Consider the following 112731-nt stretch of genomic DNA (forward strand, 5'->3'; position numbering starts at 1 on the left):
CCTAGCCGGCAGCCGATGCTTGATCGATATCTGCGGGAGCGGGTGTTCCAGGGTGGCGGAGCCAGCTTCCTGGACGCGCTCGACGTGCACGTCGCGGCCGAATTCTCACGCTATCTCGGCGACGTACTTGCACTTCATCAGGTCCGTGAATGGATGTCTGAGGGGACCGATCTGCGTGAATGGGGATTCTGTCTCGCCATGAAAGGTGAAGATGAAATTCGGCGGACAATCGCGCAGGTGATTGATCGTGATCGCCCTATGGCAAAGTACGTAGGACAGGTGTTGGGTCCTATGGCCCAATGGCTCCGTCGAAACCTTTGCAAGGACGCTTACCAGCCGATCGTGGACCTCATGCAGGATATCCTCGTGCGCAACATGCCGTTTGGACCGGGACAGACCATCCTCAGACCTGTCGAAGTCCGCTATTTGCACAGCGTTACCTCTGCGCACGCCGAGCATGGCCTCACGCACGATCGGATCAGAGCCTTGATGAGGGCAAATGATCCTAGCTTCCGTAACGGTCTATCTGACGCCTGCACATACTTCGATGCCGGCGCACTACGGCCAATCCTGGAGGCGGCCAGTGATACCCTGACGGCCACGGAAGCCAGTGCGGCACTCGGTATGCGAGAGGAACGCGTTCATGACCTCCTTGAGGCGGGTATCCTGACGCAAGTTGAAACGCGTTCCCCCGATGAACGGACATACACCCGCATCCGCAAGGAGGCTGTGGAAGACTTGAAGCACCGATTGGAGCTGAAGATGACGGAGGTCGCGCAAAGCGAAGGCCTAATTCCCTTGGTTGCCGCCTCTAGAACGTGGCGTCGCCCGTTCCACAAACTCGTCGCGATGATCCTCGAAGGGACGCTAGCGGCATCTATCGTTCCGGGATCAGCACCCGTGCTTCAAAGAGCACGCGTGGCAGCGGACGCCCTGAAACTTGACGTCAGCCCGCTAGGTGGGAGTAATGATGACCTGATGCGGCTAAAGGAGGTCGAAATTGCGCTCGCGACAACGACCAGCACGGTCGCGGACCTCATCAAGCGCGGCTATCTTCGTCAGAGAACCATCCGCCGTGAAACAGGCAGAACAGTGAGGTTCGTTGAGCGATGTTCATTGGCGGAGTTTCAGGCAGCGTATGCGTCCCTGACTGAGATCGCGAAGTATCGTAGTGGCTATAGGGCGGCCATCAAGGCTGAACTAGACTCTGTTGGAATCGCCCCCATCTTTGAACCCGAAGGGTTCATCGCACGGTTCTACAGGAGAACTGACGTTACTAGCTTCATGTAGGGCCGACCCAGTCCAAATGCATTTCAGCTTTCAACCCGCTTCGGCGGGTTTTTTAGTGCCTATACCTGGAAGATGCCCACATCAAATGCCGCGACATGCCCCGGTCATTTTGGAAGCCCCGGAAAAAGCTTAGTGTTTTCAATGAGCCGTAGGCGAAGATGGCCAAACCATCACCGCGTAATCAGTTCGCTTTCACGCCGCCCCCGCCGGATCGCCGCCCGGCATCAGTGCCGGGTCGACCGCCGTCTTGCGTTTCACGTCATCCTCGACGCCCGCGCCGTCGGGCCGGACGCGCTTGCTCTCGTCGGCTTCCGGATGCGTGCCATCAGAGACGCTGCCGGGATGCGGGTCTTCGACATTGGGATCAGGCGTGGCGGACGGCTGGCTCTTTGGATTCTGTGACATAATCTTCTCCTGTTTCGTGAGCCAATGCGCGCGTCTCGGGAAAGTTCCGCGTGGACAACCTGTCACGTTCGATCACGGTTGAGAAATCCGGGCTTCCCGCTGGAACTTCGCCGTGTCAGCATGGTTGTTGATGCATGTCCCCATGGAGGCGTTGATGACCGACAGAGAACAGCAGATTCGCGAACGGGCCTATGCCCTCTGGCAGGAGCAGGGCGAGGCTGACGGCTTGCACGAGAGCCATTGGCACCAGGCCGAGAAAGAGATCGATCGGGAGTACGGCGAGGGCACGATCTCCGGCGACACGCCCCCGGGTCTTTCTCCGGAAGCGCCCCAGGCCGGCATGGAAAACGCCCCGGTGGCCGCGCCGGCCAAGAGCAAGGCAAAGGCTAGGTCATCCAAGCCGGCCGCGCCGACCGACGGCGTACACATGGGCGCGATCCCGGGTGATCCCGTGATCCGCTAAAGGACGGTATACCAGGCGACGAAGCGCTTTCCTGCGGGAGAGCGTTTTGTCCATGCGATATGCGCGATCACGCTTGTCGCAGCAGGCGAGGTGGGTCGATGGCTTTTCACCTTCACCCTCCCTTAACCAATCTGCCGCACACCCTTAGGGACCCGTTGATCAACGAACGAGTCCCGCAATGGCCCGCTCCGCGCAGTCAAGACGTTCAAAGCCCCGCAGCCGCCGCAAGACGGCGCCGGTCCGTTCGGGCGGAGGCCTGTGGTCCTGGATCCTGATTTTGGGCGTCGTCGCCGGTGGCATCGCCGCCTACGAGCGGCGCGACCAGCTGCCGCGCGAAATCGCCTCTCTCCTGCCGGCGCCGGAGCGAACAGATCGCGTCGGCGAGAAGCCGAAGCGGCAGGCGGCGGAGCGGACGACGCCGAAACCTCCGAAACCCGTTCAGAAGTCCACCGACGTCGCGCGGCGGTCGGAACGCCCGATTCCGAAGCCGCTCGCCCGTCCTGACGACATCACCACGGCGGCGGTAACGCCGCCCGCGCCAATTCCCGCCGTTCCGGTCGGCAAGCCGGGCGCGACGGTGGAGAAGGCCTCGCTGCCGCAGGGCGGCCTGACGGGCAAGGGCCATTCCGGCCGCTTCTATTTCTGCGGCACCTCTGGCCTCGACAGCTGCGTCGCGCGGGGAGATACGTTCTGGTACCACAAGAGCCGTGTCACGCTGGCCGACATCGTCGCGCCGGCGACGGAAGGTGCGAGATGTCAGCAGGAGCGGGACCTGGGTTTCGCCGCGCAGGTGCGGCTCAGGGAACTGCTGAATGCCGGCAGCTTCGAACTGGCGGCCGCGGGCGAGGGCAGTCATCGAATCGTCAGCCGCAACGGAAAGTCGTTGGGCGCCGTTCTCGTCGCGGAGGGCCTGGCCCGTCCGCGCGGTTCGGCGGCAAGGTCGTGGTGCCCCTGATCCTGTCAACATGAGCCAAAGAAAAAGGCCCGCGCGAGGCGAGCCTTCCTGATTCTCAACGATCGTGTTCCACTCAGTGCAGGATCTGGCTGAGGAAAAGTTTCGTGCGCTCGTGCTGCGGATTGTCGAAGAACTCGGCCGGCGCGTTCTGCTCGACGATCTGGCCCTGGTCCATGAAGATCACGCGGTTGGCCACCTGACGGGCAAAGCCCATTTCGTGGGTCACGCAGAGCATGGTCATGCCCTCTTCGGCAAGCCCCACCATGGTGTCGAGCACTTCCTTCACCATCTCAGGGTCGAGCGCCGAGGTCGGCTCATCGAACAGCATGATCTTCGGGCGCATGCAGAGTGCGCGCGCGATCGCCACGCGCTGCTGCTGGCCGCCCGAGAGCTGACCCGGATACTTGTTAGCCTGTTCCGGGATCTTGACGCGGGTGAGGAAGTGCATCGCCACCTCCTCGGCTTCCTTCTTCGGCATCTTGCGCACCCAGATCGGCGCCAGCGTGCAGTTTTCCAGGATCGTCAGGTGCGGGAACAGGTTGAAGTGCTGGAACACCATGCCGACCTCGCGGCGCACCTCGTCGATCTTCTTGAGGTCGTTGGTGAGTTCCATGCCGTCGACGATGATGTTGCCCGACTGGTGTTCCTCAAGGCGGTTGATGCAGCGGATCATCGTCGACTTGCCCGAGCCGGACGGCCCGGCGATGACGATGCGCTCGCCCTTCATCACCTTCAGATTGATGTCGCGCAGCACGTGAAAATCGCCGTACCACTTGTTCATCTTGATGATTTCGACGGCGACGTCCGTGTCCGAGACGGCCATGGGAGCGGAATTGGCGTTGGCCATGGTGATTCCCCTTGAATGAGTTCTTATCGTTTGTGTCCGGTGTCGAGGTGCCGCTCCATGAAGGCGGAGTAACGCGACATACCGAAGCAGAACAGCCAGAAAATGAAGCCGGCGAAGATCAGGCCGGTGATCGGCGTGACCGGCGTAATCCAGTTCGCATCCCGGAAATTGAGCTGCACGATGCCGAGCAGGTCGAACATGCCGATGATCGAGACCAGCGAGGTATCCTTGAACAGTCCGATGAACGTGTTGACGATACCGGGAATGACGAGCTTGATCGCCTGCGGCAGGATGATCAGCTGCGTCGTCTGCCAGTAGCTGAGGCCGAGCGAATCGGCACCTTCATACTGACCCTTCGGGATCGCCTGCAGGCCGCCGCGGATGACTTCGGCCATGTAGGCGGAGGCGAACAGGGCGACCCCCACCAGCGCGCGGAGGAAGTTGTCGATCGTCCAGCCGGTGGGCAGGAAGAGCGGCAGCATCACGTTCGCCATGAAGAGAACGGTAATCAGCGGCACGCCGCGCACCACTTCGATGAATGTGACGCAGAGGAACTTGATCACCGGTAGGTTCGATCGTCGGCCGAGCGCCAGAAGGATGCCGAGCGGCAAGGATACGGCGATGCCGACGAAGGACAGGATCAGCGTCACCATCAGTCCGCCCCACAGCGTCGTCTCGACCCGCTCGAGGCCGAGGCCACCGTGCAACAGCCAGAAGGCGACGAAGGGGAAGATCACGAACAGCAGAAGCGCGTTGAGACCCTTGCGCGGCAGCTTCGGGATCAGCAGCGGGACGAGAAGCGCGACGAACAGGACGGCGACCAGGATCGGCCGCCAGCGCTCTTCGAGCGGATAGCGCCCGAACATGAACTGTCCGAAACGCTCCTCGACGAAGGCCCAGCATGCGCCGCTCCAGCCTTCCGGCTGAATGCCGCCCTGAGGGATGGTGGCGCAGACAGAACGGTCCGAGCCGACCCAGCTTGCTTGGATGAACAGCCAGTTGAGGATGCCGGGGAGCGTCCAGAGCAGAAGCGCGAGCGCCACGATGGTGAGCACCGTGTCCTTGGGCGTCGCGAGCAGATTGGCTCTTATCCAGCCGCTGACTGTGCCCTGACTGATCGGGGCGGGGCGTGGATCGAGCATGTCCTGACGGACAAAGGCTTTTTGTGTTGCCATCGGTTAGCGCTCCACCAGGGCCATTCTGGCATTGAACCAGTTCATGAAAACGGACGTCGCCAGGCTGATCGAGAGGTAGACGACCATCCAGATCGACACGACCTCGACAGCCTGTCCGGTCTGGTTGAGCGTCGTTCCGCCTGTCGCGACGAGATCGGGAAAGCCGATCGCCGCGGCGAGGGAGGAGTTCTTCGTCAGATTGAGATACTGGCTGGTGAGCGGCGGAATGATGATCCGCATCGCCTGCGGCACGACCACGAGACGTGTCGCCTGGCTGGGTTGAAGGCCGAGCGCGGCGGACGCCTCGCTCTGGCCCTTCGCCACGCCGCGAATGCCGGCGCGGATCGTTTCGGCGATGAAGGACGCGGTGTAGAAGGACAGCGCCAGATAAAGCGCCACGAATTCCGGCCCGAGAACAGCACCACCCGTAAGGTTGAAGCGTCCGAGTTCCGGAAAGCTGAAGCTGAGCGGCCAACCGACCGCGGCAAACGCCAGCACGGGAAGGCCGACGATCAGGCCGAGCGACGCCCAGCCCACGGGAAACTGCTGTCCCGTAGCCGCCTGACGGGCCTTGGCCCAGCGCGCCATGACGATGGCGGCGACGATAGCGACCCCGAATGCGATCGGCAGCACGATGGAGCCGTCACCCCACGAGGGCTTCGGAATGGCGAGGCCGCGATTGTTGAGGAACATGCCGAAGGGCAATTCAAGAGATTCGCGAACCTGGGGCAGGGTGCTCAAGACACCGGAATACCAGAAGAAGATGACGAGCAGCACCGGGATGTTGCGGAACACCTCGACGTAAACGGTGCAAAGCCTTGCGATCAGCCAATTGCCCGAGAGACGGCCGATGCCGATGATGAAGCCGACGATCGTGGCGGTGATGATGCCGGTGACCGCAACCAGTACCGTGTTGAGAAAGCCGACGAGAAGGGCACGGCCGTACGTCGAGTCGCTGGAATATTCGATCATCGACTGGCCGATGTCGAAACCGGCGCGGCTGTCAAGGAAGTCGAAGCCCGAGGCGGTGCCGGATCGAGCGAGGTTTTCGGCCGTATTTCCGGTCACCCAGATCACGAAGATGACGGTCAGCAGCGCAGTCAGGATCTGGAAGAATATCGCGCGGACCGTTGGATTGTAGATATAGCTGCTAAGCGTTCCCCGTTCCGCCGGCGCGCTCAAGGCGTGGTCAGTCATTGGCCAGTCCCCTGTGGTTCTTTTCGAACCTTATTGTGTCGTCGTCAGGCAAAAAGGCCGGGGCGCGGCAGACGCCCCGGCCGATATCAGCGGATCAGCGGATCGGCGGAGCGTACTGCAGGCCGCCCTTGGTCCACAGAGCGTTGAGGCCACGTTCGATCTTCAGCGGCGTGGACGCGCCGATGTTGCGCTCGAACACTTCGCCATAGTTACCGACGGCCTTGATGATGTTGTAGGCCCAGTCGTTGGTCAGACCGAGGTCGGTACCGATCTTCGAGTCGGCTTCGGTGCCGAGGAAGCGCTTGATGTCGGGGTTGGTGGTCGACGACTTGATTTCGTCGACATTCGCCTGGGTGATGCCGAATTCTTCAGCCTGCACCAGAGCGTAGTGCGTCCACGAAACGATGTCGAACCACTGGTCGTCACCCTGGCGAACGGCCGGGCCAAGCGGCTCCTTGGAGATGATTTCCGGCAGGATGACGTGGTCGTCCGGGTTGGTCAGGTTGAGACGCACGGCATAGAGACCCGACTGGTCGGTCGTGTAGACGTCGCAACGGCCGGCGGCGTAGGCAGCGTTCACTTCCTCGAACTTTTCGAAGACGACCGGCTTGTATTCCAGGTTGTTGGCGCGGAAATAGTCGGCGAGGTTTAGTTCGGTGGTGGTGCCGGCCTGGACGCAGACGGCAGCGCCGGAGAGTTCGAGTGCCGACGAAACGTTGAGGCTCTTCGGGACCATGAAGCCCTGGCCGTCATAGTAGTTGACGGTGCGGAAGTTGAAGCCGAGCGCGGTGTCGCGGCTGATCGTCCACGTGGTGTTGCGGAACAGCACGTCGCCTTCGCCGGACTGCAGCGCGGGGAAGCGCGTGGTGCCCGTGGTTGGCGTGTACTTGACCTTGGTTCCGTCGGCGAAAATTGCCGCTGCGACAGCCTTGCAATAATCAACGTCGAAACCGGACCAGTTGCCGGAGGCGTCAGGTGAAGCAAAGCCGGCGAGACCGGTGTTGACGACGCACTGAACAAAACCCTTGGCCTTCACGTCGTCGAGCGTAGCGGCGGAGGCGGCGGACGCGCCCATTCCGAGAACCGCAGCGCCGAGTGCGACTGACAGGAACTTGATGTTCATTTTTCCCAACCTTTATCTGTTGTCTTTTTGCTGACGGTGGGTTGCGCCTGTTAAAACGCGCATGCCACCGGCCCGCCGCCCTCCCGGCGCGGACCGACCTATCACAGTCGTAAATGGGTGTGTGGTCAAGTGTTGATGGCAAGAATCGGACACAAAAGTGGCAATTCGCCTAAATGGCTTGAAAAATGGGCATATTTTGCTGTTCTAAGGCAGCTGTTGAACAAAAAAGTGACTGCTGAAAACGCTTTGAATCGCGTTTTTACCGTTTTGGAGACGTATGCGGGCCCTCTTGACCGACCCCGCCGGGGAGGCCACAAATGCCGCCGATACGACGCTGACAAAAGGTGCCTTTACACATGAAAGACCGCAAGAAGATGCTGGCCGAAGCCGGCACGGATACCAGGCTCTGCCATATCGGAAACGACCCGTCCGACTTCTTCGGTTTCGTCAATCCGCCGGTCGTGCACGCGTCCACGGTCCTGTTTCCCGACGTCAAGACGATGGAGACCCGGGCCCAGAAATACACCTACGGAACGCGTGGTACGCCGACGACGGACGCGCTCTGCGCGGCGATCGATGAACTGGAAGGCTCCGCCGGAACGATTCTGGTGCCTTCGGGGCTGGCCGCGATCACCGTGCCATTCCTCGCCTATCTGTCGGCGGGCGACCATGCGCTGATCGTCGATTCGGTCTATTCGCCCTGCCGCCATTTCTGCGACACGATGCTCACGCGTCTGGGCGTCGAGATCGAATACTACGATCCTGCCGTCGGCGCCGGCATAGAAACGCTGATCCGCCCCAACACGAAGCTCGTGCACGCCGAGGCACCGGGTTCGAACACCTTCGAAATGCAGGACATCCGTGCCATCGCCGACGCCGCCCACAAGCATGGCTGCGTCGTCACCATGGACAATACCTGGGCGACGCCGCTCTATTTCCGGCCACTCGATTTCGGCGTCGACGTCTCGATCCACGCCGCCACCAAGTATCCGTCCGGCCATTCCGATATCCTGATGGGAACCGTTTCGGCCAACGAGGCACACTGGAAGGCGCTCAGCGAAGCGCAGTATACGCTCGGCACCTGTCCGTCGCCGGATGATTCCTACATGATCCTGCGCGGCCTGCGCACCATGGGTTTGAGGCTCGACGCGCACCAGAAGGCCGCCCTTGCCGTAGCGGAGTGGCTGGAGGGCAGGGAAGGTGTGGCCAAGGTCCTGCATCCGGCGCTGCCGAGCTTTCCCGGCCACGACATCTGGAAGCGCGACTTCAAGGGAGCGAGCGGCATCTTCTCCTTCGTGCTCGCTGCCGACGGTCAGGCACAGTTCAAGCCAAAGGCCCGCGCCTTCCTCGACGAACTCTCCCTTTTCGGCCTGGGCTATTCGTGGGGCGGATACGAAAGCCTCGCGGTCATGGTCAATCTCGACGACCGCCGGATCTGCAAGGCACCGACAGAGGGCCCGGTGATCCGACTGCAGATCGGCCTGGAGAATGTCGAGGACATCATCGCCGATCTCGAACGCGGTTTTGCGGCGGCTGCGAAGGTCTGAGATCAGCCCTTGGCGCGGTAGCCGTAGAGCCAGTCGAGATCGGAAATCAGAGCCTTCGGCGATCTGAGCGACAGCACAAGGTCGCGGGCGACCCGCATCGGGCCGCTTGCGTGATAGGCCATCCGGTTGAAATCGGCCCGATCCTTGACCTTGGCGGCACGGCGTTTGCGGCCGGTCTCGAAGGATGACAGTGCCTGTGGCAGGGGCTGGCGTGACACCGCGCCGGCCAGTTCGAACCCATCCTCGATCGCCATGGCCGCGCCCTGGGCTGCAAATGGCATCATGGCATGCGCGGCGTCGCCGATCAGGACCGTGTCGCGGCCGTTCTGCCAGCTGCCGGCACTCGCCTGGTAAAGCGGCCAGAAGGTCGGCTCGCCGGCCTCCAGCAACAGCGCGGTGATCTTGCGGTTCCACCCGGAAAACCGTTCCATGATGACCGCCCGTTGCGCGGCGCTGCCCTGCGCCGCCCAGGTCTCGCCCGGACTGGCGCCGGCCGTGATCGCGACGATGTTGAAGCCGTCGATCTCCTTGAGCGGATAGCAGACCATATGGCTGTCGCGGCCGAGATAGGCGGTGAGGTTCGACGGATCCAGAATGTCAGTGCGGCCCGTGTCCTTCAGGGTAAACCGCCAGGCGACATTGCCGGAAAAAGTGACGCCGGGACTGTTGGGCACCCGCTCGCGAAGGGTCGACCACACGCCGTCGGCGCCGACGAAGAGGTCTGCCTTCACGCCGGTCAGTGCCTCGATGGATGCGGGATCGGTCGATGTCAGCCGCGAGCCGAGATGCAGCCGGCAATTGCGATTGTGCAGCACCGCGTGGAGCAGGCCCTGTTGCAAGGTCGCGCGATGCAGGACTCCGTAGGGCGCGCCCCAGCGCTCGCGGGCGAAACGACCGGCGGGTAGGGCGGTGATGGCTTTCAACGAGCGCCCGTCGGCAAGCCGCAGCGTGTCGGGCTCGCACCATTTTCGCTCAAGATCATCGAGCACGCCGAGATCGCCGAGAATGCGCGAGGCGTTCGGCGAGAGCTGCAGTCCGGCGCCGACTTCGGTCAGCTGCGGCGCCTGCTCGAGGATGTCGCAGTGTATGCCGAGACGCGCCAAGGAGAGCGCGGCCGTCAGCCCGGCGACACCGGCGCCGACGATCGCGACGTTCTGGATGGACATGGAAAACGCCGTCCTGACGGCCGGTTTCTAGACCTGGAGATCAGGCGGCCTTGCTGTGGAACACGCAGCCGGCCGGGATCGTCTGTTCCGCCTTCAGGGACGGATTGTAGCGATAGAGCGTCGAGCAGTAGGAGCAGACCTTCTCGTTGTCGTCGCCCATGTCGATGAAGATGTGCGGATGGTCGAACGGCACGGATGCGCCGGTGCACATGAATTCCTTCACGCCGATCTCGATCACGCGGTGACCGCCATCGTTCTGGAAGTGGGGGATGGAGTGCCCGGCCATGAATGTCTCTCCGCTGCCATTGCCTGTTTGCGGCGGACATTATCGCCGTTCGCCGCAAATGTGTAGTGCCGCGCCTGGGGAAGCGGCGAGAAAAACTGTCGCGGGCCGTTGGATGAAAGAGTGTGTTCTCTTATGGTGCGCGCCGACGAAAGGACCCGCCGCATGAACCTCAACGTGCCCGCATTCTCCCTGTTTTATCACGATGGCCTGCAGCTTGCCTATTTTGACCAGGGGGAAAGAGACGCCCCGCCGGTGTTGCTGATTCATGGCTTTGCTTCGACGGCGAGCGTCAACTGGGTCAATCCGGGCTGGCTGAAGACACTGATTGAAGCCGGCTACCGGGTGATCGCGCTGGACAATCGTGGCCATGGCGCGAGCGACCGGCCGCACGATTCGGAAGCCTACTATCCGCCGCTGATGGCCGCCGACGCCGCCGCGCTCTTGAAGCATCTGGGCATCGAAAAGGCCCATGTGATGGGTTACTCAATGGGCGCCCGCATCTCGGCGTTCATGGCGCTGGATTATCCAGATGTGGTTCGCTCGCTCGTATTCGGTGGCCTTGGAATCGGCATGATCGAGGGTGTCGGCGACTGGGACCCGATCGCCGACGCGCTGCTGGCGCCATCGCTCTCCGACGTCACCCATGAACGCGGCCGCATGTTCCGCCTGTTCGCCGACCAGACCCGTTCGGATCGCTTCGCGCTCGCCGCCTGCATCCAGACCTCGCGTGTGCTGGTGACGCGCGAACAGGCCGAAAGCATCGACCAGCCGACACTGATTGCCGTCGGCACGAAGGACGATATCGCCGGCTCAGGCGAGGAGCTGGCGAAGATCATGCCGAACGCCCGGGCGATCGACATCCCGAACCGCGACCACATGCTCGCCGTCGGCGACCGGGTTTTCAAGGCGGCGGTGCTGGATTTCTATCGCGAGTTGGATGGTCCGCTCACCGCCCGGTGAAGATCGGCTTCCGCCGCTCGACGAAGGCGGCGCGACCTTCCGCGTAGTCTTCGCTGTCGAAGGTCGAGGCACCGAGTACCTCCGCGTCCGCCAAGAGCACCGCATCGCCGGTCTCGGCCGCCCGGAGCGCAAGCTTGGCCGCCTGGACGGAGAGCGGCGCGTTCTGCGCGATCGTGCCAGCAAGCTCGAAGGCGGCGCCGTCGAGTGCGCCAGGCGGCGTGACCTCCAGAAGGAAGCCATTGGCGGCGAGCGTACCGGCGGTCATCGCCGCGCCGCTGAAGAGCGCTTTGCGCGCCTGTTGCGCGCCGAGCGACAGCAGGAAATCGCCGACGGCATCGGCCGGATAGGCAAGCCCGAGACGCGCCGCCGGCACGGCGAACACGGCGGTGTCGTCGGCCAGCCTCAAGTCACAGGCCGCTGCGAGCCCGAAACCGCCGCCATAGCAGATGCCTCTGATCGCCGCGACCACCGGGACCCGGCAGTCGCGCACGGCGGCAAACGCCGCTGAATTGGCCGCCTCGTAGATTCGAGCCGTCTCCGCGTCCTTGCGGACGGTCGGAAACTCGGAAATGTCGGCGCCCGCGGAAAAGTCCCGCTCGCCGGCCCCCGACAGCACGACGACCCGAGCGTGGGCGTCCGCCACCAGCCAGTGCAGCGCTTCCGGGATCGCCCGCCACATCGCAAGGGTGACCGCGTTCTTCCGCTCCGGATGGTCGAGTACCAGCGTACCGACGCTATCGCGGCACGCGGCCTTCACACGCCCTCGGGCGAAATCACTCGTTATCTTCATTTTGATCGGCCCATTTAAGTCGAGTCACACTTGCTATATATATTGTCACCGAACACGACGAGGAGACAGTCGATGCCGGCCAAGAGCGAAATGCTTCAGGGACAATCGCTGAAGACCATGGACCCGATCTGGGACACGCTCCGTCAGGAGGCCAAGCTTGCGGCGGAGCGCGAGCCGTTGCTCGCCGCCTTTCTTTATTCCACCGTGCTGAACCATCGCTCGCTGGAAGACTGCGTGATCTATCGGATCTGCGAACGGCTCGACCATCCAGATCTGCAGGCGACGCTTTTGCGCCAGACCTTCGAGGAAATGCTCGAGGACTGGCCGGAATGGTCGTCGATCGTGCGCGTCGACATCCAGGCCGTCTACGACCGTGATCCCGCTTGCCTGCGGTTCCTGGAGCCGGTCCTCTATTTCAAGGGCTTCCACGCGATCCAGACCCATCGTCTGGCGCACTGGCTGTGGAAGAAGGGCCGCCGTGATCTGGCGCTCTACCTGCAGAGCCGCTCGTCGAGCGTCTTCCAGACCGACATCAACCCCGCAGCCCATGTCGGCCGCGGCATCTTCCTCGACCATGCTACCGGCCTGGTCGTCGGCGAGACCGCGCGGATCGGCGACAATGTCTCGATCCTGCACGGCGTCACGCTCGGCGGCACCGGCAAGGAGGGCGCCGATCGCCATCCGAAGATCGGCGATGGCGTGCTGATCGGCGCCGGCGCCAAGGTGCTCGGCAATATCGCCGTCGGCAATTGCTCTCGTGTGGCAGCCGGTTCGGTCGTGCTGAAACCCGTTCCGCCTTGCTCGACCGTCGCCGGCGTCCCGGCCCGCGTGGTCGGCGAAGCCGGCTGCGCCGAACCCGCCCGGTCGATGGACCAGATGCTCGCCTCAGAGGCGTGAGAGGCTCTTTCCAGCCGGGCGAAATCTCGGAGAAAACCGGATAAACGGCGCTCGCGCCTTTACAGCGGCGCGCGGGCCGTGCGACAAGCGCCGCGATTTGAACAGTTGATGGAGATTGCGGTGAAGCCGGAAGAAATCAAGAAACTCGAAGCCTACTTCAAGCGCATGTTCAATCCGAACATGGTCGTCAAGGCGCGGCCGCGCAAGGATGACTCGGCCGAAGTCTATCTGGGCGATGAGTTTCTCGGCGTCGTCTTCAAGGACGACGAGGATGGCGATCTGTCCTACAATTTCTCGATGGCGATCCTCGACGTGGATCTCTGAGCGGTTCGCCGTTTGATGACTTTAAAGGGCCGGTTGAGCGATCAACCGGCCCTTCTTGATTGTCGTCAAATGCAACCAAGAGATTTTGTGCAATGCAACAAAATTCCTTGACCGAATGTGCGCCAGTGCTTATATGAGGCTCAGAACAACGACGGGAAGGAGCATTTGCATGTTCAATTTTGACGAAGCCAACCGGAAGGGCAAGGAAGCCATGGATAACGCGCTGAAGGGCTATTCCGACGTCGCCAGGGGCTTCCAGGCGATCGCCACCGAAGCAACCGAATATTCCAAGAAATCGTTCCAGGACATGGCCGCCCACATGGAGGCGCTCACCTCCGTGAAGAGCGTCGAGCAGGCCATGGAGCTCCAGACCTCGTATCTGAAGTCGTCCTACGAGAGCTTCGTTGCCGAAGCCACGAAGATGGGCGAAATGTACGCCGATCTCGCAAAGACCGCCTACAAGCCCTACGAGGCACCTGTGTCCAAGGCAATGTCGATGTCGAACGCCGCCTGAGCGGTTTAAACCCGACAATCCCAAGGACCGGTCGCGACATTCGCGGCCGGTTTTTTCGTTTGTACGCTCTCTTCCTCCTTATTTTTGGGCCCTTTGCGCAAATCTGTTTGCACTGCGCCACGGGGGGCTTAAAATTGGCTCAAATCGAACTACCTTATGACAACTGTGTCACGGGGCGGTCTTGTCGTTCAAAACCGTCCCTGGCCGAGGAGAATGAATTGAAATGATCGCCAAGCCGCTTCTCATGCAGCAGCAACGGGATGGGGACAACGCCAATCGCGGCACCTCGGTGATCACGCGTACGAAGCCGAAGACGAAGAAGCCGAACCTGTATCGCGTGCTGCTTCTGAACGACGACTACACACCGATGGAGTTCGTGATCCACATCCTGGAGCGTTTCTTCCAGAAGGATCGCGAGGCAGCGACCCGTATCATGTTGCATGTCCACAATCATGGCGTCGGCGAGTGCGGCATCTTTACCTATGAGGTGGCCGAGACCAAGGTCAGCCAGGTGATGGATTTCGCGAGGCAGCACGAACATCCGCTTCAGTGCGTGATGGAAAAGAAATGAGGAACTGACTGTGCCCACATTTTCTCCCAGTCTAGAGAAGGCGCTGCATCAGGCACTGACTTTTGCCAACGAGCGTCACCACGAATATGCAACGCTCGAGCACCTGCTGCTGGCATTGATCGATGATGCCGACGCGGCGGCCGTGATGGGCGCCTGCAACGTCGATCTCGACGCTCTGCGCAAGACCGTCAAGGATTATGTCGACAACGAACTCGCCAATCTCGTGACGGGGTATGACGAGGATTCCAAGCCGACGTCCGGATTCCAGCGCGTCATCCAGCGCGCGGTGATCCACGTCCAGTCGTCGGGCCGCGAGGAAGTCACCGGCGCGAACGTGCTGGTCGCGATCTTCGCCGAGCGCGAGAGCCACGCCGCCTTCTTCCTTCAGGAGCAGGAGATGACCCGCTACGATGCGGTCAATTATATCTCGCACGGAATCGGCAAGCGTCCGGGGGCGACCCAGACCCGCGCGCCGCGCGGTGCCGAGGAAGGCGAGAGCGAGGCCAAGCAGGCCCGCGACGCTGACGAAGGCGGCCAAAAGAAGCAGCAGGACGCGCTGAAGGCCTACTGCGTCAACCTCAACGAAAAGGCCAAGGGCGGCAAGATCGATCCGCTGATCGGTCGCCACGACGAGGTCAACCGCACGATCCAGGTCCTGTGCCGTCGCTCGAAGAACAACCCGCTCTACGTCGGCGATCCCGGCGTTGGCAAGACGGCGATCGCCGAAGGCCTTGCCAAGCGCATCGTCGAAGGCAAGGTGCCGGAAGCGCTGGCCGACGCCACCATCTTCTCGCTCGACATGGGCACGCTGCTCGCCGGCACGCGCTATCGCGGTGACTTCGAGGAACGCCTGAAGCAGGTCGTCAAGGAACTGGAAGAGTATCCCGGAGCCGTGCTGTTCATTGACGAGATACACACGGTCATCGGCGCCGGCGCCACGTCCGGCGGCGCGATGGATGCATCGAACCTATTAAAACCGGCCCTCTCTTCCGGTGCGATCCGCTGCATCGGCTCGACCACCTACAAGGAATACCGCCAGTTCTTCGAGAAGGACCGGGCCCTGGTCCGCCGCTTCCAGAAGATCGACGTCAACGAACCGTCGATCGACGATGCGATCGAGATCATGAAGGGCCTGAAGCCGTACTTCGAGGACTATCACAAGCTGAAATACACCAACGACGCCATCAAGGCCGCCGTTGAGCTGTCGGCCCGCTACATCTCCGACCGCAAGCTGCCTGACAAGGCGATCGACGTGATCGACGAGACGGGCGCGGCGCAGATGCTGCTGACCGCCTCCAAGCGCCGCAAGCTGATCACCGAGAAGGAGATCGAGGCAACAATCGCGACCATGGCGCGCATTCCGCCGAAGACGGTGTCCAAGGACGACGAGATGGTTCTCGCCAATCTCGAGAAGGAACTGCGCTCGGTCGTCTACGGTCAGGACAAGGCCATCGAGGCGCTTTCGACATCGATCAAGCTCGCTCGTGCGGGTCTGCGCGAACCGAACAAGCCGATCGGCGCCTATGTCTTCTCCGGTCCGACCGGCGTTGGCAAGACCGAGGTTGCGAAGCAGCTGGCTTCGTCGCTCGGCGTTGAACTGCTGCGCTTCGACATGTCGGAATACATGGAGCGCCACACGGTTTCCCGTCTGCTCGGCGCACCTCCCGGCTATGTCGGCTTCGACCAGGGCGGTCTCTTGACCGACCAGGTGGACCAGCATCCGCATTCGGTCGTGCTGCTCGACGAAATCGAGAAGGCGCATCCGGATATCTACAACATCCTGTTGCAGGTGATGGACCACGGCTCGCTGACGGACCACAACGGCAAGAAGATCGACTTCCGCAACGTCATCCTGATCATGACGACCAATGCGGGCGCATCGGAAATGGCCAAGGCCGCGATCGGTTTCGGCTCGTCCAAGCGCACCGGTGAGGACGAAGAGGCGCTCAACCGCCTGTTCACGCCGGAATTCCGCAACCGCCTCGACGCGACCATTCCGTTCGCGCCGCTGCCGACGGAGGTCATCCACCAGGTCGTGCAGAAGTTCGTCATGCAGCTGGAAGCCCAGTTGTCGGAACGCAACGTCACCTTCGACCTGTCGAAGGAGGCAATCGCCTGGCTCGCAACGCGCGGCTACGACGAGAAGATGGGCGCCCGGCCGCTGTCGCGGATCATCCAGGAGCACATCAAGAAGCCGCTGGCCAACGAGATCCTCTTCGGCAAGCTGAAGAAGGGCGGCGTGGTCAAGGTCGGTGTGAAGACCGACGATACAGGCGCTGAGATGCTGGATCTGGAGGCGGTGTCCGAAGTCGCTCCGGTCAAGCCGAAGCCCGAGGCCGAGCAGGTCGAGGCCAAGGCCAAGAAGCCCCGCAAGGCGGCGAAGGCAAAGGCCGAGAAGGTGACCGAACCCGAGCCGCAGTCCAAGCGCCGGACATCGGTTCCGCGGGTGCCGAAGAAATAAGTCGAGGAATTCGACACGCAGAAAGGCCGGGCAATGCCCGGGCTCAGACTGCTGACAAACCCCTGGCTACATCCGGGGGTTTATGATTCACTGGGACATGTTGAAGAAACCTGCTCCCGAACAGACGGCTCTCGAGATGGAGATCACGAAAACCTAAGACCAAAACACCACCTGACCGCGCACCTAAAAACAAGAAAACCCGCCAAGCAAAAATCGGCGGGTTTGTCAGCAGTCTGAGCCCGGCAATGCCGGGCCTTTTTGCGTTTTTAGGATTGAAGCCTCTCTCTGAGACCTCAGCCGGCATTGGGGACGCGGGCCACCACCTTGATCTCGAAGTCGAAACCGGCAAGCCAGGTGACGCCAACGGCGGTCCAGTTGGGGTAGGGCGCTTTCGGGAACACGGCTTGCTTCACGGCCATGATGGTGCCGAACTGGTTTTCCGGGTCGGTGTGGAAGGTCGTCACATCGATGATGTCATCGAGGCCGCACCCGGCGGCTGCGAGCGTCGCCCGCAGATTGTCGAAGGCAAGCTCAACCTGCCTCGCGAAATCGGGTTCCGGCGTGCCGTCTGTACGGCTGCCCACCTGGCCGGAGACGAACAGGAGATCACCGGATCGGATTGCGGCGGAATAGCCATGCTCTTCATAGAGCGCGTGCCGATTGGCGGGGAAGACGGGTTGAGGCTTGGACATTGATTTTCCTTATCTAGGGCATCAAGAGACCCGTCCCGCGGACGCCATGCGCCACCGGCTTTCCAGGTCTGCAATTTTCATATACGGTGCGTATCTAATCTGATGACATACGCATCGTATTTCAAGTTTAAATACGCGTCGTATGTGAAGTGGGAAGAAGATGGCCAAAAGCCGGGCAGAAACGATGGAAGAAAACCGCGCCAAGCTGATCGGCGCGGCGCGCAAGGCGTTTGCCGAGAAGGGCTATGCCGCGGCCTCGATGGACGAACTGACGGCTGATGTCGGGCTGACGAGGGGCGCCCTCTACCATAATTTCGGTGACAAGCGCGGCCTGCTGGCCGCGGTCGTCGACCAGATCGACTGCGAGATGGCCGCCTGCGCGCAGTCGATCGGTGCGAAGATCGGGGACGACTGGGAGGGGCTGCTGGCCGAGGGCGCCGCCTATATCGAGATGGCGCTCGATCCGGAGGTCCAGCGCATCGTCCTGCTCGACGGACCCGCCGTGCTCGGCGATCCGTCGCTGTGGCCAAGCCAGAACAGCTGCCTGCAGGTCACGCGCCGAACGGTGGAGAAGCTGATCGAGCGTGGCGTCATGAAGCCGCTCGACGCCGAGGCCGCGGCGCGTCTGGTGAGCGGCGCGGCGCTCAACGCGGCGCTGTGGGTGGCTGCGAGTGACGATCCCAAAGGCGTGCTGCCGAAGGCGCTGGAGGCATTCCGGGCGCTCGCGGCGGGTTTGCTCGCCAAGCCGGCATGACAGGCGCATTGCCCGTGCCGCGCGTTTGCGCTAGCGGTAGATCAATGTCAGAAGCAGCATACTCATCATCCTCACTTCACTGGTTCCTTGCCGGCGCGCGGGGAATCTTCTCGCTTCCGGCGCTTATCCTGATGACCTCCTTCGTCGGCTTCGCCGCCTTCGCCTTCGAGGCCGAACTGACGCGCGGCGAGGCAATGTTCATGACGCTGATGGTCTGGGCGCTGCCGGCCAAGATGATCCTCACAGGCATGCTGGTAAGCGGCGCCCATCTCTTCGCGATCATCCTCGCTGTCTCGCTCTCGTCGATCCGGATGATGCCGATGGTCGCGTCTCTGGTGCCAGACATGCGCAGCGACCGGACGCCGACCTGGTGGCTGCTGTTCCTCTCCCATTTCGTCGCCATCACCGCCTGGGTCTTTGCCACCCGCACGATCAGCGCGGTCCCGCGCGAGCATCGCACCACCTATTTCGCCGGCTTCGGAATGACGCTGACGCTGGTCAACACGGCTCTGGTCGGCATCTGTTTCGGCCTAGTCGCGGCCTTTCCGCCCGTTGTCGCCGGTATTCTCTATTTCCTGACGCCCGTCTATTTCATCGCCTCGATCTGGGCGACGTCGCGCCAACCGCTGCTGAAGCTCGCCTTCGTCATTGGCGCCGTCGGCGGTCCGCTGCTGGCGCTGGTGGCGCCGGGCATGGATGTCCTGATCGCCGGCATTGGCGGGGGAACGCTTGCCTGGCTGATCGACCGCCAGATCAGACGCTCGAAGGCGGCCAGGGTGGCGCCGGACGAGGGGATGCCGTGATGGCCGACTCCTGGGTCTATATCGTGATCATCTGTGCCGGCTGGCTGGCGACGGATATCTGGCGCTGGCTCGGCGTGCTCGCCGGCAATCGCCTTGACGAGGAATCCGAGGCGCTGCGCTGGGTGAAGGCGGTGGCAACCGCGCTCGTCATGGCCGTCACGGTCAAGCTGATCGTGTTTCCGACCGGCTCGCTCGCCGACACGCCCCTGTGGCTGAGGCTGGGAGCGACGATTGCCGGCTTTGCCGCCTTCCTCGCCACGGGCCAGCGCGTTGCCGTCGGCGTGGTCGTGCCCATCGTGTTGCTCGCGGCAGGCATGGCGCTGTTGTGAGCCTGCCGGAAAAGCCGTTGCCGCTGTCGGACTGGCGGTTCGTCGCGCCGCAGGTCAGGATACCGAAGTGAGTGGGGCCGAAACCCCGGAAGAACTGAAGGACATGTCATGACGTCGAACGCCTCCGTCGCCACCCCCGCCGATGCCGCGGCCCGCCGCGCCGTGAAGCCGGTGATATGTTATCCGAACGAGACCTTACCGGCGCCGGATATGTCCTTGCTCGGCAAGGCACGGGCAACGATGGAGAAGATCGACGAGGTGATCGTGCCGCCGCGCGAGGGGCGGACGTTCACCGTGCCGAAGGGCCATTTCTTCCGCATCGTCAGCATCGAGGGCCCGCAGGTCGGCGACCTCAATCTCTGGAATACCAACGATTTGAACGAGCGGTTCTTCAGCGGCAAGACGCGGGCGCTGCACGCGACGCATGTCACGACCGGAAACCGCCTGTGGAGCAACCTGCCGAGCCTCAGGCCGATGGCGACGATCACCCACGATACGCTCGGCTGGTACGGCTTTGACGAATACGGCGGCGGCGTCCACGACGTCATCGGTACGCGCTGCGATCCATACACCCACCGCCTGCTTGCGGGTGGCGACTATCACCACTGCTGCCATTCCAACCTGACGCGCGCGCTCGCCGGCGCACGCGGCATGACATTCGGCCAAGCCGAACCGTTCGTCCACGATGTACTGAACGTCTTCATGTGCACCGGCTTCACCGCCGATACGCACCAGTATTTCATGAAGGCAAGCCCGGTCCGTCCGGGCGACTACCTGGAGTTTTTCGCGGAGATCGATCTTCTGGGTGGTCTTTCGGCATGTCCGGGCGGCGACTGCAGCGCCGAGCATTCGAGCGATGCAGCGGCATGCCATCCTCTGAAGGTCGAGGTGTACCGACCGGATATGGACCTTCTGAAAACCTGGCCGTTCCCGGATCGCAACGGCTATGTCAGCCCCTCCTGAGGAGGGGCCGCCGGCGCGCCTGTAGCTACCCGTATCGATGCGGGTAGGGAGACAGCGGAATGAGGTTCAGAAGCTCCGTCACCTCGATCGCCTCGTGCTGGCGGAGCGACGAAGCCTCCCGGTCACCAATGAGCGATGGCCGGTTGGTGAAGGTATCGATGACAGTCCAACGACCGTCGGGTTCCCTGATGCATTCATAGCGTTGCTGGTTCATCGTTCCGTCCTCCTGTTGGAGAGAGAGCAATGAAAAGCGGATCGGACTTCTGTACTAGGAACCGAAACCGCCCGTTTCGGTTGATATGCACGGCGGCGACGAACGTCGACGCCTGATATGGTGGGCATGGAAGACATGATGTCCTCCTTGGCTTGGGGCAAAGGTAACGAGCCTCCCGCCGACAGCGCCCGTTTCAAAATGCTGTCGATATCATCATCATGCGGGTGAAATGCGTTATTAACAAGACCCAATTTTAGTCTGGCCGAAAAAACGGCCTTTGGTGCGCTAGAGTACCGACTTGATCTTTTCCGCGTACGCTTTCAGCACATCGATATCCTCCATGCCGCCGCTATGTGGCTTGAGCGGCAGGCCCTCGTGGCGGGGGATAACGTGGAAATGCAGGTGGAAGACGGTCTGCCCGGCTGCCGGTTCGTTGAACTGCGCCACGAACACGCCATCGGCCTCGAAGGCTTCCTTTGCGGCGACCGCAAGCTTCTGCACCACCGGGATGACCTTTGCGAGAACAGCCGGGTCCGCATCGAGCATGTTGCGCGATGGTGCTTTCGGAATGACCAGAAGATGGCCCGGCGCCTGTGGCATCACGTCCATGAAAGCCAGCGTGTCGTCATCCTCGTAAAGCTTCACGGACGGGATTTCACCGCGCAGGATCTTGGCGAAGACGTTGTCGCTGTCATAGCTGGTCATGGGAATCTCCTCATTGTCGCGCGTACTTAACGACGGCCCGTCATGCCGATCAAGCCGTCAATCATCGCTTTCCGCCTGCTGCCGCTCACCCTTGCGGAACGGCGTATGTTCGCTGAGATAGTCGCCGATATGCTCCACCTCGAGCCGTTCCCGCTCAAGATAGTCTGCTACCGCCCGGCGCAGGCCCGGATGGGAAATGTAATTTGCGGAATGGGTCGTCACCGGCACGTAGCCCCGCGCCAGCTTGTGCTCACCCTGCGCACCCGCCTCGACCCGCTTCAAACCCTTCGACAGGGCGAAGTCGATCGCCTGGTGATAGCAGACCTCGAAATGCAGGAAGGGATGGTCCTCGACGCAGCCCCAGTGCCGCCCGTAGAGCGCCTCGGTCCCGATAAAGTTGATCGCACCGGCGATATAGCGACCCTCGCGCTTTGCCATCACGAGAAGCACGTCGTCGGCCATGCCTTCGCCGATCAGCGAGTAGAAATGGCGCGTCAGATACGGACGGCCCCATTTGCGGCTGCCGGTGTCCATATAGAAGGCGTAGAACTGGTCCCAGATATCCTCGGTGAGATCCGACCCCGTCAGCCAGTCGATCTCGATTCCGTTGGCAAGCGCATTGCGCCGCTCCTTGCGCAGGTTCTTGCGCTTGGCCGAGGAGAGTTCGCCGAGAAACTCTTCGTGGTTCGCGTAACCCTTGTTGATGAAATGGAACTGCTGGTCCGTCCGGTGCAGATAGCCGGCGTCTTCGAAGACGGATACCTCCGCGTCGGGCAGAAACGTGACATGTCCGGAGGAGACGCCAAGCTCGCGCACGACCTGCTGCAGGCCGGCGGCAAGCAATCCCTGAATCTCGTGCGGATTTTGCCCTTCGGCCACCAGAAGCCTCGGGCCTGTCGCCGGCGTGAACGGGATCGAACACTGCAGTTTGGGGTAATACGAACCGCCGGCGCGCTCGAAGGCATCGGCCCAGCCCTGGTCAAAGACGTATTCGCCGCGGCTATGGCTCTTGAGGTAGGCGGGAATTGCGCCGATAAGGTCGCCTCCGCGCTCCAGAAGAAGATGGTGGCCCAGCCAACCGGTCTCCCGTACGGCCGATCCCGAGGCTTCAAGCGCGGAGAGGAAGGCATGCGACAGGAACGGATGATAGGGCATTCCGTCGCGTTTCGATGTGCCGGAAAGGCGCGCCCACATGGCGGGCGCGATATCGTCGAAGGATCGTGCGATCCGGATGGTGACGCTGTCGGTCATGCCGTGGCTGTCTGGCTCTCCCGCGGGTCGAAACCCTCGAATGTCATCTGCTCCGCATAGGTATAGGTATGCGCCCGCATGATTTCATCCCTGACCGTCCAGGTAATGACAGGAATTCCGCGCTGGCGCTGGGCGGTGATGAAGCTGTTCGGCAAATGCGCCGCCGCATAGGAGATGAAATCCAGTCCCCAGGCCATGGCCTCGTCATGGGTGAAGAAATCCTCGGGCTTCGCCCCTTCCGCCGTCAGGCCGACAGGGTAGGGGCAGTCGGCTTCCTTCAGCGCCTTCAAGAGCCAGTGGTCGAAGCTCATCAGCGCGACATGGCCCTGATATCCCTCCAGCGCGTCGAGAACGTCATCCACATACCCCTCGTCCTCGACCGCGCCGATGCCCTTGAGCTCGATCACGAGCGGCACCTGGCCTTTCACAAGTGCCAGCATCTGCTTCAGCGTCGGAATGCGGTCGGACGTGCCGCCGATCGACAGCATGCCGAGTTCGGCCGCGGTGCGCTCCCGCACCTCGCCGTTAATGCCGCAAAGCCGCTGCAGTTCGTGATCATGGAACACCATGGGCACGCTGTCGGCGGACAGCTGGATGTCGCACTCGATCGCGAAACCCGCCTCGATGGCGCGGGCGAAGGCCGAGAGCGTGTTCTCCCAGACCGACTTGTTCATGTCGTGATAGCCGCGATGCGCGATCGGGCGCTCTGTCAGCCAGTCGAGCTTGCCCATGTCACGCGATCTCGATGATGGCGTCGATCTCGACGGCGGCATTGAGCGGCAGCGAGGCCATGCCGACGGCGGCACGCGCGTGCTTGCCGGCATCGCCAAGGATGTCGGCGATGAGGTTCGATGCGCCGTTGATGACGAGGTGCTGGTCGGTGAAGCCGGCGCCCGACGCCACGAAGCCGTTCAGCTTGACGATGCGCTTGATGCGTCCGAGATCGCCGGACAGCGCTGCCTTCGCCTGAGCGAGGATGTTGATGGCGCAGAGTTCTGCCGCGCGCTGCGCGTCTGCCAGAGCCACCTCGCTACCGACGAGACCTGTCACCGCCACCTTGCCATTTTCCATCGGGAGCTGTCCGGAGAGAAAGAGCAGATTGCCGCTGATCACGTAGGGCACGTAGTTGGCGGCCGGCGCTGCGGCGGCGGGCAGGGTGATGCCCCGCTCCTGGAGGCGGTTTTCGATGACGTCGGACATTTTCGTTTCCCGGATTTGTTGTAAAATCTTCAAGAATGCTGCATTCAGAGGGGCAAATGCCTCGCCTGAACCGAGAGAGTTCTTATCGCATCGGCGGCGAGTCCGACAGGAGGAATTGCATGCAAAGCTCGAGGACGGCGATCGTCGCCACCGTGGTCGCAACGGCAGGCTGCCTCAGCGCCGCGAGCGCCAGCGCCACGATCGCCGCGGGCCTGGTTCCGCACCGCGCCGTCTACGACATCGAGCTCAAGGAAGCCTCCGAACGCTCCGGCATCGAGGGTCTGAGCGGTAGGCTCGTGTTCGAGTTCAGCGGCTCCGAATGCGCCGGCTATACGACGAACTATCGCTTCGTGAACCGGATCGACACCGGCGACCAGGTGCGCGTGACCGACCAGCAGAGCGTCATGTTCGAAGACTTGAAGGCGGGCACCTTCGAGTTCGAATCGAAATCCTTTACCGACGATCAGCTCGACAAGGATGTCAGCGGCCTGGCCCAGGAGGAGAAGGAAGGCGTCAAGATCGAGCTGTCCGAGCCCGCGCGTCGCACGGTGGAACTGGCGAGCAGCCATTTCCCCGCCGAGCACATGCTGGAGATCATCGATCGCGCCAGGCAAGGCCGTGCGATTTTCGAGGCGCGGATTTTCGACGGGTCCGAGGACGGCGATCGCAGCTACATGACGACCATCGTCGTCGGCAATTCGCAGCCCTCGACGGCCGAGGATCCGGAAGTCAAGGCGGCCGGCGATCTCGCCAAGTCGAGCTACTGGCCCGTCTCCATCGCCTATTTTGATGAGGCAGGCGCCGGCGATCAGCTGCCGATCTATACCAATTCCTTCAAGCTTTATGAAAACGGCATCACCCGTGACCTGACGCTGGATTACGGGGATTTCGTCCTCACCGGCAAGCTGTCCCGGCTGGAAATTCTGGGCGACGGCGACTGCAAGTAGGGCGTCGCCCCGGCACTAATCCCGTCTTTCTGTCACAAATGCCTTGATTTCCCGGCGCCTTGGCTATAAGGCCACCTCCATTCCACACGCGTGGCTTGGGATTGTCCGGGAGAAATCCGGTCCGTTCCGCCCGGTGGCACGCCGAAAGGGGTGCTGTTCGCCACGCGGGGGTTCAACCGGAAAAGGAGAATGACAGGCATGTCTTTGCCCGATTTTAGCATGCGCCAGCTTCTGGAAGCCGGCGTCCACTTCGGCCACCAGACTCACCGCTGGAACCCGAAGATGAAGCCGTACATCTTCGGCGACCGCAACAACATCCACATCATCGACCTCGCTCAGACCGTCCCGATGCTGTCGAAGGCCCTTCAGGTCGTTTCCGACACCGTCGCCCGTGGCGGCCGCGTTCTGTTCGTCGGCACCAAGCGCCAGGCTTCGGAAATCATCGCTGATTCCGCCAAGCGTTCGGCCCAGTACTACGTCAACTCCCGCTGGCTCGGCGGCATGATGACCAACTGGAAGACCATCTCGAACTCGATCCAGCGCCTCCGCAAGCTCGACGAGATCCTGAACTCGGAAGCCTCGGGCTTCACGAAGAAGGAACGCCTGAACCTGGAGCGCGAGCGCGAGAAGCTGGACAAGGCTCTCGGCGGTATCCGCGACATGGGCGGCACTCCGGATCTGATGTTCATCATCGACACCAACAAGGAAAAGATCGCCATCGATGAAGCCAAGCGCCTGGGCATTCCGGTCGTTGCCATCATCGACTCCAACTGCGATCCGGACCAGATCGACTACGCGATCCCGGGCAACGACGACGCTTCGCGCGCCATCGCTCTCTACTGCGACCTGATCGCGCGTGCTGCCATCGACGGCATCGCTCGCCAGCAGGGCGCGGCAGGCCGCGACATCGGCGCCTCGGCCGAAGCACCGGTCGAGCCGGCTCTCGAGGAAGAAGCTGGCGCCTGATCGCCGCTTCTGACGCGATCATGACTGGCCGCCGCGCCGAAAGGTAGTTCGGCGGCCGGTTTCTTTCAGGCGAGGGCATTTGGTCCGCAAAGCCTGGGACATTCCATTTTCCGTGGTGACCGGTTCATCACGTTGTCATGTTGCGGGTACATGTCGTGCCCGACACGGGCCAGGCGCCCATCGTGCGTCCTGCGTCCGCGAAAACGATCAAGAGGCAAACAATGGCTGAAATCACTGCTGCACTGGTGAAGGAACTGCGCGAGAAGACCGGCGCGGGTATGATGGACTGCAAAAAGGCTCTCGCCGAGACCGACGGCGACATGGAAGCCGCCATCGACTGGCTGCGCGCCAAGGGCATCGCCAAGGCCGACAAGAAGTCGGGTCGTACCGCTGCTGAAGGTCTGGTCGGCATCGCCAGCGCCGGCACCTCCGCCGTCGTGGTCGAGGTCAACTCCGAAACCGACTTCGTCGCCCGTAACGACGCGTTCCAGGATCTCGTCCGTGGCGTTGCTTCGGTCGCGCTCGGCACCGACGGCACCGTCGATGCCATTGCCGCCGCCAGCTATCCGGCCACCGGCAAGTCCGTCGCCGACACGATCAAGGACGCGATCGCCCATATCGGCGAGAACATGACGCTGCGTCGCGCCGTCAAGCTCTCGGTCGAGGACGGCGTCGTCGCGACCTACATCCACAACGGCGTCGCAGACGGCCTCGGCAAGCTTGGTGTTCTCGTCGCGCTGAAGTCGACCGGCAACAAGGATGCGCTCGCTGCGATCGGTCGTCAGGTCGCCATGCACGTCGCCGCCACCAATCCGCTGGCGATCCGCGCCGAGGAAGTCGATGCCGCCGTCGCCGAGCGCGAACGCAACGTCTTCATCGAGCAGTCACGCGCCTCTGGCAAGCCGGACAACATCATCGAGAAGATGGTGGAAGGCCGCATGCGCAAGTTCTTCGAGGAAGTCGCCCTTCTCTCGCAGGCTTTCGTCATCAATCCGGAGCTCACCGTCGGCGCCGCCGTCAAGGAAGCCGAGAAGGAAGTGGGCGCTCCGATCGAAGTGGTCGGCATGGCCCGCCTGCTGCTCGGCGAAGGCGTCGAGAAGGAAGCATCGGACTTCGCCGCCGAAGTTGCCGCTGCCGCCAAGGGCTGATTACGGACGCCTTGTCCGTGTTTTGGAAAAGATCGGGCATCGCGTGACAACGCGGTGCCCTTCGTGTATCGGGCAGTAAGTTCATCGACAGGAGCCAGTATGACCTCCACCCCTCTCTACAAGCGCGTCCTTCTCAAAGCCTCCGGCGAAGCCCTGATGGGCAGCCAGGGCTTCGGCATCGACGTCGCGGTCGCCGACCGCATCGCCGGCGATATCGCTGAGGCGCGGCGGATGGGGGTCGAGGTGGGTGTCGTCGTCGGCGGCGGCAATATCTTCCGCGGCGTTGCTGTCGCCTCGAAAGGCGGCGACCGCGTCACCGGCGACCACATGGGCATGCTGGCGACCGTCATCAACGCGCTGGCGCTCGCCACATCGCTGCGCAAGCTCGATATCGACACCGTGGTCCTGTCGGCGATCGCCATGCCCGAGATCTGCGAGAGCTTCTCGCAGCGCGCCGCGATCCACCACCTGTCGCAGGGCAGGGTGGTGATCTTCGCCGGCGGCACCGGCAATCCGTTCTTCACGACCGACTCGGCCGCCGCTCTGCGTGCCGCCGAAATGGGCGCCGAGGCCATCTTCAAGGGCACCCAGGTCGATGGCATCTATTCCGCCGACCCGAAGAAGGACCCGAATGCCACGCGCTTCGACCAGCTGACCCACAGCGAGGTTCTCGAACGCGGTCTTGCGGTCATGGACGTCGCCGCAGTGGCGCTCGCGCGCGAAAACTCCATCCCGATCATCGTCTTCTCGATCCACGAGAAGGGCGGTTTCTGCGAAATCCTGTCCGGCGGCGGCCGCAAGACCATCGTCAGCGACACCTGAGAACGGCGGACGTCGCCCGCCGGGGCGCGGCACCGCCAGTAAAGAATGGGAGACATGACCATGAGTGAAGGCATCGACTTCAACGACCTGAAGCGCCGCATGGAAGGCGCGATCAACGCGTTCAAGCACGACATCGCGTCGCTGCGCACGGGCCGCGCCTCGGCCAACCTTCTCGACCCCGTCACGGTGGAAGCCTACGGTTCGCGCATGCCGCTGAACCAGGTCGCCAACGTGACCGTTCCCGAACCGCGCATGCTCGGCATCTCTGTCTGGGACAAGTCGATGGTCAATGCCGTCGATCGCGCCATCCGCGAGGCCAATCTTGGGCTCAATCCGATCATCGATGGCCAGAACCTGCGTATTCCGCTACCGGAACTCAACGAAGAGCGCCGCAAGTCGCTGGTCAAGATCGCGCACGAATATGCCGAAAAGGCCAAGGTCGCGATTCGCCATGTGCGCCGTGACGGCATGGACGGCCTTAAAAAGGCCGAGAAGGACGGCGTCATTGGCCAGGACGACAGTCGCGCCCATTCCGAGAAGGTGCAAAAGCTGACCGATGACACGATTTCCGACGTCGACCGCTTGCTCGCGGAGAAGGAAAAGGAAATCATGCAGGTCTGATGCTGCACTGCACTGCATCGACCGCTGCCTAATCCGGAACCTCCCATGACGATATCCGACGACCGCACTCCGCCCGAACATGTCGCCATCATCATGGACGGTAACGGCCGCTGGGCGAATTCGCGCGGACTTCCGCGGACCGTCGGGCATCGCAAGGGGGTCGAGGCGGTGCGCGAGGCCGTCCGCGTGGCGGGCGATGTCGGTATCCGCTATCTGACCCTCTTTGCCTTTTCCTCGGAAAACTGGCGTCGGCCGGCCACCGAGATCAACGATCTCTTCGGCCTTCTGCGCATGTTCATTCGCCGCGATCTCGCTGAATTGCATGCGGAAAACGTGAAGGTCCGGGTGATCGGCGACCGCAACAACCTGCGTGACGACATCCTGCCGCTGCTGATCGAGGCGGAGGAGACCACCCGCGACAACACGGGGCTGACGCTGGTGATCGCCTTCAACTACGGAGCGCGGGACGAGATCGCGCGGGCCGCGGTTACACTGGCGCGCGAGGTCGCCGAAGGCCGCCTGCCGCCGGAGGCGTTGACGGTCGAGGCGATCGGCGAACGCCTCGACACCGCCGGCATTCCCGATCCCGATGTCATCATCCGCACCTCTGGCGAGGAGCGTCTTTCGAATTTCCTGCTCTGGCAGGCTGCCTATTCCGAACTCGTCTTCGTGCCGGAATACTGGCCGGATTTCAGTCGCGAGGTCTTCCTAGGGGCCCTCGATCGGTTCGCCGCGCGCGAGCGCCGCTTCGGCGGGCTCGCCGGCCGGCCGCCGGTCGCCGTCAGGTCGTGATGTCCATGTCGCGCGAGCTTACACTGCGGATCTACTCCTCGATCGTCCTGATTGCGGTCGTGGTCGCGGCCACCTGGTTCGGCGGCTTCGCCTTCCGTATTCTAGCCGCCGCCATCGCGCTTCTGGTGTTCTACGAATGGTCGAAGATGACGCGGCTCTACGAACGGTCCGTTCCGGGCCATAGCTGGGGCTGGCTGTCGGTCGGCGTCGTCTCGCTCAACATGCTGTTCGGCGAGCCGGATCTCACCGTACCGCTGCTAGCAGGCTTTTTCGTCACCGCGCTGATCCTCTCCATCGTCAGGGTGTGGAGCGGCTGGCTGCCCGGCGGCATCGCCTATGCGGGGCTGACGGCCGTCGCGCTGGCGGAGATCCGTGGCAACGATGCGGTTGGCTTTGCCGCTATGCTGTTCGTCTTCGCCGTCGTCTGGTCGACCGATATTCTCGCCTACTTCGTCGGGCGCGCGATTGGCGGACCGAAGCTCGCGCCGCGAATTTCCCCCGGCAAGACCTGGTCGGGCGCGATCGGCGGCACGCTCGCCGGTGTCATCGGCGGCGTCTTGCTGGCGCTTGTCTATTTCCAGAACGTCGGTCTGTGGGTCGTGGTCGTCGCCTTGCTGCTGTCGGTTTTCAGCCAGATCGGCGACCTGTTCGAATCCTTCATCAAGCGTCGATTCGGCGTGAAGGACTCCAGCCACCTGATCCCTGGCCACGGCGGTGTCATGGATCGGGTCGACGGACTTGTTTTTGCCTGTTTCACCGCGTTCTTTCTCGCCGTGTTCCACGCGGCTTCGACCGGTCGACCGGTCGCGACACTGGGTGGTTTCCTGTTCGGCCTCTAAAGCGGGCCGGCGACAGCGGAAAGGCTTGAAGAAATGGAATTTGTCGCATCGGTGTTCGGCTTCCTGACGGGCTATATCGTGCCGTTCGTTCTGGTCCTGTCGCTGCTCGTTTTCGTCCATGAAATGGGTCACTATCTGGTCGGGCGCTGGTCTGGCATCCGGATCCTTGCCTTTTCCGTGGGATTCGGTCCGGAACTCGTCGGCTTCACCGACCGCCACGGCACGCGCTGGAAGATTTCCGTCATTCCGCTCGGCGGCTACGTCCGCTTTTTCGGCGATGCCGATGCCTCGAGCCGTCCCGAGAAGGACGCCTACGATAGCCTGTCGCCCGAGGAAAAGGCGCAGACCCTGTCTGGCGCAGCGCTCTGGAAGCGGGCCGCGACCGTTGCGGCCGGACCGATCGCCAACTTCCTGCTGGCGATCGTCATCTTCGCCGTTCTCTTCGGCATCTTCGGCAAGCCGATCGCCGATCCGGTCGTCGCCGAGGTCAAGTCGCCGAGCGCCGCCGAGGCCGCCGGGGTCCTGCCGGGGGACGTGCTGCTGGCGCTCGACGATGTCCGCGTCCAGACTTTCGACGACGTGCGGCGCTATGTCTCCGTCCGCCCGGAGATTCCGATCACCGTCACGCTGCGCCGCGGCGAGGAAGAGCTGCGCCTTCCCATGGTGCCGGAGCGCAGCGAAATCACCGACCAGTTCGGCAACACGATGGAAGTCGGCCTCATCGGCATCATCACCAATCAGGAGGCCGGTAATTTCCGCGTCGAGGAACTGACACCGGTCGAGGCCGTCGGCGAGGGCGTTCGCCAGACCTGGCACGTGGTTACCGGCACCCTCGATTATCTGGCGAATCTCGTCACTGGCCGCATGAATGCCGACCAGCTGGGCGGTCCCGTCCGCGTCGCGCAGGCTTCCGGCCAGATGGCAACGCTTGGCGTGGCTGCGGTCCTGCAGCTTGCAGCCGTGCTCTCGGTTTCCATTGGATTGTTGAACCTGATGCCGGTTCCGGTACTCGACGGCGGCCATCTGGTGCTTTATGCGCTCGAGGCGGTGAGGGGACGTCCGGTCGGCGAGGCCGCGCAGGAAATAGCCTTCCGTATCGGTCTGGCAATGATCCTGTCGCTGATGGTGTTCGCCACCTGGAACGATATCACCCGGTTGATCGGGTAGGTGCGGGCGAGGTGGCCGTCTTGCCAATCCGGATAGGATTTGTTTACGATGTTTCAAACTGATAGTGGCGGATGTGACACGCCTCCAAATGAAGTAAATAGAATTTAACGGTCCACCTTGCTTGTAGGGGAAAACCGGGTAAAACCTCTCACGAGCCGGAGTCGGGACACTTGGCTGTGGGGCAACGGAAAAAGGTTGAAAGTAAGACTATGAAAGCTGGTTCGAGGTTTTTGAACGCAGTATCGGCGTTTGCGCTGTCTGCAGGTGTTGCTTCCTCGGGCGCGGGTATTGCTGTTCTGGCATCTACTGTCGCGGCTGAAGCGGCGGTCATCCAGCGAATCGAAGTCCGCGGTGCGCAGCGCACCGGCGTCGACGCGGTCCGCTCCAACATCACGATCCGCCCGGGCCAGAACTTCTCCAGCGCCGACATCGATGAGTCGGTAAAGCGTCTTTATGAGACAGGTTTCTTCTCCGACGTCCGCATCGCCGTATCCGGCGGCACGCTGGTCGTTACTGTGTCCGAGAACCAGCTGGTCAACCAGGTCGTCTTCAACGGCAACCGCAAGATCAAGGACGATCGTCTCCAGGGTCTGGTCCAGACCCAGCCGCTCGGTCCCTACAGCGACGCGCTCATCTCCTCCGACATCGAACGCATCCGTGAAGCCTATAGCGCCATCGGCCGCAGCGATGTCGAGATCACCACGCAGGTCGTTCCCGTCGGCGAAGGTCGCGTGAACCTGGCGTTCGTGATCAACGAAGGTGATCGCACCAAGATCAAGAACATCAATTTTGTCGGCAACCAGGCCTATAGCGACGGTCGTCTCGGCGCTGTTCTGCAGACGAAGGAATCGGGCATCCTGTCCTTCCTGACCCGCAAGGACGTCTATAACGCCGACAAGCTTCGCGCCGACGAAGAGGCTTTGCGCCAGTTCTATTACAATCACGGTTATGCCGACTTCCGCGTCATTTCCTCTGATGCCGTTCTCGATGAAGCAAGCAACGAATACACCCTGACGATCACGGTCGAGGAAGGTGAGCGTTACCGCTTCGGCAACGTCGCGGTCGAGTCGACTGTCGAGGGCGTTGATCCGGCTGAACTCGAGCGCATGCTCGAGACGCGCACCGGCAACATCTACAACGCCTCCGATATCCAGAAGTCGATGGAGGCCATCTCGCGCCGGGTTTCGTCCCAGGGCTACCCGTTTGCCCGAATCGTTCCGCGCGGCGACCGCAACTTCGAGGACAACACGATCGGCGTGACCTATCTCGTCGACCAGGGCGAGCGCGCCTATGTGGAGCGTATCGAGATCCGCGGCAACACCCGCACGCGTGATTACGTGATCCGCCGCGAGTTCGACATCTCCGAAGGCGATGCCTTCAACCAGGAAGTCATCTCGCGTGCCAAGCGCCGCCTTGAGGCTCTCGGCTACTTCACGACGGTCAATATCTCGACTGCCCCTGGCAGTTCTGCCGACCGCGTTGTCATCGTGGTGGATGTCGAGGATCAGTCGACCGGATCGTTCGGCATCGGCGCCGGCTACTCTGTCGACGACGGTGTCGTGGTTGAAGCGTCCGTCGAGGAAAAGAACTTCCTCGGTCGCGGCCAGTTCATCCGTCTCGCTGTCGGCGGCGGTCTGGACAATGCCCGCAGCTACAATTTCTCGTTCACCGAGCCGTATTTCCTCGGCTACCGTCTTGCTGCGGGCTTCGATCTGTTCCGCAACTCGACCAGCAGCTACGACTACTATGACTACGAAGAGCAGGGCGTAACCTTCCGCGTCACGGCGCCGATCACCGAGGATCTGGCGACGACGGTTCGTTACACCTACAAGGAGCTCAAGTACAAGGAAGACGGCGCTTTCGGTGCGGACGGTATTCCGAATACCGCGGACGACAAGCTTTCCGATCCCTACGTCGACCTTGTCGATGGAGAGAAGTACCAGCAGTCGATCCTGTCGCATCAGCTGGTCTACAACACGGTCGACGATCGCCTGAACCCGCATGAAGGCATCTATGCGAGCTTCACGCATGAATATGCCGGTATCGGCGGCGATTCGGAGTTCTACAAGCTCTACGGCAAGATCCGCTACTACCATACGCTGTCGGATGAGTTCGATCTCGTCGGCTCGGTGTCCGCGAGCGCAGGCCATGTCATTGCGACCGGCGACGATTTGAACATCTTCGACCAGTTCCGGATCGGCGGCAAGGAAATCCGCGGCTTCGAGAACAACGGTATCGGCCCGCGTGTCCGCGGCGACGACGATTCGCTCGGCGGGACGACCTACTTCACCACTTCGGCTGAAGTCAACTTCCCGATGCCGGCCATTCCGCAGGATCTCAACGTTCGCGGCGCGCTGTTCGCCGATGCCGGTACGCTTTACGGCAATGACGTTCCGAGCGGTGGTGAAACCATCGTCGGCGACGACATGGCATGGCGTGCCTCGGTCGGTGTTGGCGTGATCTGGCTGTCGCCCTTTGGTCCGCTGCGGTTCGACTATGCTGTGCCGGTCCTCAAGGAGGACTACGACAAGGAGCAGAACTTCCGGTTCTCGATGGCCGGCCAATTCTAATCGCGGCGGCTTGGGCCGCCGCCTGAAAGACTCCGAGGCTTTGCTCGATGGAGCATAATATCTTCTTCCCGCCCCAGGACGGCTTTGCCCTTGGGGCGCTCGCCGCGCGTATCGGCGCGACTTTGGAAGACGCCAGCAAATCAGACACGCAGATTCGCTCTCTTTCCCCCGTTTACCGGGCGAAGGAGGGTGATCTGTGTTATATTCTGTCGCGCCGCAGCCGTGACGAACTGAAGACCTGCAAGGCGTCCGCAATCCTCTGTGCCCCCGAATTGCGCTCCGCCATTCCCGCACACATCCCGGTTCTGGTGACGAACAACCCGCATACGGCCTTCGCCGTCGCCGGCTCGCTTCTTTTCCCGCAGGCCATGCGGCCCCGACGTCTGGATCGGTCTGCGCCTGATATCTCTCCCGCCGCCCATGTGCATCCGACAGCAAAGCTCGAGGACGGGGTTGTAATCGAGCCCATGGCCGTGATCGGTGCCGGTGTCGAGATCGGTGCAGGCACGCAGATTGGCGCCGGATCGATCATCGGTGAGAATGTCCGCATTGGCCGAAACTGCACGATCGCCACCGGCTGTTCCATCCAGTCGGCCCTGATCGGCAACAATGTCATCGTCTTCGATGGTGCTCGTATCGGCCAGGACGGCTTCGGCTATGCGCCGGGTCCGCGTGGCATGCTGAAGATTGTCCAGGTCGGCCGCGTCATCATTCAGGATCATGTCGAGATCGGCGCCAACACGACCATCGATCGTGGCACGATGGACGACACCGTCATCGGTGAGGGCACCAAGATCGACAATCTCGTGCAGATCGGCCACAACGTCCGCATCGGCCGCCATTGTGGCATCGTCGCGCAGGTCGGCATCGCCGGCAGCACGCGCATCGGCGATGGGGTCATGATCGGCGGCGCAAGCGGCGTCAACGGCCACATCACCGTCGGCGACGGCGTGCAGATCGCCGCGATGAGCGGCGTCATCGCCGATGTCCCGCCGGGAGAAAAATATGGCGGCCTGCCGGCCCGTCCGCTGAAGGATTTCCTGCGGGATGTCGCCCAGCAGATGAGCCAGTCCGAAAGCCGCAAGGGGAAGGGGAAGACCAATGAGTGAAACCGAAAAGGCGAGCCTTCACGCGGCCGACATCCTGGAGATCATGCGGCTCCTGCCGCATCGCTATCCGTTTCTGCTGATCGACAAGATCATCGAGATCGACGGCGACAATTCCGCCATCGGCATCAAGAACGTCACCATAAATGAGCCGCAATTCACCGGCCATTTCCCGACGCAGCCGATCATGCCGGGTGTGCTTCTGATCGAGGCGATGGCCCAGACGGCGGGCGCGATCTGCGCGCGCAGCCAGGGCGGCGCCGGCGACCTCGTCTACTTCATGACGATCGACAATGCGCGCTTCCGCAAGCCGGTGGTGCCGGGCGATCGGGTGGAGTTCCACGTCGTCAAGCAGAAGCAGCGCGGCAATATCTGGAAGTTCCACTGTGATGCCAAGGTCGACGGCGCGCTGGTCGCCGAGGCCGACATCGGCGCGATGATCGCGCCCGACAAGGAAAAGAAATGAGCAAGATTGCCCCGAGCGCCCGCATCCACCCGATGGCTGTCATCGAGGATGGTGCGGTCATCGGCGAGAACGTCGTCGTTGGCCCCTTCTGCCGTGTCGGCCCGAAAGTGGTGCTGAACGAGGGCGTGGAGCTTCTGTCGAACGCGGTGGTCACCGGGCTCACGACGATCGGGCGCGATACCCGCATCTTCCCGATGGCGGTCATCGGCGGCGATCCGCAGAGCATTCATCATGCGGGTGAGGAAACGAAACTCTTCGTTGGCGAAAATTGCACCATCCGCGAAGGCGTGACGATGAACACCGGCACTGCCGAGGGCGGCGGCGAGACTGTTGTCGGCAACAACAACCTTTTTCTTGCCAATTCGCACGTGGCGCATGATTGCCGCCTTGGCGACCATATCATCCTGTCGAACAACGTCATGCTGGCCGGCCACGTCAAGGTCGAGGACCGCGTGATCCTCGGCGGCGGCTCGGCCGTGCACCAGTTCACCCGCATCGGCCGCCAGGCCTTTGTGGGTGGTCTCTCCGCCGTCAGCTATGACGTGATTCCCTATGGCATGTTGAACGGCAATCCGGGCCTGCTTGGCGGTCTCAACGTCGTCGGCATGACCCGTTCCGGCATCGAACGCGCAACGATCCACCGCGTCCGCAAGGCCTACCAGGCGATCTTCGCCGAAGAAGGGGCGATCCGCACCAAGGCGGCTGCGATCCGCGACGAGTTCGCCGACTGCAAGGAGGTGATGGAGATCCTCGATTTCATCGCCGCCGACAGCGATCGCGCGCTGTCCTCGCCGTTCCGCGGCAAGGCCTGACATGGCGACCGCCGCCACCGCATCGCGCGCGGGACGGCTGGCGATCATTGCCGGCGACGGCAAGCTTCCGCTTTACGTTGCGCAAGCCGCGCGTGCCGGTGGCGAGAACCCCTTTATCCTTCCGTTACGGAACGAAGCAGCCCAGGACTGGCACGGCTTCGATAGCGCCGTGATCGGTGTTGGCGACATGGCCGGTCTCGCCCGTCTCCTGAAACAGAATGGGATCGGTCGCGTCGTGCTCTCCGGCGGAGTCCGGCGGCGACCGGCCTTCGGCGAAATTCGCGCCAACCTGCGCCATATCCTGAAGCTGCCTTCGGTCGTCCGCACGCTTCTGGCTGGCGGCGATGATGTGGTGCTGAAAATGGTGATCGAACTCATCGAGGCCCAGGGCGTGCGTGTCGTCGGCGCCCACGAGATCGCGCCCGACCTTCTGGCGACCGCCGGCCCGATCGGCAAGGTGGTGCCTGGCGAGGATGACCGTCGCGACATCGCCCGCGCGGCAGACGCGGCCGAAGCGCTCGGCCGGCTGGATGTGGGGCAGGGCGCCGTGAGCGTCGGCGGCCGCATCGTCGCGCTGGAAGGTGTCGAGGGTACCGATGCGATGCTCGCCCGCGTCGCCGACCTGCGTGCGGAAGGCCGTATTTCGAAATCCCGCAAGGGTGTCCTGGTCAAACTCTGCAAGCCGCAGCAGGATGTCCGTGCAGATCTTCCGACGATCGGCCGCTCGACGGTTGAAAATGCCGTGAAGGCCGGGCTTTCCGGGATCGCCGTGGAAGCCGGCCGGTCGCTGATCGTCGATCGCGTGGCACTCGTTGCGATGGCAAACGACGCGGGGCTCTTCGTCTGCGGTCTCGACCGCAGCCTGCCGGGAGATGGACTATGACGGGAACGCCGCTGAAGATCGCCGTGATTGCCGGGGAGGTGTCCGGCGACCTGCTCGGCGCGGACCTGATCGCAGCGCTCAAGCGCCGGCATGACGGACCCGTCTCGCTCGTCGGTATTGGCGGAGAAGCCTTGCAGGCCGAGGGGTTGTCCTCTCTCTTCGACTTCTCCGAACTCTCGATCATGGGCTTCACCCAGGTCATTTCGAAACTGCCGAAGCTGGTGCGGCTGATCAACCGTGCCGCGGACACCATCGTGGCGGCCGAGCCCGACCTGCTGCTGATCGTCGACAGCCCGGATTTCACCCATCGCGTTGCGAAGAAGGTGCGCAAGGCGCTGCCCGATCTGCCGATCGTCGATTATGTCTGCCCGAGCGTCTGGGCCTGGAAGGAATACCGCGCAACGGCGATGCTCGACTATGTCGACCTCGTGCTCGCCGTCCTGCCGTTCGAGCCTGAAACCATGCAAAAGCTTGGCGGCCCCGAGACGCATTACATCGGACACCGCCTGACCGCTGATCCGGATCTTCTTCGGGTGCGGCAACAACGGTCCGAGCGTGGCCTCACTCCCGCCACGGGTGAGCGCACCATCATGCTGCTGCCCGGCTCGCGCGGCGGCGAGATCCGGTCGCTGATGCCGGTCTTCGGCGAGGCGGCGGCCGAGTTCATCACCCGAAACGGACCGACACGCCTCGTCCTCCCCACGGTTCCCCGGCAGGAAAACCTGGTGCGCCAACTAGCCGCCGGCTGGACGGTGAAGCCGGAAATTTCCGTAGGCCCCGCCGCGAAGTGGCAGGCCTTCGCCGCTGCGGACGCCGCAATTGCTGCCTCCGGCACGGTTATCCTGGAACTCGGCCTTGCCGGGGTGCCGGTGGTCTCCTGCTACAAGACCGACTGGCTGATCAAGCTGCTCGCCGGCCGCATCAAGACCTGGACGGGCGCGCTGCCCAACCTGATTGCCGACTACGTCATCGTCCCGGAATACATCAACGAGGTGGTCCGCCCGGCGAGCCTTGCCCGCTGGGCGGAGCGGCTGTCGGCCGACACGCTTCAGCGGCGCGCCATGCTGGAGGGTTTCGACGCCGTCTGGAGCCGCATGGGCACGGAAACGCCATCGGGCGAGGCGGGCGCGGGTCTGGTGCTCGATCTGCTCCGAAAGAGAAACCGCCTGCCGCGCTGACGCCGGCAGGCGAGGGTGCTACTCCGCCGCGACCGCGCGTTCCCAGGAGGCGAACGGGTCCGGCAGGTTGCGCCAGCGCTCCGGCGTGAAACCGTCGGCGTCGAGAAGACAGGAATCGAGCTCGGCCCGGATCGCCGCTTCGTCCATCGCCTGAGCGCCGATGAAGACGAGTTCCTGGCGCCGGTCGCCCCAGACGGGATCGAGATACGGCGCCATCATGCGCTCGAAGCCGGGATCGTCCGGCCAGCGCTGGCGCGGAACGGATGCCCACCACAAGCCCATCTTGCCCGTCCGGACGATGGCGCCGGCCTGGCTGAGTTCACCCACATGGTGCGGACGTGTCGCCAGCCAGAAAAAGCCCTTGGCGCGCACGACACCGACCCAGCTCTTGTTGATGAACCCCTGGAACCGCTCGGGATGAAACGGCTGCCGCGCCCGGTAGACGAAGGATCGGATGCCGTATTCCTCGGTTTCCGGCACATGGTCCTTGAATCCGTGCAACTCCTTGAACCAGAGCGGATGCTCCTGCGCCCTCTCCAGATCGAAGAGGCCGGTGTCCAGCACGTCGGAGAGCGCCACCCGCCCGAAATCGGCTTCCACCAGACGCGCATCCGCGTTGAGGCCGCGGATGATAGCGCGGGCGGCCTCGCGCTGTTCGTCGGTCGCGGTGCCGACCTTGTTCAGCACCACGACATCGGCGAATTCGATCTGCTCCACCAGCAGGTCCACCAGCGTCCGATGATCGCCGTCACCTGCGGTCTCCCCGCGATCGGAGAGGAAATCCGTCGAGGAATAATCGGCGAGCAGATTGGCGGCATCGACCACCGTCACCATTGTATCGAGTCGAGCGACGTCGGACAGGCTGCGGCCGTGCTCGTCGCGATAGTCGAACGTGGTGGCGATCGGCAGCGGTTCGGCAATGCCGGTGCCTTCGATGAGCAAATAGTCGAACCGGCCGTCCTCCGCGAGCCGCCGAACCTCGGTCAAAAGGTCCTCGCGCAAGGTGCAGCAGATGCAGCCATTGCTCATTTCGACGAGCTGCTCTTCGGTGCGCGAGAGATTGGCGTCACCGCCGCGCACGAGCGCCGCGTCGATATTGATCTCGCTCATGTCGTTGACGATGACGGCGACCCGCAGACCCTCGCGATTGGCGAGAATATGGTTGAGCAGGGTCGTCTTCCCGGCTCCGAGGAAGCCGGAAAGGACGGTGGTCGGAAGGCGCTTCATGCGGAATTGTCCCGTTTTATAGCAGAGATTTCGCTTCGGTCAGTCCGAGAGGCAATCCTTGAGTGATGTCGCGATCGCCCGCATCATGTCCGGGTAAAGCTGCGGTCCGGCGGTGAGCGCGCCTGCCTCCGGATCGAGAACGCCGGACTTGGCATCTGTTCCCTCGGTCACGACCGCAATCAGCTTCGGCTCGAACTGCGGTTCGGCGAAGACGCAGGCCGCGTTCAGTTCCTTGATCTTGGCATGGATCTGGCTGACGCGATCGGCGCCGGGCATGACTTCCGGGCTGACCGTTATGGAGCCGGCCACGCGCACGCCGTAACGATGCTCGAAATACTGGTAGGCGTCGTGGAAGACGACGAACGGCTTGTCCTTGATCGGCGCAACCGTCTCGGCAATCTCCTTGTCGAGAGCGTCGAGCGAGGCGAGCAGGGCCTCTGCGTTCGTGGCATAGGTCGCGGCATTCTCAGGGTCGGCCTCTTCCAGCACGCGGGCGATCTCGCTCGCCATGGCTTTCGCATTCATCGGGTCTAGCCACATGTGCATGTCGTTGCCGCCATGCTCATGGTCGTGCCCTGCCTCCTCATGCGCGTGCTCTTGATCTTCATCCTCGTGCTCGTGCGCATGGGCCTCCTCGGCGCTTTCAGCCGCATGATCGTGATCGTCATGCCCGGCTTGTTCGCCTTCGTGTGCATGATCGTGGTCGCCGTGATCGTGCGCCTCAAAGGCGCCGCCTTCACGGAACGGCAGAACCTCGAGGCCCGACGCGTCTTCTAATTCGACAACCTTTGCGTCGGACGACAGCGCCTCGAGCGGCTTTTCCAGGAAGGCTTCCAGCCCATGACCGACCCAGAACACGACATTGGCATCCTGAAGCTTCCGCGCATCGGAGGGCCGCAGCGTATAGGTATGCGGGGAGGCGGCGCCCTCGACGATCAGGTCCGGCGTCTCGACACCCTCCATGATGGCCGCGACCAGGGAGTGGACCGGCTTGATCGAGGCAACCACCTTCGGCGCGGCCATCGCGGCCTGGGGGAGAAAGGTAAGCGCGACCGAGGTTGCGAGGAGGGCTATAACTGACGATTTCATGAATATGCTCCGGTTTGGCCGATGTGTAATGTTATTACATATGTTGCGTAACGCTATAACGTGTGCCATAGCGTCGGGCAAGATCAAAAACTGGAAAAACCATGACCCCTTCCGAACTTCTCGGACAGACGCCGTTGGTGACGCTCAGGAATGCTGGCGTACGCCGCGGCGGGCGCTGGCTGGTGCGCGGCGTCGACTTTTCGGTCAGCCCCGGCGAAATCGTGACGCTGATCGGCCCGAACGGCTCCGGCAAGTCGACGAGCGCCAAGATGGCGATCGGTGTCCTGAAGCCGGACGAGGGCGAGGTTGAACGCCATCGCCCGTTCACCGTCGGCTACGTCCCACAGAAGCTCGCGATCGACTGGACGATGCCGCTCACCGTCCGTCGCCTGATGACCCTGACCATGAAGCTGTCACCGGTGGAGATCGACGCGGCGCTTCATGCGGTCGGTATCGCCCACCTGAAGGAGGCCGAGGTGCAACACCTCTCCGGCGGCGAGTTCCAGCGCGCGCTTCTTGCCCGCGCCATCGCCCGGAAGCCGGACCTGTTGGTGCTCGACGAGCCCGTGCAGGGCGTCGACTTCTCCGGCGAGATCGCGCTCTACGATCTGATCACTTCGATCCGCAAGTCGACCGGCTGCGGCATCCTGCTGATCTCGCACGATCTGCACGTCGTCATGGCAGAGACCGATACCGTGATCTGCCTCAACGGACACGTCTGCTGCCGCGGAACGCCGGAGGCCGTCAGCCGCAGTCCGGAATACCAGCGCATGTTCGGCGCCACTGCCGGCAGCACGCTCGCCGTCTACAACCATCATCACGATCACACCCATCTGCCTGACGGTCGCGTACGCCATTCAGACGGCACCGTCACCGATCATTGCCACCCGGAGGATGGCCATCACCACGAGCATGACCACGACCACCACGGACACGCCCATGCGGTGAAGCACGAGGGACATCGCCATGCTTGACGACTTCTTCGTCCGCGCGCTCATCGCCGGCGTCGGCGTCGCGCTCACCGCCGGCCCGCTCGGCTGTTTTGTCATCTGGCGGCGCATGGCCTATTTCGGCGACACCATGGCCCACTCGGCCCTGCTGGGGGTCGCGCTCTCGCTGTTCTTCTCGCTCAATCTGATGGTCAGCGTCTTCGTTGTCGCCGCCGGCGTCTCGTTGTTGCTGCTGCTTCTTCAGCGCCGGCAGGCGCTGTCGTCCGACGCGTTGCTTGGCATTCTCAGCCACTCGACGCTGGCGATCGGCCTGGTCATGGTCGCTTTCATGACCTGGGTGCGAATCGACCTCATCGCCTTCCTGTTCGGCGACATCCTCGCGGTCACCCGTGCCGATATCGCCGTCGTCTGGGTCGGCGGCGCATTAGTTCTTGCGGCCATCGCGGCCCTGTGGCGGCCGCTGCTCGCCTCCACTGTCAATGTCGAGCTGGCCGAGGCGGAAGGGCTGAACCCCGAACGCGCCCGCCTGTTCTTCATGCTGCTGATGGCGCTCGTCATCGCGATCGCCATGAAGATCGTCGGCATCATGCTGATCACCTCGCTGCTGATCATTCCGGCAGCCGCAGCGCGGCGGTTTTCGTCGACGCCGGAGATAATGGCGATCTACGCGGCCCTGCTCGGCGCCGTCGCCGTGGTCGGCGGCCTGTTCGGCTCGCTCGAATACGATACGCCCTCCGGCCCCTCGATTGTGGTTGCGGCCCTTCTTATCTTTCTGGTGAGCCTGCTGCCTTTCGGTCGCAGGAACGCCGTGGCGGATGCCACTAGGGAGACCACGCGATGAACCAGATGACGCTGACCAAGAACCAGTCCCTCGTGCTCGGCGTACTGCGCCAGACCGACCAGCCGCTCTCGGCCTATACGATCCTCGACAAGTTGCGCGACCAGGGTTTTCGCGCGCCGCTGCAGGTTTACCGGGCGCTCGAAAAGCTTCTCGACACCGGTCTGGTGCATCGCCTTGAGAGCATCAATTCCTTCGTCGCCTGCGCCCATCCGCAGGAAAGCTGCTGCAGCCACGGCATCGTCGCCTTCGCGATCTGCAACAGTTGCGGGCAGGTGTCGGAATTCCACGATCATGCGATCGACGACCGTCTTCGCCAGTGGGAGACGTCGAAGCAGTTCCGCGCGGAAAAGACCACGATCGAGATCCGGGGCCTATGCGCCGCCTGTGCCGCCTGAACCTCAGAGTGGTGTGAGGTCGCGCGAAAACCTTTTCCAGTTGGCGACATAGCTTTCCGCCGAGCGTTTCAGCCCATCGACGGCCGCCTCGTCCAGCGTACGGATGGCGCGGGCGGGCGAACCGACGATCAGCGAATTGTCGGGAAATTCCTTGCCCTCGGTGACGAGCGCGTTGGCGCCGATCAGGCAATTGTTGCCGATCCTCGCGCCGTTCAGCACCGTCGCACCCATGCCGACAAGCGTGTTGTCGCCCAAAGTGCAGCCGTGCACGATCGCGTGGTGGCCGATGGTGCAGCCCCGGCCGATGGTAACGGGAAAGCCCGGATCGACATGGATCATCACGCCTTCCTGGATGTTCGTGCCGTCGCCGATGACGATGGGTTCGTTATCGCCCCTAAGCACCGCGCCGAACCAGATGCCGACATCGCGGCCAAGCGTGACCTGTCCGATCACATGCGCGTCCGGCGCGATCCAATAAGCGTCGTCCGCCGGTGTGTTCGGCGTCAGATTGCCAAGTCGATAAAGCGGCATGGTCGTCCTCCCGGCTTGCCGGCCCCGGTGGGGCGCGGCTTACTTAAGCCGCAGGATAACCGGGAAACGACCGTGATGCGAGCCGATGTGCAGATGGATGTCGGCGTGCGCCTGCGATTGCCGCCAGGCGCGGGCGCCGTGGCTGAGCAGCAGGCCGATGAGATCCTTGCTCTTCGCCTTGGGCTTGCCGAGCCCCATGTCGGCAAGCCGCATCGCGGCTTCATGAAGCGGATGCAGTGTAAAGCGGGACTGCTGTTCGCTCTCTAGCCCTTGCCGTGCGGCATCGAGGCTGTTCTCGTTCGTCGCCATTGAATTTCCCTCGTACGCAGTACACAAATCGAGGGGTCACGGGGCCATTACTGCAGTGCGGCCCAGCAACCAATTCCTTTTTTCTTCAGAGAGTTGCACGCATTGACGGCCGACTTCTGATCGTCAAAGCCGCCGAAACGCGCGCGATACACCTGTGCGGCGCCCGTATCGTAGGCAACCGTGAATGGGGTGGCGGAACGCAATACCTTGCCGCCTTTATCCTGCGCCTTGCGCAGGAGTTCCATGGCCATGTCGCGATCGGGCGACGTGCCAACCTGTACGATCCAGCCCGACACCGGCGCTGCCTGCTGCGTCGAGGCCGTGACCGTGCCATCGACGCCTTCGGGAACCGAAAGCGAAGCCACCTGCTGCGGGGCCTGCGCCTGCGGCGCGATGATCGCGGATGATTGTTCCGGCATATAGGCCGGGGCGGGTGCCGGGACCGGCACGCTCGTTGCCATCGTCGCCGTGGCCGGTGCTACCGATGTCGTTGCCGTGACTTGCGCCAGCGCGGATTGCGCGGCGCTTTCTGCCGGTGCGGCATAGGCGTTGGCAACCGGCGCATGCTCGTAGCGGGCAACCGGAACCGGACCGTTCAGCGGCAGCATGTCGTCAACGGTCACAACGGCCATCGTGTCTGCCGGCATGACCGAGGTGCTGCCGCGGGCGATCAGCAGGCTCTGGCGACCAGACCGGCTGGCCTTCGGCATGTACTTCGCGACAAGTTCCCGCATCGTCGCGTCGCGCCGCGCGCCGGAGCTGCCGCCCATGACCACGGCGACGATCGTGCGGCCATCGGCCTGGGCCGAGGTCACGAGGTTGAAGCCGGCGGCGCGTGTAAAGCCCGTCTTGATGCCATCGACGCCGCGCACATTGCCAAGCAGGCGATTGTGGTTGCCGATGACGGACTTGCCGAACTTGAAGCTGCGGGTGGAGAAGTAGCCGTAATATTGCGGAAAATGCTGGCGCAGCGCCACGCCGAGGATCGCTTGGTCGCGGGCGGTCGTCATCTGCGCGGTATTGGGAAGGCCGTGCGCGTTGCGATAGGTGGTGCGGCTCATGCCGAGGCTACGGGCCTTGGCGGTCATCATCTGGGCGAACCGGGATTCGGAGCCGCCGAGATATTCGCCGAGCGCGGTTGCGATGTCATTGGCCGAACGGGTGACGAGAGCGAGGATACCCTGCTCGATCGTCACGGACCCGCCCGCACGCACGCCGAGCTTGGACGGCGGCTCTGCTGCGGCATTCTTGGAAACCGGAACCTTCGTGTCGAGCCGGACGCGACCGCTCTCGAGCGCCTCGAACACGAGGTAGAGCGTCATCATCTTGGTGAGCGATGCGGGATAGCGCAGCGAGTCGGCATCGCTCTCGTAGAGCGTCTTGCCGGTGCGGGCATCGATGACGATCCCGGCATATTTCGGCGCGGCCTCGGCTGTCGAAACGACGAGGCCGAGCGCGAGGGAAAACGCCAGGGCGAATATGGGCAATTGACGCTTCATCAGGAAAGAAAGGGCCTGCCTGAAACCAACCGTTCTTGTTCTTGTCACCGCTAAACTCTTCACTTGATCTGTCTGGATACGGATGCCCCCTCCGACCCTCTTCAAGGATATGCAGCCAGCCTTACCAAGTGGTTTATGATGAATGGAAAGTTTCCACGTTCAGTCGAATTTATTGAGAATCCGAGCTTTTTTCGGCGCCGCCGCCAAGACGCGCCTCAAAGTGCTGCCGGATCGCCGCGTCGATCCGCTCCCAGTCGGCAAGGCGCCGGCTGGAAAAGCGGTAGAGCACGGTGAGGTCGCGCCCGACATGGATGTCGCGCTGGCAGTCACCGCTGCTCGGCGGGCTGTCGGGAGCGGCGATCAGGCAGCGAACCGCGTAATCGGCTTGGCCGAAACGGGGTGCGGTGTACATGACTTCGTTCGCATAGCCGGCATCGTTGCGAAGCCGGTGAAGGGTAAGGCCGTGCGGGCCGGGTTCGGCAGGCCCATCGAACAGATAGGAGTAGATCGGTTCCACGCGCCCCGACATGTCGCGGGACATCGTGCTCTGGGAAAGCTGCACGAAGATCAGGGTGTCGGCGAGGCTCACGTCGTCGAAGCGCCGTCGCTCCCCGCGCTGATAACCCGTCATCTCCGGCCAGAGGAAATAAAGATCGGCGCGCTCGGCGGAACCGCTGTGCCTCTGACCGGCGAACCGCAGCGTGTTCGCCTCGAGCGAAAGCGTATCCTGGCCGATCCGGATGGAGAATGTTTCAGTGCTGTCGGTGTGTCCTGCCAGAAGCATGCGATCGCCGAACATCTGGCCGGCAATGCTGATGGCAACGGAGAACAGGGCGATCGCCACTACGGCGATGGCAACCTTGGTGATGAAACCGCTGGAGATCGCTGGCGCTTCGCTGTGCGCGCTCGTCTGGCTGGCATTCGCCATGTCTCGTGTCCCGGCTATCGGCTCACGGCACGGTTTGTCGTGAATCTCAAGCGGCAGGCTGCGATATCAGGGTTAACGAAACGCTAACGACGGATCTGCTGCCCAAAGAAAGAGAGCCGATCCCGCTGGCGTTTGCGGGATCGGCTCCTGGCGCCGGTCGGGGACGGGGTGCGGGGGACGGACCGGGGCCAAACTCTCCTGTAACGGTTGATCGATGCGGTCAGTTGGTGCCGACGCTGCTGACGGCCATCGCGCGGCCATCCTGCAGCTTCACCCACCGACCGGCATGGGTCGAGGACTGCCGTTTCAGGTATGTGTATTCGGTGTCGGACCACAGCAGCACCTTGTTGCGCATGTTGTCCAGAATGAAGTCGCCATGATCGGTGCGGACGGTCAGCACCGCGTGGCCCTCGCCATTCGGCTGCAGCACCACGGTGATCAGCAGGTCGGAGGCCGAGAACCCGGCATCCATCAGCATCTTGCGCTTCAGCAGAACGAAGTCCTCGCAGTCGCCGACCGAGCGCGGATAGGTCCACAGTTCCTCGACGCCGTAGATCTCCTGGTCCGTCAGTGGCTGGATTGCCGAGTTGACGTCGTAATTCACCTGAAGAAGCGTTTTCCACGCGTTCTCGGTCAGCGTCATCGGTCCTGTATCGCCGGACGCGGAAGGTTGGCATTCCGAGCTGTAGGTCTTGCAGAATTCGTAGTGACCGATCGGCGGATTGGCTTTGCCGACGATGTGCATGTTCGCGGGTACGGCGGCTGCCTGTGACGTGAGCGCTCCCAGCGCGGCTGCGACGATCAGGCTGCGGCGAAGTGTGTTGTTTCTTGTCATTGTTTGTCTCCCCGTTATGGAAGAACAATGACACAAACACTTTTATCCATCGCAAAATCATGAAGTAAAAAGAAGGACTTATAAGAGTTAAATAAGAATAGATTTTGCGATTAATAGTATTAAAGTTCTAGTTTTATTTGAGTATTTTTTGAATAAAACACGCGTAAAATTTGAATGAAATGCACCGGCGCGAAATGAGGCCATCAATGATTTCATTGGAGTTTTTCGCTCTGCGAGTGCCAGATGAACGCTGGCCTCTGCTGCGCGGGACGCAGGGCTGCCGCGGTTTTTGTCGCACTCCCGCTATCCGCGAGGCGGCAGCAGCCATTTCTGCGGCCTTGCCGGCGTCTGATTGTCCGCAAACCGTGGCAAAAATTTTCGGGAAGCGCGTATTTTTTTCGGTGAAACGGTCGACCGCGTGTTTGGGAGGGCCGGACATAAGAGGCCGACCCTCTTCACCGGTTAAATCGGTTGTCCGACGTCGATGCGGTTCCCGTCTGGATCTTCGAACACGAAGGCCCTGAGGCCGTAGTCCTTGTCTGCGAGGCTCTTGATGATCCGTGTGCCGTTTTTCTGGCAGACAGCGTGCAACTGGTCGACATCCTCGACAATGAGGTGGGCGACATTGAAGGTCGCGGCCTTGTGTCCGGGCTGCAAGGTTAGGTGCAGTTCCGCGTCGTGGCGCTTCAGGATCATGAAGCCGACGGGATTGCCGTTTTCGAATAGTTTTCGGAAACCGAGCACTCCTGTGTAGAAGTCGTGCGCCTTGTTAATGCCACGGACAGGCAAGGTAGCGGCAATTCGTCCGAAGCGGACGCCGTGGTCGTTCATGGCGGAACCCATTTTGCGAACCCGCATGCATCGACGGACAGTGCCGGTCGTTCTGCTGCGTCTCGCTGTTGATCTCCGCGAGACGGTGCCCGCAGGCATCCGTATAGCGTGACGCGCCGTTGGATGCCAGAGTCAGGATTTCGGAAGTGGATTACAGAAACTCGGTCAGCGCTTCGCGCGACTGCAGAGTCAGGAATTCGATCGCAACGCCTTCGAGGAAGTGACGCACCACGCGTCCGCGCATGTTGCCGAGCTTGATCTGTGTGCCGATTGGCGGGCGGATATCGATGTCGATCGCCGCGCCCGACAGCGAAAGGTCCATCAGCCGGCACGGATAGCGCCGGCCATCGTCGAGCACGAGTTCGGTCAGCGTGTTGCGCGGCGTCAGTCGGTCGTGGCGACGATCCTCGGGCAGGCCGAGTTCGTGCTTGTTGGCGATCCAGGTCAACTGTGCCGCAAGTTTCTCGCGCTTCCGGCCCGTGGCGACGATCGACATCACGAAACCGTCATCGGTCAGCTTGATCGTGGTGCCCTCGATACGGCCGATATGATCGATATAGGCAATCACCCGCTCGCCGGGCTTCGGCCGGCCGTCGCAGGCAAAGCGCACGTCGCCGGGCGACATGTTGACGACCGAGCAGACATATTCCTCATAGTTCGCAAGCATCAACCGGCCCTGCAGGTTGACGTTGACGCGCTGAAAAGACCGCTGATCAACAGGAGCGGACGATGGGCTGCTCTGTTGTGGCCTGAACGAATACATGCTGCTCTCTCGGCTGTTCTTGCGAAACTTTACGCTGGAGCGGTTAACAGAAGGTTGGGCCGTACGCCGGACCGGGTCGATGTTAAGGTTAAAGATCGGTTGTCCTTGCTCGGATTGCGACGGAATGCGAAAACGTCATCAACGACGTCCTGCCAGATGTCGATCAGCACATCTCTTCAGGGCCGGGGTAACCCGCGGGGGCCCGACCGGCCGTCCGGCGTTTGTCGGACGGCCTTTTTTTTGATCGCCGTGTCGCGTATGCCGGTGCCCAGCACCGAGGAGAAGCAATGACCCACGACCCGAGAGATGACAACGGCGCGTTTGGTGGCCGGGGCAGGGGCGGCGAACCCGTCTTCAACCTGCCGACCGGAATCCTGGCCGCGATGGTGCTGCTGGCCGGCATATACGTGCTGCAGGCCTATGTGCTCTCGCCGGACGCCGCCCAGTCCTTCGTCTTCACCTTTGCCTTTTCACCGCTGCGATATGTCTATCCCTTGTCGGAACAGGGACTAGAGTGGCTGTGGACGCCGGTGACCTATTCGCTGCTGCACGGCAGTATCGAACATATCGCCTTCAACAGCCTGTGGCTGGCCGCTTTCGGCACGCCGGTGTTCCGCCGCATTGGCGGGACGCGTTTTATGGCTTTCTGGGTTTTCTCCGCCGCCGCCGGCGCCGCGCTCCATGCGGCGGTCAATTGGGGTCAGCCGACCTTCATGATCGGCGCATCCGCCGTCGTATCGGCGCTGATGGGCGCCGCCTGCCGCTTTGCGCTTGGCCGCGGATCGCGCCTGAGCTTCGGTCACCTCCGTCCGCGCCTGACGATCGCGGAGGCGCTGGCAGACCGCACCGTTCGGGTGTTCGCAGGCGTCTGGTTCCTCGGCAATATCCTGATTGCCGTAGGGCTTCCGCTGATCGGCGATGTTTCCGGCTCGATCGCCTGGGACGCCCATATCGGCGGCTTCCTCTTCGGCTTCCTGCTGTTTTCCCTTTTTGATCCACAACGCTGAGGACGGCCAAACGCTCCACCGCAAAGCGTGTTGCATTAGTTGCTAATTCAAGGCACGCTTTCCATGCGCGCCGTTTGCCGGAGGAGGGCAAGACGGAAGCGTTGAACGCGATCTTTGCGATGGAGGAGCGAATGTCCGTACTGGTGAAGACGATTCTCGATCAGAAGGGCCGCGACGTGGTTACCGTCGCGCCGCATGCGAGCCTCGCCGAGGCCGCCCGAACTCTCGAACAGCACAAGATCGGCGCCGTCGTCGTGGTCGGCATGGAGAACCGCATTGTCGGCATCTTCACCGAACGCGATCTGGTAACGGCGATCGGCCGCCGCGGCGCGGAATGCCTGGAAGACCCCGTGTCGTCGGCGATGACGGCGAATGTCTATCGCTGCGGCGAAGAGGCGACCGTCAACGAGTTGATGGAAGTCATGAGCGCCCGCCGCTTCCGCCACGTGCCCGTCGAAGCCGGCGGAAAGCTGTCGGGGATCATTTCGATCGGTGACGTGGTGAAGAACCGAATCCGCGAAATCGAGCACGAGGCCGAACAGATCAAGGCGTATATCGCCGGCTGACACGTCATGAGAGGACGGAAGAGTGGCTGACGCCGCCCGTCAGCGCATCACGGCTTCCTGCATCCGCTTGATTTCGGCGATTCGGGACTTCGTCTCCTCGTAACCCCGCTCGATCGCCTCCCCGGCGCGGTGAAACTCAGACAGGCCGATATCGCTGACGCGCGGATGCAGCGCCAGATCCGGCGGATCGCCGGCAAGCCTGGCCCGCGAGATGCGGTCCTGGATGATGTTGAACGACTGGACCATGACGCTCGTCACACCCAGCCGATTGGCCTTGTTCCGGAACTCGGCGTCTTCGCCCAGTTCCTGGGCCTTGTGCTTGACCACCGCGGAGCGGCCGAACAGGTCGTAGTGCAGGTTGACGGCCATCACCAGCGTCTGCTCGTGCGAGCGACAGACGGATACCGGGACCGGATTGACGAGAGCGCCATCCACCAGGGTGCGCCCGTTGCACTTGATCGGCTCGAAGATGCCCGGTAGCGCGTAGGACGCACGGATCGCGGTAATCAGGCTGCCGCCGTCGATCCAGACTTCGTGGCCGCTGTTGAGTTCCGTCGCGACGGCGACGAAGGGCAGGGGCAGATCCTCGATCGACATGCCCTGCAGGTGTTCCTGCATGCGTTTGGTCAGCCGCATGCCGCCAAGCAGGCCGCCGCCGCCGATCGTCAGATCGAGAAGCGAAGCGATGCGCCGCATGGTCAGCGATCGTGCGAAGGCTTCCAGTTCGTCGAGTTTTCCGGCGAGGTAGCAGCCGCCGACCAGCGCGCCGATCGAGGTGCCGGCCACCATGCCGACTTCGATCTCCGCCTCGTCCAGAGCACGAAGCACGCCGATATGGGCCCAGCCGCGAGCAGCACCGCCACCCAGCGCCAGCGCTATCTTTGGCTTTTTCGGCAAGGCAGGGGGCGTCGGACCGGGATCGCCAGGTTCGCCGGATTTCGGCTTGTCGGCGGAAGGCGCCGCATGACGCGTCAAACTGAAGTTCAGCATCCACAATACCCCTACGGCTGAACGATACCCCGAAGCTCTATTAGCGCATTCGATGCTTACGAATTCGTTATGGTCGTGCCGCAATGGGCGCGAAGAAGGCAGACGCCTATTTTTTGCTATCGCCGTAGACGTCGGCGGGATCGAAATGCCTGTGATCGTCGACGATCGTCAGTTGCGCCTCGCCATTCTCGAGCGCCGCCGATCGATAGAAGCAGGACCGGCGCCCGGTGTGGCATGTCGCGTCATGGCCGGCGACGGAGACCTTGAGCCACACGGCATCCTGGTCGCAATCGACACGGAAATCCTTCACCGTCTGCAGATTGCCTGAGCTTTCACCCTTTTTCCAGATTTTCCCGCGCGAGCGGCTGTAATAGTGCGCGATCCCGGTCGAGAGCGTCAGCGACAGCGCCTCCGCGTTCATGTGCGCCACCATCAGAAGCTCGCCGTCGCCGGCATCCGTGACCACGGCCGTCACCAGGCCGTTGGTGTCGAATTTCGGGGTGAACGGTCCGGCATCTTCCAGCGCCGCGTGGTCGGCCGGCGGCGGGGCGAATTCGATCGTCATGAAAAGCGTCCTTGGAGAAACGTCCGCGTCAGCGGCTGCGGATCATCGACATGAAGCGCGCCTGTTCGGCGGCATTGCCCTTGAACTCACCGGTAAACGTCGTCGTCAGCGTCGTCGATCCGGACATCTTGATGCCGCGCATGGCCATGCACATGTGCTCAGCCTCGACCATGACGGCAACGCCGCGCGGCTGCAAGGCGGAGTCGATCCCCTCGGCGATCTGTGCCGTCATCGCTTCCTGCGTCTGCAGGCGGCGGGCGAAGACATCGACCACGCGGGCGATCTTGGAAAGGCCGAGCACCCGGCCGTTCGGCAGATAGGCGACATGCGCCTTGCCGATGATCGGCACCATGTGATGTTCGCAGTGCGAGAAGAACGAGATGTCCTTGACCAAGACGATGTCGTCATAGCCGGCGACCTCCTCGAAGGTCGTGCCGAGAATGTCGTGGATATCCGCCTCATAACCGGAGAAAAGCTCACGATAGGCCTTCGCCACGCGCTTCGGCGTATCGAGCAGGCCCTCGCGGGTCGGGTCGTCGCCCGCCCAGCGCAGGAGAACGCGCACGGCCTCCTCGGCTTCCTCGCGCGACGGCTTGCCGGCTTCCGGAACCAGTTTCTTGACGATGGCGTCCATGGTGTCGTCTCCCGCGGCCCTGATATCGGACCGGATCGTGCGGTTATCGCTTGTAATTGTGCAAAGCCGGCCTCGATGGCAAGGGCAGGCATGCTCTTTAACACGAGCCCGGTGAAAAAACCTTGTTTTGCATGTCTCGTCACCCGACATTACATATAGTGTAATCGCAAGACGGGAGAAGGCGGCGCGATTGCGACATGGCTTTCGCCGTCGCCGCTGCTGACGAACGGACCGAAACGGATCATGGACGACATTTACAACAACAGGATTCTCGATTTCGCCGGCAATATCGAGCGGACTGGCGCGCTTGCCGACGCCGACGCCGTCGCGGACAAGCACTCGAAACTCTGCGGGTCCAAGGTCAGGGTGTACCTCAAGACCGATGGCGATACCGTTACCGACTTCTCCCACGAGGTGAAGGCCTGCGCGCTTGGCCAGGCCTCGTCATCGATCATGGCGCGCCACATCGTTGGAGCCACGGCGGCGGAAATCCGAAAGGCTCGCGAGGACATGCTGGCCATGCTGAAGGAAGACGGCGAGGGCCCGTCTGGCCGTTTCGAGGACATGCGCTTCCTCAAACCCGTCAAGGACTACAAGGCCCGCCACGCCTCCACCATGCTGACTTTCGAGGCCGTCGTCGATTGTCTCGACCAGATCGAGGCGAAGAAGGTCGCCGAAGCGTCGTGATCGGAGCCGTGTTCGCGGTCGCCCCTGTCGCCGACTTCTCAACGGAAGCCGCCTGAATGTGCGCTGCTGGCCACCATCAACCAGATTCCCGGCCTGGCGGTCGCAACTATGCCGGTCCGTTCCGCAAGACGCCCGGCCGCCTTCTCGGCATGGGCCTGATCCGCCTCTACCAGTTGACGCTGTCGAGCCTGATCGGCAGCTCCTGCCGGCACAGCCCGACCTGTTCGGAATACGGCTACGAGGCGATCGCCCGCCATGGCCTCTGGTCCGGCGGCTGGCTGACGCTCTTCCGCGTCGGTCGCTGTGGCCCGGGTGGCACCTGGGGCTTTGATCCGGTTCCCGAAACGCTGGACGACCGCTATCACTGGTGGGCGCCCTGGTCGTTCTGGAAGGCCGGGCGGAAGAAAGACGACATCCTCCGATAGGACGCTCCATGCCCTTCGATCCCGCCGAACATGTCCGGATCTACCACGCCGCGATCAACGCCCTCGATTTCCCCGCGATCGAAGCCTTCTTCGCCGAAGATGCCGTCTATCTCTCCCCCGGCACCGGCGACACGGTCGGCCGCGACGCCATCCTGTCGGCCTTCCGACAATACTTCGAGACCTATCCGGACCAGCGCGCCTGGGACGACGCGATCGAAGCCACCGGCCCGCGATCGGCCCGCGCCGTCTGGAACATCGAGGCGACACACGCGACAACGGGTGAGCGTCTCTCGCGCCGGGGAACCGAGACGGTCGAATTTGACAGCGAGGGCCGCATTGTCAGGATAGAAGTAGAGGATCGGAATCCATGACCGTACCGATGGAATACCGCCACGCATCGCGTGATTTCGACGCCTTCATGACCGACCTGCGCGACCATGCGATGCTGCAGACCACGCACCAGACTTATACCATGCTGCAGGCGGTCCTCTACGCCTTCCGCCGACGTCTCGACACCAGGCAGGCCATCGCCTTTGCCGCTGTTCTTCCGCCGGTGCTGCGTGCTATCTTCGTCAGCGATTGGGACGTCGATGTCCCGCCCGTTTCATTCGGCACCGAGGCGGAAATGATGGCGGAGGTGAGGGCGCTTCGTCATAATCACAACCTGTCGACGGACTGGGCGATCCGCGACGTCGCGGTCGTGCTCCGGCGTCACGTCGATCCGGCCGCGTTCGAACGTGTCCTGTCGGACTTGCCGCAGGACGCCCGGGAATTCTGGCGGACAGGGGAGACCTGACGGAGCTCGCCAGCAGAGCATATGATCGGTGTCATGGGGGCGACCGGATGACGGTGCTGCAGGGTCTTCTCTTTCTGGCCTCACTGGCGCTCGGCCTCTGGCTGACCGGCTGGGGTGCGCTCTACCTCCTGCAAGGCCGCCGCTTCGCCGCGCGTCGCGGCCACAGCCGCACCTCCTCGCCGTGGCAGATCATCGCCTGCGGTCTTCTGGCGCTGGCGCTTGCCGTTTCGGTCGTGCTGGCCGAGTTCTAGCGTCTTTACTCAAGAGCGATTTCGCACTATCACGCGCACGTCATCGCCGGCCGTCTCCGGCACTTTCACCACCCGCATTCGTTGGCGGGACTGGATAGGAGATCATAAATGTCCGTTTCCCTTACATTCCCCGACGGTTCCGTGCGCAGCTTCGAGGCTGGCACCACGGGTCTCGCCGTCGCCGAATCCATTTCCAAGTCGCTCGCCAAGAAGGCTGTCGCGATCGCGCTCGATGGTGACTTGCGCGATCTCTCCGATCCCGTCACCGACGGCCGGATCGAGATCGTCACCCGCACCGATCCGCGCGCGCTGGAGCTCATCCGCCACGACGCCGCCCACGTGATGGCCGAGGCGGTGCAGGACCTCTGGCCCGGCACGCAGGTCACCATCGGTCCTGTGATCGAGAACGGCTTCTACTACGATTTCAAGCGCGTCCACCCGGATACCCGCGAGGACTGGCCCTTCACGCCCGACGATCTGCCGAAGATCGAGAAGAAGATGAAGGAGATCATCCAGAAGAACGCCGCCTTCACCAAGGAGATCTGGTCGCGCGACAAGGCCCGCGACGTCTTCGCCGACAAGGGCGAGGCCTACAAGGTCGAGCTAGTCGACATGATTCCGGAAGGCCAGGACCTCAAGATCTACAAGCAGGGCGACTGGTTCGACCTCTGCCGAGGTCCGCACATGGCCTCCACCGGCCAGATCGGCACGGCCTTCAAGCTGATGAAGGTCGCCGGCGCCTACTGGCGTGGCGATTCCACCCGACCGATGCTGACACGCATCTATGGCACCGCCTGGGCGACCCAGGAGGAACTCGACCAGTACCTGCATGTGCTGGAAGAGGCGGAGAAGCGCGACCACCGCAAGCTCGGCCGCGAGATGGATCTCTTCCATTTCCAGGAAGAAGGCCCAGGCGTCGTCTTCTGGCATGGGAAGGGCTGGCGTATGTTCCAGACCTTGACCTCCTACATGCGTCGCCGTCTTGCCGGCGCCTATGACGAGGTCAATGCGCCGCAGATCCTCGACAAGTCGCTCTGGGAAACCTCGGGTCACTGGGGCTGGTACCAGGAAAACATGTTCGCGGTGAAATCCGCCCATGCCTTCACCCATCCCGACGACGAGGAAGCCGACCAGCGCATCTTCGCCCTGAAGCCGATGAACTGCCCGGGTCACGTGCAGATTTTCAAGCACGGCCTGAAGTCCTACCGCGACATGCCGATCCGGCTCGCCGAGTTCGGCACCGTCCACCGTTACGAGGCGTCCGGCGCTCTGCACGGCCTGATGCGCGTGCGCGGCTTCACGCAGGACGACGCCCACGTCTTCTGCACCGAAGAGCAGATGGCGGCCGAATGCCTGCGCATCAACGACCTGATCCTCTCGGTCTACGAGGACTTCGGCTTCTCGGAAGTCGTCGTCAAGCTCTCGACCCGTCCGGAAAAGCGCGTCGGTTCCGACGAGCTGTGGGACCGCGCCGAGAGCGTCATGATGGACGTCCTGAAGCAGATCGAGGCGCAGTCCGGCGGCCGCATCAAGACCGGCATCCTGCCGGGCGAGGGCGCCTTCTACGGTCCGAAGTTCGAGTACACGCTGAGGGATGCCATCGGCCGTGAATGGCAGTGCGGCACCACGCAGGTCGACTTCAACCTGCCGGAACGCTTCGGCGCCTTTTACATCGACCAGAATTCCGAGAAGAAGCAGCCCGTGATGATCCACCGCGCCATCTGCGGCTCGATGGAGCGCTTCCTCGGCATCCTGATCGAGAACTTCGCTGGCCACATGCCGCTCTGGTTCGCGCCGACCCAGGTCGTCGTCGCCACGATCACCTCCGATGCCGACGACTACGGTCGCGAAGTGGCCGAAACGCTGCGCGAGGCGGGCATGCAGGTGGAGACCGATTTCCGTAACGAGAAGATCAACTACAAGATCCGCGAGCACTCGGTCACCAAGGTCCCTGTCATCATCGTCTGCGGCAAGAAGGAGGCCGAGGAACGCTCGGTCAATATCCGTCGCTTGGGATCGCAGGCCCAGACGCCGATGTCGCTGGTGGAAGCCGTCGCGCTGCTGGCCGGCGAGGCGACGCCGCCCGATGTTCGCCGCAAGCTCTCGGCGAAATCCTTCATCGCCTGATCATCTGCGGCGGGGCTTTCACAGCCCCGCCGTTTTTCTGTCATGTCCCTGTCATCCAGAGGGTTCAAAGCTCTTCGGATAACGAAAGCCGGAGATTGCCTTGCGATTCGAGGAACTGTCCTATGCCAACGAGCGTGATCCGCGCCTCAAGCGCTGGTTCATCCGCTCCATCGAAGGTCTCTCCGGTCGCGACCGCTTCGCCCGTCTCTACGACATCTGGCGCTCCGACATCGTCGGCAAGTCCGATCGCGTCTTCGGCAAGATGCTCGACCTGATCGACGTCCGCCTTGACATCACCGGACAATGGCCGCCGGCGAATCTTCCCGAAGGCCCCGTCGTCATCGTCGCCAACCACCCGTTCGGCATCGGCGACGGCATCGCCGTGCTGGCCATGGCCGAGGAACTCGGCCGTCCGTTCCGTGTGCTGATCAACAACGAACTGCTCAAGGTGCCGGAAATGGCGCCCTATTCGCTGCCGGTGTCCTTCGAGGAGACCAAGGAAGCCCTGGCGATCAACATGCAGACCCGGCACGAGGCCGTGCGGCTCTTGAAGGAAGGCGTCACCGTCGTGGTCTTCCCGGCCGGCGGCGTCGCCACGGCGAAGAAGGGCTTCGGCCGCGCCGAGGATCTGCCGTGGAAGATGTTTCCGGCAAAGCTTATCCAGTCGGCCCGCGCCAGCGTGATACCCGTGTATTTCGAGGGGCAGAACGGCCGCCTCTTCCACATCGCCAGCAAGCTGTCGCTGACGCTGCGGCTGTCTCTGCTGGTGCGGGAATTCCGTCGCCTGTCGGGCAGCGCCATCACGGCCCGCGCCGGACGGGTGATCACCTGGACCGAGTTGTCGCTGATCGCTGACCGCAAGGACTTGCTGTCGACGCTCTACCAGTCGGTCTTTTCCATGGCGCCGGTAAAGAAGACGCGCGTCTTCCGGAAGGCTGCCTGAGGCAACGCCGCCCTTGGGACGACGTCAACTGCCGAGCAGCACCTCGACGTCCTTGTTGACGCCGGCTTCCACCGAGAAATCCTGTTGGAATATCTTGTCCTTGTTGCGGGCGATGGCGGTATAGCCGCCTTCGGCCAGTACGAGGGTCGGGAAGGCGCTGACGCTTTCCCCGACGATATCGCCGCCAGCAGTCACGATCGACCAGGCGGTGTCGGCGATCGCCTCGCCGCCGGCTTCAGAAACCAGCTTGAAGTTGATCTGCGCCGCGCGGTGTTGGATCGTCGCCTCGGTCAGCTTGCCGGCCTCCACCTTGATGTCGGCGCGCACGACTGCGTTCACACTGCCGTATTCCGACACGATATGATAGGTATCGGCGCCGAGCCGGACGATGGTGTTCGGCTTCACGTCGGACAGCACGAGCCGCCGGTCGCCATTTTCCTGCACCTCCGCCGCGTAGACGTCAAAGCGCAACTGCTGTGGCGGAACGCGGGTGTCGGCGCCTGACACGGCATTCAAAACCAGGCCACCGGCATCCAGAACCATGACCTGATGTTCGACCGTCCCGTCTTGCGGCACGGAGAGCTTCTTCGTCGCGCCTGCGCGGCCGAAGGCGACGTTGACGAAATAGTCTCCCGGCATCAGCTGGAAATCGGCCGATCCGCCCTCCGAGCTTGCCAGCAGGGGCAGCTTGCCGTCGTCGCCGGGGATCGGGCTGAACACGCGCCAGGAAAGTCCCTGTTCGACCGCTTCGCCGTCTTCCGTCAGCCGCGCTTCCATGCTGACGCTCTTGGCGGGACTGGCGGTCAGGGCGTCGGGCAGCTCAGGAGAAAACGCCTTCAGCTTGGGCATCTTCACCGAACCGTCCAGCTGCTTGAACGTGCTGAAGGCATCCTGCGCGAAGCCACGATCGGCCATCGGGACTGCCACGAGAAACAAAAGAAGAAGGCAGGCGAGCGGGCGAAACCCTGGCATGCGTCGGTAACCGGTTGACATCTTGAGCGTTGGCAGCAAGTTCAATCCCAACCGCATGGCAATTTCAAGTCCATTCCGCTCCGCCTGACCCAGGGAAACCCCATGAACACCCAAAATAATGCAGCGCTCCTCGACTATCTGAAGATCCGCCGGTCCGTTCCCGCCTTCCAGATGTGTGAGCCCGGCCCGAATCGGAGCCAGTTGGAGGATATTCTGCGGCTTGCCGTGCGCGTGCCTGACCATGGAAAGCTGGCCCCCTGGCGCTTCATCGTTTATCGCGGCGACCGCCGGGCCGAAATCGGCGAGGCGCTTTTGCAGATGGCACTGGAGAAGAACCCTGATCTCAGCGAGGAGATGGTGAATGTCGAGCGCACCCGCTTCACCCGCGCGCCGGTCGTCATCGCCGTTGTCAGCAAGGCCGCGCCGCACTTCAAGATCCCGGAATGGGAGCAGGTCATGTCCGCCGGCGCAGTGTGCCTCAATCTCCTGATGGCGGCCAACGCCCACGGCTACGTCTCGAACTGGCTGACGGAATGGTTCGCCTTCGACGAGCGCGCCTTCCCGCTGCTCGGCATCGAGCCGGGCGAAAAGGTCGCCGGCTTCATCCACATCGGCTCCACCACCTTCCCGGTCACCGAGCGTCCAAGGCCGGAGCTTGCCGATGTCGTCACCTGGGTCGGCGAGGCGGAGTGATGTTCTACGACACCGCCAGCAACCGACACGGTCTTGCCCATGATCCGTTTAAGGCGATCGTCGTGCCGCGTCCGATCGGCTGGATCGGTACGAAGGGCAGGGACGGTTCGCTCAACCTCTCGCCCTATTCCTTCTTCAATGCCATCGGCGACAATCCCAAGCTGGTGATGTTCTCCTCCTCCGGCCCGAAACACAGCGCCCGCAATGCCGAGGAAACGGGCGTCTTCACCTGCAACTTCGTCGGTCGCGAACTTGTGGAGGCGATGAACATGTCGTCGATCGCCGTTCCCTATGGCGAGAACGAGTTCGAGATCGCCGGGCTGACACCGGTGTTCGGCGAACTCGTCGACGCGCCCTATGTCGGCGAGGCGGCGGCGGCACTCGAATGCCGCGTAACCGAGGTTGTCCGCCCGCGCACCGTCGATGGCGGCGTCGCCGACTCGATCATGGTCATCGGCCAGGTCATGGGCATCCACATCGACGAGCGGATCATTCGCGACGGCATGCTCGACATGTCTCTCGCACGGCCGGTCGCGCGCATGGGCTATCTCGACTACGCGGAGGCGAGCGACACCTTCCCGTTGCGGCGTCCAAAGGCGCCCTGAGAGGTCATCCGGCGTCGCCGAAGCCTTGCCGCAGGGGTGCGACGAAATCCGCGTCCCGCGTCATCGCGCCAAGCATGCCGTCGTTCTGTAGCCGGCTACAGATGGCCCCAAGCTGCGTATATTCGACCGACATCGGTAGCGCTTCGAAAACAGGCACGCCCGCTGAGGCCGCCGCCATCAGCGCCAGACCACGACCGGTCAGCGTCGCCGATCCGCCGATCTCGCGCGCGCCCGTCGCGGCTGCCAGCGCTTCCGGATCGAAGACGAGCGCCGCCAGTCGTGGCGTCTTGCCCGCAAGACTGGCCGCCTGCAGCACCCCGAGCGGCGTGTCGCCGAGCTCCGCGACGATCGCGAGTGCACCCTGATCGAGACCGCCTCGGGCTTCCTCCACCGCCATCAGCGAATGCAGGTGCTGCAGGTCCGAGCCGTCGCGAATGCCGCACTGGACAATGCCATCGGCCCGCACCTGCGCCGCAATCGCGATTTCGTCGCTCACATCGTCACCCGCCGTCACCGGCCGCACGCGCACGAGAACCGCACCGCCGCCAGCCTCACGCCATGCGTTCGCAATCATCCCCGCGGCGCCGGCGGTACCTTCGGTCGCGGCGCGGTCGCGGACATCGATCACGAGCCCGTCGCTGGCCGTAACGGGCGAGGGAAGCCGGTCGACTGGGGCGGGAGCGCCGATGTCGAGGAGCGTGCGAAGCGGACGAAACCGGGAAGCGTGGCTTGCGTCGGGGCTGAAGTGCGGATGGTTAAGAGACATGGTGAACCAATCTTAAACTTTTCCCCGCTAGCCTGCATCCATGATCTTCGGCGACGGGGACGTGGTGGCGAGTTGGGGTTGATGGCGTGATAGTAGAGGCATTTCTGCGCTGGGCAGAGACGGCAAGGGCGACCGAGAGGGCAAGGGCTGCGAACGCGCTGGGCCGGGCCTACCTCAAGTCGGACATGTCTCCCGATGAGCGCAAGGCCGCCGGCGTCGCCATGACCTGGCTTCTCGACGACCCGTCTCCCCAGGTTCGCGGCGCGCTCGCCGAGGCGGTCGCCGAGGCCGAGGATGTACCGAAGGTCGTCGTGCTCTCGCTCGCCGAAGACCAGATCGAGATCGCCGCGCCTGTTATCCTGCGTTCGCCGCTGCTTTCGGATATCGATCTCGTCGACCTTGTCGGCCGTGGCGCCGATCATACCCGAGCGCTCGTCGCGGCCCGCCGACCGCTCGGCTGCGGTGCCGTTGCGGCACTTGCCGAAATCGCCGCCGCCGATGAAATCGCCCTTCTTCTCGAAAACGACTCGGCCCGCTTCACTCGCCTTTCGCTTCGCCGCATCGCCGAGCGCCATGGCGACGATGCCGGTGTGCGCTGCCTCCTTCTCGACCGCGAGGACCTCCCGGCCGATGTCCGCCATATCCTGATGCAGAAGGTCGCGAGCGCGCTGTGCGGCTGCGGCCTTGTGCGCGGCGCCGTCGGTGTCGAACGCGTCCAGCGGATTGCCGGCGAGGCTGAAACATCGGCCGCCATCGCGCTCGCAGGTGCCGCAAGGGCCGAAGATTGCGTCATGCTCGTCGACCAGATGCGCCGCTCCGGACGCCTGACACCCGCCTTCCTCATGCAGGCCCTGTGCTCCGGCCGCACGGATTTCTTCGGCGCCGCCGTTGCAGCGCTGAGCGGGCTGGAAGATCGCCGCGTGCGGGCGATCCTCGCCACCGGCCGCTTCCATTCGATCCGCGCGCTGGTCGAATCGGCCGGTCTCGGCCGCGCCATCAGCATCCTGTTCGTCGAGGCCGTGCTGCTCTGGCGCGACGCCGAACAGAATGCTCCCCACATTGCCGTCGTCGCCATGCTGGAGCAATTGCTCGAACGGGCCGCGGCCCTTGGCTCGCTCTCCGAGGAAGCGATCGAACTCTTGGAAATCGTCGAAAAGCTGCATCGCCAGGAATTGCGCCGCCGCGCCCGTGACTACGCCGTCGGCGTGGCGCTCGCCGCCGCCTGACCGGGTCGCCGGCGTTACTGGCCGACCTTCCGGGCGACCCAGGAATAGCTGTCGGAAATAACGTGCAGCGGCGCCTCGAACACCATCTTCACCTTTTCCTTGCCCGGTATCGCGAGCCGGACCGTGTCGAGCGCCCGAGCAGCAAGGCCCTTCTGCGCCGGCGAAGGTGCCGTCGGTGTTGTCTCTGCCGTGTCCTGCGTGTCGGGCGCTGGAGCGGCCTCCGCCGTCACCGGAGCGGGCTCCGGCTCCTGGCAGACAGCGATCACCGTCGGATAGCCGGCATTGCTGAACCCGTTCAGAAGCTTCTCCGACGCCGCATGGCAGAGCTCCACGCTCACCCAGCGCTCCCGGGGCGAGTCGATGTAGTCGCACTGGCTGACCGCGTCATCGCAGCCGAGAATCGTCATGATGATGAGGGCAGTCTGCATGCTCTTCTAACCTCTTGCGGCGGCCGATATCGCCACAATGCAGAGGATTGGGCCGGAAGCAAGACCGCTTGCCGCCCGCGTGACACTCAGCGTTGCGGTTCGGCCACGACCCGGCAAAAGCGGGCACGGATCGCAGAGGTGCGCTTGGCGTGCCCGGATTAACATGACAGAACACGGATAGTTTTCGACGATAGCCATTTTGGTGCTGATCATGCTCCGCCGATTCTTTGCCTATTACTGGCCCTATCGAGGCCTGTTCATACTCGATTTCACCTGCGCGGTGCTGTCGGGCCTGCTCGAACTCGGCTTTCCGATTGCGGTCAAGTCCTTCGTCGACGACCTCCTGCCGACCGGCCAGTGGGGCCTGATCATCGCCGCCTCTGTCGGCCTCCTGATGATCTACATCGCCAATACCGCGCTGATGGCAACGGTCACCTATTGGGGCCATATGCTCGGCATCAACATCGAGACCGACATGCGCCGCATGGCCTTCAGCCATGTCCAGAAACTGTCGTTCCGCTATTTCGACAACGAGAAGACCGGCCATCTGGTCGGACGCCTGACCAAGGATCTGGAAGAAATCGGCGAGGTTGCCCACCACGGTCCGGAAGATCTGTTCATCGCGATCATGACCTTCCTCGGCGCGCTGGCGCTGATGCTGGCGATCAATGTCGAACTGGCGCTGATCACCGCCGCGATCGTGCCGCTGATGGCTTGGCTGACGAGCCGCTACGGCACCCGCATGACCGACAATTTCCGCGCGCTCTTCGGCCGCGTCGGCGATTTCAACACCCGCATCGAGGAAAATGTCGGCGGCATCCGCGTCGTCCAGGCCTTTGCCAACGAGGAACACGAGCGCCGCCTGTTCGAGCGCGACAACCAGAACTACCGCACCACCAAGCTCGCCGCCTATCGCATCATGGCTGCCTCCACCTCGATGAGCTACATGTCCATGCGGCTGATCCAGATGGTCGTCATGGTCGCCGGCGCCTGGTTCGTGCTGAAGGGCGAACTGACCAATGGCGGCTTCATCAGCTTCCTGCTGCTCGTCGGCGTTTTCTTCCGCCCGGTCGAGAAGATCAACTCGGTGATCGAGACCTATCCGAAGGGCATTGCCGGCTTTCGCCGCTTTCTCGAATTGATGGACACCGAGCCCGAGATCGCCGACGCGCCGGGTGCGGTCGAGGCTCCGCCTCTCCGGGGGGATATTTCATTCCGTAACGTGAGCTTCGGCTACACGCCCGATCGTCCGGTCCTGTCCGGCGTAGATCTCGACATCCGGGCGGGCGAAACCGTCGCCTTCGTCGGTCCCTCCGGTGCCGGCAAGACGACGCTGTGCTCGCTTCTGCCCCGCTTTTACGAAATCAGCGGCGGCGCAATTTCGGTCGATGGCCTGGATATCCGCAGTCTGAAGCTCGCCTCCCTGCGCGGCCAGATCGGCATCGTTCAGCAGGATGTCTTCCTGTTCGGCGGCTCGATCCGCGAAAACATCGCCTATGGCCGCCTCGGCGCCGGCGATGTCGAGATCATGGAAGCGGCGCGCCGCGCCCGTCTCGACGGCGTCATTGCCGCCATGCCCGATGGTCTCGACACCATCATCGGCGAACGTGGCGTCAAACTGTCTGGCGGCCAGAAGCAGCGCCTGGCCATCGCCCGCATGTTCCTCAAGAACCCGCCGATCCTGATCCTCGACGAGGCGACCTCGGCCCTCGACACCGAGACCGAACGCGCCATCCAGCAATCGCTCAATGAACTGGCCAAGGGGCGCACGACGCTCGTCATCGCCCACCGTCTCGCAACCATCCGCGATGCGGCGCGCATCGTCGTCGTTGACGGAAACGGCATCACCGAGACCGGAACCCACGAGGAATTGCTGAAGAGGGGCGGCGCCTATGCCCGCCTGCACCAGGCGCAGTTCGGCTCGATCGCGGCGGAATAGGATCAGACCCTCAGCGAGACGAGGTTGCCTTGCGTGGCGCGGTCGTTTCCACCGTCGCGGTCTCCGGCTCGGCGAGCGCCGCGGCATCATGCGGCGGTTCGGCGAGCTCGACCTCGCGCATCCATTCCCGCCAGATCGACACGATCAGCGCCATCAGCACCGGCCCGATGAAAAGGCCGAGAAAGCCCATGGTCTTCACGCCGCCGACCAGGCCGAAGAAGGTCGGCAGGAACGGCAGCTTGATCGGCCCGCCAACGAGCCTCGGGCGGATTGTCTTGTCGACGATGAAGAGCTCGACGGAGCCCCAGATGAAGAGCGTCACGCCGGCGACGTAGGAGCCGCTGGCGACGAGGTAGACGGAAACCAGCGTGAACGACAGGGGCGCGCCGCCGGGAATGAGCGCCATGATGCCGGTCAGCACGCCGAGCGTCACGGGCGAGGGCACGCCCGCCAGCCAGTAGGCGATGCCGAGCACGATGCCTTCGCCGATGGCGATCAGCGTCATGCCTGTCACCGTGGACGAGATCGTTGCCGGAACGACGCGGGAAATGCGCTCCCATCTGGCCGGCAGGATACGTTCGCCGAGCAGGTCGAGCTGGCGCGAGAAGCTTGCCCCGTCGCGGTAGACGAAGAACAGCGCGATCAGCATGAACAGGAGCGTCAGCAGCAGGTGGAAAATCCCGTCGCCGGCGGCGATCAGCGCCCGGTAGATATTGCCGATATTGGCGCCGCTGACGATCTGGATGAGCTCGCCGATCGCGCCCGGCGCACCCACATGGGCCGCCCATTTTTCGGCAAGCCACGGACCGACGGCCGGAAGCGCCACGATCCAGTCCGGCGGCGGCGCGCCGACCCGGTTGACCTCCAGAGTCCAGCCGATCCACTGGCGCAACTCGTCGATCGTATAGCCGATCGCGATGGTGATCGGCACCACCAGGAAACCGATGATGAACAGCAGTGCCAGCGTCGCGCCGAGGGTCGTGCTGCCGCCGATCCTGTCGAGCAGACGGCGGTAGAGCGGCCAGCTGGCAAAGGCGATCACCAGCGCCGCTAGCACCGGCACAACGAAGCCGTGGAAGAAATAGATGGCGGCGATGACGATCAGCACCAGCAGCCAGCGGGCGGCCGAAATCGGCGTGATCAGCGCGCTGCGGCTGGCCGCCGCCGTCTGGCCGAGCCATCTCTGGGCTTTCGGCATTGTCTTCTGGTCGGCCTTGTCCACGTGATTTCCGGGTTCCGTTGGCGTCGCCCTGCATATGGTCCATTATCGGCCATCCTGCAAGCGCCGGTCCTGACCGGCCGGATCATTATGGGGTCGAACGGCAAACAAAGGGTAGAAACGAACTCGCCGTCCCGAATCCCATTGCCGCGATTGTCAGCGCGTTGGCAAGCTCGATGTCCTTGTCCGAGACGGGGCAGACATCGGCGCCGCTGGAGCAGCCGTCCGAGATGAATTTGCGATTGCCGGAGACGAAGTCAGCGGTAACGCCTTCCGGTCCGACAAAATCGAGAAGCTCGTCGAAGGCGCGGTCGTAGCGGACGCATTTCTCCACCGTCCAGGCGTCCGTGCTGCTCTCCTGCGCCGGGACTGGAGTGGGAAGCATGGCGACGGCCGTAACGAGTGAGAGGACGAAGCGGTGACCGCTCAAAGCGCCGTCACCGTCTGCGCCGCCGGATGGGCGAAGTCGTCCTGCGCGGCGATCAGCGCCAGTTCGCGACGGCCGGCGGCGCGAGTCTTCTCGAACAGCGCGAAGATGCTCGATGCCGTCTTGGAGAGCGCGCTGTCGAGGGAAGCGCCGGAGAGGATATGGCCGAGGAACAGCGCCGAGGTGCAGTCGCCGGCACCGTTCGGCGCCGGATCGAGCGGCAGGCGAGGGGTGGACACGAGGAACTGATGTCCGGCCTTCGAGGATGCGAGCATCTGGATTTCCGTATCCGCCGTCTGGTCATGGATCAATGACGTCACGAGCACGATCTCCGGACCCATGGCATGCGCTCGCCGCGCCGCCTCGCGCGCGTCGCCGAGCGTCGCGATCGTCATGTCTGTCAGGAATTCGAGCTCGAACTGGTTCGGCGTGATGATGCCCGCCCGCGCCAGCGCCCGATCGCGGAAATAGTCGGGTATGCCGGGCCGGACGAAGAAACCGCGCCCGACATCGCCCATGACGGGATCGCAGAGCCACTTGACGCCGGATGGCAGCCGGTTGAGCAGGTCGAGAATGATCTGCCCGATCGCAGGGTCGCCAAGATAGCCGGTCAGCAGGCCGTCCACCGTATCGAGCACGCCGAGCTTTTCGAGCCCGGTGACCACATCCTCGATATGCGCGGCCGAAAACACCTCGCCGGTCCAGCTGCCATAGCCTGTGTGGTTGGAAAACTGCACGGTATTGATCGCCGTGACCTCGTGGCCGAGGCGCTGCAGCGGAAAGACGGCGGCGCGGTTTCCGACATGCCCGAAGGCGACATGGGACTGGATCGATAGGATGTGGGACATGGGCAGGCCGTGGATTGGAACGAAGGCGAAAAGTCGAAATGGACATCCTCTTTAGCCGGGTTCAGGCCGCCGCGCCAAAGAGAATTTGTCCCGGTGACATCTCTCTACCATGGCCGTGACCTGTCCCGTTCTGACGCAGCCGATGACGGTTCTGGCAGAGGCCTCGTCGCCGGTTGGCAAAAGGGGGATACAACAGCGAAAAACATGGTACATAATCGTCCCGGCCGGGGGCGGAATCACGGGGTCTACGTACGTACGAACAGGACGACAGGACTTGCGTTATCTGAATGTGTTTGGTCGCAGAGGCAGAGCCGGCGTAAGGTCCTACATGGTGGGCCTCGCATTGATCACCACCCTGCCGCTCGCGGTCTTCTCGTTGGTGATCGTCGGGCAATCGCGCAATGAGGAGCTCCGTGCGCTTCAGCTGCGCGCCCAGCAGGAAGCCGACACCTATGCCCGCATGGTGGAACGCCAGTTCCACGACATGACCACAACGCTGATGGTGCTCGAAACCTCTCCGGAACTGCGCACGCGCGATTTTGCCGATTTCCACGCTCGCGCGACAGCGGCGCTCGCCCGCAGCGACTGGTACATGATCGTTGTCGACGAAACCGGGCAGCAATTGCTCAACACGCGCGTGCCCCGGGGGCAACCTCTCGGCAAGACCAGCAACATGGAGGCCCTGCAAGACACACTCGCGCGTGACGAGCTCGTCGTTTCGAACCTCTTCTTCGGCCGCACGAGTTCGCAATTCGTCTACAACGTCATGAAGCGGGTCGACTTGGCCGAGGGTGAGGGGCGACTCGTCATTATCCTAACTCAGGCCGCGGCCGACATGGATCGGATCATCGACGGTCGGAAAGCGTTGGAAGGCTGGACCTACAGCATCATCGACGGCGCCGATCGGATGGTGGCTTCCAACACGGAGACGGCGCCCGGCGAGCCGGTTCCGCCTCAATTGCTCGCCGCCGCCCGCACATCGCTTGAGGACCGACTCCAGCGGCGCGGCGAAATGCTTGGCTATTCCCGCATCGGCCTGACGGAATGGCAGGTGCTCGTCGAGGGACCGGCCGGCGCCGACGATACGATTTTTGCCTCGGTGTTGAACACGCTCGTCCTGGCCGGTCTCGCCTGCTTCCTGCTGTCGCTGGCGAGCGCCGCGATCTTCGGCCGCAAGCTTCGCTGGGCGATCGACCTGGTCGCCGACCGAGCCGATGGCGTCGGGCGGGGCGAGATCGTCTCTCCGCTCGACACCGGCATCCGCGAGATCGACGACGTGTCCAAGGCGCTCTCCAATGCCTCCTTCGACCGCCACCAGGCCGAAGAGCGCCTGCAACTGGTTCTCAGGGAAATGGCGCATCGCACGAAAAACGTCATCCTCGTCGCCCAGTCGCTGGTGCGCCAGAGCGCCCGCTACAGCGACGACAAGGAGAGCTTCGTGGCCGCGATCACCGGTCGGCTGCAGTCCTTCGCCGCGTCGCTCGACCGACTGCTGTCGGAAGCGGCGACCGCGCCGACTTTCCGCGATCTCGCCATGGTGCAGCTCGGCAGCTTCGTCGAAGGCGAGGAGCGCCTGACTCTCGACGGACCGGATTTCCCCGTCACCATGGAGGCCGTCAAGGAGATCGGCATGGTGCTGCACGAACTGGCGACCAATGCGATGAAATACGGCGCCTGGTCCGGCCCAGCGGGACGCGTCGAATTGTCATGGACGGAGGAGGTTCTCGACGGCGAGACCCGCATCCGCGTCCTCTGGCGCGAACGCGGCGGGCCGCCGCCATCGGGCGACGCGCGCAAGGGCTTCGGCTCGCTGCTGATCCGTTCGACCATTCAGAGCCTGCGCGGAACCGCGCTCGGCGATTACAGGGAGGAGGGGGTGGTGTGGACCATGGACCTTCCGGCCGATCGCATCCGCGCCGCCGGCCAGACCGTCAGTTGATCGTTCCGTTGACGACCATGCGCGAGACGAAGCGCTTTATCAGGTCGGGATCGAAATGCCCGTGCGCCTGCAGCATCCGTTCCACAGCTTCCGCCTGCGTCCAGGCCCGCTTGTAGGGCCGAACCGTCGTCAGGGCGTCATAGACGTCACATATCGCCGCGATCCGCGAAGCATAGGGGATCGCCTCGCCGCGCAGGCCCTGCGGATAGCCGCTGCCGTCGAATTTCTCGTGGTGAAACCGGCAGATGTCGAGCACCTCGGTCGAGAGACCCTCGGTCCTGGCCAGCATGCGGTATCCCCGTTCCGGATGGCTGCGGATGATGGCCAGTTCGTTGTCGTTGAGGGAACTGTTTTTCTTGAGCACGCCCTTCGGGATCGCCATCTTGCCGATATCGTGCACCAGTCCGCCGAGGCCGAGTGAACGCACCGTATCCTCGTCCAGCCCGAGCGTGCGTCCGAAGGTTATCATCAGGGCGCTCACCGACAGAGAGTGGAGGAAGGTTCCCTCGTCCTTTTCCTTGAGCTTCAGCAGGCTGATCATCGCCGCCGCGTTGTCGACCGCCTCCATCATCACCGCGTCGATGGCGATACCCGCGCCCTCGGCGTCAAACGCCTTGTCCGCCTGCGCTGCCCGGAGCAGGTCCCTGACATGCGGCACGGTTTCGGCGATCGCCGCCTTGGCGCGGTTGATCTGCCGTTTCGAGTAGACGCCGATCAGTCCGGCTTCGTATTCGGCGCGGTTGAGCCGCGGGAATGCCGCGCCGTCGATGTCCACGCCCTTGCTGACGTCGATCACCGCGCTCATCGCCTTGCAGGCGAGCAGCGACTTGAGCTCCGCCATCGAATTGATGAGAAAGTGTTGTCGGATGGCGACCGCCTTGGGATCGCGCGCTTCGATTTCCTCGACATACATGCCGGGGCGGAGCTGGTGCAGGTGGATTCTCTTTTTCATGTTGGCGAGCGACACACGAAGCGGTTTCCGATCCTTCTCCGGTGCCGCCGCGATAGACGCGACAGGACCGGACATGCGAAAGCTTTGCCGCCGGCTCGTGAACAAAATCCTAATCGGTAATGTAAAAGACCGTCATATTTCGATATGCCGGTCCTAGTCCCAAATTTGGTCAGGAAAGGCCGCTGTCGCGGCCTCTCCGAACCTCAGAACTGCCGGGTGAAATCGATGTTGAAGCGCTGCGCCTTGAGCCCGTCGCCATCGAACGTCGCCTTGTACCGGCCCGAAAGCGTGCCGCCGCTTCCCGAGGCGAAGGTGAGGCCGAAGCCGACCGAGGCACTGTTGCGGCGATCCTCGGAGCCGGGGACGACATAGTCGATCGGCCAGCCGTCCGCATAGGTGACGGTGGTGTCGCTGGTACCAAGGAAATCGTGCGAGAAATCGAGCTCAAGCTCCGGCGTCAGCACGCCGTCCTCCAGCAGGATGTCGTAGCCCAAGGTCACGCCGAGCGTGGCTGTCAGGCTGTCGGCTGTTTGCGAGCCGATCGCCGCGTTCTCCCAGCCCGCGCCGGTTTCCTCGACGCTGTCTAGGAACGACCTGGAGGCGCCGAGCCGTGCATAGGTCGACATCGACAGACCGCCGATCTGGTGGTCGTATCCGCCGGTGATCGCGCCGTACACCTGCCACCCGCCGCGATCGCCTTCCGCTTCCGCGCCGGTCGCCGAGGTCACGCGGACCGAGTTGAAATCGAGCAGGCCCGCGCCGACGAGGCCGTCGACGAAGAACCCGCCGCCCGGCTGGTAGAGACCGTAGACCGTGGCGCTTGCCGCCCGGTTGAGGCTGGTCGTGCCGTCGGTGCCGATATCGGTCCGGTCGCGCGATACCCCGACGGCAAGGCCGCCGATGAAGGTCTCGTCGAAGCGGTAGTCGACACCCGCCGTCAGTGCCACGGTGGCGTAGTCGAAGGCGCTGGCGCCTGCGATGTTGTCGCCGTCGCCGAGCGAAATTGAGCCGTTCGCCCAGAAGGCGAGGTCGCCGCCGGCGATCGGCGAGCAGCCGGCATTGGCCGTCACGGGCGCCGTCCCGTCAGCCCCGTCGGAAAGCGACAGCGAGGCGCTGTTTTCCAGGCAAGCCTTGCCGCGCAGCGAGCGCAGGTGATCGGTCACATTGTCGATCTGGCTGTCTGCCAGCCGCTTCGCCGCGGAGGACTGAGCCTCGATAAGGCCGATCAGGTCGGCATCCTCGTTGAGCACCGGACGGGCCGCGATCATCAGGTTGATCGCCGCCGGCGCCGAGGTTCCGGTGGCACCCGTCAGCGTATAGGTGATGGTCGCGGTGCCGCTGAACATCGGATTGGCGGTGAAGCGCAGCTGGTAGCGCCCGGCCGCCTGTGCCGCCGCGATTGCCGCGTTGCCATCCGTCGCAGCCGTGTCGCCAAGCGTGATCACCGCCGTCCCGGATTCCGGCGGCGACAGTGACAGCAGCTTCGCGTCGGTGAACGGTCCGCCGGTCGCGCCTTCGGTCAGGTCGATGATCGTCGTCAGCCCGGAAACCACCGCCGAGGTCTTGCTCGGCGCCACCGGCAGGGCCGGATCGATGACAAGGGTCACGGCGGCGCTGCTCGATGCCCCGAGCGCGTCCGTCGCCGTGATCGCCAGGGCAAATTCGCCGTCGACAGCAGGCGTGCCGGAGAGCGTCGCCGTCGCAGTGTCGAACGAGAGACCCTCGGGCAGGGTGCCTGACACTGCGAAACTGTAGGGCGCCGTCCCATTGGCGGCGGTGAAGGCCTGGCTGAAGGCTTCGGCCTGCCGCAGCGTCAGCCGTCCGGTCGGCGTCACCGCGATATCGGGCGCTCCCACCGTCAGCGTCACGGTCGCGGCAGCCGAGGTCCCCGTCGCGTTGCTGGCCGTGTAGGTAAAGCTGTCGGTGCCGGAAAAACCCGCGGCCGGCGTGTAGCTGATCGCCGTGCCGCTCACCGTCGCGGTCCCGTGTTGGGGCTGAGAGGCAATGGCGACGCTGGCAGCGGCGCCGCCGGACAGATTGACCGGGATCGCGTTGGCGCTGCTGTTCGCCGCCACGCTGGCGCTCACATCGCCCGCTACAGGCGCGGCGACCGCGACGCCCAGCGTATAGCTCCGGCTGCCCGTTGCGCCGTAGGCGTCGGTTGCGGTGATCGTGAACGAGGCGCTCTCGTCGCCGGCCGGCGTCCCCGAGATCGTTCCGTCGCTGGCAAGCGTCAGCCCGTCGGGCAAATCGCCGGCGGTGATCTCAAACGTGTAGGGCGCCGTGCCTTCGGCCGCCGTGACCGTCGCGTCATACGCCACGCCACCCGTGGCCGCCGGAAGGCTGGAGGGCGAGACGGCAAGCGCCGGCGCCGATACCGTCACGGTAACAGTCGCCGCCTCAGAGGTCCCGGAGGAATTGGTCGCCGTATAGGTGAAGCTGTCGGCGCCCGAATAGCCGGCCGTCGGCGTATATGTAATGGACGTGCCGCTGGCGCTCGCCGTGCCATGCGACGGGTCCGAGGCGATGGCCACGCTGGTCGCCGCACCGCCGGAGAGATTGACCGGGATTGCGTTGTTGCTGCTGTTCGCCGCCACGGCGGCGCTTACATCGCCCGCCACCGGCGCGGCGACCGCGACGTCCATCGTGTAGCTCCGGTTGCCCGTCGCGCCGTAGGCATCCGTCGCCCTGATTGTGAACGAGACCATCTCGTTGCCGGCCGGCGTTCCCGAAATTGTCCCGTCTGTATCGAGCGTCAGCCCGGTTGGCAGGACGCCAGAGGTGATAGCGAACCTATAGGGCGCCGTGCCATCGGCGGCCGTCACCGTCGCGTCATAGGCCACGCCACCCGTGGCCGCCGGAAGGCTGGAGGGCGAGACGGCAAGCGTCGGCGGCGTCACGGTGACATTCACAGTGCCCAAGTCCGAGAGCCCGGAATTGCTGTCGCGGATCACGTAGCTGAAGGTGTCGGACCCGGAATAGCCGGCGGTCGGCGTGTAAAGCAGGTCCGTGCCGGAGATGGCGGCTGTCCCGTGGCTTGCGGCATAAACGGTTGATAGGCTGACGGTTCCCGAAACGCCCGAGGCGATGGCATGTCCGCTGCTGTTGGCCGCCACGGTGGCCGAGAGGGTCTGTGCCACGGGCCCGATCCGCAGCGTCATTGTCTGGGAGGCGGAATAGCCGTCGCCGTTCTGCGCCGTGTAGGTAAAGGTCGAACTGCCTGAGGCGGTGGGCGTGCCGGACACCTGCCCGGTCGCCGGGTCGAGGTCAAGTCCTGCCGGCAGCGAGCCGTTCGAGATCGAATAGGTCATCACGGTCGAACCGGCCGCGGCGGTTGCCGTCACGGCCCGGCTGTAAGCCTGTCCCAGCTTGCCATTCGGCCAGCTGCTGGAGGAGAAGGTAATCCTGGCTCTGACGGTGATGATGTACCTGTCCCGGGCGATGACCGATTGCGCGCTATAGACAGTGACCGAGATGATCGTGGTGCCCGTGAATCCGTCTTGCGGCGTGTAAATAAAGTCCGTCAACGAGCCCGGTGCAGGCAGGATCGTACCATTGCTGCCGTTCGGATAGGTATAGCTTAAAGGGTTGCCGCCGTAGTCGTTGATCGGGATCCTCACGGCCTCGCCGACAAAGGTTTGATAGTATGAGTCCGCAGCCTTGGCGCCTGTCTGGGAAAAGCAGAGCAAAACGACAAACGTTGCGAACGCGGCGCAGGCGAGACGTCGAAACTGGCTGGTGATGAAAATGGACATCGGACGGAATGCTCTTGGCGGTCTGCGCGTGCTCAATCGGAACGGCTGAAAAATCTGGGCCTGGCGCACCTCTAGCGGGGACGCGAGCCGACCGGTCGTCCAAAACTGGTCCGATCGCGCAAAGCGATCGGCCAAAAATGGACGTGTACGGAACATTTGCGGCACGGTGAGCCTTGTTGCTCGCGCCCGCGCGCAACGCGAGAGTGACCGGAACGCCGGCCTGTGCGCTTGAACCGGCCGCTCCATTAGGAAACAATGAACCGCGCGGCAGCTATGTTCGGACGAAAAATCTTCGGAGAACTGTTTTGATCGATCGGTATATGGGCGCGGTATTGTTGTTCGGGCCAGCCCTTACGCTGGCCGTCGACACGGCGGATGCTGAGGACAGCCGACCGGCCGATGATGCGATGGACCAGGCCGTGTTCGGCGTCGTTGGTGCGATGACACAGGGCGACATGGGACAGAGCGCCAATCCCTTCACCGTGGGCTACGAGGACAATCCCGTCGTCGGCTTCGGCTATCAGTTTTTCCCCTATAGCATCGGCGAGGTGAAACTCGGCCTCGAGGCAGGACTTGCCGGCCGCTTCGGCGGCGATGCCAGCGCCGAAATCTGGGGCGGCCTGGTGGCGCGCTACGACGGTTTCGTGATCGCCGACAAAGTCCGTCTATCGCCGGCCTTCACTTTCGGTATCAGCCACGTCACCGGAACCATGGAGGGCAGGGAGCAGGACAACGAGGACAGCCGCAAGAATGGTGACGCCCGCACGCTGTTCTACCTCGGTCCCGAGATCAGCCTGTCATCGGTCCCGAGATCAGCCTGTCATCGGTCGACAACCCGAACCGCGAACTCTTCTGGCGCTTCCACCACCGCTCCGGTGCCTGGGGCACGCTGGGCAACATGGAGGGCGGTTCGAACGCCAACCTCCTCGGCGTCCGCTACCGTTTCTGACCGGCTCTTATCCTGCCGCCAGACCTCGCCGCGCCGTCGCTCAGAAGCGGCCGCTGAGATCGACGCGGAAGGATTGGTTTACGACGCCATCGCCGTTGAAGGCGGAGCGATAGCGGGCGGAGATCGATGCCTTCTCGGTGCCGCTCAGGGTGATGCCAAGGCCTAGAACCGCGTTGTTCCTGCGGTCGGTCGTGCCGGGGATGACGTAGTCGATCGGCCAGTTGCTGTCGGCATAGGTCGTTGTGGTGTCGCCGCTGTCGAACAGGCTGTGGGAAAAGTCGAGCGAAAGCTCCGGGGTCAGCACCGCATCGTCGAGCAGGATCGCGTAGGAGATGTCGAGGCCGAGCGTTGCCGTCAGCTTGTCTACCGTCTGCCGCGACAGCGCCACGTTCTCCCAGTCGGCCCCCGTTTCCGTCATCGCGTTGAGCACGGAATGCGAGGCGCTGATACGCCCGTGCGGCGAGACCGTGAAGCCACCTGCCGTCCAGTCATAACCGCCGCCAAAGGCGGCGAAGAACTGGTGACCGTGACGCTCGGCCTCTGCCTCGGCCGAATTGGTCCCCGTGATCCGCACGGAAGTAAAATCAAGCAGTCCGACGCCGGCAAGGCCATCGACATAAAATCCGTTGCCCAGCGTCTGGAGACCATACACGGTCACGCTGGCGGCACGGTTGCTGCTCGTGGTGCCGCGCGACCCGATCTCATCCTCGTCGATGGCAAAGCCTAGTCCGACGCCGGCCGTCAGATACTCGGTGATGCGATAGTCCAGTCCGGCGGTGAGGTTGACCGTCTTGAAGGTCGAGTCATTCCCTCCGCGGCTGGCATCATCGTCGCCGAACATGATCGAGCCTGCGCTCCAGAAGGCGAGGTTGCCGCCGGCGATGGGCGAGCAACCGCCATTGGCGTCGATGGGTGCGGTTCCGCCATGGCCGTCGTCGGCGGTTATCTGCAGGCTGTTTTCCAGGCAGGGCGTGGTGCGAAGCGACCGCAAGTGGTCCTGTACCGTGTCGATCTGCACCTCGGCGAGACGGACCGCTGCGCGCGCCTGCGCCTCGACAAGGCCGACGAGATCGGCGTCGCTGTTGAGCAGGGGCCGTGCGCTGACCGTGAACGTGACGGTCGACGGCGCGGACGTGCCGCTTGCACTGGTCAGCGTGTAGGTGGCGATGGCGGTGCCGGTGAAGGTCGGGTTCGCTGTGAAGCGAAGCTGGTACCGACCCGACGAGAGTGCGGCGGCAAAGGCGGCATTGCCCGTCGAGGCCGCTGTGTCGCCCAGGATGATGACGGCGTCGCCGGCGTTTGGTGGCGACAGCGAGAGGAGCCGCGCTCCGGTGAGCGGCCCACCGGTCGCGCCGGTCGTCAGATCCACCGTCGTCGTCACGCCCGAGATCGCGGAGACCGTGATCGGCACGGTTGTGACGCTGACGTCGACGGCAAGGGTGATGACGGTGCTTGTGGAAGCACCGAGCGCATCGGTGGCCCGGAGCGTCAGCGGATAGGAGCCGCCTTCCGTCGGCGTTCCGGAAAGCGTCGCCGACGCTGCATCGAAGGACAGTCCGTCCGGCAGGGCTCCCGTCATGGTGAAGCCGTACGGAGCCGTGCCATTGCTCGCCGTAAAGGCCTGCGAGAACGAATTGCCGACGGTTGCGCTCAGCGAACCGGACGGCGAGATGGCAAGGGCCGGCGCGCTGATTGTGATCGAAACCGTTGCAGCCGCCGACGTACCGCCGCTGTTGGTGGCGGTATAGGTGAAGCTGTCGGAGCCCGAATACCCGGCCGTCGGCGTATAGGTGATCGACGTTCCGCTGGCGGTTGCGGTGCCATGTGATGGCGAGGATGCGACGGCGACGCTGGTCGCCGTCCCGCCACCCAGCGACAGCGTTATGGCATTGTCGGCGGAATTGGCCGCGACGGTGGCCGCGACGTTCGCAGCCGTCGGGGGTTCCGCGCTGATCGTGATAGAAACCGTTGCAGCCGCCGACGTGCCGCCGCTGTTGGTGGCGGTATAGGTGAAGATGTCGGAGCCCGAATACCCGGCCGTCGGCGTATAGGTGATCGACGTTCCGCTGGCGGTTGCGGTGCCATGTGATGGCGAGGATGCGACGGCGACGCTGGTCGCCGTGCCGCCACCCAGCGACAGCGTGATGGCATTGTCGGCGGAATTGGCCGCGACCGTGGCTACGACGTTCGCAGCCGTCGGGGCTTGATCGGCCACGGTGAAGTTGACGGTGATGACATCGTTTCCAGCTATCATGCACATGAAGTCATCACGCCAGGCAGCGTTTATCGTCACCGTATAACTTCCCGGTCTCGTCGGAGTCCCGGAATATTTAAAGATGGGGTTGGTGGAAAATGTATATAGAGAGACGCCGGGGGGAGGTGCGCCTGACGCAATGCTCGCACTTGTCACTTGTGCCGAACTACACGCCCCGCCCCCTGGATTATGATAAACTAGTCCATTCGCGTATGTTCCCACCCTCATCGGAATGTCAATGTTGGCATTGGCGGCGAACGCCGATGGTACCGCTGCCAAAATGCCGGCCAGAAGAAGGACACAGGACAGGATTATGCCGATCGGACGGCCGAAAAATCGAATAAGCGTCAACGGAATTACCTCAATCGCGGAAGGAAAAGCCTTCCACCTCTTGGATCGGCGTCTCGGAGATCAAGATTGTCCGAGAACGCGCACGGGACACCCCGTTTCAAAATGTCATGCCGAGCTTCGCGGTGGCCTGATGTTCGACGCTGCTTTCGCCGAACCGGCCGGAATAGCCGATCGCCAGGCTGGTGGTCTGGCTGAGATCGAGGCTGACGCCGAGATTGACCATCGCGGTGTCCCGATCGGCGGACGCGCTGGAGATCACAAAATCGTCTGAACCGGCAAACGCCATGGTCGCCTCGCTCGACAGATCCCCGAAGGTGTGCCGCCAGCCAAGCCCGGCCGAAAGCCGGCCGAGCATTCCCTGCCAGGCGATGTCCCGGTCGAGGCGCACGCCGAGCGTGGCCACCAGCTGGTCGTCGTTTGTGGCTTCCTTCGACAAGGCAGCCGCGCCACCGTTTTCGGTGAAGGCATCGGTGCGCGTTTGCACATAGGCGAGATTGGCGAAGGGCTCGATGTGCACGAGATCATGGTCGAAGCGCCAGGCGGCCTCGGCGAAGGCCTGCGAGGTCGTGCCACGATAGTCGGCCGTCAGATGGTCGGTGAAGCCCGGGAAGGCGACGGTGCGCTCGCTGTCGATCTCCTGGATGCTGTGGATCGCGCCGAAGCGCAGGGAGAGCGGGCCAAGATGCCGGCCGCCGTAAAGGCCGAGATAATAGCTGTCGATGGAGGCGCTTGCCTCGATGCCATCGCTTCTCAGCCTGTCCTGGCCATAGCCGGTGAGGGCCCCAAGCTGCCAGCCGTCACCCAGGGGACGGTCCACTCCGAACAGGACGCCGCCGCCGCGCGCCATATTGCCCAGCGCGTTTCCATCACCGTCGAGCGTCGTCAGGCCGCCGAAGCCGCTGGCCCAGAACGCTGTCGCGGGCAGCTCGTCCGAAAATCCGGCAAAGCCGTCCTCGTCATAGGCGGCCACTGCCGAACTGCCCGTCATGGGGGCGTTCATCGTATCGCGAACGCGGTTGATCACCACGTCGCGGCTGAAGGCCGATCGCGACAGCATGGACGCCGGTATGCTGGCATTCAACTCTCCGGAAAGCTGCTGGAAGGCGTTGTCCGGCGCGCCGTCCGGGAGATGGAGTATGGCGTCGTAAAGTGTTCCCGATCCCATCGCGTCGATGGCGTTGGCGGTGGCGCGGCCGTTCGCCGTGGTCGCCAGGTCGGCGAAGGCAACGACATCATCATCGTCGTCGTCGTCGTCATCGTCGTCATCATCATCCGGACTGCGGCTGAGTATCAGGCTGATGCTGTCATTGTCGTAGGCAAGGGCGGCGGACAGATAGGCAAAGTTCTCGGTCACCGACGTGAAGGCGCCGTCGATGCCGCTGTCGGCGGTCAGGATGGTGTAGGTGGTGTCGAGCGCGTACGTCGAACCGTCATCCGTGCCGTTCTCGGCGGAGACGGAGACGGACGCGCCGTCACCGACGGTCACGACGCCCGTTGCGTGAATCAGGTCTGATCTGCCCCCGGCGTCCACTTCGACGGCGTAGGTCGAGCCGGATCCGAAGGTCAGGTCGCCATCGACGGTGAGCGTGCCGATCGAATTGCCGGGCGCTATGGTCGCGCCGGAGGTGAGGGTGACATCCGACACCGTGCCCACGCCGCCAAGGATGCCGCCGTCCAGGATCAGGATCGTGCTGGCGAACCTGGAGCCGACCGACAACGCGCCGCCGTGGATCTCGGTGGCGCCGGTGAAGTTGGAAAGGTCACCTGTCAGGCTCGTATATCCGGAATAGATGTCGATCTCGCCGTGTCCCGTTATGTCTGCGGCGAATTCGTAATCGTCATCGGTGTGGTTGAAGACGATCGTCCCGGTGCCTTCTCCGAAGGCGAGGGTTCCGGCATTGACGGTACCGGCCGCGACCGCCGTCTCGCCCGCCGCGGCGCCAATGTTCAGCGTGCCGGTGGAGCCTGCCTGGTCTGCGATGGTGATCGTTTCGTCGCCGGCGTTGACGGTGACCGTGGCACCATCGGCGACAGTCAGAACCCCCGAACCCTGGTTGCCAAGCATAAGCGAAAAACCAAGATCAAATGTCGATCCGGCACCTGTGACGGCGATCGTACCCTCACGATTCGAGTAGAAGCCCAGGACTGAATACATGGCGGTTACCTCCGCACCGTCGGAGATATGGAGTGTGCCAGAGCCTGCCGAGCCGACCACAAGCTGCTCTCCGACATTCAGTCTGGATCCATTACCGGTGACCGTAACCGCGCCCTCCGAACCGAGTAGGTTGCCAATAACGGTGTTTTCTTCTGAGGTGACCTCCGCGCCGTCGGCGATCGTCAGTTTGCCCGAGCCGTTCCGGCCGACAATCAAGAACGAGCCCGCACCGAGGCTTGATCCGTCGCCGGTGACGGTCACGGAACCGTTGCTGCCGTAAGAGTATCCTAGAAATGTGCCATCGGCTGTGACATCGGCGCTGCCGGAGATATCGAGCGTGCCTTCGCCGGATGAGCCGATGTAAAGAGTGCCACCAACGTCGTGCTGCGTTCCCCCGGAGTAAACCTGACTGCTGCCGCCATCGATGATCTCGTCGGCAAGTGCGCGAGACAGCGGAGCGCCCGTCACGATCAGGGAGGTGGATGTGAGAAGAACGGCTAGGCGCGCGCCGGGACGAAGGCGGTGAAAATTCACGAATAAACTCCCCTCAAGTCGATCGCGACTGAAAATTCCCCGCTTGCATGCCGCGAAGCAGGGCCGTGTCGCAGGCCGAAACTAGAAAAGGCAGTGCCGCGCCCGCTATCCGCTTTCCGCAAAAGCGATCGGACGCATGTTTTTTCTTGCTATTTCAGGAGGTCAGAGTCGAAGACGGGCTTTCGCCGAACAACTTCCGATAGTCGGCGGCGAAGCGGCCGAGATGCAGGAAACCGAAGCGCATCGCAACTTCGGTGACCGTGGTTTCCGATGGGAGGGCTTGGCGCAGCAGCGCGCGGGCGCGGTTGAGCCGGCAGATTCGGATATAGGCTAGCGGTGAGACGCCGACATATTCGTGGAACGCATATTGAAGACCGCGTTCGGAAACGCCGAGTTCCTCGCAAAGGCGGCTGATCGAGGGCAGTTCGTCTTTTTGCAGCTCCTCTTCTATCCGCGCCCGCGCCCGCCGCCCTATATGGAATCCGCGTGCACGTTCGCCGGCACTCACGTCGCTGAAACCCTGCTGCTCGCTGGCGGTCAGGATTTGAAGCACCGTTTCCCTCATGGTCCCGCTCAGCCTTTCAAGGTCGACGGCGTCACCCCTGGCGACGGCCGCGCCGACGGCCTCGAACCAGATCGCTGCCGCAGTCTCGAACATCGCCTTGTCGGCCATGTCGATTGCCCGCATGCCTTCGGCTCTGTCGTTCCAGTTCGCCGGTCGAAGCGCCTCGATGGCGCGCAGCAAATCGTCTTGCGGGAAGCTGACATAGGTTGTCTGCGAGCCGCCGGCGATCAGCAGATCGAATTCCGTCTGACCGGGAAGAAAGAACACACAGCCGATCCCGTCTTCGCCATGCACCGAAATGCGATTCTTTCCCGGTGTGCAGATTGATAACGTGCAGAAATTCCTGGGCGTGGTCCCCACCTTGTGAACCGAGGCCGTCTGGGTCTCGCGCACGATCTGCTGGGTGCCGAGGTCAATCACATCCATCGTGCCGACGGACCGGCCCGGCGTCAGCTGATTGCACTCCATGGCGACCCATGGCTGTCGCCTGGCCTGTTGGGCGGCATCTTCGACCACCGACGACGACAGCATTTCAACAGGTCTCCCGGACATGCCGATCGACGCTTTCGCCGTGTGAATTCCTGTGAAATCGTCCCTGCCCATGGCTTCCGAGTGACACCTGCGGTTCTCTTCCTGGTCGCGGACAATGCCTCAACTTGCAGGTTCAGGGCAACGATGCCGCAAGCGTCTGGCGCTCCAAACCGGTGTATTTGCACGAAGCGAACAGTCATGTGCAAAGTGTGCCGGGCCGCAATTCCTCAGATGTCGAGGTTGTCCGCGAAGGCCGCGCGGTCCTGGATGAACCGGAAGCGGGCCTCGGGCTTGGTGCCCATCAGCGCGTCGACGGCATCCCGGGTGCCCTCGAAATCGACATCGTCGATCTCGACCTTCAAAAGCGTCCGCTTGGCCGGGTCCATCGTCGTTTCCTTGAGCTGCGCCGGCATCATCTCGCCGAGGCCCTTGAACCGGCCGACTTCGACCTTCTTGCCCTTGAACACCGTCTCCATCAGTTCCGCCCGGTGCGCGTCGTCCCGCGCATAGACGGTCTTCGCGCCCTGACGGATGACGTAGAGCGGCGGCACCGCCAGATAGAGGTGGTTGCCCCGGATCAGCTCCGGCATTTCCTGGTAGAAGAAGGTGATCAGCAGCGAGGCGATGTGGGCGCCGTCGACGTCGGCATCGGTCATGACGATGATGCGTTCGTAGCGCAGATCTTCCTCACGATATTTCGTCCGCGTGCCGCAGCCGAGCGCCTGGATCAGGTCGGCGATCTGCTGGTTGGCCATCAGCTTCTCGCGGCTGGCGCTACCGACGTTGAGGATCTTGCCGCGCAGCGGCAGGATCGCCTGGTTGGCGCGGTTCCGCGCCTGCTTGGCCGAGCCACCGGCCGAGTCGCCCTCGACGATGAAGAGCTCGGCACCCTCCGCCGTGTTCTGCGCGCAGTCGGCGAGCTTGCCGGGCAGGCGCAGCTTGCGCACCGCCGTCTTGCGGTTGACTTCCTTTTCCTTGCGCCGGCGCAGCCGCTCTTCGGCCCGCTCGATCACCCAGTCGAGCAGCTTCGCCGCCTCGTTCGGATTGTCGGCGAGATAATGGTCGAACGGATCGCGCAGCGCGTTTTCGACGATGCGCTGGGCCTCGACGGTCGCGAGCTTGTCCTTGGTCTGGCCGACGAATTCCGGCTCGCGGATGAAGACTGAAAGCATACCCACCGCCGAGATCATCACGTCGTCGGTGGTGATCTGCTGCGCCCGCTTGTTCTGCGTCAGTTCCGCATAGTTCTTCAATCCCTTGGTGAGCGCGATGCGCAAGCCGCTTTCGTGCGTGCCGCCTTCGGGCGTCGGGATGGTGTTGCAATAGGAATGGATCGCCGGATCGCCGCCATACCAGGTGATCGCCCATTCGAGCGCACCGTGGCCGCCGGTCTTTTCCGTCTTGCCCGCGAAAATCTCGCGCGTGACGGTGAACTCCTTGCCGAGCGTCGCCGCCAGATAATCCTTGAGGCCTCCGGGGAAGTGGAAGACCGCCTTCTCCGGGATTTCGCCGCCCTCCGGCACCATGCCGGGATCGCACGACCAGCGAATTTCGACGCCGCCGAACAGATAGGCCTTCGACCGCGCCATGCGGAAGATGCGGCCCGGATCGAACTTCGCCGCGTCGCCGAAGATCTGCGGGTCGGGATGGAAGCGCACACGCGTGCCGCGCCGGTTATGCACGTCGCCAAGTTCTTCCAGTCCGCCCTGCGGCACGCCGCGCGAGAAGATCTGCCGGTAGAGCTTGCGATTGCGTGCCACCTCGACCTCGAGATAGTCCGACAGCGCGTTGACGACGGACACGCCGACCCCGTGCAGGCCGCCCGAGGTCTCGTAGGCCTTGCCGTCGAACTTGCCGCCGGCATGCAGCTTGGTCATGATCACTTCGAGCGTCGACTTGCCCGGCACCTGCGGATGCAGTTCCACCGGTATGCCGCGGCCGTTGTCGGTCACCGTCAGGAACCCCTGGGTGTCGAGATGCACCTCGATGAAGTTGGCGTGTCCGGCGACCGCCTCGTCCATCGAGTTGTCGATGACTTCCGCGAACAGATGGTGCAGCGCCTTTTCGTCGGTGCCGCCGATATACATGCCGGGCCGCATGCGCACCGGCTCGAGCCCTTCCAGAACCCGGATGGAGGATGCGCCGTAATCGTCGCCCGACGAGGTCGCGGGTGCCGCCGGAACCGGACGCGGGGCAGGGGCCGCCTGCGCAACCGGGGCGGCCGGCTGCGGCCGGGGCTCGGGGGCGGGGTCCGGCTTTGCAGGTGCCGGCACGGCGGAGAAGAGATCGTTGTTGTCGTCCATGTCGTCTCTTGTTCTCGGGCGGCGCGGTGCGGCTTTGACGGAGCGCACACGATCGCCGCATTGGGTCCCTTGGATCGCGAATCGGCTGGATCTTGCCAGAAAGGCGGATGGGTCGCGACCGCGATACGCCCGGATGTCCGGCAATCGCGGTATTTCGTGGCGAATCTTTGCGTTTCCCGGGCGCCCGTGGCAAGACCGCAATGCCCTCGCAGTACAGGAAGGGACGAGGATGTCCACAGGTCATTTCCGCATCGCAACGCTGGCGACGGTCCTTCTGGGCCTTTCAACGCCGGTTTCCGCCGCGCCCGACGGCCCGCTGAAACCCTTCAAGGACGACCTGTTTTCCGGACAGGCGGTGCTCGAAACCCGCGACGGCGGCGATTTCGAGGTGATCGACTACCAGGAACGGCGCGACATCAACGGCCGCGACCAGATCCCCGAACGCCGCGCCAAGGCGAAATACGTCTCCCTTGGCGTGAAGAAACAGCAGGCGAACGAAACACTGAACCTCGCGACCGGTCCGCTGCCCGTCACCCGCGTCGGTCGCGCCGAAGGTGCCGCCTTCACCGTCATCTTCATTCACGGCAGGGGCGGGGACCGTCGTCTCGGGTCGAACGACTTCTCCTTTGGCGGCAATTTCAACCGGCTGAAGAACCTCGCCATCGACAATGGCGGCGTCTACTACGCCCCGAGTGTGCCGTCCTTCGATGCCGCCGGCGTCACGGCGGTGGCCGGCCTCGTCGCCCATGCCCGGGCTGTCTCGCCCGGACGCCCCGTCATCCTCGCCTGCGCCTCCATGGGCAGTTTCATCTGCTGGGGCATCGCCCGCGAAACCGCCGCCGTCGCCGATCTCGCCGGCATGATGATCATGGGCGGCGCCACCGATCCCGACTTCCCGAAAAGCGCCTTTGCCAAAGCGAAACTGCCGCTCTATTTCAGCCACGGTTCCGCCGACAGCGTCTACGCCGCCACCGATCAGATCGCCCTTTACGACCGCCTGAAGAAGGCCAGCTATCCGACCCGCTTCACGCTCTTTGCCACCGGTTCGCATGGCACGCCGGTGCGCATGACCGACTGGCGCGGCGCGCTGAACTGGCTTTTCACGGTGAAATGACCCGCCAAACCGGCCAATTTTCACCATAAGCGCTGATTCCTCGGTCGTTTCGGCCCCCGGAACCTTTCCTTTAGGGTCAGGTTTTGCTAGGTCGACGCGATGTTATAGAGGGATGAGAAGAGATCATGACGCCAGACGTTCGCCCGCTGGTCGCGGGAAACTGGAAGATGAACGGCACGCGCGAGGCGCTGCCCGAGCTGAAGGCCATGGCCGACGGCGTCAAGGGCGACCTGTCGAACAAGGTCGAGGCGCTGATCTGCCCGCCGGCGACGCTGCTCTATGTTGCGACAGCGCTCTGCGAGGACAGCCCGCTTGCGATCGGCGCCCAGGATTGCCACCAGAACCCGTCCGGCGCCCACACCGGTGACATTTCCGCCGAGATGGTCGCCGACTGCTTCGGGACCCATGTCATCGTCGGCCATTCCGAACGCCGCACCGATCACGCCGAGACCGATCACCTGGTCCGCGCCAAGGCCGAAGCGGCGTTTGCCGCCGATCTGACCGCCATCATCTGCATCGGCGAGACGGCCGAGGAGCGCAAGGCCGGCCAGACGCTCGATATCCTGAAGCGCCAGCTCTCCGGTTCCGTCCCTGATAGCGCTGTCGCGGCCCGCACGGTGATCGCCTACGAACCCGTATGGGCGATCGGCACCGGCCTGACGCCGACGGCCGCCGACGTCGCCGAGGCCCACGCCTTCCTGCGCGAGGAACTGGTGAAGCGCTTCGGCGCCGAGGGTGGCAAGATGCGCATCCTCTATGGCGGCTCGGTCAAGCCGGGCAATGCGAAGGAGCTGATGGCGGTCGCCAATGTCGACGGCGCGCTGATCGGTGGCGCCAGCTTGAAGGCGGCCGACTTCCTCGCCATATACGGCGTCTACGAGAGCCTGCTCGGCTGAAAAGCGTCCAAGGGGCTTTCCTTGCGCGGACGGCTGATGTAAGGAGCCGGCCAACACGAATTCGCATGGCCCGCAAGGGCAGGATGGATATTCCATGCAGACCGTTCTGATCGTCGTTCACCTCATGATCGTGCTGGCGCTGGTCGGCGTCGTGCTGATCCAGCGCTCCGAAGGCGGTGGCCTCGGCATCGGCGGCGGCTCCGGCTTCATGTCGGCGCGCGGCACCGCCAATGCGCTGACCCGCACGACCGCGATCCTGGCGACGCTGTTCTTCATCACCTCGCTCGGGCTTGGCATTCTCGCCCGCTACCAGTCGAGCCCGACCGACATCCTCGACCGTATCCCGGCCGGCCAGACCGGCGGCAACGTTCTCGACCAGCTCGGCGGCTCCGCACCGGCTCCGGCCACCGGCGAAACGCCCGCGGCCCCGGCAGCACCTGCTGCCCCGGCCCCGGCCCCGGCCGACCCGAACGCCGTCCCGACCGGCAACTGATCGGTCAGGCATGACATCCTCCGGCGGACCCTCAAAAGTCCGCCGGTTTTCTTTTGTCCACATTCCGCCGCGCCGACAAAAAAGTCGGGACAGTGCTCTTTTGGGCTGGCGGAATCAGTTTCTAGAAGGTATCCGGTGACTCCCATGGCGCGATATGTATTCATCACAGGCGGCGTGGTTTCCTCTCTTGGCAAGGGCATCGCGGCCGCGGCACTCGGGGCATTGTTGCAGGCACGCGGCTATCGCGTTCGTCTCCGCAAGCTTGACCCTTATCTCAACGTCGATCCGGGCACCATGAGCCCGACGCAGCACGGCGAGGTCTTCGTCACCGACGACGGCGCGGAAACCGACCTCGACCTCGGCCACTACGAGCGCTTCACCGGGCGCTCGGCCACCAAGACCGACAACATCACCACCGGCCGCATCTACAAGAACATCATCGACAAGGAACGCCGCGGTGACTATCTCGGCGCCACCGTCCAGGTCATCCCGCACGTCACCAACGAGATCAAGGATTTCGTGGTCGAGGGCAACGAGGACTATGATTTCGTCATCTGCGAGATCGGCGGCACCGTCGGCGACATCGAGGCCATGCCCTTCATGGAGGCGATCCGCCAGCTCGGCAACGACCTGCCGCGCGGCACCGCCGTCTACGTCCACCTGACCCTGATGCCCTATATCCCGGCCGCCGGCGAATTGAAGACAAAGCCGACCCAGCACTCCGTCAAGGAACTGCAGGCGCTCGGCATTCATCCCGACATTCTTCTCGTACGGGCCGACCGCGAGATCCCGCAGGCCGAGCGCCGCAAGCTGTCGCTGTTCTGCAACGTCCGCGAAAGCGCCGTCATCCAGGCGCTTGACGTCGCCAACATCTACGACGTGCCGATGGCCTACCACAAGGAAGGCCTCGACAACGAGGTGCTCGCCGCCTTCGGCATCGAGCCGGCCCCGAAGCCGCGTCTGGAAGCCTGGGAAGACGTCTGCGAGCGCATCCGCACGCCGGAAGGCGAGGTGACCATCGCCATCGTCGGCAAGTACACCGGCCTGAAGGACGCCTACAAGTCGCTGATCGAGGCGCTCCAGCACGGCGGCATCGCCAATCGCGTCAAGGTCAAGCTCGAATGGATCGAGTCGGAAATCTTCGAGAAGGAAGACCCGTCGCCGTGGCTTGAAAAGGTCGACGGCATCCTCGTGCCCGGCGGCTTCGGCGAGCGCGGCTCGGAAGGCAAGATCCTGGCCGCCCAGTTCGCCCGCGAGCGCAAGGTTCCCTATTTCGGCATCTGCTTCGGCATGCAGATGGCGGTCGTCGAAGCCGCCCGTCATCTCGCCGGCATCGACAAGGCCTCGTCCACCGAATTCGGCAAGACCGAGGAACCGGTCGTCGGTCTGATGACCGAATGGATGAAGGGCAACGAACTCGAGAAGCGCTCCTCCGCCGGCGACCTCGGCGGCACCATGCGCCTCGGCGCCTACCGTGCCTCGCTGAAGTCGGGCACCAAGATCGCCGAGATCTACCGCTCGACCGACATCTCCGAGCGTCATCGCCACCGCTACGAGGTCAACGTCGACTACAAGGAAAAGCTCGAAGGCTGCGGTCTGGTCTTCTCCGGCATGTCGCCCGACGGCCTGCTGCCCGAAACGGTGGAATACCCCGACCACCCGTGGTTCATCGGCGTCCAGTACCATCCGGAACTGAAGTCCCGCCCGCTCGACCCGCACCCGCTGTTCGCAAGCTTCATCGAAGCCGCCAAGGAACAGAGCCGCCTGGTCTGACTGTCGGCCTGCTGCGAGAAAGTCACGAAAAAACCCGGCAAAACTGCCGGGTTTTTCTTTTTCAGCCGCCGCAACCTATGCGGCCGTCATCCTCGGGCTCGATGTAAAGCCCGAGGATGACGCCGCTTGGGAGCCTTCGCCTCACATCGCCGGCAGCACCGTAATATCCCGCACCGCGCTGTCGACACCCGTCACGTCGCCAACCTTGGTCGCGGCACCCGTTTCCAGGTTCACCGAATAGAGCGTCCGGTCGGCGACCAGATAGGCCGTGTTGGCGCCGCCTTCCATGCCCTGGATGTCGAAGGCATAGCTTGCCTGCGGGCCCTCGATGCCGAGCTTGCCGATCGCCTTCAGCGTGCCGTCGTTCGGCTTGGTCTGCTGGATCAGCGCGCCGATCGTGGCGTCGATATTGTACATCGCGGTCGCTTCCGGCTTGCCGATCGAGTTGATATAGGCCGCCGCCACGATATTGGGTGTCTCGCCCTTGTGCATGTCGCCGTCCTCGAAGGCGAGGCTGCCGTCGACGGTGACGGCACCGGTATCCGGATGGACGCGGTGGTTGGTGGTGCCGGTCATGAAGCGAAGGCGGTCAGCCATCGGGTTGAAGTCGACGACAACAGGCGCGTCCGTCATCGGCAGCATCGTGTCCATCTTGGCGACTTCCGTCGCGGCACCCGTCTCCAGGTCGATGGTGACGATCGCATGCTCCGGCGTTACGCCGACGACCGTCTTGTTGCCCGGACGGAAGTCGATGCCGACGAGCTTGTCGACGCCGGTGACCTCCATGGTCTTGCTGACCTCCGGCTTGTCGGTGTCGAACATGACGAGCGTCTTGTCGTCCGTTAGCCCGAGAACCGGGGCGGCCGAGGCGGCGAGGGCGGAAAGGCCAAGCGCGGTGCCGGCGATCAGGGCGAAACGAATGGTTTTCATGTGATATCTCCCGATTTGTTCATCCAGTCGGAAGCAGGCCTTTGCCCGGGCTTCCGTAACTGAAGACACGGCGGCGGCACCGTTTGGATGCAGCCGTGGTGAAAATTTTTCGTCCATGCATCCGAAAGCCCTGTTGCGCGCGTATAGCCTTCGAGGGTGTTTGCGCCCTCGCGACAACGGAGATGCGCGTGAATTCCATGACGACCACGGTGGACCCTCTGGCGGACGCGATCGCCGGATGCGCCAGCGGTGACAAGACTGCCCTCAGGCGGATCTTCGACAGCGAGGGCGGCAAGCTTGTCGCCGTCGCCGAGCGCATCCTGCGCCGCCGCGATCTCGCCGAGGAAGCCGTGCAGGACGCCTTCCTGCGCATCTGGACCCATTCCCATCAATACGCGCCGGACCGTGGCTCCGCGCGCGGCTGGATCTACGCCATCGTAAGGAACCGAGCCCTCAATCTCCTGCGCGACGGCAGGCGCGAGTTCACCGTCGACGAGGTGGAGGCCATTCAGGAGGCAGAACGCTCCGACGAGATCATGGCTGCCTGGCACCGCCTCGACCGCGATGCCCGCCTGCGCGACTGCCTCGGCGCCCTCGACGAGACGCGCCGTCGCGGCATCCTGATGGCTTATGTCGGAGGCTATACCCACGGCGAGATCGCCGGCCGCCTGCGCATCCCGCTCGGCACAGCCAAGTCGTGGATTCGCCGGGGGCTGACCGCGCTCCGGGAGTGCATGGCATGACAAACGGCTCCCCCACAACGCCGCCCGGCGGCAACGATAGGGACGACATCCGCGCACTCGCCGACGAATACGTGCTCGGCCTTCTCGATGCTGCGCGCAAGGAAGAGGTCGAACGCGCGATCGACCGCGACCCGGCGATGCGCGCCGCCGTCGCCGAAAGCCGCGACCGCTTCCTGCCCCTCGACACCGGCATCGAGCCGGTCGAGGCGGGCGAGGGGCTCTGGCAGCGCATCGAGGCCGGATTATCCACACTTGCCACAACGCCGCCGTCGGCCACCTCGCCCACGGACCCGTCCGCCGCGACCGCGACCGCCCCCGGAATGGACTCTGCCGCGGCAGGTCGCCTAGCATCCGGCCCCGCGTCGAAGCCGGGATCCGTGCCGTCGCGTGGAGCACCGACCGGGCCGGTCACGGCCGCAAACGAAAGCGTCCAGACGGATACGGCGCAGTCTCTGTCAGGCGAAAGTCCGGCGGCTCGCGCCACGACCGAGCGTAATCGTCGAGGCGATGTTGGCGACCCGCAGTCCGGCGGCCCGTTGTCCGACGGTACTATCCGCTCCTCCGGCGAGGGCCCGGTGGCCGCTGCGGCCGCGCAGTCCGGATATGACGAGAACAACACTGCACTTGGTCCGATACCGCCCGGAACAGCCACGCCTGCCAACGACAACCGCGCTGCCCCTTGGCGTATCACGGCGCTCGCCTCGCTCGCCGCCACGCTTGTTCTCGCCGTCGGTCTTGCCTTCAGCCTGCTGCGCACGGTGGACCCAGTGGTGATCGCCGTGCTGCTCGACGAGAAGGGTGCGGTTCAGGCCGTTGTCGAGGATTTCGGCAACGAGAACGCCAGGGTGCGCCTTCTCGCCGACTTCGCTGTTCCCGCCGACAAGACCATCGAGGTCTGGACCCTACCGTCCAAGGACGTGGGTCCAGTCTCGCTTGGCCTCCTCGCCGGCGCCCGCTCCGCAAGCCTCGACGGCCCGCCACTGCCGGCCCCGCGCGACAACCAACTCTACGAACTCACCCTCGAACCCTTCGGCGGCTCCCCCACCGGCCGCCCCACCGGCCCGATCCTCGCCAAGGGGTTTGCACGGGAGCCGTTGTGACGAGCGAGGGGAAACCGTCAGCCACACGGCGGCACCAACTCCCTCCAGCCTCATGCTGGTGCGCCGACGGCGCCTCGAAGCACGAGGCTGGCCGCTGACGGTGCCGCCTAACGCTCCCATGCGGGGGAGAACGGAGAATTGAAGACTTGAAATGAGCACAAGCCGCCTAAACTTCAGATTTTCCTGGAGAGGGGCGCAGTTCCCGTGGCACACCCCTCACCAAACCCCTCTTTTGCTTTGGCCCCTGTTGGTGCGTCTCGCGGGCTTGGCTTTGGATCCTCGGGTCATCCTCGGGTTGACGGGGTGGGGTTTATCCTCCACCGGAAACCCGACGCTCCTCCAGAGAGGCCGAAGTCGCGGATAAAAACCGCCGAACGGGGTACCGGAAGGTACCACTATACTAAACTAACGAGGTGCCCCCGGTACCCCGTCCGCTTCCCCTGTGTTTCGAGTGACGGGGAAGACATTACAGGTGATGCCGAACCGGAGGGGGAGAGCCTCTGCGGGGTTTTGGGGTGCGCGGTTTTCTGAGCTTGGGATTGGAGTAGATGGAGAATGGGATTGAAGATGATGGACGACATGGCGCGAAAGGAAATGTCGAGACTTGCCCCTCATCCTGAGGCGCCCTCGCGAACGCGAGGGCCTCGAAGAATCCTGCAGGGCACGCCGGCGAGCGACGGTAGATGGATGGAACGGTCCCCGGCCGAATGCACCCTTGGATGGCCCTCCAGCCGGTGTTACACTGGCTATGCCGACCTTTCGATGGAGGAGAGATGCGCCCGACAACGATTTTGCCCGCTCTCCTGACCGCCCTGCTGACGACCGGCGCGGCCCATTCTCAGGAACTGCCGGCGATCGACTGGGGATCGGCCGGCAGAGACGAAGCGATGAGCACGGAACCGTTGCCTCAAAAGACGGCCGAGGTGCCGGACGACGGCTTCGAGTGCAACACCGTGATGGTCGACCGCACGAATTTCGGGACCACCGTGCACGAACGGGTCGCCGGAGACAGGGACGAGGATCTTCCGGGCCTGCCGCGTGAGGTTCGGCGTTGCAGCCGGGAAGGCGTTTCCTTCGAACTGTCGCCGCCGGCGCCCTGACGTCGGCGGCGCGACGGACATCTGACGCCAATGTTTCGGCCTGTGACATTTCGTTGACGCCGTCTTTGGATCATTCTTTTGCCACGAGCGTTGAACATGACTGCCGGCGGGGCGTTCGCCTCGCGCTGGCGGGCAGCCAACGAATTGAAAAAGGAGTACAGGGATGAAAAAGACCCTTGCAGCGGCATTGTCCGCATCGATGGTCACGGCGAGTGCGGCCATGGCGGCGGACGCCGTCTATCGTGCCCCGGAGCCGGTTCCGGCCTACGAGAGCGGCAAGACCGGCGGCGTGCGCATCGGTTATCTCACCTGCGATATCGGCGGTGGCGTCGGCTACGTTCTCGGCTCGGCCAAGGAAGCAACCTGCACCTTCTCTTCGGCCATGGGATCGGAACCGCTTGACACCTATACCGGTGCTATCCGCAAGATGGGCGTTGATCTCGGCTTCACCACGCGCTCGAAGCTGGTCTGGGCGGTCTTCGCGCCGACCGCCGGTTATCACCATGGTTCCCTCGCCGGCCTCTACCAGGGCGCAACGGCAGAAGCGACGGTCGGAGCGGGTATCGGTGCCAACATCCTGATCGGCGGCACCTCGGGCTCGATCCACCTGCAGACCGTCAGCGTCACCGGCCAGCTCGGCCTCAACGTTGCGGCAACAGGCACGTCGATGACCCTGACGCCGGCAGGCTGATCGTCAGCCTCACCCAAAAAGCAAAGGCCCGGCAGCGATGCCGGGCTTTTCTGTCGGACCGTAGCGACGGGCGTCAGGCCACATCCGGCTCGCGCAGCAAAAGAACCGGGCAGGGGCTTCCCGCTTCCAGCGCTGGGGCATGGGGCGGACGGATGATCAGGCATTCGGACTTGGCGAACATCTTCATCATCGACGAATCCTGCTTGCCGTGGCTGCGGGCGAGCAGGCGGCCGTCGGCATCGCGACGGAGTGTCCCGCGAACATAGTCCTGCCGCTGGTCGTTGGCGGGCATGGCCGTCTCGCTCACCGCCATCCGTTCGCGCGACAGGGGCGATCGGCCCGAAAGCGTCAGTAGCAGCGGTTCGAGAAACAGAAGCCCGCAGACCATGCTCGACACCGGATTGCCGGGCAGGCCGAGCACGTGCATGTCGCCCAGGCTCCCGACCATCAGCGGCTTGCCGGGGCGCATGGCGATCTTCCAGAAATCCAGCACCATGCCGCAATCGACGAGCGTCTTCTGCACCAGATCATGGTCGCCGACCGAGGCGCCGCCGAGTGTCACCAGCACATCGGCGCCGGCGGTTCGTGCCTTTTCAACGGCCGCCGCGATCGCCGGAACCTGATCCGGCACGATGCCAAGATCGAGCACGTCGGCCCCGGCCTCGCGGGCAAGGGCGGCGATCCCGAACGTGTTCGAGCCAATGATCTGCGACGGACCCGGCATCTCGCCAGGCCGCACCAGTTCGTCGCCGGTGGCGAGCAGCGCCACCAGCGGCCGGCGGTAGACATCGAGCGTCGCATGATTGGCCGCGGCGGCGAGCGTCAGGCAAGCGAAATCGAGACGGCAATCCTTTGCGAGCACGACCTCGCCTTCGGCGAAATCCTGCCCGCGCGGCCGGATATGACGGCCGGGCTGGACGGCAAATGTCGTGCGGATGCGGTTGCCCGAAAGCACCTCCGCATCTTCCTGCAACAACACGGAGGTCGCACCGGCCGGAACCGGCGCGCCGGTGAAGATGCGCACCGCCTCTCCCGGACCGACGGAGCCTTCGAAAGCGTGGCCGGCCGCCGATTCGCCCATCACGGTGAATTCCGATCCAACCGCGGGCGCGTCCTCGGCCCGCAGCGCGTAGCCATCCATCGCGGAGGCATCGAAGGGTGGTTGGGTGAGCCTGGCGGTAACGTCGGCGGCGAGTCTGCGCCCGTCGGCCTCCATCAGCCCGACCGTCTCGGTCCGGGTGATCGGAGTGGCCCGCGTCAGCAGCCGGGCCTGAGCATCCTCGACCGGCAGAAGCGTCATGGGTTCAATCCTCCGCGCGGCGGTAGTCGCCGGACTTGCCCCCGGTCTTCTCCACCAGCCGGATGCCGCCTATTTCCATCGCCTTGTCGGCGGCCTTGGCCATGTCGTAGATCGTCAGGCAGGCGACCGAAACCGCCGTCAGCGCCTCCATCTCGACGCCGGTCTTGCCGGTGAGCTTGACCGTCGCGGTGACCTTGAGACCCGGCAGGGCGGCATCGTCCTCGATGTCGACCGATACCTTGGTCAGAAGCAGGGGATGGCAGAGCGGGATGAGGTCCGATGTCTTCTTGGCCGCCATGATGCCGGCCAGCCGCGCGGTGCCGATCACGTCGCCCTTCTTGGCATCGCCGGCCCGGATCAGCGCCAGCGTCTCCGGCCGCATGCGGATATGGCCTTCAGCAACCGCGACACGCACCGTCTCGCCCTTGGCGCCGACATCGACCATATGGGCCTCGCCGGATTCGGAGATATGGGTGAGGCGGGTGTCGTTGCTCATTCGGCCGCCATCGTCGCGGCGTCGCCGGTCAGAAGCGTCTTCGTCGCGGCGGTCACGTCGTCCTTGCGCATCAGGCTCTCGCCGACGAGGAAGGTGGAGATACCGGAGGCCTTGAGCCGCACGCAGTCGTCATGGGTGAAGATGCCGCTTTCGCCGACCAGCAGCCGGTCGTCCGGCACCATGGTGGCAAGACGTTCGCTCGTCGAAAGGCTCACCTCGAAGGTGCGCAGGTTGCGGTTGTTGATACCGATCAGCGGAGAGGAAAGTGTCAGCGCCCGCTCCATCTCCTCTTCGTCATGCACTTCCACCAGCACGTCCATGTCGAGGTCGAAGGCGCACTGTTCCAGCTCTCGCGCTTCGGCATCGGAAAGAGAAGCCATGATCAGCAGGATGCAGTCCGCACCCCAGGCCCGGGCCTCGAACACCTGATAGGTGTCGAACATGAAGTCCTTGCGCAAAGCCGGCAAAGAGCAGGCATTGCGAGCCGCCGTCAGGAATTCCGGCGCGCCCTGGAAGCTCGGCGTGTCGGTCAGTACCGAAAGGCATGCGGCACCGCCCGCGTCGTAGGCACTGGCAAGCGCCGGCGGATCGAAATCCGGGCGGATAAGGCCCTTGGACGGGCTCGCCTTCTTGATTTCGGCGATCAGGCCGAATTGACCGGCTGCCTGCTTTGCCCGGAGTGCCTTCAGGAAACCGCGCGGTGCCTCCTGGTCGGCGGCGCGGCGCTTCAGCTCCTCGAGAGACACCTTCGCTTTGGCGGCCGCGATCTCTTCGCGCTTGTAGGCTTCGATCTTCCTGAGGATATCGGTCATGCCGGCTGCTCCGCACGGTTGGACACGGCGACGAGCGTGTCGAGCGCCGCCGAGGCAGCGCCGCTTTCAAGCGATTCGGAAGCCAGCGTCATGCCCTCCTCGATCGTCTTCGCCTTGCCGGCGACCATCAGCGCGACGGCCGCGTTGCAGAGGGAGATGTCGCGGTAGGCATTGCGGGCGCCGGAGAGAACCTCGCGCAGCGCCGCCGCGTTGGCGATGCCGTCGCCGCCCTTCAGCGCTTCGAGTTCGACGGTCGGCACGCCGAAATCCTCAGGCAGTAGTTCGAACTCGCGGATCTCGCCATTCTCCAGCGCCGCGACCTTCGTCGGGCCCGTGGTGGTGATCTCGTCGAGGCCGCTGCCATGCACGACCCAGGCGGTGGTCGAGCCGAGGTCGTGCAGCGCTTCGGCGAGCGGCAGCACCCATTCCGGCGCGTAGACGCCGAGAAGCTGGCGCCTGACGCCGGCCGGATTGGAGAGCGGACCGAGCAGGTTGAAGATCGTCCGGGTCCCGAGTTCGACGCGGGCCGGACCGACATGGCGCATCGCCGAATGATGCATCTGCGCGAACATGAAGCCGATCCCGGCTTCACGGATGCAGGCGGCGATCGCCTCCGGCTCGATGTCGAGCTTCACACCCAGCGCCGAGAGGCTGTCGGCGGCACCCGATTTCGAGGACAGCGCGCGATTGCCGTGCTTGGCGACCGGAACGCCGGCGCCGGCGGTGATCAGCGAAGCGAGCGTTGAGATATTGTAGGTGCCGGTCCCATCGCCGCCCGTGCCGACGATATCGACGGCGTTCTCCGGCGCCGATACAGGCAGCATCTTAGCCCGCATGACACTGACGGCGCCGGCGATCTCGTCGACGGTCTCGCCACGCACACGAAGCGCCATCAGGAAGCCGCCGATCTGCGCCGGGCTTGCTTCTCCCGACATAATGATCTCGAAGGCTTCGCTGGCCTCGCGCCGGTCTAGTGGCTGGCGGGCAGCGATCCGGGCGATATAGGGTTTCAGGCCGGTCATGCGCGATCCCTCCCGTTGCCCCGTGCCGTCACTGGACCATCGCCTGGTCGGCGAGGGTCTGGTTGATGCGCACACCATAATCGCTCTGAAGCTGGTTCACCATCTGGTCCAGGATGTCGTCGCCGGCAGCATTGGCGATCGCCTCGACCTGACTGTCATCGGCGGCGAGAACGTCCCCGCCGGCGCCGGACTGTACATTGGTCACCTTGAGCACGATCTGCGTATCCGGATCGGCGCCCGGCGCGCTGTCGGCAGTGCCAACCGGGCCACTGAAGGCAGCCGCGATGCCGGCCGAGCCGAGTACCGCGTCGTTGTCGGAGCGCTTGAGCCCCGTCTTCGTCTCCACGGCGATCGAAAGTTCCGTGGCGAGGTCCGCAATCGTCTCGCCTTTCTCCAGCCGCTCGCGCAAAGCTTCTGCCTTGGCGCCGAGCGCAACGCGCTGCTGTTCAGCGGTCCAGTCGGCCAGCGCCTTTTCGCGGACCTCCTCCAGCTTGCGTTCACGCGAAGGAACGATGTCGGCAACCTCGAACCAAAGATAGCCGTCACGGCCGATGTTCAGCGGCAGGGCCTCGACGCCGACATCCGTTTGGAAGACGTCCTTCAGCAGCTCGGCGCCGCCCGGCAGATCGACATCCTTTTCCGAGGTGTCGCGGCCGGTGTTGTCGACGAGTGGAACCTCAACAAGTTGCAGGTTCAGTTCCTTGGCTGCATCCGCTAGCGTCGCGCCCGATCCCCGGATGTCCTCAAAGCGGTCATGGACAGTGAGAATGTCCTCGACGGCGGCGGCCTGCGCCAACTCGTTACGGATTTCTTCCTTCACCTCGTCAAAGGTGCGGGTGGTATCGGGCTTGATATTGCTGATGCGCAGGATCACCGGTCCGAAAGCGCCGTCGATGACGGGGGTCGTTCCGCCGTTTTGGGCGACAGCGAAGGCTGCGTCCGCAAGAGCGGGATCGGGAATCGACGCGCGTGTGAAGTCGCCAAGCAGCACATCCGTCGCCGTGCGGCCCTGATCGGCCACCAACTGGTCGAACGAGGTGCCACGCGAAAGCTCCTCGGCCGCGGCGTTCGCCATGTCGCGGTTCTCGAACGTCAACTGCTCGATCGTGCGCGTACCAGGGATCTCGTAGCTCGCCTTCCGGCGCTCGTAATCCTCGCGGATCTGTTCGTCGGTGATTGCGGCGGGTTCGGCGATATCGGAGGGTTCGAGCTTCACATAAGCGAAGCGGCGATATTCCGGTGCATTGTAGCGGGCCTTGACCGTGTCGAACCAGGTGGCGAGCACATCCTCCGCGGGCGGGGCGACCGGGTCGAGATTGGCCTTGGTCAGAAGAAGATAGTCGACGTCACGTGTCTCGTTGCGATAGGCGCGCAGCGCGTCGATGAGAACCTGGGGCGCCTTGAAGCCATCGGCCGTCGCCTCAACGATCTGGCTGCGGATCGCGACGTTGGACCGTTCGAGAATATAGTCGTCCTCCTGCAGGCCGGCATTGCGCAGACGTGCGGTAAACACCTGCCGGTCGAACTGGCCGCCGGCGCCGGTGAAGGCCGGATCGTCAGCGATCAGCTGCGCCAGACGATCTTCCGAAAGGCCGAGATTCATCTCGTCCGCCAGCTCGTCGAGCGCCGCGCCGGCCGACAGCTGCGCGTAGACCTGGTTGACGACGCCGAGCGCGCGGGCCTGTTCCGTTGTCAGCTGCGTGCCGAACTGGCGGCTGAGTTCGGCGAGCCGGCGCTGGTAGGCCAGCCGGAATTCCGACGCGGAAACCGACTGGTTGCCGACGGTGATGACCGAATTCGAGGTATCGGCGATGATCGAGCTCGACACGCCCCAGATGCCGAACGAGACGACGAGCAGGAGCAGGAGCAACTTGGCGACCCAGGTACGGGCGGCGTTTCTGAGTGAATCGAGCATCGGGACGCAAACCTCTTGTCTTTGCCTCGAAAACGACCGAAGCAGTGGACGTTCCTTAAAGCAAACTTTCCGGGAAATGAAGGCATGTTTGGGGAAAAGGCCAACGGTCGCCGACACGGTGGCGCGATGCTTGCGGCGCAGGCGCGGTCAAAGCGGCTGGCGCTCCCGGACGGCAAGTTCTTTTTCCGTAGCCGGCAATGACAAAACCCGGCACGAAGGCCGGGTTTTGCCGAGGATTCAGATGCTACCGTCTCAGCGCTTGGAGACGGGCAGGTAGTCGCGCTTCGGCGAACCCGTGTAGAGCTGACGCGGACGTCCGATGCGCTGCTGCGGGTCCTCGATCATCTCGTTCCACTGGGCGATCCAGCCGACGGTGCGGGCGAGCGCGAAGAGAACGGTGAACATCGTGGTCGGGAAGCCGAGTGCGCGCAGCGTGATACCCGAGTAGAAGTCCACGTTCGGGTAGAGCTTCTTCTCGATGAAGTAGCTGTCGTTGAGCGCGATCTTTTCGAGCTCCAGCGCAACCTGCATCAGCGGGTCGTCGCCGTGGCCGGTGGCTTCCAGAACCTCGTACATGGTCTTCTGCATGATCTTGGCGCGCGGATCGTAGTTCTTGTAGACCCGGTGGCCGAAGCCCATCAGGCGGAACGGATCGTTCTTGTCCTTGGCGCGGGCGATATATTCCGGAATGCGGTCGACCGTGCCGATTTCCTGCAGCATGTTGAGCGCCGCTTCATTGGCGCCGCCGTGAGCTGGACCCCAGAGGCAGGCGATGCCGGCCGCGATGCAGGCAAACGGATTGGCGCCCGACGACCCCGCGAGACGGACGGTCGACGTCGAGGCATTCTGCTCGTGGTCGGCATGCAGGATGAAGATGCGGTCCATGGCGCGGGCCAGAACCGGGTTCACCTGATATTCCTCGCAAGGAACGGCAAAGCACATGCGCAGGAAGTTGGCGGCGTAGTCGAGATCGTTCTTGGGGTAAACGAAGGGCTGGCCGATATGGTACTTGTAGGCCATTGCGGCGATCGTCGGCATTTTCGCGATCATTCGCAGCGACGCGACCATGCGCTGGTGCGGATCGGTGATGTCGGTCGAGTCGTGGTAGAACGCCGACAGCGCCCCGACCGTGCCGACCATGACGGCCATCGGATGGGCGTCGCGGCGATAGCCGGTAAAGAAGCGGCTCATCTGTTCGTGCACCATGGTATGGTGCGTGACGCGGTAGTCGAAGTCCTTCTTCTGCGCAGCCGTAGGCAGTTCGCCATAGAGCAGCAGGTAGCAGACTTCGAGGAAATCGCCCTTGTCGGCGAGCTGTTCGATCGGATAGCCGCGGTGCAGCAGCACGCCCTCGTCGCCATCGATATAGGTGATCTTGGATTCGCACGAGGCCGTGGAGGTGAAGCCCGGATCGTAGGTAAAGGCGCCCGTGTGCTTGTAGAGCGCGCCGATATCGATGACGTCGGGGCCGATCGTGCCCGCCTTGACAGTGAACGGGACCGACTTGCCGTCCAGTTTCAGTTCAGCGCTTTTTTCCGTCATGCTTTTCCTCCGACAGTGTCAGGGGACGCCGTCCGGGACGGGCCCACCAGTTAAGCGTTTGACTGTAGCTATATGATACGAAGATGAATGCCAAGTTAGCCTTAGGGCAAATTGTGCATCGCGAAATGCACGGGGGCAATGCGTCTGCTGCACGCCTCCTTGCCGCTTTTCGCAAACCTTTCAAGCTGCTACCGTAGGTCGAGCGGCCGGTGAGCGCACATCTCCGGCGGCGGCTCGCGAGGGCGTTTGAGGTGGACGGGACAACCGGGCGAAAGGAACGCGGGGAGGCGACGGTCGCGGCCGATGCCTGGCCTTCCGCGCCGCCTTCCTTGAAAGCTGCCGAGCGGCTCCGGCTTCGTGCCCCGGACCGGGAGGATGTGGCCCGCGCCTGGGAGATGGAAGCCGCCCACAGGCACCTTTTCCTGTTCGTGCCGGTCCTGCTCGGCGCCGGCGCGGCGATCTGGTTTTCGGTCGCGACACCGCCGCCAGCGTGGGTGACGGCCGGCGTCGCCAGCGTTTTCTTCGCGGCCGCTCTCCGCCGCGGGAACGCCGCTGTCGCACCGATCGTGGTCTTCCTTCTCCTCTGCGGCATGCTGCTGGCGGAATGGCAGACACGGCGTGCGTCCACCGTGCTGCTCGACACGCCGGTCACTACCTTTCTCTCCGGGAGGGTCGAGGCGCGCGAAGTGGGTCCGGCCGGCGACTGGCGCTATCTGGTGACCGTCACCGAAACCAGCGAACCGACGCTCAAGCGTCCCCCTGTGATGGTCACGCTGGTGACGCGCGCTACCCATGACCCTTTCGCCGTCGGCGACGCGATGACCGGGCGCGTCCGTCTCTCTCCGCCCTCGGGGCCTGCGCTGCCGGGCGGCAATGACTTTGCCTTCCAGGCCTATTTCAGGGGTGTCGGTGCCGTGGGCTACGTGCTCGGTGCACCGCAGAGGCCGACCGATGTAGATGACGCTCTGGCTGCCAGCGCCGACGACGAGAGTTTCGCCGTGACGGCGGGCCGCCTGCTGCAGGCGGTTCGAACGACGGCGACCGACCGTATCCGGTCGGTGATCAGTGGCGATGCGGGCGCATTCGCGGCGGCGATCATCACCGGGGAACGGCGCGGCATGTCGGAGGCGACGGTCGAGGCGCTCAGGATTTCCGGTCTCGCCCACGTCATTTCGATTTCGGGACTGCATATGGCGCTTGCCGCAGGACTGTTCTTCGTCGGCATGCGCCTGTTGCTCAGCCTCTCTGTCGGCCTAGCCCATGCGATCCCCGTGAAGAAGGTTGCGGCGTTCGGCGCCCTGTTGGCGGCCACCGCCTATCTGTTGATTTCCGGAGGTCAGGTCTCGGCGGTGCGCGCCTATGTGATGATGGCGGTGATGCTGGTCGCCGTCCTGATCGACCGTCCGGCGATCAGCCTTCGCAATCTCGCCGTCGCGGCACTCGTCATCGTCGTGATCGAGCCGTCCGAGGTGGTCGGGCCAAGCTTCCAGATGTCGTTTGCCGCAACCGCGGCGCTGATCGCCGGGTATGCGGCGTGGCGAAACCGCCGCCGCGATGACGGCTTTCTTCCCGAAGGCCTGCTGCCAGCGCCGCTTCGTTATCTCGCGGCGCTGTTCGGCGGCATTCTTTTAAGCTCGATCATCGGCGGCCTGTCGACGGCGGCCTTCGCGGTCGATCATTTCCACAGGCTCGGCGTCTACAGCCTGCCGGCCAATCTCGCCGCCATGCCTGTGGTCTCTTTCCTCGTGATGCCGATGGCGCTGATTGCGATGATCCTGATGCCTTTCGGGCTCGACTACATCCCCTTGAAACTCCTGGGCTTCGGTCTGGAGATCACCATAGCGCTCGCCAGGGAGGTGGCCTCCTGGGGTGGCGATGGCGGCATCGAGCGGCTGCCGGCGTGGTTCCTGCCATGCTTCACCGCCGGCTTCGTCGTTCTGACCCTGATGCGGACCTGGCTGCGTCACGCCGGCTCGGTGATCATTCTCGCGACGCTTGCCGCCGTGGTCGTCCTCCCGCGTCCGCCGGCCGGCGCCCTTCTGGTCTCCGAGGATGGCGGGCTGGTCGGGCTGACGGGCGAGGGCGGCATCGCCACCAACCGTGCTCGTCCGCCCGACTTCGTCTTTTCGCAATGGCAGGAGGCGCTCCAGCGGCATACGCATCTGAAGCCGTCGGAACAGGACGCAGCGGCGCTGGCGGACGCTTTTCGGGAGGCGAGAGCGGCCGGCGGCGCGGTACCGCAGGATCTGATCGACCGGACACGCGCGGCCATGGACAGCATCGCCGCCAACATTCCCCCGGACCGGTTTACCTGCCTCGGCCGGATCTTCTGCCTGACGCGATTGACGCCGCAGCTTGTTGTCGCAACTGTGGAGGAAACATCTCTCGTCGGCCTTGCCTGCGACCGCGCCGATCTCGTGGTAACACCGAGGCGCCTGCCGTTCCGCACCTGTCGCTCGGGCGCGCGACTGATTTCCGCCGATGACCTGCGCCTCACCGGATCGCTGGAAGTCTGGCCCGAGGGTCAAAAGGGACTTCGGATCCGTTCGGCCATCTCCGTATCGCCGCGTCCCTGGCACATGCACAGACGATACGACTGGCGTGGCGACGATTACGTCACGACGCCGGTCGACGAAGTGATCGCGAGGATCAGTGGTAGCGGCGAATGAGGCCGACGAGCCTGCCCTGGATCTTGACCCTGTCAGGCGGGAAGATGCGTGTCTCGTAGGCCGGATTGGCCGCTTCGAGTGCAATCGAGGCACCGCGGCGCCGGAAGCGCTTGAGCGTCGCTTCCTCGTCATCGACCAGCGCCACGATGATGTCGCCGGGATTGGCGGTCGTGCCGTTGCGGATGATGACCGTATCGCCGTCGAGAATGCCGGCCTCGATCATCGAATCGCCCTTGACCTCCAGCGCATAGTGCTCGCCGCCGCCGATCATATCGGCAGGCACCGAGATATCGTGCGTGTTGTTCTGGATCGCCGAGATCGGCACGCCGGCTGCGATGCGGCCCATGACCGGTACCGAGATCGAGTTGCCGTTGTCGGCGACCGGCTCCTTGGCGGGCGCGGCCGGGACCGCCGGCTTCTTGCCGAGGCTGCCCTCGATCACCGCCGGCTCGAAGCCCCGACGGGCCTGCGGCGGCGAATAGGCTTCCGGAAGCTTGATGACCTCCAGCGCCCGGGCCCGGTTGGGCAGGCGGCGGATGAAGCCACGCTCCTCGAGCGCCGTGATCAGACGGTGAATGCCCGACTTGGACGCAAGATCCAGCGCATCCTTCATCTCGTCGAAGGACGGCGGCACGCCGGACTCCTTCATTCGCTCGTGAATAAAGAGCAGAAGTTCCTGTTGTTTGCGCGTCAGCATCGGCGAATCCCGGTGAAACAAATACAGAACGGACACTATATGTTCCATATGTGTTCCGCAAGTGCCTAAATTTCCGTGAACAGTGATGAAATTCCATTGTTGACTGCCTCCGGAACGGCTTTCTGATGAGGCGGCGTCATCCCGCGCAAGGAAGGATATCGGATGGTCGAGATCGGTCAGAAGCTGCTGGGCAAGACGGCGGAGCAGTTGAGCGCCGTCGAACGGCGTGTTTTGAAGAAGGCACGGGAGCGCCGGATCGTGTCCGCCGATGCCCATGAGGATTTTCTAGCGACGGCGACGCTGGGCCAAAGGCTCGCGGACGGTATTGCCAGGGTCGGCGGCTCCTGGAGCTTCATCTTCGCCTTCATCGCTTTTCTGGTGATCTGGGCGCTGGCGAACACGATTTTCCTGACGAAGGACGCGCCGGACCCCTATCCGTTCATCTTTCTGAACCTGCTGCTCTCGATGGTGGCGGCGATCCAGGCGCCGATCATCATGATGAGCCAGAACCGTCAGGCCGAGCGCGACCGCTTCATGGCGGCGCGCGACTACGAGATCAATCTGAAGGCCGAGATCGAGGTGCTGGCGCTGCACGACAAGATCGATATCGAGGTGCTCGTCGAACTGCGCGACGCCAGGAAACAGATCGATCTTCTGATGGAGGAGGTGAGGAAGCTTTCGGAGCGGCTCGAAACACGGTAGGGCGGGTGCGATATGAGGCTCGTTCCGGGCGAGCGGACAGGAATGGAAAGGAAACAGGCATGACGGCACGCGCGATCGACCATCTGGTTCTGCCCGTCGTCTCGATCGAGGCGGCGCGGGCGAGACACGCCGCGCTCGGCTTTACCGTCGCCGCCGACGCGCGCCATCCGTTCGGTACGGAGAACGCCTGCGTCTTCTTCGCGGACGGCACCTATCTGGAGCCGCTCGGCGTCGCGAGCCGGGAGGAATGCGAAGCCGCCGCGAAGGCTGGAAATGTCTTCGTTGCCCGCGACCAGGCTTTTCGCTTTCGCTGCGGCGAGGGCCTTTCCGGTATTGCCATCACAACGAACGATGCAGTTGATGACGATGTCCGGTATCGGGAAGCAGGGCTTTCGGCCGGCGCCATCCTCGAGTTCTCGCGGCCGGTGCGGATGCCGGACGGCAGCGAGAGCCGCGCGAGTTTCCGCCTGACCTTCGCCGCCGACCTGCGTGCGCCGGATTTCTTCCTGTTCAATTGCGAGCGCATCGATCCTCTGCCCGCCGATCGCGGCAGCCTGACGGTCCATCAGAACGGCGCGACCGGCATCAGGAGCGTGGTGGTGGTCGAGGAAAACCCGTCCGACTTCCAGTATCTGTTCGAGGCGGCGTTCGACAGCCGCGAGATCGGCGCCAATTCCTTCGGGATCGACCTCCTGGCCGGCGGAACGAGGGTCGAAGTCATGACACCGGTCGGTGCGCTTGCCCATTATGGTCTGAACGCGGCTGGAGCGGAACGCGGACTGCGGGGGCGGGCGGTTGTTTTCGCTTGCGGTGATCTTGGCGTGACAGAGCGCGGGCTTGTTGCTAATGGGGTTGCCTTCGAGCGCCGGGGCAACAGGCTTTCCGTCCATGCGGCGCCGGGTCAGGGCGTAACCTATATTTTCGAGGAACAGGCATGAGCATTGAGACAAATTCCGTCGTCACCGTCGGCGAAGGTGCCGTCAAGGTTTCCTTTTCCAATACGGCGCGCTTCTCGCTGATCGCCGGTCCGTGCCAGATGGAAAGTCGCGACCATGCCTTCATGATCGCCGGCACGATGAAGGAACTCTGCGAAAAGCTCGGCATCGGCCTCGTCTACAAGTCATCCTACGACAAGGCGAACCGCACCTCGATTTCCGGCAAGCGCGGTATCGGTCTCGACAAGGCCATGGAAATCTTCGCCGACCTGAAGAAGGAATACGGCTTCCCGGTCCTCACCGACATCCACACCGAGGAACAGTGCGCGCTTGTGGCGCCGACCGTCGATATCCTGCAGATCCCGGCCTTCCTCTGCCGCCAGACCGATCTTCTGGTCGCGGCCGCCAAGACGGGCCGTGCGATCAATGTCAAGAAGGGCCAGTTCCTCGCCCCCTGGGACATGAAGAACGTCCTGAACAAGTTCACCCAGAGCGGCAATCCGAACGTGCTGCTGTGCGAGCGCGGTGCCTCGTTCGGCTACAACACGCTCGTCTCCGACATGCGCTCGCTACCGATCATGGCTGCGATGGGTGCGCCCGTTGTCTTCGACGCGACGCACTCGGTACAGCAGCCGGGCGGGCAGGGGGGCTCCTCGGGCGGTCAGCGCGAATTCGTCGAGACGCTGGCGCGGGCAGCAGTTGCGGTCGGCGTCGCCGGCCTCTTCATCGAAACCCATGAAGACCCGGACAATGCGCCTTCCGACGGCCCGAACATGGTGCACCTGAAGGACATGCCGCGGCTTCTCGAAAAGCTGCTGGCCTTCGACGCCGTCTCGAAGGGCTAACGATCAGCCTAAAGTCTTGAACCGAAACGAAAGAGGCGCCGGTGTGAAACCGGCGCCTCTTTCGTTCTGGATACTCGAAAACCTGCGTCTCAGAACTCTTCCCAGTTGGCTGTGGCGGCCGAACCTGCGCCGCCCGTGCCGAGCGCGCCTGCGAGCTTCTGTCCGAGCGCCCGGGCCGGAGAGACGACCGGTGCCGTTGCCGGTCCGGCCTGATGGATTTTCACCGGCGGCGCGTTGACGGCAGCCGACCGTGCCGAACCGGCGCCGCCGACCAGCCTGCCATCGAGCTGGAAGCGTGTCAGCAGCGAGTTCAGGTGCACGGCCTCATCGGACAGCTCGCGGCAGGACGCATTGGTTTCCTCGACCATCGCCGCGTTCTGCTGGGTCAGCTGGTCCATCTGGTTGATCGCGGCGTTCACTTCGTTGAGCGCCGAGGACTGCTCGGAAGAGGACTGGACGATAAACTCGATCAGGCCGTTCACTTCCTTCACTTGCCCGTCGATCTCGGCAAGCGCATCGCCGGTGCGGCTGACGAGCGAAACGCCGGCGGCCACCTGGCTGGACGACGTTTCGACCAGTTCCTTGATTTCCTTCGCCGCATTGGCCGAACGCCCGGCCAATTCGCGGACCTCCTGGGCGACGACTGCAAAACCCTTGCCCGCTTCACCTGCACGCGCGGCCTCGACGCCGGCGTTGAGCGCGAGCAGGTTGGTCTGGAAGGCGATCTCGTCGATGACGCCGATGATCTGGCCGATCTTGGAGGAGGAGTCCTCGATCTTGCCCATCGCCGAAACGGCATCGCCGACGACGGCAGCCGAGCGCGCGGCGCTCTCCTTGGTCCTGCCCATCATGTCGCTGGCCTGCCGGGCGCGGTCCGAGGCATTCTTCACGGTCGCTGTAATCTCGTCGAGGGCGGCGGCCGCCTGTTCCAGCGATGCCGCCTGTGTCTCGGTGCGCTTGGCGAGGTCGTCTGTGCTGGTGGCGATCTCGGCCGAGCCGTTGCGGACGGTGGAGGTTGCGGTCGAGATTTCGCCGAGCGTTCCCGCAAGCGTTTCCACGCTGGCGTTGAACTCGCCGCGCAGTTTCTCGTAAGCAGCAGCGAAGGGCGTCGTCATGCGGAAAGTGAGATCGCCCTTGGCGAGCTTTTCCAGCCCCCCGGAAAGCTCTGCGATCACCCTGGCGCGCTCGGCATCCTCGGCCGCCTTTTCCTCGATCTGCCGGCGTTCCTGGTCGAGCTGGCGCGAGCGTTCCTCTTCCTGCCGCTTGCGATTCATCTGGCGATCGAGAGAGGCTTCGCGGAACACCGTGACGGCGTGCGCCATCTCGCCGATTTCATCGGCGCGGCCTTCATAAGGCACCGGCTTGGTGTAATCGCCGCCGGCCAGATCCGTCATGTAGTCGCGCATCTGGCTCAATGGCACGACCGCGCGACGACGCATCCAGTAAAGGCCGCCGAACAGGATGGCGACGGAAAGCGCCGCGGCCCCCATCGAAAGGCTTGTGAAGAACGCTGTCTGCTCCGCCGCCGTCGCTTCCGACTCCGTCTGGAACTGGACCGCCATTGCGACGAGCTCGTTGACCACCTTGTCATGGTCGTGGAAGGCTTTATGCAGGTCGTCAAAGGCAGGACCTGCATCGTTGCCGCCCATCAGCGCCGGCTTGATCTCTTCGGTGAGCACCGTCCAGAAGATGTCGCCGGTGTTGACGATGTCCGTCAGCAGCTTCTGCTTGAGATGCGGCGCAAGGTCCGTGTTGCTCCAATAGGCGCGCCGGTCGTCGTAGGCCGGTTTCAGCACCTCTTCGATGCGCTTGAAATTCTGTTGCGCGAGTTCCGGATGCTCCGCAGCCTCCAGTGCCAGCGAATAGGATTCAACGACGTAGAGCGGCGGCGGAAGAATGTCGGCGACGAGGTCCTTACCGTAGACAATTTGCTGGTAGGAGTTGCCGTTGACCTTCAGTTTCATGAACGCGTAGGTCTGTATGCCGATGGATGTAATCATGCCAAGGCAAACCACCGCGCCGAACAGCGTCAGGCTGCGCGCAATGTTGAGTTTCATGTGTTCCCCACGAACGATTAGAAAATCTATTTTTCCGGACTAAAGGCCTGGGCGGGCCGGAGCTCGAATGGTCCATATGGTTAACAAATAAAGATTACCGAACGCTGAATCGTTTCTTGCCGGAACACTCGCGCGACTTGCGGCCGGCTGCGATGCGACGGTCGCCGCCGGCCGGGGTCTGCCATTGTATTTTTGGAATCATCCGGTAAGACAGGCCATCCTCAATCCCACCCAAGCAGGGAGGTCCTCATGACTGCCATCACCGATATCATCGGCCGCGAAATTCTCGACAGCCGCGGCAACCCGACCGTCGAGGTCGACGTCTATCTCGAAGACGGCAGCATGGGCCGCGCGGCCGTTCCCTCGGGCGCCTCGACCGGCGCACACGAGGCGGTTGAGCTGCGCGATGGCGGCAAGCGCTATCACGGCAAGGGCGTCGAGAAGGCCGTGGAAGCCGTAAACAGCGAGATATTCGACGCGATCGGCGGCCTGGATGCCGAAAACCAGATCCAGATCGACAATGTCATGATCGAGCTGGATGGCACGGCCAACAAGTCGCGACTCGGCGCTAACGCCATCCTCGGCGTCTCGCTTGCCGTCGCCAAGGCTGCCGCTATCTCGTCCGGCCTGCCGCTATTCCGCTATGTCGGCGGTCCGAATGCCCGTGTCCTGCCGGTGCCGATGATGAACATCATCAATGGCGGCGCGCATGCCGACAACCCGATCGATTTCCAGGAATTCATGATCATGCCCGTCGGCGCCGAATCGATCCGCGACGCGGTGCGCATGGGCTCGGAAGTCTTCCACGTTTTGAAGAAGGAACTGGCAGCCCAGGGCCACAACACCAATGTCGGGGACGAAGGCGGTTTCGCTCCGGGTCTCAAAAGCGCGCCGGAAGCGCTCGACTTCATCATGAAGTCGGTCGAGAAGGCCGGCTACAAGCCGGGCGAGGACATGTATCTCGCACTCGACTGCGCCTCCACCGAGTTCTTCAAGGACGGCAAGTACGTCATGGAAGGCGAGGGCCGCACGCTTGAGCCGGAAGCCATGGCGGAGTACCTGGCTGAACTCGCCGCCAAGTACCCGATCATCTCGATCGAGGACGGCATGGCGGAAGACGACTGGGATGGCTGGAAGGCGATCACCGACAAGATCGGCAAGAGCTGCCAGCTCGTCGGCGACGACCTGTTCGTCACCAATTCGGCCCGCCTGCGCGACGGCATCAAGATGGGTGTCGCCAACTCGATCCTCGTGAAGGTCAACCAGATCGGTTCTCTGTCGGAAACGCTCGATGCCGTCGAGACCGCGCACAAGGCCGCCTACACCGCCGTGATGTCACACCGCTCGGGTGAAACCGAGGATTCGACGATTGCTGATCTCGCGGTCGCCACCAACTGCGGCCAGATCAAGACCGGCTCGCTGTCGCGTTCGGACCGTCTGGCAAAGTACAACCAGCTGATCCGCATCGAGGAAATGCTGGGCCCGCAGGCAGCCTATGCGGGTTCGTCGATCCTGCGCGCCTGATGGCGGCACCTTCGCCTCAACGTTCTGGGCCCGCGCTATCCCGGCGCGGGCTTTTTTCTTGCGCCGCCACAGGGTCAATATTCGGTTAAGCAATCCGCTCTAAGGTGAAGCTTCAGTATTGCGTTTCAGGGCATACCCGGCATGTGGACCAGGCATCACAAGAAAAGAAAATACGGCCGTCTTATTCTTCCCGCTCTCACTGCCGCCTTTCTCAGCTATTTCGGCTATCATTCCGTCCATGGTGACTACGGCCTGATCGCTGCCCAGGGGTTCGAGAAGATGCGGTTCGAGCGCGAGCGTGAGCTTGCCTTGCTCGTCAAGCAGCGAACATCGCTCGAAAAGCAGGTCGAGCTGATGAGTGACGGTTCGCTCGAGCGCGATATGATCGATGAGAAAGCGCGTTACCAGCTCAATGTGTCGCGTCCGGACGAGATCGTGATCTTCAATTCCTATTTCGATTAACCGAAATCAGGTTAATCGACTTTTCGCGTGCTTTTACAATATCTTGACAGGAATGCGAGGCATGCATTTCTGGCATTGCCGACGGGTGAAAGCTTGTTTATGGTTTGCTCAACGACATCACGAGACAGGGAGGGTTGAATGGCGCCGCGCAAAACCGCGTCTGCTTCCAGCCGCAAGACGGCAGCAAAGACTGCCTCCAAGGATTTCACCGGAAAAAACAGCCCCGATTTTACAGCTGATCAGGAGCTTCACGCCTATCGCGAGATGCTTCTGATCCGCCGTTTCGAGGAAAAGGCCGGCCAGCTTTACGGCATGGGCTTCATCGGCGGCTTCTGTCACCTGTACATCGGCCAGGAAGCGGTGGTCGTCGGCATGCAGATGTCGCAGAAGGAAGGCGATCAGGTGATCACAGCCTATCGCGACCACGGGCATATGCTCGCCGCCGGCATGAGCGCGCGTGGCGTCATGGCCGAGTTGACCGGTCGTCGCAGCGGTCTGTCGAAGGGCAAGGGCGGCTCCATGCACATGTTCTCGAAAGAGAAGCATTTCTATGGCGGCCACGGCATCGTCGGCGCCCAGGTGTCGCTTGGAACCGGTCTGGCCTTCGCCAACAAGTACCGCGGCAACGACAATGTCTCTGTCACCTATTTCGGTGACGGCGCGGCCAACCAAGGCCAGGTCTACGAGAGCTTCAACATGGCGGCGCTGTGGAAGCTGCCGATCATCTACATCGTCGAGAACAACCGCTACGCGATGGGCACGTCGACATCCCGCGCCACGGCGCAGTCGAACTACTCGCTGCGCGGCTCCGGCTTCGGCATTCCGGGCGTCCAGGTCGATGGCATGGACGTGCGCGCCGTCAAGGCTGCCGCCGACGATGCGCTCGAGCACTGCCGCTCGGGCAAGGGTCCGATCATTCTCGAAATGCTGACCTACCGCTATCGTGGTCACTCGATGTCCGACCCGGCCAAGTATCGCTCCAAGGAAGAAGTGCAGAAGATGCGCTCCGAGCAGGATCCGATCGAGCAGGTCAAGGCGCGCGTCCTGGCGAACGGCTGGGCGACCGAGGACGATCTGAAGGCGATCGACAAGGACGTCCGCGACATCGTCGCCGACAGCGCCGATTTCGCGCAGGCCGATCCGGAGCCGGATGTATCCGAGCTCTACACCGATATCCTGTTGTGAGTGGGGAGGCGCAAGTCCATGTCCATTGAAATCCTGATGCCCGCCCTGTCTCCGACCATGGAAGAGGGCACCCTGTCCAAGTGGCTCAAGAAGGAGGGTGACAAGGTCACCTCCGGCGACGTCATCGCGGAAATCGAGACCGACAAGGCGACCATGGAAGTGGAAGCCGTCGACGAGGGCGTGATCGGCAAGCTGCTGGTCGATGCCGGCACCGAAAACGTCAAGGTCAACACCCCGATCGCGGTCCTGCTGCAGGATGGCGAAAGCGCCGACGACATCAAGGCACCCAAGCCCGCCAAGACGGAACAGGCTCCGGCCGAAACGTCGGATGCCGCCGCCGGCAAGGCCCGCGAAGCCAAGGACGAAACACCGGCCGGCGCCAAGGTTCCGGCCGCTCCGAAGGTCGAGGTCGCCTCCGATCCGGACATTCCGGCCGGCACCGAGATGGTTTCCATGACCGTCCGCGAAGCGCTGCGCGAGGCCATGGCCGAAGAAATGCGCCGGGACGAGAAGGTCTTCGTCATGGGTGAGGAAGTCGCCGAATACCAGGGCGCCTACAAGATCACGCAGGGCCTCCTGCAGGAGTTCGGCGACAAGCGCGTCATCGACACCCCGATCACCGAGCACGGCTTTGCCGGCGTCGGCGTCGGCGCCGCGATGGCCGGCCTTCGCCCGATCGTCGAGTTCATGACCTTCAACTTCGCCATGCAGGCGATCGACCAGATCATCAACTCGGCCGCCAAGACGCTATACATGTCCGGTGGCCAGATGGGCGCCCCGATGGTGTTCCGCGGCCCGAACGGTGCCGCTGCCCGCGTTGCCGCCCAGCACAGCCAGGATTACGCCGCGTGGTACAGCCACGTGCCGGGCCTCAAGGTCGTCATGCCGTACACGGCAGCCGACGCCAAGGGCCTGCTCAAGGCCGCGATCCGCGATCCGAACCCCGTCATCTTCCTCGAAAACGAAATCCTCTACGGTCACTCCTTCGAGGTGCCGAAGCTCGACGATTTCGTGCTGCCGATCGGCAAGGCGCGTATCCACAAGAAGGGCAATGACGCGACGCTCGTCTCCTTCGGCATCGGCATGACCTATGCGGTGAAGGCGGTTGAGGAACTGACCAAGGACGGTATCGACGTCGAACTGATCGACTTGCGGACCATCCGCCCGATGGACCTGCCGACCGTCATCGAATCGGTAAAGAAGACCGGTCGCCTCGTCGTCATCGAGGAAGGCTTCCCGCAGTCCTCCGTCGGCGACTTCATCTCCAACAGCGTCCAGCGCGCCGCGTTCGACTATCTCGACGCGCCGATCGTCACGATCGCCGGCAAGGACGTGCCGATGCCGTACGCCGCCAACCTCGAAAAGCTCGCGCTTCCGAACGTCGGCGAAGTCGTCCAGGCGGTGAAGACCGTCTGCTACAAGTAAACGGGAGGGCAGGAACATGCCGATCAACATCACGATGCCGGCACTCTCCCCGACGATGGAAGAGGGCAATCTGGCCAAGTGGCTTGTCAAGGAAGGCGACACCGTCAAGTCCGGTGACGTCATCGCTGAGATCGAGACCGACAAGGCGACCATGGAAGTGGAAGCTGTCGACGAGGGCGTCGTCGCCAAGCTCGTCGTTCCCGCCGGCACCGAAGGCGTCAAGGTCAACAGCCTGATCGCCATTCTCGCCGAAGAAGGCGAGGACGTGAAGGCCGCAGCCGCCGGTGGCGATGCCGCCCCGGCGCCGAAGGCAGCACCTGTCAACGATGACGGCCCAGGCAAACCGGAGCCGACACCCAACCCGACGCCAACGCCCGCGAAAGCGCCGATAGCCGATCAGGGTCCGGCTCCGTCGACCCCCGCGCCGGTTTCCGCATCGGGCGACCGCGTCTTCTCCTCGCCGCTGGCCCGCCGGCTGGCGAAGGAAGCGGGTCTCGACATCTCCAAGGTATCCGGCTCCGGGCCGCACGGGCGCGTCGTGAAGTCCGACGTCGAGAAGGCCGTTGCCTCGGGTGGCGCCAAGGCATCCGCCGCTCCGTCAGCCGGCGCTTCGGCCGCTCCGGCGCCCGCGATGGCAAAGGGTGCCGGCGACGACGCCGTGCTCAAGCTGTTTGAGGAAGGCTCCTACGAGCTCATTCCGCACGACGGCATGCGCAAGACGATCGCTTCGCGCCTCCTGGAGTCGCACCAGACCGTGCCGTCCTATTTCGTCTCGATGGACTGCGAACTTGACGCGCTGCTGAAGCTGCGCGCCGAGATCAACAAGGCGGCCCCGATGGTCAAGACGGAGAAGGGCGAGGTTCCGGCCTACAAGCTCTCGGTCAACGACTTCATCATCAAGGCGATGGCGTTGGCGCTGCGCGACGTTCCGATGGCGAACGCTTCGTGGACCTCGACGGCTCGGATCAAGCACAAGCACTCTGACGTTGGCGTCGCCGTGGCCATTCCGGATGGACTGATCACGCCGATCATCAAGAAGGCCGAGACCAAGACATTGTCCACCATCTCCAACGAGATGAAGGATCTGGCACGGCGGGCCCGCGACAAGAAGCTGAAGCCTGACGAATACCAGGGCGGCACCACGGCGGTGTCGAACCTCGGCATGTTCGGCGTCTCCAACTTCACCTCGATCATCAACCCGCCGCATGCCTCGATCGTCTCGATCGGCGCCGGCATCGAGAAGCCGGTCGTCAAGAACGGCGAGATCAAGGTGGCGACGGTGATGACGGCCACGTTCGCGTTCGACCATCGCGTGATCGACGGCGCGCTCGGCGCGGAGCTGGCATCCGCCTTCCAGAAGCACATCCAGAACCCGATGGGCATGCTGGTCTGATAAACTCGGCCTCTCCCGAACAGCGGGAGGGGCATGTCCTTGCGCATGGAACAGGATCGACATTTCCCGGTCGCAGACACATATCTTATGGATAGGCGATCCGGGTTTTGA

Annotated in this window: 108 protein-coding genes and 1 pseudogene (1 of these 109 cut by a window edge); 62 read left to right on the forward strand and 47 right to left on the reverse strand. The window is 63.4% G+C overall.

Annotated elements, in window-relative coordinates:
* On the forward strand, nt 1-1290 hold the 3' portion of the coding sequence (locus J5J09_RS10290) for a TniQ family protein (protein ID WP_208549878.1). It extends 522 nt beyond the left edge of the window; the window shows 1290 of its 1812 coding nt (coding positions 523-1812); its start codon lies off the left edge, out of view; its stop codon occupies nt 1288-1290.
* Nucleotides 1291-1482: 192 nt separating this feature from the next.
* On the opposite strand, the gene J5J09_RS10295 is transcribed toward J5J09_RS10290, so the two are convergent.
* The gene (locus J5J09_RS10295; protein WP_208549881.1) at nt 1483-1695 is read right to left on the reverse strand and encodes a hypothetical protein; all 213 of its coding nucleotides are present in this window, start codon (nt 1693-1695) and stop codon (nt 1483-1485) included.
* A gap of 154 nt (nt 1696-1849) precedes the next feature.
* Here J5J09_RS10295 and J5J09_RS10300 point away from each other — a divergent pair, with 154 nt between their 5' ends.
* The gene (locus J5J09_RS10300; protein ID WP_208549882.1) at nt 1850-2158 is read left to right on the forward strand and encodes a DUF2934 domain-containing protein; all 309 of its coding nucleotides are present in this window, start codon (nt 1850-1852) and stop codon (nt 2156-2158) included.
* A gap of 178 nt (nt 2159-2336) precedes the next feature.
* On the forward strand, nt 2337-3113 hold the full coding sequence (locus J5J09_RS10305) for a nuclease (RefSeq protein ID WP_208549883.1): 777 nt from the start codon (nt 2337-2339) through the stop codon (nt 3111-3113).
* 73 nt (nt 3114-3186) lie between these two features.
* Here J5J09_RS10305 and J5J09_RS10310 read toward each other — a convergent pair whose 3' ends face one another.
* The 4 genes from J5J09_RS10310 to J5J09_RS10325 form a co-directional block, all read right to left on the reverse strand.
* A complete protein-coding gene (locus J5J09_RS10310) occupies nt 3187-3960 on the reverse strand; it encodes an amino acid ABC transporter ATP-binding protein (RefSeq protein ID WP_208549887.1) in 774 nt (257 codons plus the stop codon).
* A 23-nt stretch (nt 3961-3983) separates the two neighbouring features.
* Nucleotides 3984-5102 (reverse strand): amino acid ABC transporter permease, encoded by a 1119-nt coding sequence (locus tag J5J09_RS10315; protein ID WP_246745951.1) that lies wholly within the window; start codon nt 5100-5102, stop codon nt 3984-3986.
* Between the two features lie 36 nt (nt 5103-5138).
* A complete protein-coding gene (locus tag J5J09_RS10320; protein WP_208549891.1) occupies nt 5139-6332 on the reverse strand; it encodes an amino acid ABC transporter permease in 1194 nt (397 codons plus the stop codon).
* A 94-nt stretch (nt 6333-6426) separates the two neighbouring features.
* Nucleotides 6427-7455 carry an amino acid ABC transporter substrate-binding protein gene (locus J5J09_RS10325; protein WP_208549892.1) on the reverse strand — a complete coding sequence of 343 codons (1029 nt, stop codon included), beginning with the start codon at nt 7453-7455 and terminating at the stop codon, nt 6427-6429.
* A gap of 356 nt (nt 7456-7811) precedes the next feature.
* On the opposite strand from J5J09_RS10325, the gene J5J09_RS10330 reads away from it, so the two are divergent.
* Complete coding sequence (locus tag J5J09_RS10330) at nt 7812-9002, forward strand: cystathionine beta-lyase (RefSeq protein ID WP_208549893.1); 1191 nt, start codon at nt 7812-7814, stop codon at nt 9000-9002.
* Nucleotides 9003-9004: 2 nt separating this feature from the next.
* Here the strand turns inward: J5J09_RS10330 and J5J09_RS10335 are convergent, their stop codons facing one another.
* Nucleotides 9005-10168: an FAD-dependent monooxygenase gene (locus tag J5J09_RS10335; protein ID WP_208549901.1), complete on the reverse strand. Its 1164-nt coding sequence runs from the start codon at nt 10166-10168 to the stop codon at nt 9005-9007.
* Between the two features lie 40 nt (nt 10169-10208).
* On the reverse strand, nt 10209-10454 hold the full coding sequence (locus J5J09_RS10340; RefSeq protein ID WP_208549902.1) for a zinc-finger domain-containing protein: 246 nt from the start codon (nt 10452-10454) through the stop codon (nt 10209-10211).
* A 162-nt stretch (nt 10455-10616) separates the two neighbouring features.
* Between J5J09_RS10340 and J5J09_RS10345 the strand changes: the two genes are divergently transcribed.
* A complete protein-coding gene (locus J5J09_RS10345; RefSeq protein WP_208549904.1) occupies nt 10617-11414 on the forward strand; it encodes an alpha/beta hydrolase in 798 nt (265 codons plus the stop codon).
* Here the strand turns inward: J5J09_RS10345 and J5J09_RS10350 are convergent.
* A complete protein-coding gene (locus J5J09_RS10350; protein ID WP_208549906.1) occupies nt 11401-12204 on the reverse strand; it encodes an enoyl-CoA hydratase-related protein in 804 nt (267 codons plus the stop codon). The genes J5J09_RS10345 and J5J09_RS10350 overlap by 14 nt on opposite strands.
* A gap of 72 nt (nt 12205-12276) precedes the next feature.
* On the opposite strand from J5J09_RS10350, the gene cysE reads away from it, so the two are divergent.
* The 5 genes from cysE to clpA all read left to right on the forward strand — a co-directional run bounded on the left by cysE (nt 12277) and on the right by clpA (nt 16971).
* The gene (gene cysE, locus J5J09_RS10355) at nt 12277-13101 is read left to right on the forward strand and encodes a serine O-acetyltransferase (protein ID WP_208549907.1); all 825 of its coding nucleotides are present in this window, start codon (nt 12277-12279) and stop codon (nt 13099-13101) included.
* A 120-nt stretch (nt 13102-13221) separates the two neighbouring features.
* Nucleotides 13222-13425 (forward strand): DUF3126 family protein, encoded by a 204-nt coding sequence (locus J5J09_RS10360; RefSeq protein WP_208549909.1) that lies wholly within the window; start codon nt 13222-13224, stop codon nt 13423-13425.
* Between the two features lie 169 nt (nt 13426-13594).
* The gene (locus J5J09_RS10365; RefSeq protein WP_208549911.1) at nt 13595-13939 is read left to right on the forward strand and encodes a phasin family protein; all 345 of its coding nucleotides are present in this window, start codon (nt 13595-13597) and stop codon (nt 13937-13939) included.
* A gap of 223 nt (nt 13940-14162) precedes the next feature.
* Nucleotides 14163-14510 carry an ATP-dependent Clp protease adapter ClpS gene (gene clpS, locus J5J09_RS10370; protein WP_208549914.1) on the forward strand — a complete coding sequence of 116 codons (348 nt, stop codon included), beginning with the start codon at nt 14163-14165 and terminating at the stop codon, nt 14508-14510.
* A gap of 10 nt (nt 14511-14520) precedes the next feature.
* Nucleotides 14521-16971 carry an ATP-dependent Clp protease ATP-binding subunit ClpA gene (clpA, locus tag J5J09_RS10375; RefSeq protein ID WP_208549916.1) on the forward strand — a complete coding sequence of 817 codons (2451 nt, stop codon included), beginning with the start codon at nt 14521-14523 and terminating at the stop codon, nt 16969-16971.
* A 293-nt stretch (nt 16972-17264) separates the two neighbouring features.
* Here the strand turns inward: clpA and J5J09_RS10380 are convergent, their stop codons facing one another.
* Nucleotides 17265-17663: a RidA family protein gene (locus J5J09_RS10380; protein WP_208549918.1), complete on the reverse strand. Its 399-nt coding sequence runs from the start codon at nt 17661-17663 to the stop codon at nt 17265-17267.
* A gap of 160 nt (nt 17664-17823) precedes the next feature.
* On the opposite strand from J5J09_RS10380, the gene J5J09_RS10385 reads away from it, so the two are divergent.
* From J5J09_RS10385 to J5J09_RS10400, 4 genes are all read left to right on the forward strand, one after another.
* A complete protein-coding gene (locus tag J5J09_RS10385) occupies nt 17824-18417 on the forward strand; it encodes a TetR/AcrR family transcriptional regulator (protein WP_208549919.1) in 594 nt (197 codons plus the stop codon).
* A 44-nt stretch (nt 18418-18461) separates the two neighbouring features.
* The gene (locus tag J5J09_RS10390; RefSeq protein WP_208549920.1) at nt 18462-19220 is read left to right on the forward strand and encodes an AzlC family ABC transporter permease; all 759 of its coding nucleotides are present in this window, start codon (nt 18462-18464) and stop codon (nt 19218-19220) included.
* On the forward strand, nt 19217-19549 hold the full coding sequence (locus J5J09_RS10395) for an AzlD domain-containing protein (RefSeq protein WP_208549921.1): 333 nt from the start codon (nt 19217-19219) through the stop codon (nt 19547-19549). Before J5J09_RS10390 ends, J5J09_RS10395 begins: the two co-directional genes overlap by 4 nt.
* A gap of 108 nt (nt 19550-19657) precedes the next feature.
* The gene (locus J5J09_RS10400) at nt 19658-20512 is read left to right on the forward strand and encodes a DUF1989 domain-containing protein (RefSeq protein WP_208549922.1); all 855 of its coding nucleotides are present in this window, start codon (nt 19658-19660) and stop codon (nt 20510-20512) included.
* Between the two features lie 25 nt (nt 20513-20537).
* On the opposite strand, the gene J5J09_RS10405 is transcribed toward J5J09_RS10400, so the two are convergent.
* The 5 genes from J5J09_RS10405 to J5J09_RS10425 form a co-directional block, all read right to left on the reverse strand.
* Nucleotides 20538-20726, reverse strand: a complete 189-nt coding sequence (locus J5J09_RS10405) for a hypothetical protein (RefSeq protein WP_208549923.1) — start codon at nt 20724-20726, stop codon at nt 20538-20540.
* 285 nt (nt 20727-21011) lie between these two features.
* Nucleotides 21012-21437: an HIT domain-containing protein gene (locus tag J5J09_RS10410; RefSeq protein WP_208553518.1), complete on the reverse strand. Its 426-nt coding sequence runs from the start codon at nt 21435-21437 to the stop codon at nt 21012-21014.
* A 51-nt stretch (nt 21438-21488) separates the two neighbouring features.
* On the reverse strand, nt 21489-22682 hold the full coding sequence (locus J5J09_RS10415) for a GNAT family N-acetyltransferase (protein WP_208549925.1): 1194 nt from the start codon (nt 22680-22682) through the stop codon (nt 21489-21491).
* Complete coding sequence (locus J5J09_RS10420; protein ID WP_208549927.1) at nt 22679-23413, reverse strand: glycerophosphodiester phosphodiesterase; 735 nt, start codon at nt 23411-23413, stop codon at nt 22679-22681. The genes J5J09_RS10415 and J5J09_RS10420 overlap by 4 nt, the downstream gene beginning before the upstream one ends.
* A gap of 1 nt (nt 23414) precedes the next feature.
* The gene (locus J5J09_RS10425) at nt 23415-23882 is read right to left on the reverse strand and encodes a RidA family protein (RefSeq protein ID WP_208549929.1); all 468 of its coding nucleotides are present in this window, start codon (nt 23880-23882) and stop codon (nt 23415-23417) included.
* Between the two features lie 119 nt (nt 23883-24001).
* Here J5J09_RS10425 and J5J09_RS10430 point away from each other — a divergent pair, with 119 nt between their 5' ends.
* The 14 genes from J5J09_RS10430 to lpxB all read left to right on the forward strand — a co-directional run bounded on the left by J5J09_RS10430 (nt 24002) and on the right by lpxB (nt 38199).
* Nucleotides 24002-24829 (forward strand): cell envelope integrity EipB family protein, encoded by an 828-nt coding sequence (locus tag J5J09_RS10430; protein WP_208549931.1) that lies wholly within the window; start codon nt 24002-24004, stop codon nt 24827-24829.
* Between the two features lie 198 nt (nt 24830-25027).
* Nucleotides 25028-25795, forward strand: coding sequence for a 30S ribosomal protein S2 (rpsB, locus tag J5J09_RS10435; RefSeq protein ID WP_208549932.1), 768 nt, complete (start codon nt 25028-25030; stop codon nt 25793-25795).
* Between the two features lie 221 nt (nt 25796-26016).
* Nucleotides 26017-26943, forward strand: a complete 927-nt coding sequence (gene tsf / locus J5J09_RS10440; RefSeq protein WP_208549933.1) for a translation elongation factor Ts — start codon at nt 26017-26019, stop codon at nt 26941-26943.
* A gap of 99 nt (nt 26944-27042) precedes the next feature.
* Nucleotides 27043-27765, forward strand: coding sequence for a UMP kinase (gene pyrH / locus J5J09_RS10445; protein ID WP_208549934.1), 723 nt, complete (start codon nt 27043-27045; stop codon nt 27763-27765).
* A gap of 60 nt (nt 27766-27825) precedes the next feature.
* Entirely contained in the window at nt 27826-28386 is a 561-nt protein-coding gene (frr, locus tag J5J09_RS10450; protein ID WP_208549935.1) for a ribosome recycling factor, read from the forward strand.
* A gap of 45 nt (nt 28387-28431) precedes the next feature.
* Nucleotides 28432-29178 carry an isoprenyl transferase gene (locus J5J09_RS10455; RefSeq protein ID WP_208549938.1) on the forward strand — a complete coding sequence of 249 codons (747 nt, stop codon included), beginning with the start codon at nt 28432-28434 and terminating at the stop codon, nt 29176-29178.
* Between the two features lie 5 nt (nt 29179-29183).
* Complete coding sequence (locus J5J09_RS10460) at nt 29184-30017, forward strand: phosphatidate cytidylyltransferase (RefSeq protein ID WP_208549939.1); 834 nt, start codon at nt 29184-29186, stop codon at nt 30015-30017.
* A gap of 33 nt (nt 30018-30050) precedes the next feature.
* Nucleotides 30051-31184, forward strand: a complete 1134-nt coding sequence (rseP, locus tag J5J09_RS10465) for an RIP metalloprotease RseP (protein ID WP_208549944.1) — start codon at nt 30051-30053, stop codon at nt 31182-31184.
* A gap of 209 nt (nt 31185-31393) precedes the next feature.
* Nucleotides 31394-33754, forward strand: a complete 2361-nt coding sequence (bamA, locus tag J5J09_RS10470) for an outer membrane protein assembly factor BamA (protein WP_208549948.1) — start codon at nt 31394-31396, stop codon at nt 33752-33754.
* A 47-nt stretch (nt 33755-33801) separates the two neighbouring features.
* The gene (gene lpxD / locus J5J09_RS10475; protein ID WP_208549950.1) at nt 33802-34863 is read left to right on the forward strand and encodes a UDP-3-O-(3-hydroxymyristoyl)glucosamine N-acyltransferase; all 1062 of its coding nucleotides are present in this window, start codon (nt 33802-33804) and stop codon (nt 34861-34863) included.
* Nucleotides 34856-35326: a 3-hydroxyacyl-ACP dehydratase FabZ gene (gene fabZ, locus J5J09_RS10480; RefSeq protein ID WP_208549954.1), complete on the forward strand. Its 471-nt coding sequence runs from the start codon at nt 34856-34858 to the stop codon at nt 35324-35326. Before lpxD ends, fabZ begins: the two co-directional genes overlap by 8 nt.
* Nucleotides 35323-36138 (forward strand): acyl-ACP--UDP-N-acetylglucosamine O-acyltransferase, encoded by an 816-nt coding sequence (gene lpxA, locus J5J09_RS10485; protein WP_208549959.1) that lies wholly within the window; start codon nt 35323-35325, stop codon nt 36136-36138. Before fabZ ends, lpxA begins: the two co-directional genes overlap by 4 nt.
* 1 nt (nt 36139) lies before the next feature.
* Nucleotides 36140-37021 (forward strand): UDP-2,3-diacylglucosamine diphosphatase LpxI, encoded by an 882-nt coding sequence (gene lpxI / locus J5J09_RS10490; protein WP_208549962.1) that lies wholly within the window; start codon nt 36140-36142, stop codon nt 37019-37021.
* Complete coding sequence (gene lpxB, locus J5J09_RS10495; RefSeq protein ID WP_208549967.1) at nt 37018-38199, forward strand: lipid-A-disaccharide synthase; 1182 nt, start codon at nt 37018-37020, stop codon at nt 38197-38199. Before lpxI ends, lpxB begins: the two co-directional genes overlap by 4 nt.
* A gap of 18 nt (nt 38200-38217) precedes the next feature.
* On the opposite strand, the gene zigA is transcribed toward lpxB, so the two are convergent.
* Nucleotides 38218-39426, reverse strand: a complete 1209-nt coding sequence (gene zigA / locus J5J09_RS10500) for a zinc metallochaperone GTPase ZigA (protein ID WP_208549976.1) — start codon at nt 39424-39426, stop codon at nt 38218-38220.
* Nucleotides 39427-39465: 39 nt separating this feature from the next.
* On the reverse strand, nt 39466-40515 hold the full coding sequence (locus J5J09_RS10505; RefSeq protein WP_208549984.1) for a zinc ABC transporter substrate-binding protein: 1050 nt from the start codon (nt 40513-40515) through the stop codon (nt 39466-39468).
* Between the two features lie 101 nt (nt 40516-40616).
* Here J5J09_RS10505 and J5J09_RS10510 point away from each other — a divergent pair, with 101 nt between their 5' ends.
* Genes J5J09_RS10510 through J5J09_RS10520 form a run of 3 tightly spaced genes read left to right on the forward strand, consistent with a single transcriptional unit; the run spans nt 40617 to nt 42701 of the window.
* On the forward strand, nt 40617-41489 hold the full coding sequence (locus tag J5J09_RS10510) for a metal ABC transporter ATP-binding protein (protein WP_208549989.1): 873 nt from the start codon (nt 40617-40619) through the stop codon (nt 41487-41489).
* Entirely contained in the window at nt 41482-42306 is an 825-nt protein-coding gene (locus J5J09_RS10515; protein ID WP_208549992.1) for an iron chelate uptake ABC transporter family permease subunit, read from the forward strand. The genes J5J09_RS10510 and J5J09_RS10515 overlap by 8 nt, the downstream gene beginning before the upstream one ends.
* Complete coding sequence (locus J5J09_RS10520) at nt 42303-42701, forward strand: Fur family transcriptional regulator (RefSeq protein ID WP_208549993.1); 399 nt, start codon at nt 42303-42305, stop codon at nt 42699-42701. Before J5J09_RS10515 ends, J5J09_RS10520 begins: the two co-directional genes overlap by 4 nt.
* 3 nt (nt 42702-42704) lie before the next feature.
* Here the strand turns inward: J5J09_RS10520 and J5J09_RS10525 are convergent, their stop codons facing one another.
* From J5J09_RS10525 to J5J09_RS10555, 7 genes are all read right to left on the reverse strand, one after another.
* Nucleotides 42705-43232: a gamma carbonic anhydrase family protein gene (locus J5J09_RS10525; RefSeq protein ID WP_208549994.1), complete on the reverse strand. Its 528-nt coding sequence runs from the start codon at nt 43230-43232 to the stop codon at nt 42705-42707.
* A 39-nt stretch (nt 43233-43271) separates the two neighbouring features.
* Nucleotides 43272-43541: a hypothetical protein gene (locus tag J5J09_RS10530; RefSeq protein WP_208549995.1), complete on the reverse strand. Its 270-nt coding sequence runs from the start codon at nt 43539-43541 to the stop codon at nt 43272-43274.
* Between the two features lie 47 nt (nt 43542-43588).
* Nucleotides 43589-45040 (reverse strand): SPOR domain-containing protein, encoded by a 1452-nt coding sequence (locus J5J09_RS10535; protein ID WP_208553525.1) that lies wholly within the window; start codon nt 45038-45040, stop codon nt 43589-43591.
* Between the two features lie 169 nt (nt 45041-45209).
* Nucleotides 45210-45968 (reverse strand): hypothetical protein, encoded by a 759-nt coding sequence (locus tag J5J09_RS10540; RefSeq protein WP_208549998.1) that lies wholly within the window; start codon nt 45966-45968, stop codon nt 45210-45212.
* A gap of 220 nt (nt 45969-46188) precedes the next feature.
* Nucleotides 46189-46803, reverse strand: coding sequence for a transglutaminase-like cysteine peptidase (locus J5J09_RS10545; protein ID WP_208549999.1), 615 nt, complete (start codon nt 46801-46803; stop codon nt 46189-46191).
* 462 nt (nt 46804-47265) lie between these two features.
* Nucleotides 47266-47634: a VOC family protein gene (locus tag J5J09_RS10550; protein WP_208550000.1), complete on the reverse strand. Its 369-nt coding sequence runs from the start codon at nt 47632-47634 to the stop codon at nt 47266-47268.
* A gap of 151 nt (nt 47635-47785) precedes the next feature.
* Complete coding sequence (locus J5J09_RS10555; protein WP_208550001.1) at nt 47786-48397, reverse strand: PilZ domain-containing protein; 612 nt, start codon at nt 48395-48397, stop codon at nt 47786-47788.
* Between the two features lie 287 nt (nt 48398-48684).
* Between J5J09_RS10555 and J5J09_RS10560 the strand changes: the two genes are divergently transcribed.
* The gene (locus tag J5J09_RS10560) at nt 48685-49404 is read left to right on the forward strand and encodes a rhomboid family intramembrane serine protease (protein ID WP_208550003.1); all 720 of its coding nucleotides are present in this window, start codon (nt 48685-48687) and stop codon (nt 49402-49404) included.
* 131 nt (nt 49405-49535) lie between these two features.
* Nucleotides 49536-49970: a CBS domain-containing protein gene (locus J5J09_RS10565; protein WP_208550005.1), complete on the forward strand. Its 435-nt coding sequence runs from the start codon at nt 49536-49538 to the stop codon at nt 49968-49970.
* 39 nt (nt 49971-50009) lie between these two features.
* Here the strand turns inward: J5J09_RS10565 and J5J09_RS10570 are convergent, their stop codons facing one another.
* The 3 genes from J5J09_RS10570 to folE form a co-directional block, all read right to left on the reverse strand.
* Entirely contained in the window at nt 50010-50960 is a 951-nt protein-coding gene (locus tag J5J09_RS10570; RefSeq protein ID WP_208550007.1) for a patatin-like phospholipase family protein, read from the reverse strand.
* 106 nt (nt 50961-51066) lie between these two features.
* The gene (hisI, locus tag J5J09_RS10575; RefSeq protein WP_208550009.1) at nt 51067-51525 is read right to left on the reverse strand and encodes a phosphoribosyl-AMP cyclohydrolase; all 459 of its coding nucleotides are present in this window, start codon (nt 51523-51525) and stop codon (nt 51067-51069) included.
* Between the two features lie 28 nt (nt 51526-51553).
* On the reverse strand, nt 51554-52159 hold the full coding sequence (folE, locus tag J5J09_RS10580) for a GTP cyclohydrolase I FolE (protein ID WP_208550011.1): 606 nt from the start codon (nt 52157-52159) through the stop codon (nt 51554-51556).
* A 240-nt stretch (nt 52160-52399) separates the two neighbouring features.
* Between folE and J5J09_RS10585 the strand changes: the two genes are divergently transcribed.
* From J5J09_RS10585 to J5J09_RS10615, 7 genes are all read left to right on the forward strand, one after another.
* The gene (locus tag J5J09_RS10585) at nt 52400-52846 is read left to right on the forward strand and encodes an iron-sulfur cluster assembly scaffold protein (RefSeq protein WP_208553527.1); all 447 of its coding nucleotides are present in this window, start codon (nt 52400-52402) and stop codon (nt 52844-52846) included.
* Nucleotides 52847-52902: 56 nt separating this feature from the next.
* Entirely contained in the window at nt 52903-53271 is a 369-nt protein-coding gene (gene yidD, locus J5J09_RS10590) for a membrane protein insertion efficiency factor YidD (protein ID WP_208550013.1), read from the forward strand.
* Nucleotides 53272-53279: 8 nt separating this feature from the next.
* Nucleotides 53280-53642, forward strand: a complete 363-nt coding sequence (locus tag J5J09_RS10595; RefSeq protein ID WP_208550015.1) for a nuclear transport factor 2 family protein — start codon at nt 53280-53282, stop codon at nt 53640-53642.
* Nucleotides 53639-54067 (forward strand): DUF2267 domain-containing protein, encoded by a 429-nt coding sequence (locus tag J5J09_RS10600; protein ID WP_208550018.1) that lies wholly within the window; start codon nt 53639-53641, stop codon nt 54065-54067. The genes J5J09_RS10595 and J5J09_RS10600 overlap by 4 nt, the downstream gene beginning before the upstream one ends.
* 47 nt (nt 54068-54114) lie before the next feature.
* Nucleotides 54115-54318, forward strand: coding sequence for a hypothetical protein (locus tag J5J09_RS10605; RefSeq protein WP_208550021.1), 204 nt, complete (start codon nt 54115-54117; stop codon nt 54316-54318).
* A gap of 108 nt (nt 54319-54426) precedes the next feature.
* Nucleotides 54427-56445, forward strand: a complete 2019-nt coding sequence (thrS, locus tag J5J09_RS10610; protein ID WP_208550025.1) for a threonine--tRNA ligase — start codon at nt 54427-54429, stop codon at nt 56443-56445.
* 100 nt (nt 56446-56545) lie between these two features.
* On the forward strand, nt 56546-57388 hold the full coding sequence (locus tag J5J09_RS10615; protein ID WP_208550027.1) for a lysophospholipid acyltransferase family protein: 843 nt from the start codon (nt 56546-56548) through the stop codon (nt 57386-57388).
* A 24-nt stretch (nt 57389-57412) separates the two neighbouring features.
* On the opposite strand, the gene J5J09_RS10620 is transcribed toward J5J09_RS10615, so the two are convergent.
* Nucleotides 57413-58303, reverse strand: coding sequence for a hypothetical protein (locus J5J09_RS10620; protein WP_208553528.1), 891 nt, complete (start codon nt 58301-58303; stop codon nt 57413-57415).
* A 159-nt stretch (nt 58304-58462) separates the two neighbouring features.
* Here J5J09_RS10620 and J5J09_RS10625 point away from each other — a divergent pair, with 159 nt between their 5' ends.
* Together J5J09_RS10625 and J5J09_RS10630 are read left to right on the forward strand one after the other, a co-directional pair.
* Nucleotides 58463-59053: a nitroreductase gene (locus J5J09_RS10625; protein ID WP_208550028.1), complete on the forward strand. Its 591-nt coding sequence runs from the start codon at nt 58463-58465 to the stop codon at nt 59051-59053.
* Nucleotides 59053-59658, forward strand: a complete 606-nt coding sequence (locus J5J09_RS10630; RefSeq protein ID WP_208550029.1) for a flavin reductase family protein — start codon at nt 59053-59055, stop codon at nt 59656-59658. Before J5J09_RS10625 ends, J5J09_RS10630 begins: the two co-directional genes overlap by 1 nt.
* A 4-nt stretch (nt 59659-59662) precedes the next feature.
* On the opposite strand, the gene J5J09_RS10635 is transcribed toward J5J09_RS10630, so the two are convergent.
* Nucleotides 59663-60424, reverse strand: coding sequence for a hypothetical protein (locus J5J09_RS10635; protein ID WP_208550030.1), 762 nt, complete (start codon nt 60422-60424; stop codon nt 59663-59665).
* An 86-nt stretch (nt 60425-60510) separates the two neighbouring features.
* Here J5J09_RS10635 and J5J09_RS10640 point away from each other — a divergent pair, with 86 nt between their 5' ends.
* Nucleotides 60511-61650, forward strand: coding sequence for a DUF2336 domain-containing protein (locus tag J5J09_RS10640; protein WP_208550032.1), 1140 nt, complete (start codon nt 60511-60513; stop codon nt 61648-61650).
* A 14-nt stretch (nt 61651-61664) separates the two neighbouring features.
* On the opposite strand, the gene J5J09_RS10645 is transcribed toward J5J09_RS10640, so the two are convergent.
* Nucleotides 61665-62078: a hypothetical protein gene (locus J5J09_RS10645; protein ID WP_208550034.1), complete on the reverse strand. Its 414-nt coding sequence runs from the start codon at nt 62076-62078 to the stop codon at nt 61665-61667.
* 211 nt (nt 62079-62289) lie between these two features.
* On the opposite strand from J5J09_RS10645, the gene J5J09_RS10650 reads away from it, so the two are divergent.
* Nucleotides 62290-64017: an ABC transporter ATP-binding protein gene (locus J5J09_RS10650; protein ID WP_208550035.1), complete on the forward strand. Its 1728-nt coding sequence runs from the start codon at nt 62290-62292 to the stop codon at nt 64015-64017.
* 10 nt (nt 64018-64027) lie between these two features.
* On the opposite strand, the gene J5J09_RS10655 is transcribed toward J5J09_RS10650, so the two are convergent.
* From J5J09_RS10655 to pdxY, 3 genes are all read right to left on the reverse strand, one after another.
* Nucleotides 64028-65215 carry an AI-2E family transporter gene (locus tag J5J09_RS10655; RefSeq protein WP_208553530.1) on the reverse strand — a complete coding sequence of 396 codons (1188 nt, stop codon included), beginning with the start codon at nt 65213-65215 and terminating at the stop codon, nt 64028-64030.
* A 109-nt stretch (nt 65216-65324) separates the two neighbouring features.
* Complete coding sequence (locus J5J09_RS10660; RefSeq protein ID WP_208550036.1) at nt 65325-65666, reverse strand: hypothetical protein; 342 nt, start codon at nt 65664-65666, stop codon at nt 65325-65327.
* Nucleotides 65663-66511: a pyridoxal kinase PdxY gene (pdxY, locus tag J5J09_RS10665; protein WP_208550038.1), complete on the reverse strand. Its 849-nt coding sequence runs from the start codon at nt 66509-66511 to the stop codon at nt 65663-65665. The genes J5J09_RS10660 and pdxY overlap by 4 nt, the downstream gene beginning before the upstream one ends.
* Before the next feature lie 328 nt (nt 66512-66839).
* Here pdxY and J5J09_RS10670 point away from each other — a divergent pair, with 328 nt between their 5' ends.
* Complete coding sequence (locus J5J09_RS10670; RefSeq protein ID WP_208550040.1) at nt 66840-68450, forward strand: sensor histidine kinase; 1611 nt, start codon at nt 66840-66842, stop codon at nt 68448-68450.
* Here J5J09_RS10670 and J5J09_RS10675 read toward each other — a convergent pair.
* The 6 genes from J5J09_RS10675 to parE all read right to left on the reverse strand — a co-directional run bounded on the left by J5J09_RS10675 (nt 68443) and on the right by parE (nt 82799).
* A complete protein-coding gene (locus tag J5J09_RS10675) occupies nt 68443-69402 on the reverse strand; it encodes an HD-GYP domain-containing protein (protein WP_208550042.1) in 960 nt (319 codons plus the stop codon). The two genes, J5J09_RS10670 and J5J09_RS10675, sit on opposite strands and share 8 nt — an antisense overlap.
* A 203-nt stretch (nt 69403-69605) precedes the next feature.
* The gene (locus J5J09_RS10680; RefSeq protein ID WP_208550045.1) at nt 69606-73157 is read right to left on the reverse strand and encodes a putative Ig domain-containing protein; all 3552 of its coding nucleotides are present in this window, start codon (nt 73155-73157) and stop codon (nt 69606-69608) included.
* A gap of 989 nt (nt 73158-74146) precedes the next feature.
* Entirely contained in the window at nt 74147-76399 is a 2253-nt protein-coding gene (locus tag J5J09_RS10685; protein WP_208550053.1) for an autotransporter domain-containing protein, read from the reverse strand.
* 409 nt (nt 76400-76808) lie between these two features.
* Nucleotides 76809-79400, reverse strand: coding sequence for an autotransporter domain-containing protein (locus J5J09_RS10690; RefSeq protein ID WP_208550058.1), 2592 nt, complete (start codon nt 79398-79400; stop codon nt 76809-76811).
* Nucleotides 79401-79554: 154 nt separating this feature from the next.
* Nucleotides 79555-80496, reverse strand: coding sequence for a helix-turn-helix domain-containing protein (locus J5J09_RS10695; RefSeq protein ID WP_208550060.1), 942 nt, complete (start codon nt 80494-80496; stop codon nt 79555-79557).
* A gap of 227 nt (nt 80497-80723) precedes the next feature.
* Nucleotides 80724-82799, reverse strand: a complete 2076-nt coding sequence (parE, locus tag J5J09_RS10700; RefSeq protein ID WP_208550063.1) for a DNA topoisomerase IV subunit B — start codon at nt 82797-82799, stop codon at nt 80724-80726.
* A 229-nt stretch (nt 82800-83028) separates the two neighbouring features.
* Between parE and J5J09_RS10705 the strand changes: the two genes are divergently transcribed.
* From J5J09_RS10705 to J5J09_RS10720, 4 genes are all read left to right on the forward strand, one after another.
* The gene (locus tag J5J09_RS10705) at nt 83029-83913 is read left to right on the forward strand and encodes an alpha/beta hydrolase (protein WP_208550065.1); all 885 of its coding nucleotides are present in this window, start codon (nt 83029-83031) and stop codon (nt 83911-83913) included.
* Nucleotides 83914-84038: 125 nt separating this feature from the next.
* On the forward strand, nt 84039-84809 hold the full coding sequence (gene tpiA, locus J5J09_RS10710) for a triose-phosphate isomerase (RefSeq protein ID WP_208550069.1): 771 nt from the start codon (nt 84039-84041) through the stop codon (nt 84807-84809).
* 94 nt (nt 84810-84903) lie between these two features.
* The gene (secG, locus tag J5J09_RS10715; protein WP_208550071.1) at nt 84904-85302 is read left to right on the forward strand and encodes a preprotein translocase subunit SecG; all 399 of its coding nucleotides are present in this window, start codon (nt 84904-84906) and stop codon (nt 85300-85302) included.
* A gap of 135 nt (nt 85303-85437) precedes the next feature.
* Entirely contained in the window at nt 85438-87075 is a 1638-nt protein-coding gene (locus tag J5J09_RS10720) for a CTP synthase (protein ID WP_348646441.1), read from the forward strand.
* Nucleotides 87076-87216: 141 nt separating this feature from the next.
* Here the strand turns inward: J5J09_RS10720 and J5J09_RS10725 are convergent, their stop codons facing one another.
* Nucleotides 87217-88005, reverse strand: coding sequence for a DUF4394 domain-containing protein (locus tag J5J09_RS10725; RefSeq protein ID WP_208550076.1), 789 nt, complete (start codon nt 88003-88005; stop codon nt 87217-87219).
* 197 nt (nt 88006-88202) lie between these two features.
* On the opposite strand from J5J09_RS10725, the gene J5J09_RS10730 reads away from it, so the two are divergent.
* The 4 genes and pseudogenes from J5J09_RS10730 to J5J09_RS10745 all read left to right on the forward strand — a co-directional run bounded on the left by J5J09_RS10730 (nt 88203) and on the right by J5J09_RS10745 (nt 91639).
* Entirely contained in the window at nt 88203-88748 is a 546-nt protein-coding gene (locus J5J09_RS10730) for a sigma-70 family RNA polymerase sigma factor (protein ID WP_208553534.1), read from the forward strand.
* A 578-nt stretch (nt 88749-89326) separates the two neighbouring features.
* A pseudogene (locus tag J5J09_RS23025) lies at nt 89327-89848 on the forward strand (anti-sigma factor); the annotation flags it as partial.
* 773 nt (nt 89849-90621) lie between these two features.
* A complete protein-coding gene (locus J5J09_RS10740) occupies nt 90622-90948 on the forward strand; it encodes a hypothetical protein (protein ID WP_208550080.1) in 327 nt (108 codons plus the stop codon).
* A gap of 163 nt (nt 90949-91111) precedes the next feature.
* Nucleotides 91112-91639, forward strand: a complete 528-nt coding sequence (locus tag J5J09_RS10745; RefSeq protein WP_208550081.1) for a DUF992 domain-containing protein — start codon at nt 91112-91114, stop codon at nt 91637-91639.
* A gap of 73 nt (nt 91640-91712) precedes the next feature.
* Here the strand turns inward: J5J09_RS10745 and glp are convergent, their stop codons facing one another.
* The 6 genes from glp to gltA form a co-directional block, all read right to left on the reverse strand.
* Nucleotides 91713-92939, reverse strand: coding sequence for a gephyrin-like molybdotransferase Glp (gene glp, locus J5J09_RS10750; protein WP_208550083.1), 1227 nt, complete (start codon nt 92937-92939; stop codon nt 91713-91715).
* 4 nt (nt 92940-92943) lie between these two features.
* A complete protein-coding gene (gene moaC / locus J5J09_RS10755; protein WP_208550090.1) occupies nt 92944-93435 on the reverse strand; it encodes a cyclic pyranopterin monophosphate synthase MoaC in 492 nt (163 codons plus the stop codon).
* Entirely contained in the window at nt 93432-94247 is an 816-nt protein-coding gene (gene trpC / locus J5J09_RS10760; RefSeq protein ID WP_208550092.1) for an indole-3-glycerol phosphate synthase TrpC, read from the reverse strand. The genes moaC and trpC overlap by 4 nt, the downstream gene beginning before the upstream one ends.
* Complete coding sequence (trpD, locus tag J5J09_RS10765; protein WP_208550096.1) at nt 94244-95269, reverse strand: anthranilate phosphoribosyltransferase; 1026 nt, start codon at nt 95267-95269, stop codon at nt 94244-94246. Before trpD ends, trpC begins: the two co-directional genes overlap by 4 nt.
* Before the next feature lie 28 nt (nt 95270-95297).
* The gene (locus J5J09_RS10770; RefSeq protein ID WP_208550098.1) at nt 95298-97184 is read right to left on the reverse strand and encodes a peptidylprolyl isomerase; all 1887 of its coding nucleotides are present in this window, start codon (nt 97182-97184) and stop codon (nt 95298-95300) included.
* A 252-nt stretch (nt 97185-97436) separates the two neighbouring features.
* A complete protein-coding gene (gltA, locus tag J5J09_RS10775; protein WP_208550107.1) occupies nt 97437-98726 on the reverse strand; it encodes a citrate synthase in 1290 nt (429 codons plus the stop codon).
* A gap of 209 nt (nt 98727-98935) precedes the next feature.
* Between gltA and J5J09_RS10780 the strand changes: the two genes are divergently transcribed.
* Nucleotides 98936-101395 carry a ComEC/Rec2 family competence protein gene (locus tag J5J09_RS10780; RefSeq protein WP_348646442.1) on the forward strand — a complete coding sequence of 820 codons (2460 nt, stop codon included), beginning with the start codon at nt 98936-98938 and terminating at the stop codon, nt 101393-101395.
* Here J5J09_RS10780 and lexA read toward each other — a convergent pair.
* Entirely contained in the window at nt 101376-102092 is a 717-nt protein-coding gene (lexA, locus tag J5J09_RS10785) for a transcriptional repressor LexA (protein ID WP_208550110.1), read from the reverse strand. The genes J5J09_RS10780 and lexA overlap by 20 nt on opposite strands.
* A gap of 162 nt (nt 102093-102254) precedes the next feature.
* On the opposite strand from lexA, the gene J5J09_RS10790 reads away from it, so the two are divergent.
* From J5J09_RS10790 to kdsA, 3 genes are read left to right on the forward strand one after another with little or no spacing between them, the layout of a single operon-like run.
* Complete coding sequence (locus J5J09_RS10790; protein ID WP_208550112.1) at nt 102255-102794, forward strand: DUF1003 domain-containing protein; 540 nt, start codon at nt 102255-102257, stop codon at nt 102792-102794.
* Nucleotides 102795-102853: 59 nt separating this feature from the next.
* The gene (locus tag J5J09_RS10795) at nt 102854-103732 is read left to right on the forward strand and encodes a VOC family protein (protein WP_208550114.1); all 879 of its coding nucleotides are present in this window, start codon (nt 102854-102856) and stop codon (nt 103730-103732) included.
* Nucleotides 103729-104574, forward strand: a complete 846-nt coding sequence (kdsA, locus tag J5J09_RS10800) for a 3-deoxy-8-phosphooctulonate synthase (protein ID WP_208550116.1) — start codon at nt 103729-103731, stop codon at nt 104572-104574. The genes J5J09_RS10795 and kdsA overlap by 4 nt, the downstream gene beginning before the upstream one ends.
* An 89-nt stretch (nt 104575-104663) precedes the next feature.
* Here kdsA and J5J09_RS10805 read toward each other — a convergent pair whose 3' ends face one another.
* Complete coding sequence (locus J5J09_RS10805) at nt 104664-106631, reverse strand: methyl-accepting chemotaxis protein (RefSeq protein ID WP_208550119.1); 1968 nt, start codon at nt 106629-106631, stop codon at nt 104664-104666.
* A 249-nt stretch (nt 106632-106880) separates the two neighbouring features.
* Here J5J09_RS10805 and eno point away from each other — a divergent pair, with 249 nt between their 5' ends.
* The 5 genes from eno to J5J09_RS10830 all read left to right on the forward strand — a co-directional run bounded on the left by eno (nt 106881) and on the right by J5J09_RS10830 (nt 112620).
* A complete protein-coding gene (gene eno / locus J5J09_RS10810) occupies nt 106881-108155 on the forward strand; it encodes a phosphopyruvate hydratase (protein ID WP_208550120.1) in 1275 nt (424 codons plus the stop codon).
* A gap of 141 nt (nt 108156-108296) precedes the next feature.
* The gene (locus J5J09_RS10815; protein ID WP_208550123.1) at nt 108297-108617 is read left to right on the forward strand and encodes a septum formation initiator family protein; all 321 of its coding nucleotides are present in this window, start codon (nt 108297-108299) and stop codon (nt 108615-108617) included.
* A gap of 138 nt (nt 108618-108755) precedes the next feature.
* Nucleotides 108756-109802 carry a pyruvate dehydrogenase (acetyl-transferring) E1 component subunit alpha gene (gene pdhA, locus J5J09_RS10820; protein ID WP_208550129.1) on the forward strand — a complete coding sequence of 349 codons (1047 nt, stop codon included), beginning with the start codon at nt 108756-108758 and terminating at the stop codon, nt 109800-109802.
* Between the two features lie 18 nt (nt 109803-109820).
* A complete protein-coding gene (locus J5J09_RS10825) occupies nt 109821-111227 on the forward strand; it encodes a pyruvate dehydrogenase complex E1 component subunit beta (RefSeq protein WP_208550138.1) in 1407 nt (468 codons plus the stop codon).
* A 16-nt stretch (nt 111228-111243) separates the two neighbouring features.
* Complete coding sequence (locus tag J5J09_RS10830) at nt 111244-112620, forward strand: pyruvate dehydrogenase complex dihydrolipoamide acetyltransferase (protein WP_208550143.1); 1377 nt, start codon at nt 111244-111246, stop codon at nt 112618-112620.
* The last annotated feature ends 111 nt before the right edge of the window (nt 112621-112731 follow it).

Source organism: Ciceribacter sp. L1K22, assembly GCF_017599385.1.
GTDB lineage: Bacteria > Pseudomonadota > Alphaproteobacteria > Rhizobiales > Rhizobiaceae > Allorhizobium.

Bases quoted from the DNA above. Each gene is read 5' to 3' on its own strand.
- J5J09_RS10295 (WP_208549881.1), bottom strand. From the start codon at position 1,695: ATGTCACAGAATCCAAAGAGCCAGCCGTCCGCCACGCCTGATCCCAAT.
- J5J09_RS10300 (WP_208549882.1), top strand. From the start codon at position 1,850: ATGACCGACAGAGAACAGCAGATTCGCGAACGGGCCTATGCCCTCTGG.
- J5J09_RS10305 (WP_208549883.1), top strand. From the start codon at position 2,337: ATGGCCCGCTCCGCGCAGTCAAGACGTTCAAAGCCCCGCAGCCGCCGC.
- J5J09_RS10310 (WP_208549887.1), bottom strand. From the start codon at position 3,960: ATGGCCAACGCCAATTCCGCTCCCATGGCCGTCTCGGACACGGACGTC.
- J5J09_RS10315 (WP_246745951.1), bottom strand. From the start codon at position 5,102: ATGCTCGATCCACGCCCCGCCCCGATCAGTCAGGGCACAGTCAGCGGC.
- J5J09_RS10320 (WP_208549891.1), bottom strand. From the start codon at position 6,332: ATGACTGACCACGCCTTGAGCGCGCCGGCGGAACGGGGAACGCTTAGC.
- J5J09_RS10325 (WP_208549892.1), bottom strand. From the start codon at position 7,455: ATGAACATCAAGTTCCTGTCAGTCGCACTCGGCGCTGCGGTTCTCGGA.
- J5J09_RS10330 (WP_208549893.1), top strand. From the start codon at position 7,812: ATGAAAGACCGCAAGAAGATGCTGGCCGAAGCCGGCACGGATACCAGG.
- J5J09_RS10335 (WP_208549901.1), bottom strand. From the start codon at position 10,168: ATGTCCATCCAGAACGTCGCGATCGTCGGCGCCGGTGTCGCCGGGCTG.
- J5J09_RS10340 (WP_208549902.1), bottom strand. From the start codon at position 10,454: ATGGCCGGGCACTCCATCCCCCACTTCCAGAACGATGGCGGTCACCGC.
- J5J09_RS10345 (WP_208549904.1), top strand. From the start codon at position 10,617: ATGAACCTCAACGTGCCCGCATTCTCCCTGTTTTATCACGATGGCCTG.
- J5J09_RS10350 (WP_208549906.1), bottom strand. From the start codon at position 12,204: ATGAAGATAACGAGTGATTTCGCCCGAGGGCGTGTGAAGGCCGCGTGC.
- cysE (WP_208549907.1), top strand. From the start codon at position 12,277: ATGCCGGCCAAGAGCGAAATGCTTCAGGGACAATCGCTGAAGACCATG.
- J5J09_RS10365 (WP_208549911.1), top strand. From the start codon at position 13,595: ATGTTCAATTTTGACGAAGCCAACCGGAAGGGCAAGGAAGCCATGGAT.
- clpS (WP_208549914.1), top strand. From the start codon at position 14,163: ATGATCGCCAAGCCGCTTCTCATGCAGCAGCAACGGGATGGGGACAAC.
- J5J09_RS10380 (WP_208549918.1), bottom strand. From the start codon at position 17,663: ATGTCCAAGCCTCAACCCGTCTTCCCCGCCAATCGGCACGCGCTCTAT.
- J5J09_RS10385 (WP_208549919.1), top strand. From the start codon at position 17,824: ATGGCCAAAAGCCGGGCAGAAACGATGGAAGAAAACCGCGCCAAGCTG.
- J5J09_RS10390 (WP_208549920.1), top strand. From the start codon at position 18,462: ATGTCAGAAGCAGCATACTCATCATCCTCACTTCACTGGTTCCTTGCC.
- J5J09_RS10400 (WP_208549922.1), top strand. From the start codon at position 19,658: ATGACGTCGAACGCCTCCGTCGCCACCCCCGCCGATGCCGCGGCCCGC.
- J5J09_RS10405 (WP_208549923.1), bottom strand. From the start codon at position 20,726: ATGAACCAGCAACGCTATGAATGCATCAGGGAACCCGACGGTCGTTGG.
- J5J09_RS10415 (WP_208549925.1), bottom strand. From the start codon at position 22,682: ATGACCGACAGCGTCACCATCCGGATCGCACGATCCTTCGACGATATC.
- J5J09_RS10420 (WP_208549927.1), bottom strand. From the start codon at position 23,413: ATGGGCAAGCTCGACTGGCTGACAGAGCGCCCGATCGCGCATCGCGGC.
- J5J09_RS10425 (WP_208549929.1), bottom strand. From the start codon at position 23,882: ATGTCCGACGTCATCGAAAACCGCCTCCAGGAGCGGGGCATCACCCTG.
- J5J09_RS10430 (WP_208549931.1), top strand. From the start codon at position 24,002: ATGCAAAGCTCGAGGACGGCGATCGTCGCCACCGTGGTCGCAACGGCA.
- rpsB (WP_208549932.1), top strand. From the start codon at position 25,028: ATGTCTTTGCCCGATTTTAGCATGCGCCAGCTTCTGGAAGCCGGCGTC.
- tsf (WP_208549933.1), top strand. From the start codon at position 26,017: ATGGCTGAAATCACTGCTGCACTGGTGAAGGAACTGCGCGAGAAGACC.
- pyrH (WP_208549934.1), top strand. From the start codon at position 27,043: ATGACCTCCACCCCTCTCTACAAGCGCGTCCTTCTCAAAGCCTCCGGC.
- frr (WP_208549935.1), top strand. From the start codon at position 27,826: ATGAGTGAAGGCATCGACTTCAACGACCTGAAGCGCCGCATGGAAGGC.
- J5J09_RS10455 (WP_208549938.1), top strand. From the start codon at position 28,432: ATGACGATATCCGACGACCGCACTCCGCCCGAACATGTCGCCATCATC.
- J5J09_RS10460 (WP_208549939.1), top strand. From the start codon at position 29,184: ATGTCGCGCGAGCTTACACTGCGGATCTACTCCTCGATCGTCCTGATT.
- rseP (WP_208549944.1), top strand. From the start codon at position 30,051: ATGGAATTTGTCGCATCGGTGTTCGGCTTCCTGACGGGCTATATCGTG.
- bamA (WP_208549948.1), top strand. From the start codon at position 31,394: ATGAAAGCTGGTTCGAGGTTTTTGAACGCAGTATCGGCGTTTGCGCTG.
- lpxD (WP_208549950.1), top strand. From the start codon at position 33,802: ATGGAGCATAATATCTTCTTCCCGCCCCAGGACGGCTTTGCCCTTGGG.
- fabZ (WP_208549954.1), top strand. From the start codon at position 34,856: ATGAGTGAAACCGAAAAGGCGAGCCTTCACGCGGCCGACATCCTGGAG.
- lpxA (WP_208549959.1), top strand. From the start codon at position 35,323: ATGAGCAAGATTGCCCCGAGCGCCCGCATCCACCCGATGGCTGTCATC.
- lpxI (WP_208549962.1), top strand. From the start codon at position 36,140: ATGGCGACCGCCGCCACCGCATCGCGCGCGGGACGGCTGGCGATCATT.
- lpxB (WP_208549967.1), top strand. From the start codon at position 37,018: ATGACGGGAACGCCGCTGAAGATCGCCGTGATTGCCGGGGAGGTGTCC.
- zigA (WP_208549976.1), bottom strand. From the start codon at position 39,426: ATGAAGCGCCTTCCGACCACCGTCCTTTCCGGCTTCCTCGGAGCCGGG.
- J5J09_RS10505 (WP_208549984.1), bottom strand. From the start codon at position 40,515: ATGAAATCGTCAGTTATAGCCCTCCTCGCAACCTCGGTCGCGCTTACC.
- J5J09_RS10510 (WP_208549989.1), top strand. From the start codon at position 40,617: ATGACCCCTTCCGAACTTCTCGGACAGACGCCGTTGGTGACGCTCAGG.
- J5J09_RS10515 (WP_208549992.1), top strand. From the start codon at position 41,482: ATGCTTGACGACTTCTTCGTCCGCGCGCTCATCGCCGGCGTCGGCGTC.
- J5J09_RS10520 (WP_208549993.1), top strand. From the start codon at position 42,303: ATGAACCAGATGACGCTGACCAAGAACCAGTCCCTCGTGCTCGGCGTA.
- J5J09_RS10525 (WP_208549994.1), bottom strand. From the start codon at position 43,232: ATGCCGCTTTATCGACTTGGCAATCTGACGCCGAACACACCGGCGGAC.
- J5J09_RS10530 (WP_208549995.1), bottom strand. From the start codon at position 43,541: ATGGCGACGAACGAGAACAGCCTCGATGCCGCACGGCAAGGGCTAGAG.
- J5J09_RS10535 (WP_208553525.1), bottom strand. From the start codon at position 45,040: ATGAAGCGTCAATTGCCCATATTCGCCCTGGCGTTTTCCCTCGCGCTC.
- J5J09_RS10540 (WP_208549998.1), bottom strand. From the start codon at position 45,968: ATGGCGAATGCCAGCCAGACGAGCGCGCACAGCGAAGCGCCAGCGATC.
- J5J09_RS10545 (WP_208549999.1), bottom strand. From the start codon at position 46,803: ATGACAAGAAACAACACACTTCGCCGCAGCCTGATCGTCGCAGCCGCG.
- J5J09_RS10550 (WP_208550000.1), bottom strand. From the start codon at position 47,634: ATGAACGACCACGGCGTCCGCTTCGGACGAATTGCCGCTACCTTGCCT.
- J5J09_RS10555 (WP_208550001.1), bottom strand. From the start codon at position 48,397: ATGTATTCGTTCAGGCCACAACAGAGCAGCCCATCGTCCGCTCCTGTT.
- J5J09_RS10560 (WP_208550003.1), top strand. From the start codon at position 48,685: ATGACCCACGACCCGAGAGATGACAACGGCGCGTTTGGTGGCCGGGGC.
- J5J09_RS10565 (WP_208550005.1), top strand. From the start codon at position 49,536: ATGTCCGTACTGGTGAAGACGATTCTCGATCAGAAGGGCCGCGACGTG.
- J5J09_RS10570 (WP_208550007.1), bottom strand. From the start codon at position 50,960: ATGCTGAACTTCAGTTTGACGCGTCATGCGGCGCCTTCCGCCGACAAG.
- hisI (WP_208550009.1), bottom strand. From the start codon at position 51,525: ATGACGATCGAATTCGCCCCGCCGCCGGCCGACCACGCGGCGCTGGAA.
- folE (WP_208550011.1), bottom strand. From the start codon at position 52,159: ATGGACGCCATCGTCAAGAAACTGGTTCCGGAAGCCGGCAAGCCGTCG.
- yidD (WP_208550013.1), top strand. From the start codon at position 52,903: ATGTGCGCTGCTGGCCACCATCAACCAGATTCCCGGCCTGGCGGTCGC.
- J5J09_RS10595 (WP_208550015.1), top strand. From the start codon at position 53,280: ATGCCCTTCGATCCCGCCGAACATGTCCGGATCTACCACGCCGCGATC.
- J5J09_RS10600 (WP_208550018.1), top strand. From the start codon at position 53,639: ATGACCGTACCGATGGAATACCGCCACGCATCGCGTGATTTCGACGCC.
- J5J09_RS10605 (WP_208550021.1), top strand. From the start codon at position 54,115: ATGACGGTGCTGCAGGGTCTTCTCTTTCTGGCCTCACTGGCGCTCGGC.
- thrS (WP_208550025.1), top strand. From the start codon at position 54,427: ATGTCCGTTTCCCTTACATTCCCCGACGGTTCCGTGCGCAGCTTCGAG.
- J5J09_RS10620 (WP_208553528.1), bottom strand. From the start codon at position 58,303: ATGGCCGATCGTGGCTTCGCGCAGGATGCCTTCAGCACGTTCAAGCAG.
- J5J09_RS10625 (WP_208550028.1), top strand. From the start codon at position 58,463: ATGAACACCCAAAATAATGCAGCGCTCCTCGACTATCTGAAGATCCGC.
- J5J09_RS10630 (WP_208550029.1), top strand. From the start codon at position 59,053: ATGTTCTACGACACCGCCAGCAACCGACACGGTCTTGCCCATGATCCG.
- J5J09_RS10635 (WP_208550030.1), bottom strand. From the start codon at position 60,424: ATGTCTCTTAACCATCCGCACTTCAGCCCCGACGCAAGCCACGCTTCC.
- J5J09_RS10645 (WP_208550034.1), bottom strand. From the start codon at position 62,078: ATGCAGACTGCCCTCATCATCATGACGATTCTCGGCTGCGATGACGCG.
- J5J09_RS10650 (WP_208550035.1), top strand. From the start codon at position 62,290: ATGCTCCGCCGATTCTTTGCCTATTACTGGCCCTATCGAGGCCTGTTC.
- J5J09_RS10655 (WP_208553530.1), bottom strand. From the start codon at position 65,215: ATGCCGAAAGCCCAGAGATGGCTCGGCCAGACGGCGGCGGCCAGCCGC.
- pdxY (WP_208550038.1), bottom strand. From the start codon at position 66,511: ATGTCCCACATCCTATCGATCCAGTCCCATGTCGCCTTCGGGCATGTC.
- J5J09_RS10670 (WP_208550040.1), top strand. From the start codon at position 66,840: ATGGTGGGCCTCGCATTGATCACCACCCTGCCGCTCGCGGTCTTCTCG.
- J5J09_RS10675 (WP_208550042.1), bottom strand. From the start codon at position 69,402: ATGAAAAAGAGAATCCACCTGCACCAGCTCCGCCCCGGCATGTATGTC.
- J5J09_RS10680 (WP_208550045.1), bottom strand. From the start codon at position 73,157: ATGTCCATTTTCATCACCAGCCAGTTTCGACGTCTCGCCTGCGCCGCG.
- J5J09_RS10695 (WP_208550060.1), bottom strand. From the start codon at position 80,496: ATGCTGTCGTCGTCGGTGGTCGAAGATGCCGCCCAACAGGCCAGGCGA.
- parE (WP_208550063.1), bottom strand. From the start codon at position 82,799: ATGGACGACAACAACGATCTCTTCTCCGCCGTGCCGGCACCTGCAAAG.
- J5J09_RS10705 (WP_208550065.1), top strand. From the start codon at position 83,029: ATGTCCACAGGTCATTTCCGCATCGCAACGCTGGCGACGGTCCTTCTG.
- tpiA (WP_208550069.1), top strand. From the start codon at position 84,039: ATGACGCCAGACGTTCGCCCGCTGGTCGCGGGAAACTGGAAGATGAAC.
- secG (WP_208550071.1), top strand. From the start codon at position 84,904: ATGCAGACCGTTCTGATCGTCGTTCACCTCATGATCGTGCTGGCGCTG.
- J5J09_RS10725 (WP_208550076.1), bottom strand. From the start codon at position 88,005: ATGAAAACCATTCGTTTCGCCCTGATCGCCGGCACCGCGCTTGGCCTT.
- J5J09_RS10730 (WP_208553534.1), top strand. From the start codon at position 88,203: ATGACGACCACGGTGGACCCTCTGGCGGACGCGATCGCCGGATGCGCC.
- J5J09_RS10740 (WP_208550080.1), top strand. From the start codon at position 90,622: ATGCGCCCGACAACGATTTTGCCCGCTCTCCTGACCGCCCTGCTGACG.
- J5J09_RS10745 (WP_208550081.1), top strand. From the start codon at position 91,112: ATGAAAAAGACCCTTGCAGCGGCATTGTCCGCATCGATGGTCACGGCG.
- glp (WP_208550083.1), bottom strand. From the start codon at position 92,939: ATGACGCTTCTGCCGGTCGAGGATGCTCAGGCCCGGCTGCTGACGCGG.
- moaC (WP_208550090.1), bottom strand. From the start codon at position 93,435: ATGAGCAACGACACCCGCCTCACCCATATCTCCGAATCCGGCGAGGCC.
- trpC (WP_208550092.1), bottom strand. From the start codon at position 94,247: ATGACCGATATCCTCAGGAAGATCGAAGCCTACAAGCGCGAAGAGATC.
- trpD (WP_208550096.1), bottom strand. From the start codon at position 95,269: ATGACCGGCCTGAAACCCTATATCGCCCGGATCGCTGCCCGCCAGCCA.
- J5J09_RS10770 (WP_208550098.1), bottom strand. From the start codon at position 97,184: ATGCTCGATTCACTCAGAAACGCCGCCCGTACCTGGGTCGCCAAGTTG.
- gltA (WP_208550107.1), bottom strand. From the start codon at position 98,726: ATGACGGAAAAAAGCGCTGAACTGAAACTGGACGGCAAGTCGGTCCCG.
- lexA (WP_208550110.1), bottom strand. From the start codon at position 102,092: ATGCTGACGCGCAAACAACAGGAACTTCTGCTCTTTATTCACGAGCGA.
- J5J09_RS10790 (WP_208550112.1), top strand. From the start codon at position 102,255: ATGGTCGAGATCGGTCAGAAGCTGCTGGGCAAGACGGCGGAGCAGTTG.
- J5J09_RS10795 (WP_208550114.1), top strand. From the start codon at position 102,854: ATGACGGCACGCGCGATCGACCATCTGGTTCTGCCCGTCGTCTCGATC.
- kdsA (WP_208550116.1), top strand. From the start codon at position 103,729: ATGAGCATTGAGACAAATTCCGTCGTCACCGTCGGCGAAGGTGCCGTC.
- J5J09_RS10805 (WP_208550119.1), bottom strand. From the start codon at position 106,631: ATGAAACTCAACATTGCGCGCAGCCTGACGCTGTTCGGCGCGGTGGTT.
- eno (WP_208550120.1), top strand. From the start codon at position 106,881: ATGACTGCCATCACCGATATCATCGGCCGCGAAATTCTCGACAGCCGC.
- J5J09_RS10815 (WP_208550123.1), top strand. From the start codon at position 108,297: ATGTGGACCAGGCATCACAAGAAAAGAAAATACGGCCGTCTTATTCTT.
- pdhA (WP_208550129.1), top strand. From the start codon at position 108,756: ATGGCGCCGCGCAAAACCGCGTCTGCTTCCAGCCGCAAGACGGCAGCA.
- J5J09_RS10825 (WP_208550138.1), top strand. From the start codon at position 109,821: ATGTCCATTGAAATCCTGATGCCCGCCCTGTCTCCGACCATGGAAGAG.
- J5J09_RS10830 (WP_208550143.1), top strand. From the start codon at position 111,244: ATGCCGATCAACATCACGATGCCGGCACTCTCCCCGACGATGGAAGAG.